Origin of the sequence: Luteibacter pinisoli, from assembly GCF_006385595.1 — a bacterium.
GTDB classification, from domain to species: domain Bacteria; phylum Pseudomonadota; class Gammaproteobacteria; order Xanthomonadales; family Rhodanobacteraceae; genus Luteibacter; species Luteibacter pinisoli.
This window is the reverse complement of record NZ_CP041046.1, coordinates 2,505,565-2,618,757: the sequence shown is the minus strand read 5'-3', so window position 1 is coordinate 2,618,757 and position 113,193 is coordinate 2,505,565. Positions and strand designations below refer to the sequence as shown.

At 63.7% G+C, this 113,193-nt stretch carries 106 protein-coding genes and 1 pseudogene (2 of these 107 cut by a window edge); 62 read left to right on the top strand and 45 right to left on the bottom strand.

The features are described 5' to 3' along the window. Positions 1–207: 207 nt before the first annotated feature. On the top strand, positions 208–786 hold the full coding sequence (locus FIV34_RS11870; protein ID WP_139982999.1) for a TetR/AcrR family transcriptional regulator: 579 nt from the start codon (positions 208–210) through the stop codon (positions 784–786). A gap of 36 nt (positions 787–822) precedes the next feature. On the opposite strand, the gene FIV34_RS11865 is transcribed toward FIV34_RS11870, so the two are convergent. Continuing rightward, positions 823–2,292, bottom strand: coding sequence for a hypothetical protein (locus FIV34_RS11865; protein WP_139982997.1), 1,470 nt, complete (start codon positions 2,290–2,292; stop codon positions 823–825). A 229-nt stretch (positions 2,293–2,521) separates the two neighbouring features. Between FIV34_RS11865 and FIV34_RS11860 the strand changes: the two genes are divergently transcribed. Further along, entirely contained in the window at positions 2,522–4,141 is a 1,620-nt protein-coding gene (locus FIV34_RS11860; RefSeq protein ID WP_170207608.1) for a hypothetical protein, read from the top strand. Positions 4,142–4,192: 51 nt separating this feature from the next. On the opposite strand, the gene FIV34_RS11855 is transcribed toward FIV34_RS11860, so the two are convergent. Continuing rightward, positions 4,193–7,036 (bottom strand): sensor histidine kinase, encoded by a 2,844-nt coding sequence (locus FIV34_RS11855; protein ID WP_170207607.1) that lies wholly within the window; start codon positions 7,034–7,036, stop codon positions 4,193–4,195. 353 nt (positions 7,037–7,389) lie between these two features. Between FIV34_RS11855 and FIV34_RS11850 the strand changes: the two genes are divergently transcribed. The 3 genes from FIV34_RS11850 (at position 7,390) to FIV34_RS11840 (ending at position 10,230) form a co-directional block, all read left to right on the top strand. Next, positions 7,390–9,030 carry an alpha/beta hydrolase gene (locus FIV34_RS11850; RefSeq protein WP_246058605.1) on the top strand — a complete coding sequence of 547 codons (1,641 nt, stop codon included), beginning with the start codon at positions 7,390–7,392 and terminating at the stop codon, positions 9,028–9,030. Next, complete coding sequence (locus tag FIV34_RS11845; protein WP_139982991.1) at positions 9,027–9,560, top strand: GNAT family N-acetyltransferase; 534 nt, start codon at positions 9,027–9,029, stop codon at positions 9,558–9,560. Before FIV34_RS11850 ends, FIV34_RS11845 begins: the two co-directional genes overlap by 4 nt. Positions 9,561–9,705: 145 nt before the next feature. Next, positions 9,706–10,230 (top strand): DUF1993 domain-containing protein, encoded by a 525-nt coding sequence (locus FIV34_RS11840; RefSeq protein ID WP_139982989.1) that lies wholly within the window; start codon positions 9,706–9,708, stop codon positions 10,228–10,230. On the opposite strand, the gene FIV34_RS11835 is transcribed toward FIV34_RS11840, so the two are convergent. Together FIV34_RS11835 and FIV34_RS11830 are read right to left on the bottom strand one after the other, a co-directional pair. After that, positions 10,194–10,514: a hypothetical protein gene (locus FIV34_RS11835; protein ID WP_139982987.1), complete on the bottom strand. Its 321-nt coding sequence runs from the start codon at positions 10,512–10,514 to the stop codon at positions 10,194–10,196. The two genes, FIV34_RS11840 and FIV34_RS11835, sit on opposite strands and share 37 nt — an antisense overlap. A gap of 84 nt (positions 10,515–10,598) precedes the next feature. Next, positions 10,599–11,423 carry a glutathione S-transferase family protein gene (locus tag FIV34_RS11830; RefSeq protein ID WP_139982985.1) on the bottom strand — a complete coding sequence of 275 codons (825 nt, stop codon included), beginning with the start codon at positions 11,421–11,423 and terminating at the stop codon, positions 10,599–10,601. On the opposite strand from FIV34_RS11830, the gene FIV34_RS11825 reads away from it, so the two are divergent. Further along, positions 11,401–11,820 (top strand): MarR family winged helix-turn-helix transcriptional regulator, encoded by a 420-nt coding sequence (locus FIV34_RS11825; RefSeq protein WP_139982983.1) that lies wholly within the window; start codon positions 11,401–11,403, stop codon positions 11,818–11,820. The genes FIV34_RS11830 and FIV34_RS11825 overlap by 23 nt on opposite strands. On the opposite strand, the gene FIV34_RS11820 is transcribed toward FIV34_RS11825, so the two are convergent. After that, entirely contained in the window at positions 11,792–12,460 is a 669-nt protein-coding gene (locus tag FIV34_RS11820) for a sensor histidine kinase (RefSeq protein WP_170207606.1), read from the bottom strand. The genes FIV34_RS11825 and FIV34_RS11820 overlap by 29 nt on opposite strands. 534 nt (positions 12,461–12,994) lie before the next feature. Here FIV34_RS11820 and FIV34_RS11815 point away from each other — a divergent pair. Beyond that, on the top strand, positions 12,995–13,738 hold the full coding sequence (locus FIV34_RS11815; protein WP_170207605.1) for a sensor histidine kinase: 744 nt from the start codon (positions 12,995–12,997) through the stop codon (positions 13,736–13,738). 46 nt (positions 13,739–13,784) lie between these two features. Further along, positions 13,785–14,591 carry an alpha/beta fold hydrolase gene (locus FIV34_RS11810; RefSeq protein WP_246058604.1) on the top strand — a complete coding sequence of 269 codons (807 nt, stop codon included), beginning with the start codon at positions 13,785–13,787 and terminating at the stop codon, positions 14,589–14,591. On the opposite strand, the gene FIV34_RS11805 is transcribed toward FIV34_RS11810, so the two are convergent. From FIV34_RS11805 to FIV34_RS11795, 3 genes are read right to left on the bottom strand one after another with little or no spacing between them, the layout of a single operon-like run. Further along, positions 14,588–15,220 carry a response regulator gene (locus FIV34_RS11805; protein ID WP_139982977.1) on the bottom strand — a complete coding sequence of 211 codons (633 nt, stop codon included), beginning with the start codon at positions 15,218–15,220 and terminating at the stop codon, positions 14,588–14,590. The two genes, FIV34_RS11810 and FIV34_RS11805, sit on opposite strands and share 4 nt — an antisense overlap. Beyond that, positions 15,221–15,799, bottom strand: coding sequence for a helix-turn-helix transcriptional regulator (locus FIV34_RS11800; protein WP_170207604.1), 579 nt, complete (start codon positions 15,797–15,799; stop codon positions 15,221–15,223). Positions 15,800–15,817: 18 nt separating this feature from the next. Beyond that, positions 15,818–16,483 (bottom strand): helix-turn-helix transcriptional regulator, encoded by a 666-nt coding sequence (locus FIV34_RS11795; RefSeq protein ID WP_139982973.1) that lies wholly within the window; start codon positions 16,481–16,483, stop codon positions 15,818–15,820. Between the two features lie 248 nt (positions 16,484–16,731). On the opposite strand from FIV34_RS11795, the gene FIV34_RS11790 reads away from it, so the two are divergent. The 7 genes from FIV34_RS11790 (at position 16,732) to FIV34_RS11760 (ending at position 26,982) form a co-directional block, all read left to right on the top strand. Continuing rightward, entirely contained in the window at positions 16,732–17,622 is an 891-nt protein-coding gene (locus FIV34_RS11790) for a LysR family transcriptional regulator (RefSeq protein ID WP_170207603.1), read from the top strand. 286 nt (positions 17,623–17,908) lie between these two features. Next, the gene (locus tag FIV34_RS11785; protein ID WP_139982969.1) at positions 17,909–18,466 is read left to right on the top strand and encodes a hypothetical protein; all 558 of its coding nucleotides are present in this window, start codon (positions 17,909–17,911) and stop codon (positions 18,464–18,466) included. Between the two features lie 184 nt (positions 18,467–18,650). Next, the gene (locus FIV34_RS11780) at positions 18,651–19,886 is read left to right on the top strand and encodes a hypothetical protein (RefSeq protein WP_139982967.1); all 1,236 of its coding nucleotides are present in this window, start codon (positions 18,651–18,653) and stop codon (positions 19,884–19,886) included. A gap of 17 nt (positions 19,887–19,903) precedes the next feature. Beyond that, entirely contained in the window at positions 19,904–20,878 is a 975-nt protein-coding gene (locus FIV34_RS11775) for a zinc-dependent alcohol dehydrogenase family protein (protein WP_139982965.1), read from the top strand. 194 nt (positions 20,879–21,072) lie between these two features. Beyond that, positions 21,073–22,236: an efflux RND transporter periplasmic adaptor subunit gene (locus tag FIV34_RS11770; RefSeq protein WP_139982962.1), complete on the top strand. Its 1,164-nt coding sequence runs from the start codon at positions 21,073–21,075 to the stop codon at positions 22,234–22,236. A 40-nt stretch (positions 22,237–22,276) separates the two neighbouring features. After that, the gene (locus FIV34_RS11765; protein WP_139982960.1) at positions 22,277–25,498 is read left to right on the top strand and encodes an efflux RND transporter permease subunit; all 3,222 of its coding nucleotides are present in this window, start codon (positions 22,277–22,279) and stop codon (positions 25,496–25,498) included. Further along, positions 25,495–26,982 (top strand): efflux transporter outer membrane subunit, encoded by a 1,488-nt coding sequence (locus FIV34_RS11760; RefSeq protein WP_139982958.1) that lies wholly within the window; start codon positions 25,495–25,497, stop codon positions 26,980–26,982. Before FIV34_RS11765 ends, FIV34_RS11760 begins: the two co-directional genes overlap by 4 nt. Here the strand turns inward: FIV34_RS11760 and FIV34_RS11755 are convergent. After that, positions 26,979–27,560, bottom strand: a complete 582-nt coding sequence (locus FIV34_RS11755) for a TetR/AcrR family transcriptional regulator (protein ID WP_139982956.1) — start codon at positions 27,558–27,560, stop codon at positions 26,979–26,981. The genes FIV34_RS11760 and FIV34_RS11755 overlap by 4 nt on opposite strands. Before the next feature lie 100 nt (positions 27,561–27,660). Here FIV34_RS11755 and FIV34_RS11750 point away from each other — a divergent pair, with 100 nt between their 5' ends. Continuing rightward, on the top strand, positions 27,661–30,729 hold the full coding sequence (locus FIV34_RS11750) for a sensor histidine kinase (RefSeq protein WP_139982954.1): 3,069 nt from the start codon (positions 27,661–27,663) through the stop codon (positions 30,727–30,729). A gap of 29 nt (positions 30,730–30,758) precedes the next feature. Beyond that, a complete protein-coding gene (locus tag FIV34_RS11745; RefSeq protein ID WP_170207602.1) occupies positions 30,759–33,803 on the top strand; it encodes a sensor histidine kinase in 3,045 nt (1,014 codons plus the stop codon). Positions 33,804–33,818: 15 nt separating this feature from the next. Here the strand turns inward: FIV34_RS11745 and FIV34_RS11740 are convergent, their stop codons facing one another. Both FIV34_RS11740 and FIV34_RS11735 read right to left on the bottom strand, forming a co-directional pair. After that, positions 33,819–34,556 carry an SDR family NAD(P)-dependent oxidoreductase gene (locus FIV34_RS11740; protein ID WP_139982951.1) on the bottom strand — a complete coding sequence of 246 codons (738 nt, stop codon included), beginning with the start codon at positions 34,554–34,556 and terminating at the stop codon, positions 33,819–33,821. Between the two features lie 286 nt (positions 34,557–34,842). Beyond that, positions 34,843–37,899, bottom strand: coding sequence for a TonB-dependent receptor (locus tag FIV34_RS11735; RefSeq protein ID WP_139982949.1), 3,057 nt, complete (start codon positions 37,897–37,899; stop codon positions 34,843–34,845). A gap of 580 nt (positions 37,900–38,479) precedes the next feature. On the opposite strand from FIV34_RS11735, the gene fliD reads away from it, so the two are divergent. The 4 genes from fliD (at position 38,480) to FIV34_RS11715 (ending at position 42,037) form a co-directional block, all read left to right on the top strand. Continuing rightward, the gene (fliD, locus tag FIV34_RS11730; protein WP_139982947.1) at positions 38,480–39,826 is read left to right on the top strand and encodes a flagellar filament capping protein FliD; all 1,347 of its coding nucleotides are present in this window, start codon (positions 38,480–38,482) and stop codon (positions 39,824–39,826) included. A gap of 91 nt (positions 39,827–39,917) precedes the next feature. Then, entirely contained in the window at positions 39,918–40,211 is a 294-nt protein-coding gene (locus tag FIV34_RS11725; protein WP_139982945.1) for a DUF2384 domain-containing protein, read from the top strand. A 2-nt stretch (positions 40,212–40,213) separates the two neighbouring features. After that, positions 40,214–40,510: an MbcA/ParS/Xre antitoxin family protein gene (locus FIV34_RS11720; protein WP_139982943.1), complete on the top strand. Its 297-nt coding sequence runs from the start codon at positions 40,214–40,216 to the stop codon at positions 40,508–40,510. A 108-nt stretch (positions 40,511–40,618) separates the two neighbouring features. After that, positions 40,619–42,037 carry a TIR domain-containing protein gene (locus FIV34_RS11715; protein WP_139982941.1) on the top strand — a complete coding sequence of 473 codons (1,419 nt, stop codon included), beginning with the start codon at positions 40,619–40,621 and terminating at the stop codon, positions 42,035–42,037. A gap of 3 nt (positions 42,038–42,040) precedes the next feature. Here the strand turns inward: FIV34_RS11715 and FIV34_RS11710 are convergent, their stop codons facing one another. Next, the gene (locus FIV34_RS11710) at positions 42,041–44,344 is read right to left on the bottom strand and encodes a bifunctional diguanylate cyclase/phosphodiesterase (protein WP_139982939.1); all 2,304 of its coding nucleotides are present in this window, start codon (positions 44,342–44,344) and stop codon (positions 42,041–42,043) included. A gap of 561 nt (positions 44,345–44,905) precedes the next feature. On the opposite strand from FIV34_RS11710, the gene FIV34_RS11705 reads away from it, so the two are divergent. Further along, entirely contained in the window at positions 44,906–45,913 is a 1,008-nt protein-coding gene (locus tag FIV34_RS11705) for an alpha/beta fold hydrolase (protein WP_139982936.1), read from the top strand. Between the two features lie 78 nt (positions 45,914–45,991). Beyond that, entirely contained in the window at positions 45,992–46,246 is a 255-nt protein-coding gene (locus FIV34_RS11700; protein WP_139982934.1) for a hypothetical protein, read from the top strand. A gap of 41 nt (positions 46,247–46,287) precedes the next feature. Here the strand turns inward: FIV34_RS11700 and FIV34_RS11695 are convergent, their stop codons facing one another. After that, entirely contained in the window at positions 46,288–46,572 is a 285-nt protein-coding gene (locus FIV34_RS11695; RefSeq protein WP_139982932.1) for a hypothetical protein, read from the bottom strand. Positions 46,573–46,733: 161 nt separating this feature from the next. After that, complete coding sequence (locus tag FIV34_RS11690) at positions 46,734–47,201, bottom strand: hypothetical protein (RefSeq protein WP_139982930.1); 468 nt, start codon at positions 47,199–47,201, stop codon at positions 46,734–46,736. 129 nt (positions 47,202–47,330) lie between these two features. Here FIV34_RS11690 and FIV34_RS11685 point away from each other — a divergent pair, with 129 nt between their 5' ends. From FIV34_RS11685 to FIV34_RS11645, 9 genes are all read left to right on the top strand, one after another. Further along, on the top strand, positions 47,331–48,713 hold the full coding sequence (locus tag FIV34_RS11685; protein WP_139982928.1) for an ApeA N-terminal domain 1-containing protein: 1,383 nt from the start codon (positions 47,331–47,333) through the stop codon (positions 48,711–48,713). A 377-nt stretch (positions 48,714–49,090) separates the two neighbouring features. After that, positions 49,091–49,630, top strand: a complete 540-nt coding sequence (locus FIV34_RS11680) for a TIR domain-containing protein (protein ID WP_139982926.1) — start codon at positions 49,091–49,093, stop codon at positions 49,628–49,630. Positions 49,631–49,713: 83 nt separating this feature from the next. Further along, the gene (locus FIV34_RS11675) at positions 49,714–51,183 is read left to right on the top strand and encodes a recombinase family protein (protein ID WP_170207601.1); all 1,470 of its coding nucleotides are present in this window, start codon (positions 49,714–49,716) and stop codon (positions 51,181–51,183) included. A gap of 185 nt (positions 51,184–51,368) precedes the next feature. Then, the gene (locus tag FIV34_RS11670; protein WP_139982922.1) at positions 51,369–51,566 is read left to right on the top strand and encodes a hypothetical protein; all 198 of its coding nucleotides are present in this window, start codon (positions 51,369–51,371) and stop codon (positions 51,564–51,566) included. Positions 51,567–52,174: 608 nt separating this feature from the next. After that, on the top strand, positions 52,175–53,092 hold the full coding sequence (locus tag FIV34_RS11665) for a hypothetical protein (RefSeq protein WP_139982911.1): 918 nt from the start codon (positions 52,175–52,177) through the stop codon (positions 53,090–53,092). A 31-nt stretch (positions 53,093–53,123) separates the two neighbouring features. Then, a complete protein-coding gene (locus FIV34_RS11660) occupies positions 53,124–53,543 on the top strand; it encodes a hypothetical protein (RefSeq protein WP_139982909.1) in 420 nt (139 codons plus the stop codon). After that, a complete protein-coding gene (locus FIV34_RS11655; protein WP_139982907.1) occupies positions 53,540–55,594 on the top strand; it encodes a hypothetical protein in 2,055 nt (684 codons plus the stop codon). The genes FIV34_RS11660 and FIV34_RS11655 overlap by 4 nt, the downstream gene beginning before the upstream one ends. A gap of 103 nt (positions 55,595–55,697) precedes the next feature. Continuing rightward, the gene (locus FIV34_RS11650) at positions 55,698–56,204 is read left to right on the top strand and encodes a DUF3761 domain-containing protein (protein ID WP_139982905.1); all 507 of its coding nucleotides are present in this window, start codon (positions 55,698–55,700) and stop codon (positions 56,202–56,204) included. Positions 56,205–56,314: 110 nt separating this feature from the next. Further along, positions 56,315–56,794: a hypothetical protein gene (locus FIV34_RS11645; protein ID WP_139982903.1), complete on the top strand. Its 480-nt coding sequence runs from the start codon at positions 56,315–56,317 to the stop codon at positions 56,792–56,794. Positions 56,795–56,991: 197 nt separating this feature from the next. Here FIV34_RS11645 and FIV34_RS11640 read toward each other — a convergent pair whose 3' ends face one another. Beyond that, positions 56,992–58,533, bottom strand: coding sequence for a GDSL-type esterase/lipase family protein (locus FIV34_RS11640; RefSeq protein WP_139982901.1), 1,542 nt, complete (start codon positions 58,531–58,533; stop codon positions 56,992–56,994). A 915-nt stretch (positions 58,534–59,448) separates the two neighbouring features. On the opposite strand from FIV34_RS11640, the gene FIV34_RS11635 reads away from it, so the two are divergent. The 3 genes and pseudogenes from FIV34_RS11635 (at position 59,449) to FIV34_RS11630 (ending at position 61,940) form a co-directional block, all read left to right on the top strand. Next, a complete protein-coding gene (locus FIV34_RS11635; protein WP_139982899.1) occupies positions 59,449–60,543 on the top strand; it encodes a DUF4238 domain-containing protein in 1,095 nt (364 codons plus the stop codon). A gap of 212 nt (positions 60,544–60,755) precedes the next feature. Continuing rightward, a pseudogene (locus FIV34_RS21515) lies at positions 60,756–60,866 on the top strand (HNH endonuclease); the annotation flags it as partial. Positions 60,867–60,914: 48 nt separating this feature from the next. Continuing rightward, entirely contained in the window at positions 60,915–61,940 is a 1,026-nt protein-coding gene (locus FIV34_RS11630; RefSeq protein WP_246058603.1) for a hypothetical protein, read from the top strand. A 456-nt stretch (positions 61,941–62,396) separates the two neighbouring features. On the opposite strand, the gene FIV34_RS11625 is transcribed toward FIV34_RS11630, so the two are convergent. From FIV34_RS11625 to FIV34_RS11600, 6 genes are all read right to left on the bottom strand, one after another. After that, positions 62,397–63,500 carry a hypothetical protein gene (locus tag FIV34_RS11625; RefSeq protein ID WP_139982895.1) on the bottom strand — a complete coding sequence of 368 codons (1,104 nt, stop codon included), beginning with the start codon at positions 63,498–63,500 and terminating at the stop codon, positions 62,397–62,399. 93 nt (positions 63,501–63,593) lie between these two features. Then, positions 63,594–64,514 carry a competence protein CoiA family protein gene (locus FIV34_RS11620; protein ID WP_139982893.1) on the bottom strand — a complete coding sequence of 307 codons (921 nt, stop codon included), beginning with the start codon at positions 64,512–64,514 and terminating at the stop codon, positions 63,594–63,596. A gap of 18 nt (positions 64,515–64,532) precedes the next feature. Continuing rightward, positions 64,533–64,976 carry a ubiquitination-like system serine protease family protein gene (locus tag FIV34_RS11615; RefSeq protein ID WP_139982891.1) on the bottom strand — a complete coding sequence of 148 codons (444 nt, stop codon included), beginning with the start codon at positions 64,974–64,976 and terminating at the stop codon, positions 64,533–64,535. Then, positions 64,964–66,166, bottom strand: a complete 1,203-nt coding sequence (locus FIV34_RS11610) for a ThiF family adenylyltransferase (RefSeq protein WP_139982889.1) — start codon at positions 66,164–66,166, stop codon at positions 64,964–64,966. Before FIV34_RS11610 ends, FIV34_RS11615 begins: the two co-directional genes overlap by 13 nt. Further along, on the bottom strand, positions 66,141–66,896 hold the full coding sequence (locus FIV34_RS11605) for a multiubiquitin domain-containing protein (protein ID WP_139982887.1): 756 nt from the start codon (positions 66,894–66,896) through the stop codon (positions 66,141–66,143). Before FIV34_RS11605 ends, FIV34_RS11610 begins: the two co-directional genes overlap by 26 nt. 34 nt (positions 66,897–66,930) lie before the next feature. Beyond that, entirely contained in the window at positions 66,931–67,110 is a 180-nt protein-coding gene (locus FIV34_RS11600; RefSeq protein WP_139982885.1) for a hypothetical protein, read from the bottom strand. 188 nt (positions 67,111–67,298) lie between these two features. Between FIV34_RS11600 and FIV34_RS11595 the strand changes: the two genes are divergently transcribed. The 5 genes from FIV34_RS11595 to FIV34_RS11575 all read left to right on the top strand — a co-directional run bounded on the left by FIV34_RS11595 (position 67,299) and on the right by FIV34_RS11575 (position 71,920). Beyond that, the gene (locus tag FIV34_RS11595) at positions 67,299–67,667 is read left to right on the top strand and encodes a helix-turn-helix domain-containing protein (RefSeq protein WP_139982882.1); all 369 of its coding nucleotides are present in this window, start codon (positions 67,299–67,301) and stop codon (positions 67,665–67,667) included. 14 nt (positions 67,668–67,681) lie between these two features. Then, positions 67,682–68,557: an ImmA/IrrE family metallo-endopeptidase gene (locus FIV34_RS11590; RefSeq protein ID WP_139982880.1), complete on the top strand. Its 876-nt coding sequence runs from the start codon at positions 67,682–67,684 to the stop codon at positions 68,555–68,557. A 319-nt stretch (positions 68,558–68,876) separates the two neighbouring features. Beyond that, positions 68,877–69,266: a hypothetical protein gene (locus FIV34_RS11585; RefSeq protein ID WP_139982878.1), complete on the top strand. Its 390-nt coding sequence runs from the start codon at positions 68,877–68,879 to the stop codon at positions 69,264–69,266. Positions 69,267–69,597: 331 nt separating this feature from the next. Continuing rightward, positions 69,598–70,413, top strand: a complete 816-nt coding sequence (locus FIV34_RS11580; RefSeq protein ID WP_139982876.1) for an alpha/beta fold hydrolase — start codon at positions 69,598–69,600, stop codon at positions 70,411–70,413. After that, entirely contained in the window at positions 70,403–71,920 is a 1,518-nt protein-coding gene (locus tag FIV34_RS11575) for a sensor histidine kinase (RefSeq protein ID WP_139982874.1), read from the top strand. The genes FIV34_RS11580 and FIV34_RS11575 overlap by 11 nt, the downstream gene beginning before the upstream one ends. On the opposite strand, the gene FIV34_RS11570 is transcribed toward FIV34_RS11575, so the two are convergent. The 8 genes from FIV34_RS11570 to FIV34_RS11535 form a co-directional block, all read right to left on the bottom strand. Beyond that, positions 71,865–73,070 (bottom strand): DUF455 family protein, encoded by a 1,206-nt coding sequence (locus FIV34_RS11570; protein ID WP_170207600.1) that lies wholly within the window; start codon positions 73,068–73,070, stop codon positions 71,865–71,867. The two genes, FIV34_RS11575 and FIV34_RS11570, sit on opposite strands and share 56 nt — an antisense overlap. After that, positions 73,063–74,007, bottom strand: coding sequence for a hypothetical protein (locus FIV34_RS11565; protein WP_139982870.1), 945 nt, complete (start codon positions 74,005–74,007; stop codon positions 73,063–73,065). The genes FIV34_RS11570 and FIV34_RS11565 overlap by 8 nt, the downstream gene beginning before the upstream one ends. Then, on the bottom strand, positions 74,004–75,122 hold the full coding sequence (locus FIV34_RS11560) for a DUF6817 domain-containing protein (RefSeq protein WP_139982868.1): 1,119 nt from the start codon (positions 75,120–75,122) through the stop codon (positions 74,004–74,006). The genes FIV34_RS11565 and FIV34_RS11560 overlap by 4 nt, the downstream gene beginning before the upstream one ends. A gap of 29 nt (positions 75,123–75,151) precedes the next feature. Beyond that, entirely contained in the window at positions 75,152–75,850 is a 699-nt protein-coding gene (locus FIV34_RS11555) for a nucleotidyltransferase domain-containing protein (RefSeq protein ID WP_139982866.1), read from the bottom strand. Between the two features lie 78 nt (positions 75,851–75,928). Then, positions 75,929–76,459, bottom strand: coding sequence for a hypothetical protein (locus FIV34_RS21120; protein WP_139982864.1), 531 nt, complete (start codon positions 76,457–76,459; stop codon positions 75,929–75,931). Positions 76,460–76,486: 27 nt separating this feature from the next. Then, positions 76,487–77,143: an ankyrin repeat domain-containing protein gene (locus FIV34_RS11545; RefSeq protein WP_139982861.1), complete on the bottom strand. Its 657-nt coding sequence runs from the start codon at positions 77,141–77,143 to the stop codon at positions 76,487–76,489. Between the two features lie 9 nt (positions 77,144–77,152). After that, entirely contained in the window at positions 77,153–79,306 is a 2,154-nt protein-coding gene (locus FIV34_RS11540; protein ID WP_246058602.1) for a peptidase domain-containing ABC transporter, read from the bottom strand. After that, positions 79,303–80,571 (bottom strand): HlyD family secretion protein, encoded by a 1,269-nt coding sequence (locus tag FIV34_RS11535; protein WP_139982859.1) that lies wholly within the window; start codon positions 80,569–80,571, stop codon positions 79,303–79,305. The genes FIV34_RS11540 and FIV34_RS11535 overlap by 4 nt, the downstream gene beginning before the upstream one ends. Before the next feature lie 316 nt (positions 80,572–80,887). On the opposite strand from FIV34_RS11535, the gene FIV34_RS11530 reads away from it, so the two are divergent. The 4 genes from FIV34_RS11530 to FIV34_RS11515 all read left to right on the top strand — a co-directional run bounded on the left by FIV34_RS11530 (position 80,888) and on the right by FIV34_RS11515 (position 84,147). Beyond that, positions 80,888–82,162 (top strand): retropepsin-like aspartic protease, encoded by a 1,275-nt coding sequence (locus FIV34_RS11530; protein WP_139982857.1) that lies wholly within the window; start codon positions 80,888–80,890, stop codon positions 82,160–82,162. A gap of 73 nt (positions 82,163–82,235) precedes the next feature. Next, complete coding sequence (locus FIV34_RS11525) at positions 82,236–82,988, top strand: DUF6348 family protein (protein WP_139982855.1); 753 nt, start codon at positions 82,236–82,238, stop codon at positions 82,986–82,988. Between the two features lie 175 nt (positions 82,989–83,163). Continuing rightward, complete coding sequence (locus tag FIV34_RS11520; RefSeq protein ID WP_139982853.1) at positions 83,164–83,685, top strand: hypothetical protein; 522 nt, start codon at positions 83,164–83,166, stop codon at positions 83,683–83,685. Between the two features lie 87 nt (positions 83,686–83,772). Then, positions 83,773–84,147: a hypothetical protein gene (locus FIV34_RS11515; RefSeq protein WP_139982851.1), complete on the top strand. Its 375-nt coding sequence runs from the start codon at positions 83,773–83,775 to the stop codon at positions 84,145–84,147. 57 nt (positions 84,148–84,204) lie between these two features. Here FIV34_RS11515 and FIV34_RS11510 read toward each other — a convergent pair whose 3' ends face one another. Continuing rightward, the gene (locus tag FIV34_RS11510) at positions 84,205–84,822 is read right to left on the bottom strand and encodes a hypothetical protein (protein WP_139982849.1); all 618 of its coding nucleotides are present in this window, start codon (positions 84,820–84,822) and stop codon (positions 84,205–84,207) included. A 106-nt stretch (positions 84,823–84,928) separates the two neighbouring features. Here FIV34_RS11510 and FIV34_RS11505 point away from each other — a divergent pair, with 106 nt between their 5' ends. The 4 genes from FIV34_RS11505 to FIV34_RS11490 all read left to right on the top strand — a co-directional run bounded on the left by FIV34_RS11505 (position 84,929) and on the right by FIV34_RS11490 (position 87,715). Then, positions 84,929–85,333, top strand: coding sequence for an Imm58 family immunity protein (locus FIV34_RS11505; protein WP_170207599.1), 405 nt, complete (start codon positions 84,929–84,931; stop codon positions 85,331–85,333). A gap of 174 nt (positions 85,334–85,507) precedes the next feature. Continuing rightward, positions 85,508–85,876, top strand: coding sequence for a hypothetical protein (locus FIV34_RS11500; RefSeq protein ID WP_139982844.1), 369 nt, complete (start codon positions 85,508–85,510; stop codon positions 85,874–85,876). A 46-nt stretch (positions 85,877–85,922) separates the two neighbouring features. Beyond that, entirely contained in the window at positions 85,923–86,345 is a 423-nt protein-coding gene (locus tag FIV34_RS11495; RefSeq protein ID WP_139982842.1) for a tetratricopeptide repeat protein, read from the top strand. A gap of 743 nt (positions 86,346–87,088) precedes the next feature. Next, positions 87,089–87,715 carry a response regulator gene (locus FIV34_RS11490; RefSeq protein ID WP_139982840.1) on the top strand — a complete coding sequence of 209 codons (627 nt, stop codon included), beginning with the start codon at positions 87,089–87,091 and terminating at the stop codon, positions 87,713–87,715. 4 nt (positions 87,716–87,719) lie between these two features. Here FIV34_RS11490 and FIV34_RS11485 read toward each other — a convergent pair whose 3' ends face one another. The 8 genes from FIV34_RS11485 to FIV34_RS11450 all read right to left on the bottom strand — a co-directional run bounded on the left by FIV34_RS11485 (position 87,720) and on the right by FIV34_RS11450 (position 95,194). Next, positions 87,720–90,815, bottom strand: coding sequence for a sensor histidine kinase (locus tag FIV34_RS11485; RefSeq protein WP_170207598.1), 3,096 nt, complete (start codon positions 90,813–90,815; stop codon positions 87,720–87,722). 70 nt (positions 90,816–90,885) lie between these two features. Beyond that, positions 90,886–91,617 (bottom strand): HvfC/BufC N-terminal domain-containing protein, encoded by a 732-nt coding sequence (locus FIV34_RS11480; RefSeq protein WP_139982836.1) that lies wholly within the window; start codon positions 91,615–91,617, stop codon positions 90,886–90,888. Further along, positions 91,617–92,450: an MNIO family bufferin maturase gene (bufB, locus tag FIV34_RS11475; protein WP_139982834.1), complete on the bottom strand. Its 834-nt coding sequence runs from the start codon at positions 92,448–92,450 to the stop codon at positions 91,617–91,619. The genes FIV34_RS11480 and bufB (FIV34_RS11475) overlap by 1 nt, the downstream gene beginning before the upstream one ends. 46 nt (positions 92,451–92,496) lie before the next feature. Beyond that, positions 92,497–92,766 carry a BufA2 family periplasmic bufferin-type metallophore gene (gene bufA2, locus FIV34_RS11470; RefSeq protein WP_139982832.1) on the bottom strand — a complete coding sequence of 90 codons (270 nt, stop codon included), beginning with the start codon at positions 92,764–92,766 and terminating at the stop codon, positions 92,497–92,499. 94 nt (positions 92,767–92,860) lie between these two features. After that, a complete protein-coding gene (locus tag FIV34_RS11465; protein WP_139982830.1) occupies positions 92,861–93,331 on the bottom strand; it encodes a DoxX family protein in 471 nt (156 codons plus the stop codon). Positions 93,332–93,345: 14 nt separating this feature from the next. Then, on the bottom strand, positions 93,346–94,044 hold the full coding sequence (locus tag FIV34_RS11460) for an HvfC/BufC family peptide modification chaperone (RefSeq protein ID WP_170207597.1): 699 nt from the start codon (positions 94,042–94,044) through the stop codon (positions 93,346–93,348). Between the two features lie 19 nt (positions 94,045–94,063). Continuing rightward, on the bottom strand, positions 94,064–94,906 hold the full coding sequence (gene bufB, locus FIV34_RS11455; RefSeq protein WP_139982826.1) for an MNIO family bufferin maturase: 843 nt from the start codon (positions 94,904–94,906) through the stop codon (positions 94,064–94,066). 6 nt (positions 94,907–94,912) lie between these two features. Next, on the bottom strand, positions 94,913–95,194 hold the full coding sequence (locus FIV34_RS11450) for a BufA1 family periplasmic bufferin-type metallophore (RefSeq protein ID WP_139982824.1): 282 nt from the start codon (positions 95,192–95,194) through the stop codon (positions 94,913–94,915). Between the two features lie 108 nt (positions 95,195–95,302). On the opposite strand from FIV34_RS11450, the gene FIV34_RS11445 reads away from it, so the two are divergent. Further along, positions 95,303–95,854 carry a sigma-70 family RNA polymerase sigma factor gene (locus FIV34_RS11445; protein WP_139982822.1) on the top strand — a complete coding sequence of 184 codons (552 nt, stop codon included), beginning with the start codon at positions 95,303–95,305 and terminating at the stop codon, positions 95,852–95,854. Then, positions 95,851–96,492, top strand: a complete 642-nt coding sequence (locus FIV34_RS11440) for a DUF1109 domain-containing protein (RefSeq protein WP_139982820.1) — start codon at positions 95,851–95,853, stop codon at positions 96,490–96,492. The genes FIV34_RS11445 and FIV34_RS11440 overlap by 4 nt, the downstream gene beginning before the upstream one ends. A 10-nt stretch (positions 96,493–96,502) precedes the next feature. Here the strand turns inward: FIV34_RS11440 and FIV34_RS11435 are convergent, their stop codons facing one another. Together FIV34_RS11435 and FIV34_RS11430 are read right to left on the bottom strand one after the other, a co-directional pair. Continuing rightward, positions 96,503–97,120, bottom strand: coding sequence for a cytochrome P460 family protein (locus FIV34_RS11435; protein ID WP_139982818.1), 618 nt, complete (start codon positions 97,118–97,120; stop codon positions 96,503–96,505). 38 nt (positions 97,121–97,158) lie between these two features. Further along, positions 97,159–98,130 (bottom strand): AraC family transcriptional regulator, encoded by a 972-nt coding sequence (locus FIV34_RS11430; protein ID WP_170207596.1) that lies wholly within the window; start codon positions 98,128–98,130, stop codon positions 97,159–97,161. Between the two features lie 76 nt (positions 98,131–98,206). Between FIV34_RS11430 and FIV34_RS11425 the strand changes: the two genes are divergently transcribed. The 6 genes from FIV34_RS11425 (at position 98,207) to FIV34_RS11400 (ending at position 101,890) form a co-directional block, all read left to right on the top strand. Then, on the top strand, positions 98,207–98,776 hold the full coding sequence (locus FIV34_RS11425) for a cytochrome P460 family protein (protein ID WP_139982814.1): 570 nt from the start codon (positions 98,207–98,209) through the stop codon (positions 98,774–98,776). A gap of 119 nt (positions 98,777–98,895) precedes the next feature. Next, positions 98,896–100,323: an alpha/beta fold hydrolase gene (locus FIV34_RS11420; protein WP_139982812.1), complete on the top strand. Its 1,428-nt coding sequence runs from the start codon at positions 98,896–98,898 to the stop codon at positions 100,321–100,323. Positions 100,324–100,425: 102 nt separating this feature from the next. Continuing rightward, on the top strand, positions 100,426–100,689 hold the full coding sequence (locus FIV34_RS11415; RefSeq protein WP_139982810.1) for a hypothetical protein: 264 nt from the start codon (positions 100,426–100,428) through the stop codon (positions 100,687–100,689). 33 nt (positions 100,690–100,722) lie between these two features. Further along, positions 100,723–101,169, top strand: coding sequence for a hypothetical protein (locus FIV34_RS11410; RefSeq protein ID WP_139982808.1), 447 nt, complete (start codon positions 100,723–100,725; stop codon positions 101,167–101,169). 61 nt (positions 101,170–101,230) lie between these two features. Further along, positions 101,231–101,569: an Imm40 family immunity protein gene (gene imm40, locus FIV34_RS11405; RefSeq protein ID WP_139982806.1), complete on the top strand. Its 339-nt coding sequence runs from the start codon at positions 101,231–101,233 to the stop codon at positions 101,567–101,569. 12 nt (positions 101,570–101,581) lie between these two features. Continuing rightward, positions 101,582–101,890: a hypothetical protein gene (locus FIV34_RS11400; RefSeq protein WP_139982804.1), complete on the top strand. Its 309-nt coding sequence runs from the start codon at positions 101,582–101,584 to the stop codon at positions 101,888–101,890. A 242-nt stretch (positions 101,891–102,132) separates the two neighbouring features. Here FIV34_RS11400 and FIV34_RS11390 read toward each other — a convergent pair whose 3' ends face one another. Further along, the gene (locus FIV34_RS11390; protein WP_139982801.1) at positions 102,133–102,636 is read right to left on the bottom strand and encodes a hypothetical protein; all 504 of its coding nucleotides are present in this window, start codon (positions 102,634–102,636) and stop codon (positions 102,133–102,135) included. Positions 102,637–102,873: 237 nt separating this feature from the next. After that, the gene (locus tag FIV34_RS11385) at positions 102,874–104,094 is read right to left on the bottom strand and encodes a serine hydrolase domain-containing protein (protein WP_139982799.1); all 1,221 of its coding nucleotides are present in this window, start codon (positions 104,092–104,094) and stop codon (positions 102,874–102,876) included. Between the two features lie 158 nt (positions 104,095–104,252). Here FIV34_RS11385 and FIV34_RS11380 point away from each other — a divergent pair, with 158 nt between their 5' ends. The 5 genes from FIV34_RS11380 (at position 104,253) to FIV34_RS11360 (ending at position 108,491) form a co-directional block, all read left to right on the top strand. Further along, complete coding sequence (locus FIV34_RS11380; RefSeq protein WP_139982797.1) at positions 104,253–105,188, top strand: LysR family transcriptional regulator; 936 nt, start codon at positions 104,253–104,255, stop codon at positions 105,186–105,188. Between the two features lie 133 nt (positions 105,189–105,321). Further along, positions 105,322–106,440, top strand: coding sequence for an alkene reductase (locus tag FIV34_RS11375; protein ID WP_139982795.1), 1,119 nt, complete (start codon positions 105,322–105,324; stop codon positions 106,438–106,440). A gap of 124 nt (positions 106,441–106,564) precedes the next feature. Continuing rightward, on the top strand, positions 106,565–107,098 hold the full coding sequence (lptA, locus tag FIV34_RS11370; RefSeq protein WP_139982793.1) for a lipopolysaccharide transport periplasmic protein LptA: 534 nt from the start codon (positions 106,565–106,567) through the stop codon (positions 107,096–107,098). Between the two features lie 574 nt (positions 107,099–107,672). Then, entirely contained in the window at positions 107,673–107,957 is a 285-nt protein-coding gene (locus FIV34_RS11365; RefSeq protein WP_139982791.1) for a hypothetical protein, read from the top strand. 30 nt (positions 107,958–107,987) lie between these two features. Next, the gene (locus tag FIV34_RS11360) at positions 107,988–108,491 is read left to right on the top strand and encodes a hypothetical protein (protein WP_139982789.1); all 504 of its coding nucleotides are present in this window, start codon (positions 107,988–107,990) and stop codon (positions 108,489–108,491) included. Positions 108,492–108,514: 23 nt separating this feature from the next. On the opposite strand, the gene FIV34_RS11355 is transcribed toward FIV34_RS11360, so the two are convergent. Together FIV34_RS11355 and FIV34_RS11350 are read right to left on the bottom strand one after the other, a co-directional pair. Next, positions 108,515–111,430: a sensor histidine kinase gene (locus tag FIV34_RS11355; protein WP_139982787.1), complete on the bottom strand. Its 2,916-nt coding sequence runs from the start codon at positions 111,428–111,430 to the stop codon at positions 108,515–108,517. 78 nt (positions 111,431–111,508) lie between these two features. Continuing rightward, entirely contained in the window at positions 111,509–111,817 is a 309-nt protein-coding gene (locus FIV34_RS11350) for a GNAT family N-acetyltransferase (protein WP_139982785.1), read from the bottom strand. Positions 111,818–112,020: 203 nt separating this feature from the next. Here FIV34_RS11350 and FIV34_RS11345 point away from each other — a divergent pair, with 203 nt between their 5' ends. Beyond that, positions 112,021–113,193, top strand: partial view of an MFS transporter gene (locus tag FIV34_RS11345; protein WP_139982783.1) — the 5' portion only. The gene runs 21 nt beyond the window's last position; 1,173 of the gene's 1,194 nt are visible here — the first part of the coding sequence; it begins with the start codon at positions 112,021–112,023; the stop codon falls past the right edge of the window. After that, positions 113,168–113,193, bottom strand: the final stretch of a protein-coding gene (locus tag FIV34_RS11340; RefSeq protein ID WP_139982781.1) for a LysR family transcriptional regulator. The gene runs 919 nt beyond the window's last position; the window shows 26 of its 945 coding nt (coding positions 920–945); its start codon lies off the right edge, out of view; it ends in the stop codon at positions 113,168–113,170. The two genes, FIV34_RS11345 and FIV34_RS11340, sit on opposite strands and share 47 nt — an antisense overlap.

Below are 113,193 nucleotides of genomic sequence, written 5' to 3'. Positions count from 1 at the left end.
GGGTCCCTCCCTTCGGGGCACGAATATCCCCTCCATGTCAGGAAAGGATATCGACGTCCCGGGCGTCTGGCGAGGGCGTGCCGGACCGAAACACCATCACCCACGGTCAAGAGCGGGTGATGCAGACAAGTGTGCGTGGCGAAAGCCCCGATGCTCGGCGCCGGCCGCGCATGACGCGCGGGACTTTCCAGCGAGGCACAACACCCGATGCGCTACTCGGCAGAACACAAGGCGCGGACCCGTACGCGCATCATCACCAGCGCGTCCCGGGGATTCCGGGAGGAGGGGCTAGAAAACCACACCGTCGTCGCTGTCATGTCGGCGCTTGGCCTGACGACGGGCGGCTTTTTCCACCACTTCGAGTCGAAAGAGGAACTCGCCGCTGAAGCGGTCCGCCACGCCATGGACGAGCGCCGCGAGCGACTCGACGCGCACACCCGGGAAGGGCGGGGAATTGAGGACATCATCCGCACCTACTTCTCCACGGCCCACCGCGACCGCCCCGGCGGCGGCTGCCCGACGGCGGCCATGGCGGCCGACATCGCACGCCACTCGCCCCGTGTGCGCCGCGCCTATGCAGACGGCCTCGATGCACTGCTCGGCACGCTTGCAGACCAATGGCCAGACATGCCCCGGGCCGATGCGGTCTCCCGTGCCACCGCGCTCTACGGGATGATGAGCGGCTGCCTCATGATGAGCCGGGCAACCGGTGACCGGCGCCAGGCCTCGGCCATCCTGGAAGCGGGACTCGCCGGCGCGCTCCACTTCGCGGGCGTTCGGGACTGACCCCGGTGTCGGGCACAGGCACAAGCTTCCGGCTTGTCAGTGCGCCACCGTCGGCCGGCATCCCGCCGGGACGACCCACGTGTAGCTGTCGGCAAATGCGGTTGCACCCGGTGGCCTGACACGGACACGCACCGGTGCGAGACAGTCCGGGAACGCCGTGCGTGGCACGCCTGCGTCCTCACCGTTGATGACCACCCGGTGGAAGGTCCCGACCGCCGATGGCCCGGCAGCGTCGGTCAACCACGCCTCCCACACCGCGCGCGTGATGGGCTTGCCTTGCTCCCGGCCGGCAAAGACGGGGGCAAGAGCTGAGAGCAGTGTTTTCTTTCCCGCCGAGCGTTCGCGGATGGTCGCGTCGAGCGCTGCGAAGTAGAGCATGCCCCGGCCGTAGGGCGTCCGCTGGACGGCAGCGTCGGAAAACGCCGCGCCCTTCATCTTGTCCATCGGCCAGTTGCGGGCACGCGAATCGAGCGCCCATCCGGTCTTTTCCGTCAGCTGTGCGGCACACGCCGCCCATGCGTCGAGGCCGTGCTCGCAACGGATGACGTTCGCCACGTACGTGGCGAGCCCCTCGGAAAACCACCGTTCGTTTGGCGACAGGTGCCCGACCCAGTTGTGGGCCATCTCGTGGAAGAGGACATCATGGATGTAATCCCCCTTCTGGTCGGCGCGGAACGTGCTCCCGAGCGTGACCAGCGCACCACCGCTCTCCGACGTGCCGGTTGCCGGCGACTCGCCTTCGACGGCGCGCAGGAAGAGCCGGTAGCGTGGCATGCCGAGGTAGCCGAACGAAGAAGCAAGGGCAGTGTAGGCGCGCTGGCCGAACGCAAGCAGGTCACCGGCGTCTGCGGGCGGCGCTCCCAGGGCAAAGCCGGCATAAGGCGGCGCGTCGAGGCGGCGTGCGGGGCCAAACAACACCCAGATGCTCTGCAGGTCGTCGATGGTCATCTTGCCTGTTACCGGGAACTCACCCTTCGAGCTCGTTGCAACCGAACCCTTGGCCAGCGCGCTCACGTCGGCGGTCAGCTGGACGTCAAATGTCGCCGTGCTTTCCGGCAGCGCGAGCATGCCGGCCGTCTCCCCGGCAATCCCGCCGCCTGCACCGATGAGGCCAATCGGCGGGCCACCGGCTTCACTGGCCGGTTGCGGGGTGACCGTGTAACGCACCGTCAGCGTGCCATCGACCGCGCGGACTGGCGTCCAGCGGCGAAGCGGCGCGGGCGCGTTGTCGACGTCGGTATGGTTGAGCGGAACATCGCCGGCATCGTCCGTCGCCGCCATGGCATGGAGCGAATCGGCAAGATGCGGCAGGCCGGGGAGGCGGGTCGGAATGGACCATGTCGGTGGCGTGCCCGGGGACACCGTCCAGGATTCTTCCACGTGGACGCTGGTGACCGCGCCATCGGTCACGCTGAAGGAAACATGCGCGCGGAGCGTGTTGCCATCCGGTGCGCCGGCGACGGCACAAAGTGGCCAGAGGAGGAGGGCTGCAAGGAGAATTTTCATCCACCCATTGCAGGTCTGTCATGGCGACAACTCAAGGGGCAAATCTGCGCGATTGGTTTTTTTTTAACGTCCATAAGTCATGGTTCCCCAGGGAATAAGACTTATTCGGCATCAGTGCCGGACCCGCGTCACACATAGCGCCACGTAGGCTCCGGAGAATGCCGCAACCGGCATCCCGCCGTCCCCTCCCAAGGTCCCCATGACACCCCGACCCCTCCGTGGCCGTTTGATGGCCGCGCTTGTTTTGCTGGCAGGTCTCCTGCCGGGTGTATCGCCCGCCCGCACCGTCGACGCCAATTCGCTGACCGGCAAGGTCCTCGTCGGATATCAGACCTGGTTCCGTTGTCCCGGTGACGGGTCCGAAAGCAACAGCTTCGACCACTGGACCAATGACCGTCTCGCCCCGACGGCGTCCAATGTTGTCGTCGACAACTACCCGGACACAGCTGATTATCCGCAAGACGAGCTGTGCCCGACGCCAGCGCTGACCGTCGGCGGAAAGCCGGGTGCGGTGTTCTCCTCGTTCCGGCCGGGGACGGCGATGACGCATTTCAAGTGGATGCACGACTACGACATCGACGGCGCGCTCATTGCCCGCTTCATCTGCTGCGTCGAGCAAAGCCGGCGGGACAACGACACGCCTGAGCGGAACATCATGGCGGCGGCAGAAGCCAACGGCCGCGTCTTCGCCATCGATTACGACCTGACGGGCAACTATGACCCGTACACGGACGAGCAGGCGCTTGCCATCATCGAAGGCGACTGGCTGCATCTGGTCAATGATTTGAAAATCACGCAAAGTCCCGCGTATCTCAAACAGGACGGCCGCCCCCTGGTGGGTCTCTGGGGCCTTGGCTTCAACGACAGCGGCCACCTTCGCCGCCCGGCACTCGCGCAGAAAATCATCGACTGGTTCCACAACACGCAGCATGCCGTCATCCTCGGCGGCGTGGGCTGGAACTGGACCGACCCTGTGGCCAAGGGCCAGCCCGACTGGACGTCGGTCTATGCGTCCATGGACATCATCCACCCCTGGACCGTGGGCGCGTACTCGTCGCTCGGTGACGTCGACGGGTGGAAAAACTACCGGCTCGTCCCCGACATGGCGCGCGTCGCGCAAAACGGCCACGGCCAGAAATACATGCCGCTCATCATGCCGGGTGGGTCGAACTACAACCAGCAGGTCAACTCCGACCACAGCGCGACCCCGCACGGCAATGGACTCCCCCGCCTCGGCGGCCAGTTCCTGTGGCACCAGGCGGCCAACGCACGGGCTGTGGGCGCGGACATGGTCGAGATTGCCATGTTCAACGAGGTCAACGAGGGCACGGCGATGTTCAAGGTCGCAGCGCACCATTCAGATGCGCCCGCCCAGGCCTTCTGGCTGACGCTCGACGCAGACGGGCTCGATTTGCCGTCGGACTGGTATCTGAAGCTCGCGTATGAAATCGGTCGCATGTATCGCGGCGAGACACCGGCGGGCGCGATGCCGACGATGCCTGGCCCGCCGTCTTGCGGTGTCATGCGTGCAGACGACACGTTGGCGGTCGAAGGCACGTTGCTCAGCTGCAACGGAAAGTTTGGCCTCCATCTGCAGTCCGATGGCAACCTGGTCCTCTATTCCCTGACCGGTCCCACCTGGGCGAGCCAGACTGTCGGTGCCCATGCTGCACGCCTGGTGCTCGGCGCCGACGGCAACCTTGTTCTCGTTGATGCCGCAAACGCGGTTCTTTGGTCCACGCATACGGCAGGCACCGCCCCGGCACAGCTTGCCGTCGGCGACGATGGCAACGTCACGCTGGTGCGCGCAGGGGTCGTGCTCTGGCAGACCGGTACCACCGGCCGCTGAGCACACGCCACCGGGTGCAAAACCGGCCAAGGGGCCCACGGCGGCTTGCTGCTACCGTGGGCCCTTCTTGCGGGCGGAGGTGAGGTAGACCCGCTTTGCCGGCAAGGCAAGGCCGATGGTCGTCCCCCCAAGGGTCGAGTCGACAAGCAAAGAACCCCCGCAGTGCATCGCGCGCTCCTTCATGCCGCGAAGGCCGAAGTGGCGTCCCCGTCCCGGGTCGGCGATGATGCCCTTGCCGTCGTCCCGCACGCTGATGCGAAACGCCTTGACGCCATAGTCGACATGCAGATGGATGTTGGGTGCGCCGGCATGACGGAACGCATTGGTGAGCATCTCGCAGACGATGGCCCGGACCTGTCCGCCAACGACCGGATTCATCGGCACCGTTTTGCCTTCGACGCGCCACGTGAATTCCGTCGGCGCCTGCAGGGAAAGTTCACTGGCGGTCTCCAGAAGGGCCGCGACCGGGTAAAAGTCATCCTTGCTCTCGACCCGCACCCGCTCGAGCTGGGTCCGCCCCTCGTCAACACTCCTGCGCGCGTAGTCGGCAAGTGAGGCGAGCTCCCGGCGCTCGTCGTCGTTGCCGATGTGTGTGGCCATCACGTCGAGCTTGAGCACCATCGCCTGCGCGGCCTGCAAGATGGTGTCGTGGATGTCGCGGGCGACAACCTCCCGCTCGTCCATGCGGATGCGAAGCGCGGACGTGACCTGCTGGAGCCGGATGCGCCACGCCCCCCAGAGTGCGAGGACCAGGGCCAGGACGACGAGAAGCCGGAACAGCAGGGTCTCGTAAAAGTGTGCGCGGACCTGCACCAGGACGGCGGCCTCGCTCGTCCAATGTCCGTCCCCGTTTCCGGCCTCGACATGGAACAGGTGCATCCCGGCGGGGAGGGAGGTGTAAAACGCCACGCGTCTTGCACCCACGTTCTGCCAGTCCTCATCGACACCGTCGAGGCGGTAGCGAAAGCGGATGGACGCCGGGTCACCAAGCGCGGGGGAGGTGTAGTCGACCTGCATGTCGCGCGAAGGACCGATGGGAAGCGGACCGCTGCCAACCAATGCGCGCCCGCCGCTCGACACCCCGAGAATCTTCACCGGCGGCGCCGATGCGGCCGGGGCCACCCGCGCGGGGTCGATGGAGGCGACCGAAGCGGTGTTTTGAACCCAGAGGCGGCCTCTGTCATCGAGTCTGAGCGACGGGAACGCGTAGATGACCGACGGCGAGCCGATGACGCCATCGGCGGCGGAAAACCAGCGGGCGGGCAGGGCGTCGCTTGTGGCGCGCTCCGCCGTTGCCACGTCGCCGGGGTCAACCCGTGCGAGTCCTTCGAGGGCATGGACCCAGAGGGCGCCAGTGCGGTCAAAGACAAGGCCCGTCACATCGAGGGTTGGGTGGTCCTTGAGGGTCACCCGCGCGAAATGCCCGTTGTCGAGCACATTGATGCCGTCACTGCCGGCGACCCAGAGCATGTCATTGTGGAAGGCGACCACCCTCACCATGCCGACGGACAGTCCGCTCCGGCTGTCGTAGGTCACGGAAACCCCCGTGCCCCACTTGAGGAGATGGTTGTCACGACCACCCACCCACATGCCGCCGTCAGGCGCGGGTGTGAGTGACTTCGCGCCATAGGGTGTGGGAATGGACGACCAGGTTGTTCCATTGAGGACAGCGACAGCACTCCGGTCGGCGTCCTCGAACGCGTACGTGCGGCCCTCGTTGTCGCGTGCGATGGCGCCGACGAAATCGTCAAAGGGCAGGGATGCAATTTGCCTGACCTGCCCGTCACGGCCTTCGAAGAGGGTCTTCGGTGAGGCAGCGAGAACGGTGTCACCTGTGGGAAAGAGGGCGAGCGCCATCTTCGGCACGGCCGTCATCACGGGGATGGTTTTGGCGCCGAGCCAGGTCAGGGGAAGATTCTCACTGCCAAGCCACACGCCGTTTCCGGTCGGCGCAACGGCGACCGTATGCATCCCGTTGGGGATGACGAGGCGCGTGAACGGGGTCTGGCGGAACCGGTCGAGGCCCCCCTGGGTGCCGACCCAGATGTTGCCTTCGCGGTCTTCGAGGGTCGCGTACGTGTACGCGGCCGTCAGTCCGCCGTCGTGGTCCATCGTTTCTCCGGGCAACGGTTCCGTGGGGAGCGCCGGGTAGTAACGGACACCGGAACCACGGGTGGCGAGCCACACGTGGCCGCGCCGGTCGATGACCGACTCCCCCGCCGATACGGGCAGGACATAAGGTCGCGCGGTCGCCTTGTCGCCTTCGATGTCGTACAGGTGAACGCCATCCCGCGCACTGACGAGCAGGATGCCCCGTGCATCGAACGTTGCATGGTTGACCTTGTCGACGACAGGACCCCGGTCCTCGAACCCTTTGCCGCCCTGGCGGAGGACCGCCATCCGCCCGCCGCGCCCCATCCAGACATTGCCCTGCCTCGGGTCGACCGCAACGAACGATATGCGGGGTGCCGAGGAGAACTCGGCAGCGTGCCGGATGGTGCCGTGGTCCAAGACATCGACCGAGCTGACCGAGAACATCCAGAGCTGGCCGTGGTAGGTGCCTGCAAGCGACGACGACCCGGGTGCGATGTCCTTGCTGTAGTGCGTCAGGTGCCCGTCTTTGAGGACGCTCAGGCCCAGTCGCATGTAGGTCATGGCAAGGCTCCCGTCGGGAAGCGCCTGGAGGCTGTTGAGCTGCCCCGACGACAACGCCTCCCCGGGTGCCGGGATGAACGGGCGAAACGTCGTGCCGTCGTAAAACGTCAGGCCGCGCTCGCCAGCGAGCCACAGCAAGCCGTCAGTGGTCTGCGCGATGGCGGCGACTTCCTTGGGGACATCGTCGCGGGCGGCAAATGCGGTGTGCTCGAAGGTGCCGAGCGCAACGTCCGGTGACATGGCGACGCCAGACCCTTCGCGGCTGTACGCCGGGAGTACGGGACAGGCCGCGATGGCGCACACGACAAACAGCATTCGCCGCAGACTCCGCACGCCCGTCTCCCTCGCTCGTTACCTCCACATTAACACCGCTCCCACGCCGGTCTTGTCCGATTGCGCGGCTGTGTTCCATTCCTGCGGGAAGCCTTGCCAGCGTGCGGATGCCCGATGCAGCTTTCTCACAATGGAGGTCAAGCGCGCCGGAAAGAGACAAGTTTGCATGAGCGGTTCGTGGGATACGACCCGGTCGCCTCCGACGGCTGCGTAGTTGTGGTGCGCGGGGGCACTGTGGCCACGACAGATGAGGATGTGCAATGCCCGTTTCACCCATGCGGTCCGTCTTTGCCGTCTTCGCGGCGCTTTTCCTCACGGTCGCCCCCTTCGCTGATGCGACAGCGGGGAGCGCGACGCACCGCTTCGTCCACGTCGCGCTCGACAAGGCGATGACAAAGACGTCCGGTCGGCTTCTCATCTTTGCCGAGCCACTCGACAAGGCGCGCGCGGCGGCAAAGGGCGGTGACATCGATGAGGTCGACCTCGACCTGTTCCGCCCGACGGACGTGACCATCATGGCCCGCGAGGTCACCTCCCTCGCACCGGGGCAGGGCGTGGATGTCGATGGGGATGACCTTGTCTGGCCGGCGGGTCTCTCGACGCTCTCCGGCGACATCGTTCTCCAGGCGGTCCTCGATGTCGGCCATGAGTACAGCTACACGGGCAGGAAGTCGGGGGACCTCTTGAGCGATGTGCAGACGGTGCATCTTGCACCCGGGACGCCCCTTCCCACACTTTCACTGACCCACGCGGTCCCCCCGCGCGACCCCTGGCACATCCCGGGCTCGGCGCCGAAGGTGGCGAAGGATGCCGTCGACGAGGCGAAGGAACACACCCGTGCGGAACGCTTCAACAGTCCGTTATTGTCGGCCTTCGCCGGGCATGCGGTGTCCATCCGCGCCTGGGTGCTCACCCCGCCGGGCTATGACGCCAGTGCAACAACCCGCTATCCGACCGTCTACTACACGCACGGCTTCGGGGCCGGGTTCGAGCGCTTTGCAACCACCATTGCCATCGTCTGGGATGCAATGAAGACGCGGGCGATGCCACCGATGATTTGGGTCTTCCTCGACGAATCGGGCCCGACCGGCACTCACGAGTTTGCCGACTCGGTCAACAACGGGCCCTGGGGCGCGGCATTGACGGGTGAGTACATCCCCATGCTCGAAACAAAGTACCGCATGGACGGCAAAGCCAGTGGGCGTTTCCTCAATGGTCACTCGTCCGGTGGGTGGGCGACGCTGTGGCTCCAGACCCGTTACCCGGCACTCTTTGGCGGGACGTGGTCCACATCACCGGACCCGTCGGATTTCCACGACTTCACCGGCATCGACCTCTACGCCCCGGGGGCCAACGCCTACCACGCGCAGGACGGGACCCCCGTCCCGCTCATGCGGGCCAGCGGCCGCGTGGTTGCGACGTTTGAGACCTTTGCCCGCATCGAGCGTGTGCTCGGCGACTTTGGTGGACAGCTTGCATCGTTCGAATGGGTGTTCTCCCCCAAAGGACCGGATGGGCGCCCCATGCCGCTCTTCAACCGGGACACCGGTGCGGTCGAGGCAAACGTCGCGGCCTACTGGCGCGAGCACTACGACATTGCGGAGCGCCTCCGCCGCCACTGGCCGGAGCTCAAAGGCGACCTCGACGGCAAAATCCACGTCATTGTCGGCACCAACGACACGTGTTACCTCGACGGTCCGGTCCATCGGCTGAAAGACACCCTCGACGGCCTCGGTGCACGGAGCGACATCCGCTTTTTGCCGGGCAAGACCCATTTTGACCTCTATACGGCAGGGGACGACAGATACGCTCTGCTCAAGGCCATCAGCTGGGAGATGTATGCTCTCGCGCGGCCTGGCGCCCGCCGCCCCTCCCCAGCGCAGGACAGCACGTCGAGATGACCGACCCACAAACCATGCCTCATTCGCCCGATGAGCCGGACGGCGTCATGTTCGAGCACGTCCGTTCGGGTCTTCGTGCGTCCGTGACGGTCGAATCCATTGGGTCCTCGTTTCCCGACGACGGCCAGGCCATCGCCATCACTGTCCGTGCCGCCCATCCGCCGGACGGGGACATGGCCACCGCCATGATGCTCAAGGTCGACTGGCAGGCGCCAAACGACTTTGATGAGGGCGCTGCGCTGCTTGGTGCAGGCCGCATCGAGGTCGAGGAAGCATTTCGGGGGCATGGCATCGGCACACTCGCCGCCGCAGTCGCCATCGAGTGGCTCCGGTCACTTCCGAGTGTCCCGCTGTCAAACATCATTCTTGCCCCGGAAGATGCCACCGAAGACAACATCGCCCGCCGCCGCAGGTTCTACGAGAAGATGGGCATCCGCTTTTCCTGGGTCGAAGAGGGCGTTGAGGGCCAGGCCACGCGCATGGCGACCCACGACCTCGTTGCCAACCTGTCCAGCTGGCTCGAACGGTGATGATTCCACGGACGGTCCATCGCTGACGCGCCCATCCATTCCCCCACGGCATGATTGAAATTCCTTCCCGCCCATACCCACGTGTGGCGTGCAATGGAATCCTCCGCATGTTGCGAACCAATCCGGTTTGCCCGTAAGGAAGTCCATGTCGCTCACGTTGTTTGACATCACCATCCCCGTCCTCCTGCGCGGCCTCGACCGTGTCGACAACTACCTCAAGATTGCCGAGGCACATTGCGAGGAACTCGGCTTTGACCCTGCCGTCCTCATCCAGGCACGCCTTGCCCCCGACATGCTCACCCTGGCCGGCCAGGTGCAGCGCGCCAGTGACACGTCCAAGGGATGCGCCGCACGGCTCTCCGGAAAAACCGCACCGGTGATGGGTGACACGGAGTCGACCTTCGCTGAACTCTTCGCGCGCGTCGACAACACCCGGTGGTTCATTCGTTCGGTGTCGGCCGATGACATGGCACAGGCCGAGGAAAAAACCATCCAGATGAGTTATCGCAGTGTCGATGGGGAACTCGACGCGAAGACGTACGTCCTGACCGTGGTCCTGCCAAACTTCTTCTTCCACATCTCCACCCTCCACGGCATCCTCCGTGCGCGGGGTCTTGAGATTGGCAAGCGCGACTACTTCGGACCGCTGTCGTACATCCAGTCGGCCTGAGTCCCGACATCCATGGCCCGGTCAATCGCCTCTGACAGGGTGCGGATGGCGGCGACAAAGCGCCGGTCCGGCGTTGAGCCCGGCGGGCCGAGCAGACCAAAGAGCTCGCCTGCGGCGTGACCGACATCAGGCAGGTCGCGGCAAAGGGAGAGTGTTGTGATGAGGCACGTGCGAAAGCGTGCCTCATCCAAATCCCCGTCGAGCACGGCTTCGATAATGGCCACCGCTTCCTGGATGATGGGGGCGAGGGGCAGGGGTCGTGTGTGGACCTGGGTGGCGGACATGGTCTTCCTCCGGTGGCATGGAGCAAAGCTTCTGCCGGCGCGTGTCCCTGTGCTTGCGCAAATCGCCGTGGCTGGACTTACCGGTCAGCCGAACGCCGAGAGGCCAAGGCGTGTGGCCGGACGCGCACCGATGCGCTCGACCCATTCACCAAGCGCCGGGTGCGCGTCGAAGTCGACCGCACCGGCATTGGCGCGAACGAGCACGAAGGCGGCGATGTCGGCGATGGAAAACTGTGTCCCGCCCATCCAGGGTGTGCGCCGCAGGAATGCTTCAGCGTCCCGGATGCGCACGCCGACGAGCTCGTCGAGATGTGCTGCAGCGTCCGTCATGCCGTGTTGGCGGAGCGCAAATCCGGCGTGCGACGGACCCATGACGTCGGTGAGGAAGTAAAAGAACCGCTCGAGTGAAACGGCCGCGTCGCGCGGGTTCGGGGACATCAGGCGGCCACCACTCCGGCGCGCGACTTCGAGCATGATGGCCGCAGACTGGGTAAGCACCCAGGGACCGTGCCCGTCATCGATGACCATGGCAGGCACCTTGCCAAGCGGATTGATGGCAAGGAACGGGGCGCGCCGGTGTTCGCCGTCGCCGAGCTTGACGGGTATTGCACGGAAGGGCAGGCCGGACTCGGCAAGGGCGAGTGAGGCGCGGAGGCTGTTGCCGGTGCGGGCACCGTGGAGGTCGAGTGCGGACATCATCTTTCCCGAAGGCGGGTTGTGGAAAAAGCATCGCGGTCCATCAGCACCGGAAATTGCCTTGACGCGTGCGATTTGACGCCATGGCACGAAACCGGTTGTTTTTTTGGACGAAACGCCCCGTTCGGGTGATTGCATCCGGTCGGGGCGCGCAATATCGTGGTGGGGTTGTCGGTCGACAGGGCTTGCGATGGAAGTGGTTTGCCACAGCATGGCGCTGACCCAGGCCGCCCGCCGCGTCGAGGTGCTCTATGACCAGGCCCTCGCGCCCACGGGCCTGCGCGCCGCGCAGTACCAGCTGCTTGCCACCATCGCCGCCATCGGGCCCATCGAACTCTCCGCCCTCGCCCGCGTCATGGTCCTCGACCGGCGCCCGCTCGCCGCTCAATTGCGCCCGCTCGTCGATGACGGACTCGTGGTCTACGCCGATGCCGAGCGGCGCACGCGCGTTGTCTCGGTAACCACGCGTGGCAAGCGCCTTGCCCGCCGGGGTGAGCGCCTCTGGCAGTCCGCCCAGGCGCACTTCGAATCGGCCATCGGCCCCGCCCGCGCGAATGCACTGCGGGCCCGTCTGCACGACGTCATTCACGCCGATTTGGGAACCGTTTGAGAAGAGCGGTCCAGCGCCCGGCGTAGGCGTCGCGCGCCCGCACCTGCACGCCGACGGTCGTCCCGTTGGGGCTGCTTTCGACAAACAGGACGCCCCCGATGAGTTCGGCACGCTCCCGCATGCCACGAAGGCCAAAGCGCCCGGGCGTTTCTCCCCGGGCCGCCCCGGGACTCATGCCGCACCCGTCATCGGTGACGGTAAGCATCAGGGAGCGTGGACCGAACGCAAGATGGGCCGTGACCAGGGTCGCCCCCGCATGAGCTGCAGCATTGCTCACGCATTCCTGGGCGATAAGGAGGAGCTCGGCGGTGACATCGGGACTGACCTTTCGCACCTCACCGCTGACGCACAGTTGCATGTCGAGCCCCGTGGTCTGCATCCACTCGCCGAGCCGCCGTCCGAGAACATCCGCAAGCGGGCCATCGGCAAGGGGCGTGCGCAGGTGCTCGATGCGTGCGCGCGCCTCGTCGAGCGACGCCTCGGCGGCGATGACCAGATGGTCGAGCGCGGCATCGCGCTGCGCGCTGTGTCCGCGCCGCGCGTTGTCGATACCGAGGATGAGCGCCTGGATGTCCTGGACCAGCCCGTCATGGAGCTCGCGGGCAATGCGGATGCGCTCTTCGCGCTGCGCGATGCGCACTTGCCGCTTTGCACCCCGTCGGATGTGCAAAACGAGGCCGGCATTGGCAACAAGGACGAAAAGCCACGACATGGCCGAAGGTGAAAAGGGAGGCATGGAAAAATCGGGTGCGGGCCGGCCCTAGAGAGTGGGGCCATTTCGCCCTCTGACTGATTCCCTGGGCGAATGATTGATATGCGCTGCGAAGGGTGGTGGTCGGTGGGCATCTGGTGCATGGTGCGCGCCCGTTCGGGACGTGGGACGCACGGCACGGATGGGTCTTTCCGGCATCTTTCAGGCGGCCCGGTTCGCCAGAGGCAACTCCGGTCGAATTGAGCAAATGGCAAACCGGCATTGGGGCCAGACTTTTTTCAGTCTGTGAATGTTGGGTGCGCCTGATTTGACTTGCCGTGGCGGGGGACCGCGTCCCTGCTGGTCCTCTCCCGCAGCTCGCGGGGAAGGATGGTCCCCGCCCTTTTTTTGGTTCTCCGGCCATCGCCGGCGCAACAGGGGACCGCCTCCGGACAGGGCGACGGTTCGGCCCGGGAGGGTGCCATGGCGTGGACCGCGATTGTCATCCCCATCATCGTCCTTGTTGTGGCCACGGCGATGGTCAGTGTCCTCGTCACACGCGCCTGGTGCGCAAGACGCTTTGCCACGCGGGAGCGGCGCCTCGAGCAACTCGGCGACAACATGCTCCAGACCTTCCAGGCCATCATCCTGCGACTGCACATCACCAAGGAGGGATTGCCCCAGGGGAGTGCAGGGCGCGTTGCCATGGACCGTTTCCTGGACGACGCCGACCGGCTCATGAACCGCGCTCGCGACGCGTTTGCCGCGTGGCGCGGCGAGCAATGCGGGCAGGGCGACGTCGTTGTCCACCTGCGCCGCTTCGGGCGTGACCTCGCCAACCGCCACGGATGCCGGCTGAGCGTGCGCGTCCACGGCCGACCCGTTCCCCTTGCACCGGTCGTCTGCGATGAGGTGCGCTGGATACTGTCTGAGGCGATGGGCAACGCCGCGCTCCATGCCGAAGCAAGCCGCATCCGTGTCTCCATCGATTTTCGCGCGGACCAGTTTTCGGCATCCGTCGAGGACAATGGCCGGGGTCTCGGGGACGATGTGGTCCTGCGGACGGGGCAGGATGGGCGCCGTGGCATGCATCTGATGAGCGAACGGGCGGCGCGCATCGGGGGGCGGTTGACGGTGTCAATGCGGTCCGGGACGGCCATTGAGCTCCGCCTTGCAGGTGATATTGCCTACGGACGGCGGAACGGGGACGCCAGCGCACCGGGGTAGGGCGCAGGAAAGAGCAAAAGGCCCCGATGCGGGCAATCGTCACGGCATGCGCCCGGTGACCATGGACCACCGGCATGTGCCGGGCTCTTGGAGATGTGCCATGCGCATCCGAATGCTGTGGGCCGTGCTCGCATGCCTTGTACCCGTCGCTGCGAATGCGGCGACCCCACCGCCGGCAAAAAACGTCGTCCTCGTCCACGGTGCATTCGCCGATGGCTCAAGCTGGGCGAAGGTCATCCCCTTGCTTGAGGCCAAGGGGCTGCATGTCGTCGCCGTGCAAAATCCGCTCACATCCCTCAAGGACGACGCAGCCGCTGCAACGCGCGCCATTGAGCAGGCGGATGGTCCGGTGGTCCTCGTGGGGCACTCGTGGGGTGGCGCGGTCATCAGTGAGGCGGGCAACAACCCGAAGGTCCGTTCGCTCGTCTACGTCGCAGCCTTCGCGCCCGACAACGGGCAATCACTCAACGACGTGCAAAAGGGTCTGGCGCCCCCGGTGTGGGCAAGTGTGCTCAAAAAAGACGCCGGTGGCTTCCTCACCCTTCCGGCCGATACCGTCGCCCAGCATTTCGCCCAGGACCTTCCTGCCGCCGACGCAAGACTCATTGCGGCGACCCAGGGCCCGTGGTTTGCCGGCTGCCTCGCCGACAAGGTGTCGACCGCCGCCTGGCACAACAAACCCGTCTGGTATGTCCTGGCCTCCGACGACCACATGATTGCGCCTTCGCTCCAGGCATCGATGGCAAAGCACATCAACGCGAAGGTCACCACCGTCAAGGCAAGCCACGTGCCGATGCTGTCCCACCCGGCAGAGGTGGCGGCCGCCATCGAACAGGCGGCGTCAGGCAACTAGGGTTCGATGATGCCGCGACGAATCGCGATGGCCACGGCGTGCGTGCGGTCACGCGCGCCGAGCTTTGCGGAGATGTTTCGCATGTGCCCCTTGACCGTCTCGTCGCCGATGGAAAGCAGCACACCGACCTCGCGGTTGGAGTTGCCTTCGGCGACGAGCGCGAGCACCTCGATTTCCCGCTCGGTCAGCGGGTCTTCCGTGGAATGGTCGGCAATCTCCGCCGCCACTTCCGGGTTGATGACGCGCCGGCCGTCGACGACATTGCGCACGAGGTCGACGAGGTCCTTCCTCAGCATGTTCTTGAGCAAGAAACCCTGTGCTCCCGCGCGCAGGGCGCGCATGGCCTGGGCGTCGGTCTTGTAGGTGGTCAGCACAATGATGAGCGCATCGGGAAACTGCTGGCGGATAATCTGGATGGCCTCGATGCCGTTCATGCGTGGCATCTGCAGGTCCATCAGGGTCACATCAGGCCGCAGGATGCGGAACTGCTCGCACGCCTCCGCACCGTCCGCCGCCTCACCGACGATGACCATGTCTGGCGCCCGCGAGATGACCGCCGCAATGCCTGCCCGCATCAGCGAGTGGTCATCGACGGCAAGGACGCGGATTGGGGTGCCGGGGGTTCCCATCTATCGCCGTGGGTGGGTGGAGCGTGGAGCGGCGTCGGGCATCTCCCGTCGGCGCCAGGCGCCGGGGGACTCGCCGACGAACTTGAGGAAAGTATGGTTGAAGTGGCTCTGTTCGGCAAAGCCGCACTCGCACGCGATATCCGTCAGGGACAGATGCCCTTCACGCATCAGCGCCTTTGCCCGCTCGACTTTGCGTGCAAGGCGCCAGCGCTGCGGCGACATGCCGACGCCGACTTTGAAGGCACGGGAGAACTGTCCCGATGACAGGCCGCAGGCGCCGGCAATGGCCGCAACGCCGGCGTGCCCCTCGTCATCACCCACCAGCATGGCCTTTGCGAGGTCCTCCTGCCACAGGTGCAGCGCGCCCGCAGGGCGCCCTGGCGCCTGCGCCGCCCAACCCGTCTCAATGACCCGGGCACGCACCGCGTCGAGCACATGGGATGCCGCGTCCCCACCGCGTCCGGGCAGGGACAGCACATCGAGGAGGATGCGCCCGAGGCGTTCGAGCAACGGGTCGTGGACGGTCGCACGGGTCGTGTCACCGGTTCCGGTCAGCTCACGGGGCAGGGTCGGTTGCATGGGCCACCTCCACATCCATCACGCCGCGACCGGGGCAAGGGACGCACCCTTGAAGATGCGGCGCCACTCACTCGGGCACATGCCGTTGGTCCGGGCAAACACCCGGCTGAAGTAACTCTGTTCAGGAAATCCCGCCTGTGCGGAAATGACCGAAAGGGCGTCATCACTGCCAACGAGGCGTTGCCGGCAAAAGTGCAGCCGCTGCTCAAGGCGCCAGCGCGTCGGCGACACACCGGTCGATACACGGAACGCGCGCGAAAAGTGCCCTTCGGACACGCGGCAGGCAGCCGCCACATGTGCGACGACGACGTCACCGGACAGGTTTGACCCCAGCGTTGCGGTCGCAATGCGAAGCTGCGCCGGCGAGAGGCCACCCCGGCAGCGCCGGCGACGTGGCCGCAGGTGCTCGCGGAATGCAGCGAGCGCCTTTACCAGATGGGTTTCGAGGACAGGGGAGGGATTTTCCGCCCGCCGCACATCGCCGATGATGGCTTCGATGGCACGGTAAAGCTGCTCCTGGTCTGCCGGATGCGCCGTGCCGACCCGCTCTGCGGCAACAAGACGTTTCGTGCCGACATCAACGACAACACTCAGCAGCCGGGATGTCGTCGACGATGTCACATAGGCGAGCGTGGGATGCTCGAGGCTGTCGTCCGGGCCTGGGATGTCCGCGATGAGGTGCATGGCTTCCCCTCCACCTGCCGCAATTGTTCATGGCTCCAAGGTACGGCCAGGAAGGCATTCCCCTCTACCCTCCAACAGTGGGCCCCCGTGCCCCCCGAATGGGGGGCGCGCGCGGCACCATGGCCTTCGACAATGGGCACATCCGGCAACACCCGTGTTTGCTCCAGGCGACGGGTAAGACAGGTGTTGAAGGCACGGGATGCAATGGCCGTCTGGCCCAGAGAGGACGAGTGGACAAGCTGGGTGTCATGCAGCTCTTCATCCGTGTCGCCGACACGGGCAGCTTCTCGCGCGCAGCCAGTGCAAGCGCGGTGGCTCAGTCGACCGTGAGCAAGCAGATTGCAGCGCTCGAGTCGCGTCTCGGCGCACAGCTCTTTCGCCGAACGACCCGGCGCATCAGCCTGACCGAGGCCGGACAGGACTATTACGACTCCGCCATGCGCGTCATCGAAAACATCGATGAGGCCGAAGCGCGCATCGGTCGCGGCCAGGTGGCGCCCAGCGGTCTGCTTCGCGTTGCGCTGTCGCCCGCCTTCGGCCGGTTTTACGTCATGCCATTCCTGCCCGAGTTCCTTGAGCAGTACCCTGACGTGACGGTTGACTTCGAAATCTCCGACCGCCACGCGGACCTCGTTGGCGATGGCATTGACCTTGCCATCCGCATCGGCCCGCTGATGGATTCGTCACTCGTTGCCCGCCGCATCGGGGGCGCTCGATATGCAACGGTCGCAACGCCGGGCTATCTCGAGCGCCATGGCGAGCCGGTTCATCCCAAGGACGTCGAGTCGATGCCCTGTGTCGTCTTCATGTTCCACGGCGCGCCACGCTCATGGCGCTTCGTCGACGGGAGTGACGCGGTCACCTTCGAGCCGCGCTCCGTTGTCCGCAGCAACGACGCCGACTACTTGCGAAGTGCCGTGCTCAACGGCATCGGCATGGGCCACAACCCGGGTTGGCTGTATGCCGCTGACATCAGGGCAGGGCGCCTGCGCCAGGTGCTCGACGAGTACTCGCCCCCACCGTTTCCCATCAGTGCGCTGACCCCGATGGGGCGTCGCCAACCGCGCAAGGCCCAGGTGTTTACTGAATTCCTCCATGAGAAGTTCCGCACCATCCCTGAACTGAGCCACGGTCGGTAGGGGAATAAATCCTATTCCCTGCCACGGGATTCCCCCGCTGCAGGCAAGGTCGCACTCTGGTGTCCGTCGCTCCCGGTGTCCGTGTGGAGCAAGCCCACCGTGCGAGGTCCTCCATGCGCCACTTTGCCCCACCAACCGGGCCGGCGCGCTCGCGCCTTGCCCCACATCCCGGCGCGTCCGCTTCCATCGTGGGGCATGGGTGATGCCTGGGACCTTTCTGAGCTTCGGCCTTCCCGAAGGACTCGACCTTACCGTTGCCCGGGCCGCTGTTGCCAACGGTTACCGCATGCTGCTCGTCGGCGCGGACTGCCGGCGCCTCGAAGCGGTCGTCGACGACATCGAGCGGAGCCACCCGGGTGCTGACCTCCTGGTCAGCCAGCTCAACCTGCAAAACAAGTACGACATTCGCGCGTTGGTCGAGGATTTCAGGCGGGAGCTTGAAGTCGTCCACTACCACTGGAGCAGCAACAATCTTCCCCCGTCGCTCAGGCCCCTGGTCGAGCAAGGCCTCGTGACGCCGCGAAAGCGCTTTGCAGAACGCTTGGGGAAGCCTGCGGTAACGGCCGCCGTGTCCATCGCCGACGGCATGGCCGTCACCGTGCGTACCCTCGTCCTCTCGGCCTCCCACGGTGCGTCGACTTGGCGGACCGCGCGCGAGGACGCGACGGCCGCGCGCAGCTGGTTGACCGATGCGGAGCTGTCCGTCACGGCCGCGATGCGCTACCGGGTACCACTGAACCTCCTCATGCACGACGCGTCGACCCACACAGCGGGCATGGAGCAGGAGTTCGCCGACCGCATGCTCCGCCTCACCGGCCCATCGAGCCTCGGCGCCGTCGGGTAGCCGTTCGCCCGTGTTTTGGCAGGGGCTCGGCGGGGTGCGATTTGGTGCGTGGTGCGCCCGGTTTACAGGGCATCCCACCGAATAGGACTTATTCCCCGTCAGGTCTCCAATCGAGGTCGCGGGAGGAGCAATGTGTGCCCCCTTCGACGGCCGCTTGCGGCGGTCCCCCTTTGTGGAGTGCGCCATGGTCGACCCCCGTACCGTCTCGCCCCTCCCGCCTCCATCGGGCATCGCGCCTGGTGCCGACGGTGTTGCGGGCCTCGCCCGCTCGCTTGGCCGCATGACCCGCTCATCCCTGGTCAACGACCGCATCACGCGCGATGCCCTCGTCAACATGGCCCGCACGCTGCTGGCGTCAAATCCGGAACTGGCCGATGAGGACGACGGGTTCTTCCTCGCCGAAATCCTCGCCGACGCCGACCGCACAGCACCAGGCGCCCGGGTGATGCCGCATCCGCTGCCGACCGAGGTGGCCCGTCCCCTCAAGGCTGCGCGTCGCGTCTCGGGGGAGGGCGTTGACGTGATGTACCTGTCGACGCACGACCTCGGGCATGCCGTCGTCCACTTCGTCGGCGGTGGCTATCCGCATCTGCCGCGCGAGCTTCCCGGGAGTGAGTTCTCCATCCAGGCGCACCGGCGCTGGCGCCGGGAATTTCCCCGGAAGTACGGCCTTGTCCACCAGGGCGCGCAGCCGACCCTGATGGTCGACACGATGGCGTGGTTTCGCACCGGCGTGCAGCTGAGTCGACCAACCGTCGTCATCAGCGACGGCCGGATGCGCACGCTTCCCCCGAACCTGCTCATGCAGGGCGAACGGTTTGCCGGTGACATCGTCCCGATGGCCAGTGCCCCGTCCATGGCATGGCTCACCCATGCGCGGGCCACCCTCAAGCCGGCACGGCACGGTCCGCTGCTCTGGTTGCGCCCGTCGCGCAAGGACAGCACGCTTGGCCGGGCACTCGTGCAAGTCGCGTCCAGCCACGGCCTGACGCTCGACGTCAGCGACATGCCCGGAGACATCGTCAACCGCGAACTTGTCGTCATCGCCGGCTTCGGCGCATGGGATGAGGCGCGCCGTGTCCACGTCGCCGAGCGCATCGGTGCGGCAGGGGCGGTCATCATCTTTGATGCCGAAACGCGTGTTGCCTTCGGACCGGGGGAGCCAGGCGGCTGGCGCGACACCGCCGACCACCTTCTCGCACAGGGGGTCCAGGCGGTCATCTCCTCCCCCTGGCCCGTCACCGACCAGATGCCTGCAGTGTGGCTCCCGGCCTTCATCGACGCGTGGAAGTCGGGGGCGACGGTGATGGGGGCAACGTTCGCCGCCAACCTCGCCGTCCGGCACAAACTCGGCGACGACCCGTCCCATGCACTGGCCATGACCGTGCACGGCAATCCCTTCCTGCGTCGCATTGCCTGAATTCCCAGGACACCCCCATGAACGCCATCCAGCTCACCGCCTTCGGTGACCCGACCAAAGTCCTCCGGCTTGCCGATATCGACGTTGCAGACCGCCTCCATCCCGCCGAAGTCTCCATCGAGATGCGCTTTGCGCCGGTCAACCACAACGACCTCCTGCTCATCCGGGGAACGTTCCCCGTGCGCCCGGAACTGCCGGCAGTGGCCGGCAACGAAGGCGTTGGCCGTGTGGTCGACGTCGGCAGCAACGTCGACCCGGCGCTCATCGGCACCCATGTGCTCGCTCCGCTCTACGGACGCACCTGGGCCGAGCGCATCCGTGCCCCGGCGGCGGGCCTCGTTCGCGTGCCGGACGGCGACCTCCAGCAGCTGTCGATGCTGCGCATCAACCCGCCGACCGCCTCGCTTCTCCTGTCGGAATTCGCCCCGCTCAAGGCGGGCGACTGGGTTGTCCAGAACGCGGCAAACTCCGCCGTCGGTCGCGCCATCATTGCCTTTGCCAAAGCACGCGGTCTTCGCACCATCAACCTCGTCCGCAGCGCATCGCGGATTGCCGACGTCAAGGCGCTTGGCGGCGACATCGTCATCGAAGACAACGACGAGGCGGTCGCAACCCTCGGCGCCGTCCTCGACGGTGCGCCGGTGCCCCTGGCCATTGATGGCGTGGGTGGTCATTCGACGGCACGCCTCGCGACCGTGGCGACCAAGAACGCCACCCTTGTCTCCTACGCACAAATGGGTGGTGTCGAGGCTCCGGGCGACCTTCGGCCGCTCATGCGAAAAGGCATCTTGCTGACGAGCTTTTACCAGGCGATGCCGAAGTACCTGCCGAAGATTTCCGGGATTCTCGACGAATCCATACGCATGGTCATGGACGGCACGCTCTCGGCGCCCATCGCGGCCGTCTATCCGGCCCGCGAATTTGCAAAGGCCATTGAGCACACGCTTGCCGGCGGCAAGGTCCTCCTCGAGCTCTCCCCGGGCAACTGGTAGGCGAGGGCATCCGTGACCGCCCCGCAAGAATGCGGGGCCGGCAGCCATGTTTCGCGAAAACACACAAGGAACGCGCAAAGGCTGCGCGCACGGTAGGCGTGGCTTCCGTGCCGGCCCGGCCGTTCCCTCCGACCCCGGTCATGCCGGCAGCACGGCTGTCGGCATGACCACTCCGTTACTGAGCAGGCTTGACCATGAACCGCAAACCGACCTTCAAGTTCCTTGCCGCAGGCGTCGCCATCGCGCTCGCCGTGGCGACACCCTTTGCCTTCGAATGGACGAAGGGGGGCGGCCAGACGGCCGTCGCCGCCGACGCGTTGCCAGCGCCGGAGGTCGATGTCGCGCCGGTCATCGTCCGTCCGGTCGCGGCCTTTGAAAGTTACTCGGGGCGGCTCGAAGCCATCGACCATGTCGACATCAAGCCCCAGGTCGCAGGGGCCATCACGGCTGTGCGCTTTCGCGACGGCCAGCTGGTGAAAAAGGGTGACCCGCTCTTTGTCATCGACCCCCGCCCGTATACTGCAGAGGTCGACCGGGCCGCAGCGCAGGTCGCAGTCGCAAAGGCCCGCAGTGGCTACACGACCACCGACGCCGACCGCGCAAAGCGCCTGATTGAGGACCACGCCATCTCCAGGCGTGACTTCGACCTTGCGCAGAACGCGTCCCGCGAAGCGGACGCGGGCCTCAAGGCAGCCGAAGCCGCATTGGAAGTCGCCCGCGTCAACGCCGGTTACACGACCATCAATGCGCCGGTCACCGGCCGTGTCTCACGCGCGGAAGTGACCCTTGGCAACATTGTCTCCCCCGGTGCCGGCGCCCCGGTGCTGGCCACCATCGTGTCCGTCTCGCCCATCTATGCGTCCTTTGACGTCGACGAGCAGACGTACCTCGGCTTCTTTGCAAAAAACCAGGGCGACGGCATCGCCGTCGAGCTCGGGCTGTCGAGTGAGCAGGCCTACTCGCGAAAGGGGGCCATCGATTCGGTCGACAACCAGGTCGACACGCGCTCGGGCACCATCCGTGTGCGCGCCCGTTTCGACAACCAGGATGGCGCGTTGCTGCCGGGCCTCTATGCCCGCGTGCGCGTGGCCGGCGGCCAGACCCGTGACGCGGTACTTGTGGAAGACGGGGCCATCGGCACCGACCAGGACAAGAAGTTCGTCCTCGTCGTCGGCGCCGACAACAAGGCCGAGTACCGGGAAGTCACCGTCGGTGCCCTCTACGGCACGCTCCGTGTGGTCACCAATGGTCTCAAGCCCGACGAGCGCATCGTCGTCAACGGCCTCCAGCGCGCCCAGCCGGGTGCCACCGTCAAGGCCAACGTCGTTGCCATGACCCCCGCCAAGCCGGCGGCCTGACCGTGCCCGCGCACGCCTCCCCCATCCCAGGCCGCCATCCATGAACATCTCCAAATTCTTCATCGACCGACCCATCTTTGCAGGGGTGCTCTCGGCGATCATCCTCCTTGGCGGCATCATCGCCATGTTCAACCTGCCGATTTCCGAGTACCCGAACGTCGTGCCCCCGTCGGTGGTCGTCACCGCCCAGTACCCGGGCGCCAACCCCAAGGTCATCGCGGAAACCGTCGCTTCCCCCATTGAAGAGCAAATCAATGGTGTGGAAAACATGCTCTACATGCAGTCGCAGGCGAACTCCGACGGGACGATGACGACGACCGTCACCTTCAAGCTCGGCACCAGCCCGGACCTTGCCCAGCAGCTGGTGCAAAACCGCGTCAACCAGGCCCTCCCGCGCCTGCCTTCCGACGTCCAGCGCCTCGGTGTCACCACCATCAAGTCGTCGCCGACGCTGACGATGGTCGTCCACCTGACATCCCCGAACGGACGCTACGACCTCACGTACCTGCGCAACTATGCGCTCATCAACGTGCGGGACCGCCTCCAGCGCATCCAGGGTGTCGGCCAGCTCACCCTCTGGGGCAATGGCGACTACGCCATGCGTGTTTGGCTCGACCCGCAGAAGGTCGCAGAGAAGGGCATGACCGCGACCGATGTGGTCAATGCCATCCGTGAGCAAAACGTCCAGGTCGCCGCCGGGCAGGTGGGCTCATCGCCTGCTGCACCCGGGACCCCCCTGCAGCTCAACGTCAATGCGCAAGGTCGCCTGCACACGCCCGAGGAGTTCGGTGACATCGTCCTCAAAGCCTCGCCCGACGGCGCCATCACCCGCGTCCGCGATGTGGCCCGCGTCGAGCTCGGCTCGGCCGAATACGCACGTCGGTCGCTTCTCAACAACAAGCCCGCCCTTGCCATGGCGGTCTATGAGCTCCCGGGTGCCAACTCGCTCGACATCTCAAAGCATGTCCGCGAAGAGATGGCCGACCTGAAAAAGGACATGCCCCAGGGCGTCGACTACGACATCGTCTACGACCCGACGCAGTTTGTCCGCTCGAGCATCGATGCCGTCATCCACACGCTCTTTGAAGCGGTGCTCCTTGTCGTCCTCGTCGTCATCGTCTTCCTGCAGACGTGGCGGGCATCCATCATCCCGCTGCTGGCCGTTCCCGTGTCCATCATCGGCACGTTCTCCCTGATGGCCGCCTTCGGCTTTTCCATCAATGCGCTCTCCCTGTTCGGCATGGTGCTGGCCATCGGCATCGTCGTCGACGACGCCATCGTGGTCGTCGAAAACGTCGAGCGCAACATCGAAACGGGCCTTGCACCGCGTGAAGCGACTTACCATGCGATGCAAGAAGTCAGTGGTCCCATCATCGCCATTGCACTCACCCTGATTGCGGTCTTCGTCCCGCTTGCGTTCATGTCCGGTCTGACGGGTCAGTTCTACAAGCAGTTTGCGATGACGATTGCGATTTCCACCGTCATCAGTGCCTTCAATTCCCTGACGCTGTCTCCTGCACTTTCCGCACTGCTGCTGCGCGGTCACGATGCGCCGAAGGACTGGTTTACCCGGGGCATGGACCGTGTCTTCGGCCCGTTCTTCCGTCTGTTCAACCGCTCGTTTGTCGCCGCCGGCACGCGCTATGCCCACGGTGTGACCGGACTCATCCATCGCAAGGGCATCGTCCTTTGCGTCTACGCCGTCCTCCTCGGTCTGGCGGTGCTCGTGTCGCGTGCGGTCCCGGGGGGCTTTGTCCCCATCCAGGACAAGCAGTACCTCATCACCGTCATCCAGCTGCCCAATGGCGCCTCGCTCGACCGTACGGAAGACATCGTCCGCCAGGTGGGTGCGATTGCCATGAAAACGCCGGGTGTCGACTCAGCTGTGCAGTTCCCGGGCCTGTCCATCAACGGCTTTACCAACTCGTCGAGCTCGGCCGTCGTCTTTTTCGGCGAGACCCCGTTTGACCAGCGCAATTCGAAGTCGCCCAACGGCATGCAGATTGCCGCCGAACTCAACAAGCGCTTCGGTGCCATCAAGGGTGCCTTCGTCGCTGTCTTCCCGCCGCCGCCGGTCCTCGGTCTGGGCTCGCTTGGCGGCTTCAAGCTGCAAATCGAAGACCACGCGTCGCTGGGCTACGCGGGGCTCAACGATGCACTGGGCGCGTTCCTGAAAAAGGCAAAGTCCGAGCCGTCCCTGGGGCCCGGTTTTTCCAACTACCAAATCAACGTCCCCCAGCTCAATGTCGACCTCGACCGCGTGCGCGCAAAGCAGCTCGGTGTGTCGGTGACGGACGTCTTTGACACCCTCCAGGTCTACCTCGGTTCCCTGTACGTCAACGACTTCAACCGCTTTGGCCGTGTCTACCAGGTCCGTGTCCAGGCTGACGCCGCCTACCGCTCGAACGCGGATGCCATCGGCCTTCTCAAGACGCGAAACAGCAGTGGCGAGATGGTGCCGCTCTCCTCCGTCGTCCACGTCAGCCCGACCTTCGGTCCGGACAGCGTGGTTCGCTACAACGGCTTTACGGCAGCGGACATCAACGGTGCCGCAGCGCCCGGTTACTCATCAGGCCAGGCCATGGAAGCGGTCGAGCGCGTCGCAGCCGAGACCTTGCCGCGCGGCGTCAAGTTCGAATGGACGGATTTGACCTATCAGCAAATCCTCGCCGGAAACTCGGGACTTCTGGTCTTTCCCATCAGTTTGCTGCTGGTCTTCATGGTCCTCGCTGCGTTGTATGAGAGCCTCACGTTGCCCTTGGCCATCATCCTCATCGTGCCGATGAGCGTGCTCTCGGCGCTGACCGGCGTCTGGCTCCTTGGCGGCGACAACAACATCTTCACCCAGATTGGCCTGATGGTCCTGGTCGGCCTCTCGGCAAAGAACGCCATCCTCATCGTCGAGTTTGCCCGCGAACTGGAAATGCAGGGCGACCACACGATTGTCTCAGCTGCCATCGAGGCAAGCCGTCTTCGCCTGCGACCCATTCTCATGACGAGCTTTGCGTTCATCATGGGTGTGGTCCCCCTCGTCGTCTCGTCCGGACCGGGTTCGGAGATGCGCCACGCGATGGGCATTGCCGTCTTCTTCGGCATGCTGGGCGTGACGTTCTTCGGCCTGCTGCTGACCCCGGTGTTTTACGTCGCCATCCGGAAGCTCTCCCGCGTCGAGCACATCCCAAACCGCCACGACTCGCACCTCCACATCACGTGCATCGGTGACGATTGCCCCGAGCATGAAAAAGGGAAGGCCGCCGCATGAACCGCCTGAAGACAAACCGCCTCGCCCTCGCGCTCATCCCGCTGCTCGGTGCCTGTTCGCTCGCCCCCTCCTACCAGCGTCCGGATGCGGGGGAGACGGCGACCTTCAAGGAGCAATCGGCCCAGACCGCGCCCGACGGCACGGTGTGGAAAGCGGCGACACCGTCCGACGCCGTGCTCCGTGGCCAGTGGTGGGCCGTATTTGCCGACGCCGACCTCGACGGGCTCGAGGCGCAGGCAATGGCAGACAACCAGACGCTCAAAGGTGCATTGGCGAGGGTCAATGAAGCGCGTGCCGTGCAGCTGACAGCCCGTTCGGCGCTGTTCCCGACGATTGGTGCGGGAGCGGGGCCGGTCCGGCAAAAGCCGTCCTCAGCGGCAACGTACGGCACCGACGGCATCAACGTCCCGCCGCAAACCCTCTGGCGCGCGCAGGCGACAGCCACCTGGGAAGTCGACCTCTTTGGCCGGGCGACCAGTGAGCTCAACGCATCAAAAGCCGAGTCCATGCAGGCCGAGGCGTTGTTCCGGTCCGTGCAGCTCGCCCTCCAGGCGGATGTGGCGCAGACCTATTTCAACCTCCGGGAGCTCGATTCGGAGATTGCCATCTATCGCCAGACCGTCGCGCTCCGGGAGGATGCGGTCAAGCTCGTCACGCACCGCTACGACGCCGGTGACATCACCGAGCTCGACGTGGCCCGCGCGACAGCGGAGCTGGCCACCGCGCGCTCCGACCAGATGACCGCCGAGCGGCTCCGTGCAGCGAGCGAGCACAGCCTCGCAGTCCTCCTCGGGATGCCGCCGGCAGCGTTCTCGTTTCCGGCACGGCCCATTGAAAAAGTCGACATCACGCTTCCCGCTGGCTTGCCTTCCGACCTCCTCGAGCGTCGCCCGGACATCGCCGCCGCCGAACGTGCGGTGGCGGCGGCCAATGCCCGCATCGGTGTGGCGCGTGCGGCGTATTTCCCGTCGCTCACCCTGACGGGAAGCGGCGGCGGGGAGTCCGCGAAGTTCTCCAATCTCTTCTCGAGCGGGTCGAAGGTATTTCTCCTGGGACCCCTTGCCGGGACCATCCTCAACCTTCCACTCTTTGACGGGGGGCTTCGCAAGGGCAATCTCCAGAAGACGCACGCGGAACTCGAGGAATCAACGGCCGCTTACCGCGAGCAGGTGCTGGTCGCCTTCCAGGAAGTCGAAGACCACCTCGCCGACCTTCGCATCCTCCAGACCCAGACAAAGACGCAGGACGAAGCGGTGCGTGCATCCACGCGCGCCGAGGCCATCTCCAGAACCCAGTACCGGGAAGGGGCGGTCAACTTCCTCGATGTCATCGACGCCCAGCGGAGCACCCTGCAAAGCCGCCTGGCAGCAAGCCGCCTGACCGGCGTGCAAACCGTCGCCACGGTCAACCTAATCCGCGCACTCGGGGGTGGTTGGGACGGCGTGCCCGGGGCAATGTCGGGTGAGGCGGTGTCCCGCCGTTAGACGGGGCGCAGCAGCGTGTGGAAGGTGATGTCCATGAAACGCGACAGCGACCGCGTGTCATGCGCGACCTTCGCCCGAAGGATGCTGCCTTCATAGGCATCAAGCAGGAAGGCAGCAAGCGTGGCGGCATCAATGGAGGCATTGATGTCGCCCGCCTCCTGGCCGTCTTTGACGGCGTGTTCAATCTCGTCCGTCCAGTGGTCCCACACCCGCTGCAGTTCGGCACGGATGACCTCGCTGTGACCGGCAAGCTCGGCGGTGAGATTGCCGATGAGGCATCCCGTGTCGAGGTACGCGTCCTCAAAAAAGCGGTTGAGACCCTCGAAGTAGGCACGAAGGCGGGCGAGTCCCCCGAGCGAGGGGTCACGGATGAGCGCCATCGGTGGCGGGCCGTTGCGGAACGAAGCGACAACGGCGGCGCCCAGCGCTTCCTTGCTCGCAAAATGGTTGTAAAACGACCCCTTCGGCACACGGGCAGCCGTGGCGATGTCGGCCACGCTCGTGGCGTTGTACCCCCGCTGCCCGACCTCCGAAAAGCCGGCTTCAAGAATGCGGTCGCGGAGATTGGGTCTGGCCATGGACCGACCTTACGGCCGCCCGTTTTCATTGTGCAACCCCGGTTCGGGGGTGTACTTCCGGATAACTTGTTCTACCCCTGAGTTGGGCTAGGCTGTGACCGTGCGGCGCATTCTCGCCGTGGCCGGAGGGGTGGACATGGCAGTGACGGGGCACTGGCACCGGTGGGCGCGGCTTGCCGTGTTCGCGATGCTCGTCGCGCCCGCTTTGGTGCGAGGGGTGCCGCAGTCGTTCGTCCACGCAGCGTGGGCCGGTGACCGTGGCGCTCCAGGGGGTATCCGGGCATTGGCCCAGACCCCCGACGGTTACCTTTGGATAGGCTCCCTGACCGGACTGTACCGGTTTGATGGGGTCACCTTCGAGCGGGCCTTGGACGAACACGGTCATCCGCTGCCTTCGGCGAGCATCACGGCGCTGCTCGCGGCGCCCGACGGCGCGTTGTGGATTGGCTATTTCCAGGCAGGGGTGGCCAGATACAAGGATGGTCATCTTACGGTTGTCGCCGATGGCAGCAGGGTCAACCGCCGCTACGTCCGCTCAATTGCCCGGGCACGCAGCGGTGTCATTTGGGCTGCATCGCCCGGCGGGCTGCTGCGCATCGAGCAGGGGACTCCGAGAACCGTAGACGCGAACGATGGCTTCGACAGCATGGCCGCCTGGTCGGTGGCAGTCGACAGCAGTGACAACGTGTGGGTAACGGGTGACGCTCGGCTCTTCTTGATGAAAGCGGGCACGTCCCGCTTTGTCGCTACCGGAGTCGAGGTAGGGCCGCTGGCCACGGTCATTCGTGGCGACGACGGAACCGTCTGGGTCAGTGAAACCACCGGGGGCCTCCGTGCGGTGCCGGGTCTGACGGAAGACCATACGGCCGTGGCTATGGGGATGCCTCTGCGACCGGATGATGCTGTGACAGCGGCAGGCCTTCTCATCGACCGCCGGGGACGGATGTGGGGCACCGACGACAACAATGGGCGGCTTTTTGTCCTTGAGAATCCATCGAGGCTCGCAAACGGCCGGGTCGTCCGGTCCGATGAAACCGACACGCGCCTCTCCGAGCGTGACGGCCTGACCTCGGGAATGATGGGACCCGTGTTCGAGGACCGGGAGGGCACACTCTGGATGGGCTCGAATACCGGGCTCGACAGCTTCCGCTCAAGTGCCATCACCCCGCTGTCGGGGCTGAGTGATTCCCAGCGGATGCTGTACGCCATGCCTGGCAACAACGACGATGGCGCTTGGCTTACCGACATCTTCCGCGTTCTTCGCGTTGACTCGGATGGCGTACGAACGTGGGCCACGGTGCCGGACGAGATTCGCGGCATCTACGTTGTCTCCCGCAACCGGTTGTGGACGTTCTCGCCGAGGACCGGGGCGTACCGCATCGACGACGGTGTGGTGACATCCGTGCCCTTGCCGGCCGGTGGTCGCTGGTCATGGCAGCAGGTGACCCCCGACGGCCGCGATGGGGTGTGGATGCACTCAGACGCCGGTGAGCTTTTTCACTGGACCGGGCGGGAGTGGCATGGGGTGCACTGGTCTCCGTTCGGCAAGGAACGCCCGACGTCCCTTGTCCATGGTGAAGGGGACGCGGTGTGGGCGATGGGGGCCGACGGACGGGTTGCGATGCGGGACGGTTCCGGAACCACGCGTACCTGGGCAGTACCCCTTCCGGGCACTGTGCGCGTCATCGATGTGTCGCAGGATGAAACCCTCGTCGGGTCCGAAAATGGTGTGGCGCGAATCGTCGGAGACCGGGCGGAGGCAACCGACCATTTCGGAGCGTATGCATTGGTCAACGTCACTGGCATCTACCGGGCTGGCGGGGAGGTTTGGCTCAACACAGCAAACGGACTCGTGCGTGTCCCGCTCGATGCCCTGCGCCGGTCGCTGTCGGATCATTCGTACGTTCCTCCATTTCGAGTCTTCGACGAGCGCGACGGTCTGTCAGGCGGAGCCGATATCGGCGCTCCAAACACCCTGTTTCCGGCGCGCAATGGCCGGTTTTGGGTGCACACCCTCAATGGTATCTACGTTTTCGACCCGTCGAAGGTTGAAACCAACCCGGTCGCCCCGCTTGTCTTCATCCGTACGGTCAACGCCGACGGCGAAGCCTTGCCGGCCTCGAGCGGCATGGCGATAGGTCCGGAGGTCCGGCGTATGCGCTTTGATTTCACGGCGACAAGCCTTGCGGTGCCCGGCCGGGTCCAGTTCCGCTACCGCCTCGACGGCGTCGACGCCGATTGGCAAGGCCCGTCGACGGAGCGCTTTGCCACCTATACGCGCCTTCCGCCAGGCCATTATGTCTTCCACGTTGTCGCTGCCAACGAAGACGGTGTCTGGAGCGGGCAGGGCGCCACGTTGCCTTTCGACATCCGTCCCCAGTTTTTCGAGCGGACCATTGTCCGCGCTGCTTTGGCAATTCTCCTCCTCGCCGCGATTGTCCTGTCCTGCATCCTCGCGGTCCGTCGCTCCAATGCCCGAGTGCGCCTGCAGCTCCAAGCGCAGTTCGCCGAGCGCCACCGCATGGGTCGCGAAATCCAGGACACGCTTCTCGAGTCCATGCAGGGCGTCCTGCTCAGCCTTTCGGCGGCCGCAGACGGGCTCGATGCCTGCCACCCGTTCCGCCGTGACCTCGGCCAGGTCATCGAGGGCGCGGAAAAGACGGTCGGCGCCATGCGCGAGCGTGTCATCGAACTCCAGACGCGGCCGGTTGCGTCCGACAATCTCGCAGACCGCATCGGTGAAGCGGGCGCACGCCTCGGGCAGGTCTATGGTGTCCCGTTCGTCCTCGCCCAGACGGGCGCGACACGTTCTGTCGCAGCTGGCGTCGAGGGCGAGGTGCTCGCCATCGCCACGGAAGCGATGCGAAACGCCTTCGTCCATGCACGGGCTTCCCGTGTGGTGTGCCTTGCCGGATTTCGCAGTGAGGGTGTGACCGTGACGGTTTCCGACGACGGTCACGGTTTTGATGTGACCGACCCCGACAACGAGGGGAGCGGTCTGTCCGGGATGCGTGACCGTGCGCTCATGCTCGGCGCCACGCTCACGGTGCATTCCGGGCCGGCGACGGGCACCCGTATCGACCTCTCCATCCCGCGAAGCGCCGCGTATGGCGAAGGGGCGCGCCAGCGGGATTGGTGGAAAAAATGGCGGGGGCGAACAAGTCGATGATGCAGCGGCGTGCCACACCCGGTCTGTCGATGTCCCGCATTCTGCAGGGGATGCGCTCGCTCGCCTGTGCGGCCGGCATGCTGCTCGCCGTCGCAACCCACGCCCAAGGGGTGCCACCGTCCCTCGTCCACACGTCCTGGCCCGTTTCCCGTGGCGCGCCTGCCGATGTATGGGCAATGGTCCAGGGCCGGGATGGCTACCTCTGGCTCGGCACCGGGTCGGGCCTGGTCCGCTTTGATGGCACCCAGTTCGAACCGGCGCGCCTCGCCGATGGCAGTCCGATGCCCGCCGGCAACATCACGAGCCTTCTTGCCGGACCGGACGGGTCGATGTGGATGGGATTTTACCGGGGCGGGCTCGCCCGGCTCAAAGACGGTGTCTACACCCGCTATCCTTTCGACCACACCCTCTCCAGCGGCTGGGTCTCGGCGATGGCTGCAACACCCGACGGAGTCATCTGGGCAGCAACGAGTGGTGGCCTCCTTCGATTCGCCAACGGTCGGTGGTCGAGAGTCGGCTCTGACTGGGGACTTGTCCCGGGAAATACTGGCTCCGTCCTTGTCGACCCCGAGGGCACACTGTGGGTCGCTGGCGCGGGATGGCTCGTATTCCTGCCTCCGGGGGCCAACGCATTCCGTCAGACCAACGTGCCCGTCCGTGAAGACTCGACCCTTGGCCGCGCGCCGGATGGAACGCTTTGGTTGTCCGACAAACTTGGAGGAACCCGTGCGCTGCCTGGCGTGTCGGCGGCGCACCCGGTGGGGTCAGCCGTACTGCCGCCGGAGTCGATGGAAGTCATCGCCTCCGACCGGATGATGTTTGACCGGGAGGGACGGTTGTGGAGCACGGACACGGTCCACCGCTCCTTGTTCATCATCGACAGACCAGGCGAGAAGGCCGACGGCCGACCGTTGAAGCCGGCCGATGCGGTCGCGCGGTTTGATTCGCGAAACGGGATGGCCTCCGACCAGATGACCCCGCTCTTGCAAGACCGTGAGGGCACGGTCTGGGTGGGAACGAATTTCGGCATCGACAGTTTCCGGCCGGCGAGCGTGTCGACCTTCAGCGGTCTCGACCGTGCCTACAAACTCGATTACCTCTTCAGCCCGGGTCCGGACGGACACGTCTGGCTCGCGGCCCGCCGGTCGGTGTGGCGTGCCGACGGTGACGCGATGGTGCACATGGGGGACTTCCCCGATGACGTTTACCAGGTCGTCGGCCGGTCGGCGACGGAAGCATGGGTCCTGACCGAGAAGGAACTCTGGCATCTTGAGAACGGCAAGTGGCGCTCACGGCCCTATGTGCCGGGAGGCTCCCTTGGCGGCGACCTTGCCATTGATGCCAAGGGAGGACTCTGGGCGGTGTTCTACCGACTCGGTGCCTACCATCTCGACGGCGAGACCTGGGAGAAGCTGCCAGTTGAAAGTGGTGCCGGACATGACCCCTGGGGCGTGTTTCCTGCCAACAACGGGGCAGTGTGGTTTGCCGGGCTCGACGGGCTTGTCATGCAACTGCCGACCCCCGATTCCACGCCCCGCGTCTGGCACGTGCCCGCGCTGGGTGCTGTGTGGTCCATGGACGTCAAGGGGCCCCTTGTCCTTGCCAGCGGGGAAAGCGGAATTGCCTTGTTGCAGGCGGGCAGGTTCATCGCCCTCAACGCCTTCGGGACTATGCCCCTCCTTGGCGTGACCGGCATCGCCCAGCGCGACGGACAGGTCTGGCTCAACACCAGCCGGGGCGTCATTGCCATCACCACCAGTGAGCTCGAGCGCGCGTTTCTCCACAAGGGGCCGCCGCCCAGATACCAGCTGTTCGATTACCGTGACGGCCTCCCGGGCATTGCACTGCAGGCGGCACGCAACACACTCGGCTTCGATGAGCGGGGGCGCCTCGTGGTTGCCAGCAACCAAGGGCCGGCATTCATTGACCCGGGAAAGGCGCACCACAACCCCATCCCGCCGGACGTCTTCATCCGTCTCCTCGATACCGACCAAGGTGCGTTCGCCCCGTCGGCTTTCCTGCGTCTCCCCTCCGGCACGTCGCGCCTGCACGTCACTTTTACCGCGACGAGCCTTGCCGTCCCGGAGCGGGTCGCGTTCCGCTACCGCCTGACGGGGGTGGACGCAGGATGGCAGGATTCGGGTACGCGACGCGAGGCGTTTTACACCAACCTGTCGCCGGGCGATTACCGGTTTGAGGTGATGGCAGCCAATGAGGACGGCGTCTGGAGCAGTGGCGCAGCGGCAGCCGCGTTCTCCATCCCGCCCCTGTTCCATCAGACGCTCTGGTTCCGTGCCGGCTGTATCGTTCTCGGCGTGCTGCTCATCGGGCTTGCCATCGTCTGGCGTACAAGACAGTACGGGCGGCGCATCCGCCTTCAGGCCGATACCAGACATGCAGAGCGCGAACGCATCGCCCGCGAACTCCACGACACGTTGCTCCAGTCCGTCCAGGGGCTGACCCTGCGCTTTGCAACAGCCGCTGAGGCGCTCCCTGCGGATGACCCGGCGCGCGCGTCCCTGGATGACGCGTTGACCGTGGCTGAAACCGTCATCGGGGAGGGGCGTGACCGGCTCCTTGAGTTGCGCTCGACCGACGATACTGGACGTTCCCTTGGCGAGGCGCTGGCGCTTGCCGGGCGGGAAGCGGAAACGTTCTTCGGGACGCCGTTCGTGTTCGAGGAGCAGGGGAAGGTTGTCCCCGTCGTCCCGGCCGTTGCAGCCGAGATTGTCGACATCATGCGGGAAGCGCTCTTCAACGCCTACCGCCATGCCAACGCGACACTCATTGTCTGCCACCTCCGGTTTGAACCGGGCGAACTCGCCGTCAGTGTCGCCGACAACGGCCATGGCATCGTGGCCGGTGACACGCAGTCAACCGCGTCGCACAGGCATTTCGGCATCACGGGCATGCGGGAGCGTGCCACACGCATCCAGGCCCACCTCGACATCCGGCCCCGTGCCTTTGGCGGAACCGAAGTCCGCCTTCGCATCTCGGCCCGGCACGCCTATGCACGCTGGTCCGGCCCGTGGGCACGCCACGGCATTACGCCGGATGAAAAAGGCGCCCCGTAAGGGGCGCCTGGTGCGTCAAATCTGGTTGACGCCGCCATCGACAACGAGCTCGGCGCCGTTGACGTAGCTGCTGTCATCCGACGCGAGGAACAACGCGGCCTTGGCCATGTCTTCCGGCGTGCCGAGGCGACCCGACGGCACTGTGCTCGTCAGTGCCTGGTCCTGGTATTCGACCGGCACGAGGCGGTCGAGAGCCGGGGTCGAGGTGTGGCCCGGGGCGAGGATGTTGACGCGGATGCCACGGTCCTTGAGGTCGACAATGGCAGAGCGGACGAACGCACGGAGCGCACCCTTGGTGGCGCCGTACACGGAGAAGTTCGGGATGCCCGACGAGCCGGCAATCGAACCGGTGATGATGACCGAAGCGCCCTTCGGCAGAAGCGGCAGGGCCTTCTGCAGACCGAAGATGTTGGCGCGCACGTTCGTATTGAAGTGGGCGTCGTAGTTGTCTTCGGTGATTTCACCGAGCGTCTGGAACTCACCGAACGCGGCGTTGAGCATCAGCACGTCGATGCGGCCCTCCTCGGCCTTGACCTGGGCGAAGAGCTTGTCGAGGTCGGCGAGCTTGCTCACGTCCGTCTGGATGGCGACCGCAGACGGGCCGATGGCAGCAACGGCCTTGTCGAGCTCGGCCTGGCGGCGACCGGTGATGTAGACCTTCGCGCCTTCCTCGATGAACTGCTTGGCGACGGCGAGGCCGATACCGCTATTGCCGCCCGTGACGACGGCGACCTTTCCTTTGAGCTTGGACATTGCTGTTTCCTGGTAGGTGGGAAGCAAACGAAAAAGGGGTGGCGGCGTCCGGTCTTTTCCCGTCCGGAGTTGCCTAGTTACTTCGACCGCGACCGGACGCTGCCATCCAATGACTTGTGGACAGCTGCCGAAGGCTCCAGTGCACGGCATCGCATAAGACTTATTCCCTCCCGCATACCCCGCATAAAAAACCGGCCGCCTGAGGGAGCAGGCGGCCAAGGGGAGACTTGCGTGAGCCCCGTCCGTGGGGCATTTCTTGTGATGGGAATGAAGCTCGAGCGGTGTCTTAGAAGTCGTACGTCGCCGTCAGGCGGGCGTAGCGCGGCGTCTGGAAGTACTGGCCAACGTCGTAGTTGTTGAGCACGGTCTGCGACACCGACTCATACGTCGAGAACGAGTTGAGGGGCTTGCGCTCGTTGGTGACGTTGAAGACCTGCACGCCGAGGGCGAGCTTGCTGTCGAAGTACGACGGACGATACGTCAGCGCAAGGTCGAGCTGGCGGTACCAGGCATTGCGCTTGTCACCCGGGTGCGACGGCTTGCCGTTGCAGTTGTGGTAGGCCGACTGGTAACCCAGCGGGTCCGGGTCGTCCGTGCCGTCGAGGTAACCAAGGCAGGACTTCGGCGAACCGGACGCGAGGCGCAGGTTGCCGGACACGAGCCACTCGGGTGCAATCTGGTACGAGCCGTACGCCTTGATTTGGTGCGTGCGGTCGTTTGACAGCAGGCCGTTGGCGTCCTGCATGAGCAGCGCCGAATCCCAGTCCTGGGTCTTGGAGATGTCGGTCTGGCCAATATCCGACTTCGTCTGGCCTTCGGTGTTGCCGTACGAGCGCGAGAACGTGTAATCGACGCGACCCTGCCACTTGCCGTCGAACGGGTGGTCGAGGTACAGGTCGAGGGCGTAGTAGCTGCGCTTTGCCTTGTCGGTAAAGCCCCAGTCGTACTGGCTCATTTTCACTTCCGTGCGACCGACACCATTGGCATTGGCAAGCGAGAAGGTGTTGGTGCTGCCGGGGTTGAACACGACGCAGCCCGGAATGACCACCGAATCCGGGTCGACGCCCTGGCTTGCGAGCTTGTCGCCCATGAGCCCCGTGTCGCACACGTCATCAATCGCCGTCCGCAGCTTTCGCACCGTGAGCTTTGCACCGGTGACCCAGCCGTCGCCGACGGTCTTGTCAAAGCCGAGGATGGCTTCATCCTGGTACTGGCTCTTGAGGTCGCGGGCGGCCACGGCCTGCGCGTCGACCGCCTGGCCGTACTCACCATCCGGCGACACGGCGCCCGGACCGAGTGCCTTGAGCCCGGTCGGGCGACCGAGGCTGTCGATGCCCGTGTAGTTGAAGTACTCGAACGTGTACGTCGACGGGCTGGCGCCACGGACGGCCACATTGTTGGGCAGGGCGAGGTAGTAACGGCCGAGGTTGCCGTAGACCTTCAGTGAGGAGTCGCCAAAGACGTCCCAGGTTGCGCCCAGGCGCGGCGCCCACTGCGCGGCCTGGTTGACGTAGGGCTTGTTCTCGTCGTTGAAGTTCTTGAAGCGGTCATTGCGGACGCCAATGCTCACGAGCACCTTGTCGGAGACCTGCCAACGGTCTTCGAGGTACTGCGCGCGCTGGTCGAGCTGCATGTTGGTGACCGACGAGAAGACGACCTTGCGGACGTAGTAACCCTGACCGCCCGGCGCGCCCACACCCTGGGACTTGCTGATGGCCGAATTGGGGTTGGCCGAGTGGAAATAGCGCCAGTAAAAGCCCGAGCCACTCGTCGCGGTACCTTCGTCGATGCCCCGGTAGTGCATGTTGTCGATGCCGCCGGCCAGATGATGGTCACCGAGCACCCATTCGAGGTCGAGGCGCAGGCCGTGCGTACGGCTGCCGGCGCCCGGGTCCTGCGACGTTGCAGACGAGTTGAGGTTGGCGCGCGGCGTGCCACCGTTGAGCGCCGGATTCTGGAGGTTGGGGTTGAAGATGTACGGCTGGTCGGCGAGACCCGGCGTCGGGTTCGACAGGTAATCATCGCTCCAGCTCTTGCCGTAGGTCGCCGACAGGGTGACGTCGTCGGTGATGTACGAGGTGTACTTGGCAATCGCGTACTTCGACTCGAGCTTGGACGTGTCGGCATTCGCACCGGTCGGGCCACCGCTCTTGCCCGATGCGTAGTCATACGCGTGGTACGTGCCGAGCTGCTCGTCAGTCGAATGGATGCCGGTCAGCTCGAGGATGTTGGAATCGTTGATGTTCCAGTCGAGCTTGGCGTAGTACTTCGGCAGCTTGTAGGTGTAGTGGTTGTTGGCAACCGGGTTCGCTTCGACACTCGCCGTGCTCGTGCCTTCGGATTTCTCGGCTTCGGCCGCAACGAAGAAGAAGAGCTTGTCTTTGACCAACGGACCGCCGGCGTAGGCCGAGTAGGTCGTCGTCCACTTCCTGTTGTCGTCACCGCTGCGGTAAATCGAGCCGACCTTGTCTTTCTGCTGGTAGCCGTAACCCGGCGGCAGTGCGCGGTTGCCGTAGTAGACGTTGCCCGGGTTCGACGCGGCGAACTTCGGCTCCCAAAGCACCTGCGCGCCGAAGTGCCACTCGTTCGTGCCGCGCTTGCCGACCTGGGAGATCACGCCGCCGTCAGAGCGGCCGTACTTGGCGGAATAACCACCCGTGTAGACCTCCTGCTGGTCGATGGCACCGTAGGGCAGGCCCACGCCGCCAAGGTTGCGGTACGGGTCGGTCGTGTTGTAACCGTTGATGTAGTACGCGTTTTCCGACGCGCCCGAGCCACCGAACGACACGGTGCGGAAGCGGCCGTTGCCGAGGTTCGACGAACCCGGCACAGCGCCCGGGGCGAGCAGTGCGATGGCTTCGGCGTTGCGGCCGAGGGGCAGGCGGGCGAGCTGTTCGGAGGTCACGACCGTACGGGCGTCGACCTGCGTGGTGTCAATCGGCGGCAGGGCATTGCCGACGACGGTCACGGCGTCGAGCGCCTGGGCACTGGCGGCCGAGGCGGCCGGGGCCTCGAACGAGACGTCCGTGCTGCCACCGACGGTGATGTTGATGTTCTTGCGTGCATCGACGACGGCACCGGCCTTCTTGAGGCTGACCGTGTAGGCACCAAGCGGCAGGTTGCCGGCGCGGTAGCGGCCCTGGGCGTCGACCGGGATGTCGCGGGTCAGGCCGGTCGGGCTGATGACCTCGACGGTGTCACCCGTCCCGGGCGTGACCTGGCCGAAGATGGCACCGGTCGTCGACTGCGCGTGGGCGACGCCGGCGCCGAGGCCCACGGTCAGCGCAACGGCAAGCGCGGTGTGCCTGAGGGCGTGGCCCTGGCGGAAACTGCGGTAATGCATTCGGAACTCCCCAGATGGCCCGAACCGGGCCGGAACGAAAAGCCGGAGCGCAAGTGCGTCGCGGCGGAAGATCACTACCCACGCGCCCCTCCCGGGGACGTCGGCGAGTCCGGAAGGCGCGCATTCCTGCGGTTTACCGGAGCCGGGCAGGACGTTAGGTTTTGGTTGTTGTTGTGTCAATAAAGCCAGATAAAAGAATGGCTTATCGACTAAATGTAGTCAGGAAAACACAATTCCCGCAAAAACTTTCAAGGTGACCGGTCGTCTTGAACGCAATCTTTTGCGCGTGAGAAGGGTCCGGGTACCCACCTGTCTGGCGCCGTCGAATGCGTCGGGGACGTGCGGTTTTCCACATGGCTCACCCGACGATGCCGCGTCGGCCGGTCGTCCTTGGGCGGTACCGGCGTTGGCAACGGGCCATCGCCCATCGCCGAAAGGGCTGTTGTTGTGGCGGGCGGGGTCGCCAGGGCGCTGTCAGGGCCCTGCAGGCGCTGTCTGGCGTGCGGATGGGTCCACCCGTTTTGATTTTTTGCGCCCGGGGCAAGCGGGTGGTTTGTGACCGTTGCAAGGAAGTGCCCGCATGACCACGACCCCATCGCTTGGCTCGAGCTCGCTTGACGTCAATGCCATCGTCACCTCGCTCGTCGCCAACAAGCGCGCGGCGAAAGACAAGCAGATTGCCTCCGCACAGGACAAGGCAACGACCCAGCTGTCGGCCATTGGCAACTTCAAGTCGGCCCTTGCCTCCCTCAAGGCAGCCATGGACACCCTGGCAACGGGCAAGGCGTTCCATGCACTGAAAACCGCTGTGGGGGACCCGGCGGTCCTCGCTGCAAGCACCGATGAGCACGCCCAGGCCAATGCCTACAAGGTCGTGGTCAGTGCCCTTGCCACCAGCCAGAAGACCTCGTCGCCCGCGTTCGCCTCATCCACCGCAGCGCTTGGCGGAGGCTCCCTGACCCTCTCCCTCGGTGAGGGGAAGATGACCATCGACCTCGATGCGGCCGACTCCCTCCAGACCGTTCGCGACCGCATCAACAAGGCATCCGACAACCCGGGTGTCACAGCCGCCATCATCACGGGGTCTGACGGCGCTCATCTGGTGCTCACGTCCGCCCGGACCGGTGCAGCCAACGCCTTTTCGGTTTCCTCCAGCGGCGGTGCCGAGCTTGCAAAGCTCGAGTTCGATGCCACAACGGGAACCCCGACGGTCGCGGCGGGTGATGCGAAGTTCACCATTGACGGAACGGCGGCCACCAGTGCGTCCAACACGGTGGCCGACGCGGTCGACGGCCTGACCCTGACCCTCGCGAAGACCGGTGAGACCACCGTCAACATCACGACCGACACCTCCGCTGCCGTCACCGCAGTCCAGGGGCTGGCCACCGCGTACAACGCGTTCATGACCACGTATCACCAGCTGACGCTCTACGACAAGACCAACAAGCAAGTCGGCGCCCTTATCGGCGACGCGACCGTCAACAGCATCAAGAACCAGGTCACGTCCGTGCTCGGCGGTGTGTCGGGTGGTCCCGGTGGCGGACCGCATTCGATGAGCGACCTCGGTGTCGCCTTCCAGGTCGACGGCACGGTGAAGTTCGACATGGCAAAGCTCCAGAAGGTGTTGGCGACGAGTCCCAAGGAAACCGAGGCCTTGTTTGTTGGCGAAAAGGGCATTGCTGCGCGCCTGACCAACGCCATCAATGGCTGGACGGGAACCACTGGCATCCTTTCCCAGCGCGCCGACAACCTCAACAAGCGCCTCGACGACCTCGACGAGCAGCACACGGCCCTCGACGAGAAGATGACCGCGTACACCAAGCAGCTGACCAAGCGCTACACCGACCTCGACAACCTGATGGCAAAACTCGGCAACACCAGCAGTTACCTCTCCCAGCAGTTCGAGGCCCTGACAAAGAAGGACTGACCGGGACCAAGGACCAACAACGCAGAATCAGACAAGCGCAGCGTTGCGCTTTTGACGACGCTGGGGTCAACCGACCTCCAGGAGTCGTCCCGTGGCCGCACACTTCCCCTACGCTCTCGCCATGGTGCTCAATTGGGCCACGTTTGCGCGCCCCGTTCGCACAGCCATCCGGCCTGCGCGGCCACCGTGCCGCCAGGTCCTCCTCGCCGCGCAGGCCATCGACCGCGACCCGGAGCGCGTGCTGCGCTGGTACAGCGAAGACCCCATCGAATCGTTAGGCTCGCGCACGGCCGCTGAACTCGTCGACGCAGGTCACGCAGACCTGGTCATCCGCTTTCTCGAAGCGGTGATGGTGCGGGAGGCGCGGGCAATGCCCGTGCATTGACTGTGGACGTCAAGGTCAAAAACAGTGCCTTCGCCGCACTGGCCGGTCACCTCGAGCGTCTGCGGGTCGAACGCCAGCACCTCATCGATGATGCCTTTTCATCCCTCTGCGCCCGCCGCGCACTCCTTGCCGGCATGCTCATCGAGGAATTTGGGTCGCCTGCGCGGGCCGCCATCTGGGTCACGTCCCACCAGCGCGTGTTCGGGGGACGCACGCCACTCGAAGTTCTTGCCGAGGGCGACGACGACCTGGTCTGGGATGCGCTCGGGCGGGACGGGGCAGGGCATGCCCATATCTGAGGCGGTAACGGCGGCCTGTTGAGGCGCGAGACCGGGCGTCTATCGATGGCCTTGAACATTGCGCAAAACCCCTGATACTTGCCGGCGTCTTTCCTGCCGGACATTGCCATGGACGCCCCCAAGCTCTTTATCTCCTACAGCTGGTCTTCCCCGGACCATGAGGCGTGGGTCATCCGGCTTGCCACGGACCTCAGGCAGGAAGGCATTGACGTCATCCTCGACAAGTGGGACCTCAAGGAGGGCCAGGACGCCAACGCCTTCATGGAACGGATGGTCAGTGACGCGACCGTGGGGAAGGTCGCCATCATCTCCGACGAGACCTATGCGACCAAGGCGAACAACCGGAGCGGCGGCGTCGGGACCGAGACGCAAATCATCTCGGCGGAGGTCTACCGGGCGGTTGACCAGTCAAAATTCGTGGTGGTCCTCCCGTCGCTTGACGACGAGGGCAATCCGTTCGTCCCGACCTATGCCGCATCCCGCATCTACATCGACCTCAGCTCCGATGACCGCCTCGCCGAGAATTTCGAGCAGCTGGTGCGCTGGGTCTACGACAAGCCGCTCCATGTCAAACCCGCCCTTGGCAAAAGGCCGGCGTACCTCGATGGTGACGCGGCGCCTGTCTTTGGCGCGCCAACAGTGTTCCGGCGTGCCATGGAGTTTGTGCGCCATGGGCGTGAAGGTGCAGGCGGCGCGGTCGACGATGCACTCGTCCAGCTGACCGACGCCCTTCCCCAGTTTGCATCAAAGCCCGCCGACGACACTCCGGCCGATGAGGTCGTGTATGCCACCATCGGACGCATGGCCCCGGTGCGCTCCCAGTTCGACGAACTCTTCGGGGTGCTCTGCCGGTTTTCCGATACGGCGGAAATGGGAGGGCGCGTGCACGCTTTTTTTGAACGGATGCTGCCGTTTTACGACGCGCCGGCCAATGCAGGCTCGTACAAGTCGTGGGATTTTGACGCTTACCGGTTCCTGGGGTGGGAGCTTTTTCTCTCGGCCGTCGGCGCCGCTCTGCACCACCGTGCTCTCAATCTGGTTGAGGCGCTCATCACGACGCCGTACTACAACGCGGCGATGACCCACCGGGGCATACCGCCCATGCAGACATTCAGTGCGCTCAACCGCGAAGTCGACTCACTCGAGGCAAGGAACAAGCGCCTGAAGCTCAACAAGGTCTCCCATCAGGCCCAGATTGCCAAGGAGCGCAGTGAAGCGGTCCAGCATCGGTTTGATGACCTGATGCAGGCCGACCTGCTGCTCTACCTGCGAAGCCAGGTCGTGCCCTCCGGTTACCTCAGCTGGTACCCGACGACCCTTGGCTACGCAGCCTCGCACGGTGTTTTCGAAACCTTTGCCCGCTGCGTTTCCCGCAAGCATCTCGACCGCATCCTCGGTCTTCTCGGTGGGTCGGAGGAGGTGGTCCGCCAGACCATCGTTGAAAGCCAGCGGGGGCAGGGGTACGGGTTCAACCGGCCCAACTTCCGGGTCCTGACCGGTGTCGACAGTTGGGGCACGCTTCCCTGAGGGTCAGCATCCCGCAACCCGGACCTGGTTCTTTCCGGCCGCCTTGGCGGCATAAAGCGCTATGTCGGCGTCCCGGACCAATGCGTGCGCAGCCGAGCCGTGGAGCGGCGCGCTTGCAATCCCGACGCTCAAGGTGACCCGGAGCTCGACGTCGTGCCAGACGAAGGGGCGCGAGGCGATGTCGATGAATGCTTCGGCGCGCACAACCGCCTCCCGGACCGACACCGGAGGGGCGAGAAGGGCGACGAATTCATCACCGCCAAGCCGGCAGACCGTGTCGCCTGGCGCGGTCTCGACCAGAAGCCGGGCGGCGAACTGGCGGAGCAACTCGTCACCCGCAATGTGGCCATGGACGTCGTTGACGGCCTTGAAACCGTCGAGGTCCATGTAGAGCACTGCAAGGGTCTCCTCAGGGCCGAGTGCCTGGAGAGCCGTCCTCAGCCGCTCATCGAACACCATGCGATTGGGCAGCCCCGTGAGGGCGTCGGACTCGGCAAGCTGGCGCATGCGCTCGGCGACAGCCCGGGCAACGGACACATCACGCAAGACGAGCACCCCGCCGACCACCTGGCCGTCCCGGTCGCGGATGGGGGCTGCGACGTCCTCGACATCGACCCTCGCTCCCGATTCAAAAAGGAGCTGGCGCGGGTGCGGCATGTCGACAACGCGCTCTTCCCGGATGGCCCGAAGAAGCGACGTCTCACTCGGGTGCCCCTGGTCATCCCGCAGACCGACAACGGCGTCGATGGGACGGCCCCTCGCTCGGCTCGCTTCGCGGGCCAGGAGCGCCTCGGCACGGGGATTGAGGAAGGTGACCGTCCCGTCGCGGTCGGTGGTCAGGACCGCGTCGCCGATGGATTCGAGGGTGACCTGCGCGAGTTCCTTGGCGGCAAACAGGTTCTCCTCGAGCGTCTTTCGTTCGCTGACGTCGGTCACCATCACGTACATCCCGCAAAATCGCCCACCCTCATCGAGGTCCGGGGTGTAAGACACGTCGCCCGTAAACCGCCGGCCCTGCAAGGTCGCCTGGTTGATTTCCAGCCGCACGGCTTCCCCGCACCGGACACGGGCAAAGACGGGAGCGAGGCGCGCGTAGTTTTCCTCCCCGACGAACTCGCGCAAAGTCGACCCGATGCGCGGTGCTGCGTCACCGAACCATGCGCGATACGTTGCATTGACGAAGCGGTATATCTCGTTCTCGTCGACCCGCGCGATGAGCGCTGGGACCGCATCGGTCATCCGGCGCATCCGGGTGCGGGAGCGGGCGAGCTCCTCGTGGAGCGTTTGCGCCTCGGTGATGTCTTCGAGGACCGCGACAAAGCCCGTGGTCCGGCCCCCTGGAGCGACGGGTGTTGCATGCGCGTGGGCCCAGAGGGCAACCCGGTCATCGCCGGAAAAGCCGAACACTTCATCGAACCGCTCACCGGTATCGATGAGGCGGCGCCAGGCACGGACCACGCGGTCGCGGTCGCCCGGCGCGATGCCGTCGATGAGGAATTCGGACACCGCCTCGCCACGGCGCTCACCGACCCAGGTGGCGGCCTTGGCATTGAGCCAGTTGGGGATGCCGTGTGTGTCGACGTGAAAGACGGCAAGGGGCGCGGCATCGATGAAGGCCTGGAGTTCGGCGCGGCCCCGCTCATTGGCTCTGAAGGCGCGCTCCAGGTTGGCGAGCAGCGACCGGGCCATGTTGCGCGAGCGCCGCAGGGTCAGCACGGACCATCCGACGAGGACCAGGAGGGCAACGCCTGCGGTGAAGAGGGCGATGTCCTCGCGCTCCCCGATGCGGACGATGCGCCCACGCTCGAGCTGTATCAGTGCATCGAGGGCATCGGCGAGGACCATGTGTTGTTGCTGGTAGGAACTACCCATCATCTCGCCGATGTGCACGTCCCGGTCGCGCCGCCAGTCCTTTGTGAAAAAGGATGATGAAGCCCCGGCGTGCTCTGCAAGGCGCGCTTCGATGGAAGCAACGAGTTCGCTTGCGGCCTCATCCGGAAGCAGGGCTGACTTCAAGGCCTGGAGTCGCACGCGTTCGTCGCTTGCTGCACGGCCCCAGGTCACGCGGGCGGTGGCATCACCTGTCAGGACCCAGGCCCCCACCGACAGGCGCATCGTCTGGACATTGGCTTCGAGGCCATGAACGAGGGCGAGCACGCGGTTGTGTTCCGCAATCCGGTGCTGCGCCGAGAGCAGTCCGCCGGCGGTCGCAAGGCTGGCGAGGGTGAGCAGCACGACGAGGGCAACGCTGGCCCTGGTGCTGCGGTCGACAAGGTGTGTGAGTCGTGCATGGCGCGCGTGGGGCATGGCGTCGTCTGCAGGGAACGTGCGCGCAATCTAGCAAACAAGGATGCGTGCCATTGCGCCTTTTTGCGCAGAAATGCACAGGATTGCCAGAGTTTTTTCCATCGTCCGCGAATCCGGAAATACATCATCTGCAAGAGTCAAATTCCGCGAACGTGGACAAGCAATGGTGTCTGGATTTTCTGCCCGACGACTGCCCAGTGCGTTCGTCTTTGCGTCCGGAACATGACTGGAAGACACGGGTCGTTCGACGCCTTTTGCCGCAATCGGTGCCATTGAAAGACAAAACAGTTGCATCCACGCAATTGGTGCGTGCCAGGATTGTGTCTGCGCCGGATGTCAACGCTCCGCTGACGGGTCGCACGCAGGAAGGCGCTGTACGCAGGGGCGGTCCGACCAGGTGAGCCCGGCATGGTTTGCCCCCTCAGCAACGACCGGTGAGTCCAAGCCGCGCATCTCCTGACAAGTAACCGCGCTTCGGGCGACGCATCCTCGGGCCAACACCGGCGCGCGAGCGTCGTGGGACACGGGCAATCCCGCCCGCGTCCTCACAGGAGCGAAACCATGGGCGACGAGCGCTATCAGGCGATGTCACGGCGCGGCTTCATGCAGGCAATGACGATGGCCATGGCGGCGGGAGCGGCCTTCTCGCTCTCGCTCGATGCGCGCGGTGACACCGCTCCCACCCCGAAGCTTGCCCCCTCGCCTGGCAAGTTCACCGAGCGCTTTGTCATGCGGGACGGCCACCGCATCTATGTCAGGGATTACCCCGGCAAGGGGCCGGCCTATGTCATGGTCCACGGTTTTCCCGACAACGCCCGCATCTACGAAGAGATTGCCCCGCGCCTCTCCGGGGCAGGCCACCGGGTCATCGCGTTTGATTTCCTCGGTTTTGGCGCGTCCGACAAGCCCGACGGTTATGCCTACAGCTTTGTCCAGCAGCTCGCCGACATGAAAGCCGTCGTCGCAGCACTCAAGCCCGGCCCGGTCATTACCGTCGGCCATGACGCAGGGGGCCCGGCTGCCATCAATTTCGCCCTCGACAATCCCGACAGTGTCGAAGGCATCGTGCTGTTCAACTGCTATTACGCCAATTCGCCGGTGCTCGCGTTCCCGGACTTCATCGAGTTGTGCTGCAACCCGAAAACGAAGCTGCTGGCCCACGCCATGATGACCGACCCCGCCCAGGCGCAGTACCTGTTCAATTTCCAGCAAGGTCTCTTGCTCAGGAACATGACCCCTGCGCTCCAGGAGCGGTTCAAGACAAGGCTCCAGCCCATCATCGCCTCGAACTTCACATCGCAGCCCAGTGCGATGCCCGCCTTCCTTGCCATGACCGGTGACGCCTACGCAAACCTTGCCGCCAACGACCGGCGCGTCCCGGAGCTCCGGGCATTCAAAAAGCCCGTCCGGCTCATCTGGGGCAAGTGGGACAAGTATCTCAACGAAGCGGTGGCAAGGGACATCGCCGGCCATTTCCCCAATGCGACCTACACCGGTCTTGATGCCGAGCACTGGCCGCAATACGACGCCCCGGACGAGGTCGTCCGCGCCATGCTTTCACCGGCCTAACGGCCGGGCTGGCGCGCGGGGCGCCGGCGGTAGACATCGGGAGGAGCCACCGTAGTCTTGCGGAACGAGGCGAGCGCCATGACCGCGTCTTTCGAACGGCTGTTCCTGTTTTCGGCGGGTGTCCTCTTCAGCTGGCTGATGTGGGCGCCCCTGTTGATGCTCGGCGCGGGCCACTGGGGCCACGCACTGGCCTGGGCGTTTCCCTTCGGCATCGTGACGTTTGCTGTGCTGTGCCTGTCAATAACGGCCCTTTATCCCCTGGTCCCGTCCCATTGGTCATCGCGCATGGCGCTCGTCGTCCTCGGCCTGCTGGTCCCCGTGCTGTTTGGCTGAGCGCTTGGTGGAGGCACGATGGCGCGGAAGAGACCGGCCACTCAGGACAGCTCGCGTCCTTCCCGCACAAGCGCCAGGGCAAGGTCGAGCATGGCCTGGCCCACGTCCGGCTGGACAAGGGCGCCCGGTGGACCGAGCAGGCGCATGACCCGGTCGGCAAGGGCCGCGAGGACCGGCATGGATGCTTGCGTCGCCCGCCGCGTGATGAGGTCCGCCCGGAAGCGGGCCTCGTCGTGGTCGCCGGTGACTTCGGCGTCATTCATCGCGGCCGTGTCCTGGGCGAGCTCGGCGACGAGCAACAGTCGGGATTCCAGGTGGGCGTTCATGGCCACACCATGGCATCCCTGCACCGGGTGCATTTGCACGCATTTCACGCAGTCAACCGATTTGACCGCATTTCTTTCAATTGCGACTGGACTGCAGCCGTTCGATGAGCAAGGACCCATACCCCGCTACCGCGTCGCCCCGGGCAGCGAGGTGTGGCCCGTCACCTGGGACCGAGCACACCCGAGACCACGAGGCAGAGCGCGAGTAGACCGAGCGAGAGGAAGACGCCGACGGTCACGGCAAGGTGCCGGGGTTCGACGCGATGCCCGTTGTCGGTCGCGGGCATGGACTGCTCCTTCTGCGTCACTGGGATTCGCGCAACGGGGGGCAGGGCATTCGTGCGCGCGATGGCATCGCACCGCTGTCGCGCGTAGTCCCAGGCGGAAAACCGCTCGTCACTGGTTTGGCCGACGATGAAGGGGTCGTCGCCGAAGGTGATGTAGTGCTGGTAGAGCGACTCGGCGCTCATGCCGGGCACGTGTCCGGTTGCGAGGAAATCGTCGACGATGGCCTTGCATCGCAGCAAGGCTTCGTCGACCGTGTCGAACGTGCCGAGGGTGTACGTTTCGCTCTCGTCAGCGTAGTGGAAGTTGTCAGCTACCCTGACGGTATACCGGACCATGTCCATGTCATCTCCTTGCCTGCAGAAGTCAACACTGGTGACATGAAGCCAGCGATGGGATGGCAGACCTTGTCTCATCTTCGCCGTTTTGAAGTCTGCTGCCACAGCCTCCGCCAACCTTCGTAGGATTTGCGTATGGATATGACCAATCCACCAGACATTAAGGGTTATTTCTGGCTCGACTCGTCTCCCGACTCGAAAGTTGCAGGTCATCTGCACTGTACGGATAGCGGTGACATGGTCGTAGAGCTCATCGGAACCTTGGGCGGCGTGTTGGGCGAAGCACCGGATGGACCGATGCGCATCCTTGGTTATACCAGCAATGGAAAGTACATCACTCTTGTCGACTGCTACCCGGCGGGTGGGTCTACTCACGTGCCAGGATTTTCAGTAGCGACGTATCGCAGCACCTACACGCTTGTGGGTTGCCGCATCCCGTCGGCCGAACCGCTCGATTTTCATGGGCTAGCCTTCCAGTCGGACATTCTCGACAACTGGTACGAATTCGGCGGCTTTATTCCGTCCCAATCGCATGACCCGTACCACCTGACGATTGAGTGGTCGCCACCCGCTATCACGTCCTGGAAAATTCGGGATGGTCTGACGGTGGCTCTTTACCCCACGGCCAGGATTCCAGGATGGGGCAAGCACAACTCCGTCTCGCTGCGGCAGATGACCTGGACTGCTCTCCGCTTCGATACGCCAGTCGCCCTCGGGGACCTTGTCGACCTCGCGGTTCGCACCGCCGGCTTTTTCAGCTTCGTCACCGATGAGCCCGTACCCTTTCTCGCGGTCCAGCTTGAGCAGGAGAAAGACCCGACATCCCAGAAGCTCGATGCCGTCGCGCTGTATTTCAATATGGGAAAGCGCCAGTCCACAGACGCCAGGCGTGGCAACGCGCCTTATCCGCTGTTTCCCTTTGCACAGGTCAAGGCATCGTTCGGCGCGACCCTTAACCAATGGCTAGAGCGTTATGAAGCGCTCAAGGCCCCGTTCAACCTCTACTTCTCCGCCCGTGACTCCGAAGGCCTGTTCCTCGAAAACGAATTCCTCATGCTCGCCCAGGCGCTCGAAGCGCTCCATCGTCACTCCAGCAAGAAAAAGCCCTACGACGATGAGACCTATGACGTTCTGAAGGCAGCGTTGAAAGCAGCAATCGGGCCCGAGTTCCAGGACTGGCTCAAGCCAAAGCTTGATTTCGGCAACGAGCTGTCCTTGTCCGAACGGCTAAGTGACCTGTTCTCGACGGTCGGCAATGTGTTTGGCGACACTGTCGACCCGGTCACTTGTGCCAAACAGATTCGCGACACGCGAAACTACCTCACCCATTACTCCTCGTCTTTGAAGAAAAAATCAGCCACCGGGCACGCAATGTTCAGGCTTTGTCTCGTGATGGAGTGTCTCTTCCGTTTGCATCTTGCGCGTTTGACCGGGTTCTCGAAGGAGAACGTCGACCATTTTGCAAAATCGTCTCAGTCGTTCAGCCAGAAGCTGCTCCAAATCAGTCAGCTAGCCTGAATCGCCGATTCGGGCGCACACTCGTAGTGCTCGCACCACGACCTTTGAGAAACTGGTCTTGTCGGTTCCGTGGGCGCTTAACCGTTACGCCGATGTTTTCGCAGCCATCTCAGTTAGAGTCTGTACCCCGAATCCATCGCAGAGGCGCCACGGTTATGGTGATGACGAAAGCGTCGTGGAATCAGGCAGGGTCGGTGCCGTGGTCCGTTTCGGGTTGAAGGCTACATCGATACCGCGCTCTAGGTCGGCACCGGCTCCCAAACGTGCCGCGTCGGGCAACGAGTGGGTGTAGTTCTTTTAAAAGAGTCAAAGCGCGCCGGTCCGGGCAAGCTCTGTAGACGCTGGTGTCCTAGCCTGTGGAAAACGGGGAGGGTGCCATGTGCAAGGCCAACGTGTTTTTCAGTTATCACTACGCGTTTGATGCCGAGCGGGCCGCCGTCGTCCGTGGCCTCAATCTCGTCCATGCCAACACGCCTGAGCCGCTCGACCGGTGGTCGGATATCTCCTCGGACATCGGCCGCACCCGTGAATGGATAGCCGAGTCACTCGCAAGGCACGACGTGCTGGTCGTCCTCGTCGGCGAGCGCACGTCGAACCGTCCGTTGGTCCACCTCGAAATCGAGCAGGCGGCGGCTTTGGAGATGCCCATCGTTGGCGTCCGCATCCATCGTCTCGCGCCGTCCAGCACCCGTGGGCATGGCAGGGGTCTCAATCCCTTCGACCGGCTGAAACTCCATGACCGTGCGGGTCAGGTGTTTCGTCCCCGTCTCGTGGAGACCTCGACAGTCGACCCGGTCGGTGACCTTCGCGCCAATCTGGGGCGCTGGGTGCAGCGGGCCTGGCGCAACGAATTTACAAGGGAAAGGCGCGCGGAGGAGTTCATCGCGTCCCTCCGGGACGAGGCCGTGGGCGGCTAGCGATGACCACCCACACTGCAGCGTCGCCTACGGGTGGTGTGGCCACCCTCCGGGCAGCCGCTTACCTGCGGATGTCGACGGACATGCAGCAGTACTCCATCGCAAACCAGGCCATGACCATCGGTGCGTATGCCGACGCCCATGCCATGGATGTGGTCAGGACGTACCGGGACGACGGGCGCAGCGGGCTGACCATCGAGCACCGGCCCGCACTCCAGGCGCTCATCCGGGACGTGACCGGGGGCCACCCGGGCTACGCCATCATCCTCGTGCTCGACGTCTCCCGCTGGGGGCGTTTCCAGCGTGTCGATGAAGCCGCGTTCTATGAATTCCTCTGTTGGCGGGCCGGCGTCAAGGTCATCTATGTGGCGGAGGCCTTCGCCAACGACGACTCGCCCTTTGCCATGATTGTCAAAAGCATCAAGCGGATGATGTCGGCGGAATACAGCCGGGAGCTTTCGGGAAAGACCGTCATCGGCCACCGGCGTCTTGCCGGATACGGGTTCCACCAGGGCGGGAAACCGGGGTATGGCCTTGCCCGCGTCGTGGTCGATTCGGACGGCAAACGTCGCATGGGGCTCAAACCCGGGCAATGGAAGGGCACAGCGACCGACCGTGTGCTCCTGGTGCCGGGTGCCTTGCACGAACGCCGTCTCGTCCGCTGGATGTTCGAGCAGACCGCCGGTGGCGCCTCGTTCAAGGCCATTGCCCGTGACCTCAATGCACGCGGGGAAAAGACTGCGCAAGGGAATCCTTGGAACTGCCGCACGGTCGCGGCCATCATCAATTCGGAAAAATACATCGGCAACCTCGTCTACGGCCGCCATCAAAAGCGCCTTGGGGCGCGTATGACCGGCTCGCACGAAGACGACTGGGTGCGTTGCGATGGTGCCATCCGCCCCATCATCCCCCGCGCCCTCTTTGACGCGGCGCACGAAGCGCACAAAGGGCGCCAGACGCGCATGGATGACGAGGCCATCCTCCGGCGGGCGCGGCTCCTGCTCGAGCGCGAAGGGCGCCTGTCGACCCCACTCATTGATGCCGAGCCGGGCATGCCGGCAAGCCAGGTGTGCGGTCGGCGTTTCGGAGGACTGACCAACATGTACCGGAACCTTGGATATGTGCAGCAGCGAAACGCCGGTTGCGCGGACGCAAGGCGTGCCATTTCGACCTGGCGACGGAGCGTGACGGCGTTTTTGGCCGACTGGCTCGACGAGAACGGTTCTGCCGTCGAGCAAGACGGCTGGCACCTCCGCATCGACCGCGCCTGGACGCTGTCGGTGACCGTGCTCAACGCATCGGGAAAGGGGAAAGACATCTGGTTCAACCACCGGCCGGTCGAACCAACCGACGTTGTGGTCTACGCCCGAATCCGGCTCGGTGAGGCCGCGCCCCTCGATTACATCGTGCTGCCAGGCGCCTCCGGCCCAGTTCTGCCTCACCGCTTTTACCAGCACAACGGCCCTCTGGTTGACAGTTGCACCTACCCCAGTCTTGCCATCATCGGCGACCTCGCACGCTTGTCCCGTCTGGAGTCACAGCGATGTGGATAAACAACAAGGAGCGCCTGTACCGGCGAAAGCTCGAGCAGGTCGGTGTCGCGGACACGACCCGTGATGCCAATGCTTGCATTGCAAGGGCGAACCGTGGGCTGAGAGCGCTCCTTGGCACGCCTATGGGGGAAACACACCTGGCCCGCCTCGGTTTCAAATCGGCGACCCTCGGCCGGTCGTCCCGCATGGCGTCAAACGGGGCAGGGGAAGGCACCACGGTGCTCGAAGCCGTGGTCGTCGCAGGTCGCATTGCCCGGTTGCTCGAAGACGCAGAGCTTGTCCGCTGGGCGTCACGCGACTGCGCGGAGGGCCTGGCCTTGCTGCAACAGGTGGCAGGACATGGGAAGAAGCCGTTGGGAGCGAGCGTCAGCGCCAGGCGCTGACGGCGGCCTCCAGCCCGCAGTGTTGCGGCCAACTGGCCGGCGACGGTCTTGCACAGGCATCGGGCGGCAGCGCAAGGTTTGTCCGTGTCACTGCCGGTTGCCCCGTCGATGCGGTGGTCCCGGTCGAGCCACGCCCGCCCAATCAGGGGGCGCCTGAGTAATGGACGGACGATAGGATTGTCGTAGGAAACGCATTGCGGGTACGGGACAATGTGCCAGCGTTGGATGCAGGAGAAGCGTGGGCGATAACATCGCACCGCGTTGCACAGCCCTTGGCGCGGTCATTGCCACATGGCATCTGGTGACATCCTCAGTGCGCCTTTTCGGCATCTGGGACCGGCCACAGTCACGGTAGGAATTGCCGTGAGGCGTACCCTTCGCATCTCGTTGCCGGTTCCTCGGACTGCGTTGATTGCCGTCGAGTGGCTGCTGGACGCCGGTTAGCATGTTTGCTGCGGTCGGTTACATTGGTTTGATGCGGCTCGCCTTGGTTCGTTGGTCAGGCCTTGCGTGATTTTGACCTCGCCACGCCACACGCGGCGGTCGATTCAAGTATTGTCTGCGCCGGCCGATAAGCAGGTCGAACCGCAGGTCGGAAGGGAAGTCCATTGATTAACACTGCATACGGGGCATATGACGGGCCGGGCTGGGAGCGGATGTGCCAGCAGGTTTTCGCCCGGAAGTTCCAGGGCTACCAGCGTATCGTCCCGTCGCCTGGGGACTTCGGCCTCGAAGGTTATGTCAAGCCGCAGGGGTGGGCATTCCAGTGCTATTGCCCCGAAAAGCTCTACACCGGCGCCGAACTGCACACCCACCTTCGTGACAAGATTTCCCGTGACCTCGGAAAGCTCCGCCGCAACGCCTCGGAGCTCCCGACCGTGCTGGGTGAAACCCTCATCACCCGCTGGATTTTTGTCACCCCGGATACCGGCTCGCACAAGCTGCTTGCCCATGCGCAAGTCAAGGAAGCCGAGCTGAGGAGCTGGGGTTTGGCTTTCGTACACCCCCAGGTGACGGTCGAAATCCAGGGTGGTGAATTTTACGCGCAGGAAATCCATCAGATTCGGTCGGAGGCCGGTGAGCGTCCACCGACGGACACTTTGGTCGCAACCCTGCCAGTACTTGAACAGCCCGAGACTGTGTACGAGGGCCACATGCGCAGGAAGTCGAACCTGCGCGTGAGCCATCGACCAGACGGCCAGCGGGTCAACGCTGCAAACGCCGTCTTCGTGGCAACGCAGCGCTCGTTTGTCGAATGCGATGACCACTTCCGCCGCATCGAGGAACGCCTGCCGCTGGTTCATCAACGTCTGGTACGCATCGTCAATGAATTCGAGCGTTACGTTGACGAGCAAAGGCACGTCTTCGAAGGTACCCCGAACGGCATGACCGAACACATCAGCAAAGACCTCGAAGAGCGTCTCAGGCGCGACCTTGGTGTTGCACTCGATGGACATGAAATCCAGGCCCTGACCCGTCAGGTCGTTGCCCGCTGGCTTGCGATTTGCACACTAGACTATGAATGAGCCTCTCCGCCTCGCCTTTAACCGTCGACCGATGCCCGTCCTCGTCGAGCATCGCCCGCTCTACAAGATGGCGGAGGTCGTCCTGACGTTGTACCTCGCCTGCCATCGTGGCAAATCGAGCCTGCTGCGTCTTCACCTGTTCAACTGGGCGCTCAAGCTTCCGGAGCGTGTCGAGGCGTTGTCTCAAGCCGCGAGACAAAAGAAGCTTAATCTCGCCGTGTGGGGATTTGACCCCGCGCTGGCCGTGGCGCTCCGCTACCTCGAGGGTTCGGAACTCATCTCCGAGGCAAACGGGAAGTTCGCGCTTGAGGCGGAGGGCCAGGCATTCGCAAAAGCCATCATGGCTGACGAATCCCTCATGCGCATAGTCAAACGTGACCTTGGTGCGGTCGGCAAGGGCATCACGGAAGACATGGTTTCAGCCGTCTCTAAGGAATGGAAAGCACAATGAGATTCAGGGCAATACGGCTGCACGCCACCACTGACAAGGGGCCGCACGGGTTCGATTTCAGCTTCGGCGAGAAGCTGACCATCGTCCGCGCGAACAATTCCAGCGGCAAGAGTACGTTCTTCCACACGCTCCTCTACGCGATGGGCATGGAGGAGTTGACGGGTGCGAGGGGGACGAAATCACTCCAGAGCGCAGTTCGTGAGCATTTTCTGGATGGTCAGGATGCCGTTGGCGTCGTTTCATCGTCGGTGATGCTCGAGATTGCTAATGCTGCCGGTGACATCATCACCCTGCGGCGGGCCATCAACTCCACGGACCGTTCGGACAAACTCGTTGAGGTTTTCCAGGGCGCATGGCTGACGGGTCCTGGCAGCCATACCCCGCCGTCGGCGTATTACCTCCACGACCCGGGCTCGGCGCAGTTTGCGTCAGGATTCTTCCGCTTTCTTGAGCGTTGGCTTGGCCTGGAGCTGCCGAAGGTCGCGCGGGCGGATGGTGGGGAAACAAAGCTCTACCTCCAGGATGTTTTCGCCGCGCACGCGGTCGAACAAAAACGCGGTTGGACCGACTACATCGGCAATGCACCATATTTCGGCATCGCCAATGTGCGGACGAGGGTCGTTGAGTACGTGCTCGGGCTCGATGTGTTCGACACAGCGATGGAAAAGGCCCGGCTTGAGCAGGAGCGGCAGGACATCGAACGTCGCTGGGCCGACGCGATGGGCGCGTTGCGCAACGAGGCTGCGCAACTCGGATTCTTGCCCAAGGACATGCCTGCACGGGCAGTTCGTACGTTCGATGCGGCGAACCTCAACGTCGTCAAGCAGCTTCCCGACGGCCCGGTGTCGGTCGGAAGCTACCTCAATGCGCTCCGCGCCGAACACCGGACCCTTGTTGCGGCCTCGGAAGCGCCCACAGCTGTCCAGACGCCAGAGCTTCTGGCACGGCTTTCGGAAGAGGAAGACAGGTCGCAGCGCATCGTTGCGCTTCATGAAGTAGCAGACCTTGCCCAGCGCGGAAGGGTCGCCAGTCGCGCGGACTACCGGCGCATGGTTGCCGAACTCGATTCCGACATCGAAAAAAACGAGTCTGCCGCGAAGCTGCGGAAATATGGTGCGAACCTCGAGCTGAGCCTTGCAAGCGGCCAGTGTCCCGTCTGTGGCCAGGCGGTCGAAGACAACCTGCTCGCCGACGAGACCTCCGGTCGGCAGATGGGGCTCGAGACCAACATCGATTATCTCAAGGCACAGCGCGCAATGGTCGTCCGGCAGTCCGACGGCCTCCAGCGCGAGCTCGACGAAGGGGCGGTGACGCTCGCGGGGCTTGGCCGGGACCTTGCCAACATCCGTCAGCGTCTGTCGGCCATCCGTCGGGACCTCGGTGCGGGTGAGCAGCTGACCAGGTCGCACCTGCGCGCCATCGTTGCCAATGAATTCGAGCTTGGGCGGGTGGAGAAATTCCAGGAGCTTCTCGAAGGATTTGAAGAATCGCTTCCTGCCCTTGCCCGCGAGTTCGATGCCAACCGGAAGGCACATGGCGAGCTTCCCAAGGACAACCTGTCGGCGGCCGACCGCGCGAAGGTCGAAAAATTTGTCGTTTTGTTCCGTGCAAACGCCACATCGTTCGACTATGCAAGTGTGCAGGCCAAAGAAATCAACATCAATGGGGAAAGCCTCCTGCCAACCCTTGGCGACATGGAACTTCGCCAGGTCATCAACGCGAAGGTCGAATCAAGCGCCAGTGACTTCGTGCGCCTCATCTGGGCGTACCTCATCGCGCTTTATGAGACGGCGACCTTCCAGGGCGTCCACGGCCATCACCTCGATTTCCTTCTGTTTGACGAGCCGGCACAGCACTCAATGAGCGAGTTGAGCATGCGCGCGCTGCTCCAGCGCCTTGCTGGCTCACGCGGACTCCAGTCCGTTGTCTTCGCGTCGTTTGAGAACACGGAGCAGAACTTTCTGGCAGTGACGAACAATCTGACCTTTGACCTCATCACCTGGGACGGCAAACTGGTGCGGCCGCTGACGACGCGCTCCGCGCTCGACTGACCGGCCGCAAGGGATGGGACGGGTTGGTGCAAAGGGCACGGGCGAGCGTGAACACGGCTTTGGTTCGGTCGGCCCCCACGGACGCGGGGGATGGCGACCGGTCGTGGCCATCGTGGTGGGCATTGCGGTCTTCGCTCTTGTCGCAGGCGTCGTTCCTGGCGCCGCCTGCCGGGATGGAACGCCGTCCTCGGCAATCGGGCGCCGGGGGGCTTGCTCCCATCACGGCGGCGTAGACGTCGGCTGGACCTGGGTAGGCGTGCCACTCGGTCTTTTTGCTCTTGTCGGCGCACTCGCCTTGCTCGACCGCGTCCCGGACCGGGGTCGAGGAGGCAAGTCCCGAAGGGTGAATGTCGTCCCAGTGGGCACTGCAATGGAGAGTGTCATTCGTCGTGCCATCGTCGAAGGGCGGCCTGTTTCGTTTCTTATTCGGGATGCCAGTGAATCGGGCAAGCGCACGGTCATCCGTCCGGGATGGCTCCAGATGCATCCGGTCGCAGGATTGGCCGAACTCTGCCTGATGGAACTGGTGCCTGGCGCGGACCCCAAGGCTTGGCCGTTGGCGACCATGGACGACGTCCGTATCGAGTTGTTGACGACCCCAGGCACCTAGGGCATGGGGCCTGTGTCGGGGCCTGACCACGTGGCGTTGGCGCAGCCTGCACCTGCCCGGGGGAGGAGCGCCCGGATACGGTATGTTTGGAGCATCTCCGGAGGATGTCCATGCATCATTTATCCCTTGCAACCGCGAAAACCGTTTATCTCTCCACGTTGAAAAACGGCGAGGTCTTCATTGCCAACGCCGATGGCGGCGGCCATGTGACGGGCGTCGTGTTCAGCGACCATGGCGTGCTTGTCCTCACCGGTCCCGACCGCTTCAAGGCAATCGAGATACGGGGCACTGACCGGACGCCTGTCGTTAGATGCTCTGACCGGACGGCGCTCGAGTTGCGCGTGCCGTCGGTCCACTCGGGAAAAAAAGCGGGCGAGCCACACGCGGGCCGAATCATCGTTGACGACCGTGGGCTTCATTTGACCTTTCGCTGGCGAAACATGGGAGAGGACGCATCTGGATTCTCGTCGCTTTCGCTCTCGACCTGGAAACACGGTGGCGTACCCTCCGGCATCGAACTTGACGCGTGGTCGCTCGTCCGGGTTGATGACCACGGCACCGATGTTCCGTTGGTGACGTTTCCCGGTTGACGGGGTGGGATGCACCGAAGGCGGGTGGGGCTCATAAAAAAAGCCGCCCCGGGGGGGGGGCGGCTTCATTGGCGCGGCCGATAGGTCGTTTGGCATGCGGCCCACCGCCCACATCCCAGTGGCACATGCCGGGTCGGTCTTCCCCCGACGTCGAAGCGGGGGCGCTGTCAAGGCAGGTCCGTCGGACAGAATGCCCCTCAACGTCCCCCTGTATTCGACGCCCAGACCGCACCCCGCAGGGAGTAGATGACCAGGTTTCCGTCGCCTTGCAGCATCATGCGCGCCTCGTTCTGGCCACCGGAATTCGACTGCCAGAGAATCTCACCGAGTGCGCCTTGCAAGACGAGGTTCCCGTCGGTGCTCAGTGACACCTGTGCGGCGTCCGAGCCCACCGAGCCCGTCTCAATCAGCACGTTGTTGCCGGAGGTCAGGACGAGGTTGCCGTCGTTGCGAAGCGTCACCGCATGCGTCCCGTCGCAAGACACGAGGCTTTCCCCACGGCGAAGTCCTTCCCCCGATTCCATCGTGCCGCACACCGTCGGTGATGTGATGGCGGGCAGGGACACCGGCTGGAAGTAGGTCAAGTTGACGGCATTGGCCACCGCGCTGTAACCCGCGTCATTGGGGTGGAGGCCGTCGGTGTAGAGATACGCAGGGCGTGTATATCCCGGACGCGTCGGGTCTTCAATCGCTGCGTTGTAGTCGAGCAGCCCGTCGCATCCGCTGTTGGCACTCCGGACAAATGCGTTGACGCCGTCCGCGATGGCCTGTGCGTCGGGCGTCCAGTTCGATGCGCCATGGAACGTCGGCAACGTGGCACACACAAACCCGATGCCTCGCGCGTGGGCGCTCGCAATGAGCGTGCGGTAGTCCGCCGTAATCGTCTCGACCGTCGCCTCCGGCACATGGCCCATGATGTCGTTGAGCGGGGCGTCGGAGAAAATCACCCAGCGGACCCCGGTCTGGCCAAGCACATCCTGCTCGAACCGGCGCATGATGCTGTTGTCACCATTGATGAGGTTGTCACCGCTGATGCCCTGGTTGACGACACCGACCTTCGTGCCGGCGGCAATGAGCCGCCGGGCAAGGAAATCCGGATAGCGGCTGTTGGCATTGAGCGTTGAGCCAAACCCGTCCGTGCCGGATGCACCGAGCGTCACGATGGTGCCTTGCAGGCCCGCCGCCTGGACGTCGACATTGGTCAGGAAGTAAAAGTCCCCGTCCTGGGTCCCGCCCGTGTCCGGCGCGCCGCTGACGTTGCCGGGCGCCACGTACTTCGACGCATTGCTGTAGCCGTGCCCCGTTGCAGGACCGCTTTGGTCGGGGACGTAAAACGACACCGACAAGTCCGACCCGGCCGGAAGCTGGAAATCGATGGGGTCGCTCTGCAGCGCCGCACCTGGCGCCAGGGTGACCGAGGTCGCGCCGGAAAACCGGACGAGATGGTCCGTTGCCGGGTCGACCGCCGAGCCCGTGGTGCGAAGGGCCACATGGACGTCGGACAGCGTCAGGGGGTGGTCGCCGAACTGGTTGGAAAAGCGCAGGCGCACGCGGTCGCCGCCGACGCTGGTCCGCACGGTCTCCCGCAGGGTATGCCCGCCGTATTGCGTTTCGTTGAGGCGCATGGCGGATACACCCCATGTGCCGACCCAGGGGTCACCGGGGCTCGCGGCAGGGGCGGCAAGGGGCAGGGCAAGGAGCGCTGCGAGGAGGAGGGGGCGCAGATGGGGAGGGTTCATGGGGCACTGCAGGGGGTGGGGAGCCCTGCAGTCTGGCCCTGGCCCGGAATCATGCTTGTGCCAGTGCGCCCGTTTTGCCTGTGGCTGACGTAAAACGTCCGGGCAACGGACGGTCAACCGGAACCCGTCGACGATAATTGCAATTCGGACCCGCCACTGCGACGGCTCATGACGCGTGACGGCCGGCGTCCGGCGCCGTGCCTCGGCCCGACAGATGCAGCTGGACCGCCCTGGCATCGCGGCCCACTTCGGCCACCGCAGCGAGAATGGTTAGGGGGGGGCAACACCGAGCACGAGCGCCCAAAGCGCGACATCCTGTGGGTCACCAGTGTTGATGTGGGTAAGGGAGGGGAGGTGTTCGCCGTTCACGATGTCGTCCGAGTCAGCCGCACCAAGGCTGCTGCCACACGCGTCAAGACTTCATCGAATCGGATTGAAAGCCGTCCTGATTGAGGTGAATGCATGACGTGGTCAGGCTGCGAATGAACATGCGCTTTGCTGCACCGTGCAGGTCAACCCAACAAAAAAGCCGCCCCGGAGGGCGGCTTCATCGACGCGACAGACGTTGTCCGGAAGGATGGGCCGTCAACGTCACCATGCTCTGCCACGAAGGGCTGGAAGCGCGGTTACACATGCCGCGTCTGACTTGACCCTACCCTGGCCTGAGGTTTCGTCAAGGGGTCTGATTGAAATGTTTTTTGCGGCTTGACAGACATAACCGGAAAGCTACGATCCCGGGACACAGTCCGGTACACACCGATTTGTGCCCAGGCGTTGGCGGAGGATCGGTGATCTGTGTCCCACTCCCTCCGCCAAGCTTCGTTCCGCACTGCGGGTCCGACGATCGATGACCCATAACCCGTGGGTCTTGAAATTGTCGGGTAGGGAGAATCGGTTGGTAACAGGGAGTAACACGTGGCATCGAATAAGAATCAACATTTTGTTCCCCGCTGCTATCTGAAGGCGTTCACCCAAGGTGGGGGCGGCGCGGCAATCAATCTTTTCAATCTGGATCGACGACGAAGCATTTCAGGTGCGCCCGTAAAAAATCAATGCTCCGGTGATTACTTTTACGGCGAAGACCTTGAAATCGAGCGCGCGTTGCAGGATATCGAAGGTGCGTATGCCAACCTTTTGGCGAAGGTTCTCTCTCCGGGTTATCAGTTGACGGACGAGGGGAGGCATCTATTAACCTTTTTCTGGGTCATCCAATACCTTCGGACGGAGGCTGCTTCCAGGCGATCTATAGAGTTCTCCATCGAATTGGAGGAACTCGCCGCTGACTCTGATCAGGTGCCACGGCTGGGTATTCGCGAAGCCGTGCGCTTGTCGATGGAGGCTTTCCCTGAAGCAGCTAAAAATGTAGCTGACCTCAAAGTGAGACTGGTCCGTAACCGAACAGAATTGCCATTTGTGGTCTGTGACGATCCGGCCATTATCGCCAGTCGGTGGCACGCTGTGGACCCTCGGGCGAAGGGTGTGACGTACGGAGTGGGATCAAGCGGAGTTATTTTGCTTCTTCCGCTCAGTCCAGACGTCCTGTTTCTTGCGTTTGACCCGAGCATGTACAGCATTTCTTCCGCCAACGGATGGGTCGAGACGCGGCGTGAGGACGACATCCGGGCTCTCAACGACCACCAGTTTCTCAATGCAAGGGCCAACCTGTATTTCCGCGATTGGGATTTCCGAAACTATCTTGAAACGGAATCAGAAGTCCTTTTAGATCGCCGACCTGCGGCACGTCACCGCGTAACTTATGCAGTTCCGACCGATGCACCCGAAGGGTGGGAGCGGTATAAGGTCGTGAACTACAAACCCGGGCCTAAAGATGGGAAGGCGTTGATGCACGTTCAGTCGGTCCAGCCTGTCCCTAGGCAGTGGCCGTCATTTCTCGGCTGGCGCGCAGATGGGTCTGTGTACAGTAACGGTACTGGGGTGGGATTCCTGAGGCGCGGGGTGACCCTATTGCACGGGGGGAAGTTCAAGAAGTTGCCTTCACGATCGACTTGAGCAGCACCACCTGTAAAAGCGATGGAGAACAGGGTTTATCTGATCACGCTGCGTACCCGGGCCGCGCCCCACCCGCGAGCCGTGGTGTAGTTTGAGCGGCGGTCAAGCGGCCGGGCACCCAGTGGGTCTTATCATGTGCGTTATGCCCATTGGCGTGCATCTGGAGTGTGCCACCATCAACTCATCATCGGCCGACTGACGCGGAAAACCCTATGACACCGACGTGCGTCCTGTGCGCTACTCCGCTTACGGCGGAGAACCGTTCCATCGAACACGTTATCCCTCAGGCGATTGGGGGGCGTCTGAAGGTCGACGATTTCATCTGTAGATCGTGCAATAACCGTACGGGGACGGACTGGGACGCGGTTCTGGTGAGCCAGTTTGCCTGGTTCAGCCGAAGTTTGGATGTTCAACGCGAGCGTGGTGAGCACCCCGCGATCCCCATCACCCTTACCGACGGTCAGCGCCTGACGCTGAACTCAGATGGCCGGTTGACCCCGAAGGACCCGGCACTCCATCGAACTGACGACGGTACCGTCGTCTCAATTACCGCCCGTTCGATGGAAGATGCAAAGTCTATCTTGAACGGAATGAAGCGAAAACGCCCTGATGTTGACGTTTCCAAGACACTTGCTTCGGCCACGCCAGGGCACCGGTACTCCGAGGTTCCCATGCACCTGTCCATTCGCTTCGGCGAACCAGGTCCGTCCGCTTCTATCGTCAAGACCGCGCTGGCCTTCGCGCATCTCCACGGGTTGCCCGCGCCCGCGTGCGATCTGGCGCTCGAGTTCTTAAATGACAAAGGCGATCGGTCCGCGTTTCGCATGCAGTACGCGCGCGACCTCGTCGAGGAGCGTCCTGCAAATCGCGTCACCCACATCCTAGGCGTCCATGCAGATCCAATCTCCGGTATCGGCATTGCGTACGTGGAATATTTCTCGTTTCAGCGCGTGATCGTCATCCTGACGCGATCCTACGTTGGCCCGCCCATTCAGGTTACCTACGCCATGGACCCCGAAAAAGGCGAGGAATTGACTATGATTGCAAACCTCGCGATGGGATCGGCGCAAGTCGATGAGTTGCCTACGCCCGAACGGGTTAATTATGCCCACATGACCGCGGCGCTCAACGACGCTTTACCGATTTTCATCGACCGCAACGAGGCGCGACACCGTGGTCAGATTATCGATGAGGCCGTCGCAGAAGGTATGGCCGCGGCGGGCGCGAGTGAGGGAAGCGTCATGACCTCGGCCCAACAGGAGGTCGTTCTCCAGCATGTCAACTCGGCGATCGCCAAGCGTATGGTTGAGCAGGCCTATGCCAGCGTGGCCATTGACCGTGTGTTGGCCGAGATGCACAGGGAGGGGGCCTTCGGAATAGGGACCCAATCGTCATAATAAGGTTAGGCGCAAAGACGAAGGGCCGAGACAGCGACTTCCAGAGTCGCTCGTACATGCCGCAGCCGGTGCAGAAGCTCGAGTCCCACCCTCTCCGCCCATTGATATTCTTAGCGAGTCTTCAAACTAGTGGTTAGGCCGCCACTCGGCACTCGCCCCCCGTTGATCAACCGATTGCTGTACCCCTCGGTGTAGAGACGCGGAAGGCTAAGGCTTTCGGTGATCTCATGCGCTGGGCGCCGTACCGCTGTGGACAAACAACAAGCCACCCCGGAGGGCGACTTGTTCGATGCGGCGGATGGCGCGTGCTAGGCACGGCCACCTTTTTTTCGCAGCCCCAGACCTTCCAAGGTATTAATTGATAGTGCTCGAACATCGCACCGTGGCAGGGCTTCGCGCGCTTAGCCTCAGGGTGACGAGCCTCAGGGTGTGATCTTCGCCTCGTGCCGAGGTTCATTAGGGGGGCGTTGGTTCGTCCTTGCACGCTTCGGTGCCGGCGACGCGTTTGGCATCGATGAGATAGGTAGGCCCGTCCATCGTCTCTTTCACGTACAACGTCGTATCGTCCGGATACACCACATTGAGCGGCTTGGAGCGCACGGCACCGGGACTCTCGAGGAGCGGGGCGATGCTCGCGTCAGTGCTGCCATGGGTGAGGCGCACGATGGTGCAAGTCCGCCCTGGGGTTGCCGTGGAGAGCAGCGCGTAGGACGAGAGCCGAGCGGCGATCGGGGGCACCATACCTGTGGCCCCCAAGATCAACAGTCCCAGGCAGAGGACGTGCTTGAGCAAGTTTGGATACCACCCCTTGGTGACTTGCATGGCTACGACCAGTTGCATGATGGCGGCGATCACCATGAGCACGATGAACACGGTACCCCGAGTGGCCAGGCTCCAGGCCGTGAAGGCCACGATCGTTTTCAACAGCACGTACATCACCCAGAACGCGATGACGCACTGGAAGATGAGGCTCACGAACAGCAACAGGTAAAAGCTGATGGACGCAGGCGAGGGAGTCTGCAGCGCGTGGCGCAGCACTGGCCCCGCCGCCACCGTTTGTAGAGCGATGACGGCCATGAGAACCGTCACGCCATAACCGGGGTACGTGCCCGAACACAACGTCATCCAGGAGATGACGCCGGCCCAGGTCAGCGCCGATGCGGCGGCCATGCCCAGCCAATAGCGCTCGATCATGCGAGAAGCCCGCACGTTCTGTCGCTCGCCGGTGTTGGTATCCACAGGCGTTCGCAGGAGTGCGGCCAAGGTGGGCGCGCCGGGGCGAAGGGGATGGGTGAGGACCAAGGCGGGCATGGCGACGCCGGCTACCAAGGCCCCAACGACGATGCACACGATGGCGGCCAGCGAAGGGAGTGCGGTGAGCATGCTGCTGCTCGCAAAGCCCACGGGCAGAGCAAACTCTCGACGGAAATCCGACCAATACAACGCGGCGATGCCAAGGACCACGGCAGCCAGCGGGGCGGCGCGTTCAGCCATCCAGACGAGGAGTTGGGAGACAGAGCCAAAAGGAGTGAGTGTCGGGGTTGGAGACGCTGAGGTCATGGTGCTCTCGTGGAAGACGCAGCATAGGGCTGCAATGAAGCGGCGCCGTCGGACATGGGATCTTCGACGCCACCAGGAAACGGATGGGAGAGGTCAGTCGCCGACGGGGACGGCGGCAAATCGGGTCGCGCAGTGCGGGCAGGCCGGGTGCTTGCCAAATGCGGTAAAGCGATGCTCGCAAATCTGGCACGCGAATACGCTAGGAAGGACCGGCATCCACGGCGCTCCGGAGGGCCTTGGACGAGAGGGTGATCGGCGTACAGCGGCGGGTCTCGGCCAGTGAGGGGCTGGCGGCTGTTCGGTCCTAATGGGCGCCAAGGCCGGGTCGCGCGCGCGTTCTTCGAGCGCGTGTCCGCGGGCCTCGTCCAGCGCCGGGTGAGCCACCCATGCTTTGTGATCCGTGTCTTCGGACAGGAACGCGGCGAGCGCTTCGCGATGCCCCTCTGGCGGGCTGCCTTTCGTCAAGATCTTTGCGTATCCCTCCAAGTCGACGGCGATCACACAAATACCGTGTGCGGCCAGCGCTTCTAGACCTGCGGGCACCGGCCGTTGGCGGTGCGTGAAGTAGAGGCACCAGAGGCCCATGTCGGTGTCGACCACGGCGTCCACCGGCAAGTGCTCAAGCGTCGTGTCGACCTGTACGCCGTGTAGCGGAAGCCGGTCGGGCGCGGTCAGTGTCAGGGTGGGTGCGGGTGCACGGCGGTGCAGGTCGTCGGCGAACAGTGGAAAAATGGGTGCGGGCAACTGGATGGTTCGCAACGACCCCAACACTTGGCGCGCCATCAAACGCACTGATACGGCCCACGAAAACTCGCACATGTTGTCGATCGCCTGCTGGTCGGATCGGGGCGCGTGAGCGAAATGCCAGGTGCGCTGCTGGCCCTGGCGGGCTAGGAGGTGCGCGTGGCACGAGGGGCAGACGCAGCCGCACTGCATGCCCGGTGGAACCGCATCGATACCGACCAACATGTTTCGCTCGGGATGCCAGGCGAATGGGATGAGCGTGATGTCCATGGCTGCGTCTCGAAGCGCTTAACCGAGCCAGTCTCGCCAGCGCCGCCACCAAGAGCGCGCCGTCGCTGGCGCAACGGGTGCGGGTGCCGATGCGGGGGCTGGACGTGGTTCAGGCGCCGCGCTGTAGTAGCGTCCCCGCGTTTGCGCGTCGTGCCGCTGCGCAGCTGCCGAGTCGGCATCGCTCATGGGCCTCGCCCAAATCACAGCGTTGGCGCGAATGAAATAATGCGATCGACACGCGATGCGCCCATTGCCCACCGATGGCGAGAGCGACACGGTATCGCCGTCGAATGTCAGCACCCAGCTCGCCGGCGAGAGCGGTGTCACCACCTTGGTCTCGCAGCCGCATGCACACAGATGTGCCGCGGTACGAAAGCGGGTGGACACATAGAGCACACCTGGCTCCAACGGCTTGGGAAAGCTTTCGACGAAGCGATGATCAAAGCGGGTCACGCGGCGCATGCATTCCCCTCGTCGGTGGCGGTTGCCATCGTGCTGTTGGAGGTCGCAAAAACCGTCAGGTGTGACTGGGTCATTGAGGCGTAGAAGCCCAAGCGCGTTTTCCAAGCATGGATGGCCAGGCCAGCGTTGATCATGTTGAGGTCGGCGACTTGGATGTTGGTCGTGTACAGATTGTCGTCATCGGCACCCGCCATTGGAAGGGTGGCGATCGCAACGGCGCTGCGTTGTGGATCCACGACCGACACCCGGCACTGGCCTACAAGCGCGTTGGCGCTGTTCATGCGCATGCCGATGCCGACATCGATGAGGGTTGCGGACGACCCGGCCAGGGCTTCAAGGATGAGTCGGCGGGGTTCGGCGCGGTCGACGCACAAAAACACATGGTCGAACTCGCGCAACGCTTGAGCGTTCTCAGCGGTGATCATGACGGCGTGGGGCACGATGTGGCGATGCATGGCGCCGTAGACGCTCGCCCAATAGTTTGCCTTGTTCGGTGTGGCGCGCAGGGCGTCGACGGGCATGGCGCCAGGCGAGCGGAACGCGTTGTGCTGATGTTGAGCATCGCCGTCCCACAGGTGGATGTTCGACACTGGGGTCTTGGCGACTTGATCGAGTACATAGGCGCCAGTACCGCCGAGCCCGACGATGGCGATGCGCTGGTTCTTGAAACGATCGGTGGCCAGCGCGATTCCGGCACGCGTGGAGGCGGTATCCTCGTATGCAAAGACTGATTCACCAACCGTGGCCTCGACGACGCGGAAGCCCTTGGCATCCATGCCCGGCCTCAGTGCTTGGGCCGGGCCGGCAATCTGAGCCACATACTGCGTGACCTTAGTGTAGTAGTCCGGATACAGGCCGTCAGGCGTGCGCGGCTTGGCGGACAGGTAGTGATTGACCGTTATGCCGTTGACCGTCGTGGACTGGCTGTTGTTGATGATGGCGTTCAGTGCTTGCCCTTGCGCGTCGCAAGGGCAAGCACCAATGAAGTAGGCAGTGTGGTTTTGAGGCTTGACCGCGATGTCCGCGGTCAAGTCCAGCTGAAAGGCTAGGGTGCCGCGCGCCACCGTACTCTGGGCGGTCGCGTAGGGCACCTCATGCACCAGCAAGTAGCCGGCGCGTACTTCGAGGTTGAACCCTTCGTTTCGTAGGCGCAGGAGGTCGGGACTACGACCGATCGGTGACGAAGACATCGAATTCCATCCTCTGTTTGACCACGACGGATTGACCTTTCACCAAGGTGCCCGATGGGTTGGCCTTGGGCCCCTTGGCATAGGTGACGGTGTAGGACGCTTGCGCCTGGCTCGGGTCGGCGTGCGGATACTCCAGACGCACGACCTGCCAAAAGTCGAGGACGCGCTGATGGACGACCTTGGGCTCAGTGTTGACGAAGATCTCAATCGCCAGCGGAATCGTTTCAAACCGTTCGACCCCGGGGTCGTCCAAGTCGGCGCGATCCTCGCCGCTGAGCACCCGATTCTGGCCCTGAGGGTGAAGGAGCACGACCTCGAAGGCGGCTGGATCGACACGAGCGAGCGTGAGCAGCACGGCTGCGGTGATCCACCGCGTGCCCCAATCCATAGATCGATCGTTCAACGTCAACCGATACAGCCGATCGCCGTGGAATGCGACGAACGTCTCAAGGCCTGGCTGGCGCAGGTCCACCGAGTCCTCGGCGCGCACTTCCTTGGTGGAGCCGTCGCGCATGATCTGAAGCAGCATGTACTCTCGAACCGGATTTAGCCCGGCGGCTTCCAGAATCTGTGCACCGAGCGGCACCGGGTCGGCGAGCACCGCAGCGGTGTAGTGCAAGTGGTCGTCGCCCACTCGCAGGCCATAGGGCCCGTGATCGCGCGGGGGACGACCGTCGCGAGCGGCCTGCGCGATGTCTTCAACGGTGGCATCAAACGGAGTGTTCATCATCGGTCCTCGATCGGGGGAAGCCGCGCGGTGGCGGTCAGGGTTTGTGCCGGGTGGGGTCGACTAGGCGATAGCGCGAGCCGGGCGATGGCGTGGGTGGCAACGGCTCGCCGCGCACCACGGTGCGCTCAGGGCCTTTGCCGCCACGGGCGCCGTTAATGGCGCATTGGCCGGATGTCGGTGCTTTCTGGCCGGGTTTGAACGTCTTGGCTGTCACGGGTTGCTCCTGTTGTTTATTCAGGCAACACTACGGTCATCAAAAAACGGCGCGCGGCCGTTGTCCTGCCAGGCAACACCGCGTGTCTTAAAAAGCCGTCCGCTGGGGACGGCGCTCAAGATGTAGCGTGTTGTTCGGCTGGACAACAGCCTATCTTGGGTTTCGCAGGAAATCAACACAGGATTTTTATGGAGCTGTCGGGGTTCCTCGCTGCGATGCGCGAGCGAGAAGAGCTGAGCCTACGTGGGCTCAAAGAGCGAGCGGCCGATCTGGATCACGCCTACATCTACCGCCTGGAAAAGGGCGATCGCACTTCGCCGTCGGTCGATGTGCGGCAAAAGCTGGCGCAGGCGTTGCGTTTGAGTGAGCGCGAGGCCCAAGTACTCGAGCTGCTTGCGGAGCAGTCGGTGGACGATGCACTGTATCGCCTCATGTTGACGGACCTGCGCACGCCGTGGGAGGACATGCGCGACGCGGCCCGCTTAAGTTTTCGCGGCGAGCGGCCGACAACCGAAGAAGCCTGGATGAAGCGCATCCAGATGATTCAAGATTTGTAAGGCTGAGGCTGCTCATGGACGAGAACACCGCGATCGTTCGCGCTCGCGACTTCCTCAAACGCCACGGCGTGACCGACATCCCGATCGACGTCATGACCCTGGCTGCGGCCGAGGGATTCCAAGTGCTACATAAGGACCTCCCCGACGGCGAGTCCGGCAGCACAGTCGAGCGGCGCGGCCAGCGGTACATCTGGATCAACGCCAACGAGCCCACGCAGCGCCAGCGGTTCACGGTGCTGCATGAAATCGCTCACCATGTGCTGAAGCTGCCATCCGTGCACGGACAAGCCCCGTCTGCAGACGATGCACAGCTTCTGTCGTCCCGCCGTCGTCCGGTCGAAGAGGTGGCTTGTGACGCGTTCGCGTCGGAGTGCCTAGTGCCATATTCCGTATTGAAGCCCTGTATCGACGATCGCGCGTTCACGGTGACGGCCGTGCAGGATCTCAGTGTTCGGTTTGATGCGTCCCAGCACTGCGTCGCGTCGCAGTGGATCAAGGCGTCGGAGGACGCGCTGGCCTTCGTGGTCGCCAACGATCGGCGCATCCAAGTGGCATTCCCGAGCCGAACGGCGAAAGAAGCGGGGCTTCGCATCGCCAATGGGCGGATGCTACCAACGGGCTCGGCGGCGGATCAGTTGGTGCGTGCCAGCGCGACCGACGGCCCTTCGTCCGAGCTGGACGCCTCGGAATGGTCGCTCGCCGATGCAGCCGCGCACTATATGGCCTATGAAGAAGCCACGAACTACGTGCCCAAGCAGCGCACCTATTCGTTCGTGACCTTCGAAGCGGTGGGGAATGCACCACGGGTCGCGGTGCACGCGGCGCGGGACGACGACGACGACTTGCTCGCGCCGCTGACGGGCGAACTAAGTTGGAAGCCTAAACGCTGAGGAACGGTGGCGTTTGGCCTTATGTGGGAAGCGCTCGGGCGCTGCGCATCCGTTGCAAGCTGCCTTCGTGCAGGGCAGCGACGCTGCCAACACCGTCCAAAATGGACGGTCTCGAGTGCGTAAGGGGAGTCAGTGGAAGTACGAGGTGCCGGAAGGTTTTAGTGGAATGCTGACGGACAGTGCCTCTGGGCTCTGAAATTGTCTGAGTAATCGCAAGGAAGAAGTGCGGCAAGATTGGAGGAGAGTAGGTTTAGGGCATTCGCGGGTGATACGTGACACGTGACTGTGTCGTCGAATATTCAATCTTGAGGGGGTTGGTATGCTACGAAAGCTGTTGGGAGCCACCCTGAGCCTTTCGCTTGTCTGGAGCTCGGCTGCTAGCGCTGATCAGGCGTTGCTCGTCTTTGGCGGCAAAGGACACGACGTGTTCCTTGGCTGCCTTAACTGCGACAAGTACGCCGGGAACTCCATTCAAAACAGCTACGGACCGTATGGCAGCAAGTACAGCGAGACCAGTATCCTCAACCGGTACTCAGACTACGGCTCGAAGTATAGTGACACTGGGGCGTGCAACGAATATGCAAATGATGCGCCGGTCATAGTCGACAACGCAGGGAACTACTACGGCAAGCTCTCCCTTAACAAGTATGGCGGGCAGACGCGCAATAGCGACATCGTTGCTTGGTTGACGGCTGTGTGTTCCGACTAAGGTGGTGGCGCTTCGTAAGCGTGCATGGCCGTCGAGCTTGGCGGGGCACCACGACGCAGTTTCACCATCGTTTCGTTTCGACGATCCTTACGCAGTATGCGCGCAACCGCTCACAGTTCTCGATGGGTTGAAGCAGGCGACGAGGAAGCTCCTCCTTGGAACCTGGTCGGACCAGGGCTCGGCGGCCACCTGCGCCTGCGTGGCCAGCATGCGGATGGGGAGGCGGGGATGCCGGAATAGAGCCCCAATCAGGAACCTCACAAGCTCTCGGCTATGATCCAGACTATCCGACCCGGCCTAGACCACCTCGGATCCTTCCCCCGGAGCTTCGATGGGCGTTCAACAACGAAATAATGTCCGCATCCTGGGCGACGGCCCAGCCACGCTTGTCTTCGCTCACGGCTTCGGCTGTGACCAGAACATGTGGCGTCTCGTGGCGCCGGCATTTGCCGATCGGTTCCGGGTGGTCCTGTTCGACCTGGTGGGCAGCGGCGGCTCCGACCTTTCGTCCTACGACCGCCATAAATACGACAGCCTCGACGGGTATGCCGACGACCTGGTCGAAGTGGTTCAAGGCTTCGGGCAAGGGCCCGTCGTCTTCGTTGGCCATTCCGTAAGCGCCATGATCGGCACCGTGGCGGATGCGAGGTCCCCGGGACTCTTCGCGGCCCACATCATGATTGGCCCATCGCCGTGTTACATCAACGATGGCGACTACACGGGCGGCTTCAGTCGGGACGACATCGATTCCCTCCTGGACACCATGAGCGGCAACTACCTGGGATGGTCGAGCACCATGGCGCCTTCCATCATGGGAGCGCCCGACCAGCCGGAACTGGCCGTGGAGCTCACCAACAGCTTCTGCCGGACGGATCCGGAAGTGGCCAGGCAGTTTGCCCGGGTGACCTTCCTGTCCGACAACCGGCGGGACCTCCACCGGCTAGCCAGCCCGTGCCTCATTCTCCAGAGCTCCGATGACATCATCGCCCCGGTCGAGGTCGGCGACTATCTTCATCGGGCCCTGTCCAACAGCACGCTCCGGGTCATCGACAACGTGGGCCATTGCCCGCACCTGAGCGCCCCGCGTGCCTGCATCGACGCCATGGACGCCTTCCTCAAGACACTCGACCTGCCCGATGCCTCCTGAGCCGCCCGTCTTGCCGCCGGTTGGCGACCTCTACGCAGCGGCGCCCTGCGGGCTGGTGCTCACGGACCCGGACGGCACCATTCGGCATGCCAACGAGACCTTCTGCGAGTGGATGGGAGTTGAGCTGGCCGGCCTGGTGGGCGGGCGACGGATCCAGGACCTGCTCACGGTGGGCGGCCGCATTTTTCATCAAACCCACTGGGTGCCCCTGCTGCAGATGCAGGGAAGCATTTCAGAGGTCAAGCTGGAGCTGAAGCGCGCCGACGGCCGGACCTTTCCGGTCGTTCTGAACGCAGTAAGCCGTTCCCACGGTGCACAGGTCTTCCACGAGTTGGCCTTCTTCATCGCCGAAGACCGGCACCGATATGAGCGCGAGCTCATGCACGAGCGCGCCCAGGCACAGCAGCTGCTCGCCACCCACCTGGAAGCCCAGCATGCGCTGGCGTTATCCGACGCCCGGCTGCGCCTGGCGATGGAGTCAGCCCATCTCCATGTGTGGCATGTGAACCCAGACACCTCACTTCGCTGCTACGACGATTCCGTCTCGGAGCTGTTGGGCTACCCGAATCCCCAGCCCGTCTCTGCCCAACGCTTCCTCAGCCACATAGAGTTCGCTGACCGGGAGCGGGAAGCCACAGCGCTCTCCGAAGCGATGGACGCGACCCGGGGTGCCTATCGGTGCGTGTTCCGGCTCAACGGGGCGGACGGTGTCCAACGGACCATCCGGGCTACCGGCGATGCCGTCTTTGACCAGAACGGTCAGTTCCTGCGCCTGGTGGGAGTCCTCCAGGACATCAGTGAACTCAGCCGCCAGCGTGCCGCGGCCGAAGAGCGCGCGAGGTTCGCCGAGCAGATGGTGGGCATCGTCAGCCACGACCTGCGGAATCCCCTCACCGCCATCAAGATGGGCACGCAGATGCTCACCAACCCGGCCCTGGCGCCAGGTAAGCGCGATCGCATGGCTGAGCACATCGATGCCTCGGTGGACCGGGCACGGCGATTGATCGACGACCTGCTGGACTTCACGCAGGCCAAGATCGGATCGGGCCTGAGCGTGACGCCGCAGTCGGTCGATCTCCATGGCCTCGTCGGCGTTGCGGTTAATGAGCTCAGACTGTCTTTTCAGGGGCGCACCCTCATCCAGCGGGAGGAGGGCATGGGCGAGTGCTTCGCCGACCCAGGGCGACTGAGCCAGCTCCTCGGCAACCTGGTGGGTAACGCCATGACCTACGGTGACAAGGAACGCCCCGTGACCATCACTTCGCGGGTGGATCGGGACACCTTCGAGCTGGAAGTCCACAACTGGGGCACACCGATTCCAGAGGAGTTGCTGCCGGTCCTCTTCGAACCCATGATGCGCGGTACGGCGGTGGCCAACGACCAACGCAGCGTGGGGCTGGGCCTGTTCATTGTGAATGACATCGTCCGTGCGCACCGGGGACAGATCTCGGTCAGCTCCTCGCTTGAGGCAGGTACGGTGTTTCGGACGATCTTTCCGCGCTGGTGATTTTTCGCAGAAACGGTTCAGGGAACCCGCCGCGTCTACGCGCTTCCAGAGCAACGGGGGCATGGCCGGGCACCGTCAATCCAATCCGCTCAGCCGCGTCGCGCACTCGCGTTTCATAGGCCCGATCGGAGGATTCCGCCGCCATGGTGACCCATTTGTTCCCGATGGCCGTGTGAAGCTCCTCGTCCCTGCCAAACATGGCCAGGAGCGCCGCCGAGCGAACATCCCCCGCAGCGTGGAACGATCGCGCAAGGGATTGGACGGAATCGAGGGCGTTGCCTTCCTGGACCAACTGCTCGATACAGAGGCACTCGATGGCGTCACGGCCTGCCATCCATCGATCCCACACTTTGAGCGAATAGCGGAAACCGACAGCGGGAAGCCCCAACTCCTTGCACCTCAAAAGGCACGCTTGGGCATGACGCGCTTCGTCCCAGCACTGGCGCGCCATATCCACCTTGAATGCCATGGGGAGATCGCGGAACCGCACGATGCTTGCCGCGCATACCTCCATCGCCGACAGTTCGATATCGGCGAACACGTCGTGAAGAATCTGGGCCCTTCCTTCCGGCGTCCCGATCAGCGACGCCCACGGTGGCTCGTCGCCTCGCCTCGGTTCAAGTTCGTGAGCACGTCGCGGGGAATCTACGGTCACTGGGATAGGTAACGAGTGAGCATAGGTGACGGTCGGTCCGGACAGGGCGAGTGAGTAGGGGGACGAAGGCTCCGGGAAATGAGCGGCTAGCGTCATCTCAAGGGCGTCGCTCGGGCCGTTTAGTACCTTCTCCAGGTAGTCCATGAGCCTTCGCTCGCGAGATTGCGCGATGAAGGTTCCGAGGAGCCCGATGATTTGATCCGAGGCTGCCTGGATAGCGAGGTCGCCATCGACATTCACACGCCGCACGAAGGCTTCTTCAAGTCCGATCGGCGCAAGCAACCGCGTGTCCGCGGTCAGTTCGGAAAAGCGCAGGTGAGCAAGCGACAATGCCCAGCCCAGCGTGCCGGTGCGTTGGCCCAGCGTGATCTTGAGCTCAGTAGAAACAGCGCGTGGGAGCCAACAGGCGTGAAACTCAAGGGCGCGAAGGATCGCATAGCACAGTGCGCCACTCCCCGATATGGCTCGGGTCAATGGGTTGGTTGGTTCACGCATGTCCAAGCCTTTGAGCGCCATGGCGCCAGTAAAGCTGACCCAGAACGGCGTTGAACTCGAAGGCTTCTGGCATGACCGCAACGACAGCTGCGCTTAGCCATTTTTCCCACTTTTGATCCGATGGTGCTGTCGGCTGGGCGAGTTCCTCTTCCAAAAGCGAACGCGCCTTGGCGTTATGGCCCAAACCATGAAAAGCCAGCGCTCGCATCAGGCGCAATGGCGCTGACACGCGCGTCCCGAGCAACTCAATCATCCGATCAAGGCGGGGGAGGGCGTCACGTCGGTCCCAACCGAGCGTGGCCTCACGCAGGACATTCGCGGGGATGGGCCGTTCCAGACGAAACACCGCGGACTCACCGACCTTGTCATGTTCGAGACTGACGTAGTCAAGTAATCCGGCCATGCTGTGTGCGATCCAGGGCTGGGTGGGAGAATAAAAGTCCTGCTGGATGATCAGCGAGTGGCCGGGGACCATTTGAGGAACCCAGCGTTGAAGGACGAACCCGTTGAGCGCTGGCGTCTTGGCAAGATCGATGACGGCCAGTTCGATCGTTCGTTCAATGCGGCCCACCTGGACCAGGTCACCGGCACGGATTTCGACGCGGAGCGCCTGTTGCCCGAGGTTCCGCAGGAATTCGGGAAGGAACGATTCCCCGAACCGCACATCGGCTCCCATCTGTGCCAGGAAGTCCACCACGTAGTGGTCGGAGGCTGTGAATCGATCGATGGCGATGATGGGCAGCTCCGCGTCATGCTGTGGATCGCAGGCGTCCAGACCTCGGATCAAGGCCTTTGTGCTTGCCCCGATGAAGCAGCCGGCGTCGACAATACATCCGTCGCCACGAAAGTGGCGGCGCACGACCTGTTCGTAGTAATCGGCTTCTGAGGCTTCGATGAATCCACCCAGGTCGTGCCCAGCATCGCCGCCCATCGTCACGCCTCGACCGTTTCGGCGGACACGGCGTTCATCAAGGCCGCCCGCGCGCCATCGTTCACAGAAACGCGCTCGTGGAATCCAGCACCCCAAAGTGACGCAAGGACATCCTGGGCTCCGTCCTGTTCCAACAGGTTTGCAATCTCTATTTCCAGGAGCTCATTGACTGTCGTGTCATCGACGGTAAGGACGGCGTCGTCCATACCCATGAGCGGGGCCTTGCCCGTGGTTATCGCCGGAATCCACGCCTTCGGTCGGTCAAGCACGCCGAAGACGAACGCCAATTCTTCAGCGCGAGCACCAATGACGGCGCGAACTGCAGCGCGCTCGTGTCGGCTGACGGTTCGACGACGGTAAATGGACGTGCCGTAGATGCTATGGAACAAGCCGGCCAGGCAGACATGCTCCGCGCAGTCCCACTGCTTGAGCAGTCGCCACGTGCCTACCAGGTGTTCCATCAGGTTCCGCCCGGAATGGCCGCTGGTCTCAGCACCATGCCGGCGGAGGAATTCAAGAAGGTTCGCGCGAGGCATGGGTGATCCATCCGGTGCGGTGCTTGCTGGTGTGCGTTGGAGCTTGAAAACCAACGTCATCCGTAGCGCCGGACAATCGCGGCTGACGGAGCGAGCCACATGCTTGACGGTGCCGTCGAAGACAATCAGACGCCCTGGCCTGGGGGTGACCGCCTCACACTCACCAGCTTCTCCGATGAACATGGTCTCGCCAGCCCATTTCGCGCTCCAGGTGGGGTTCACGTAGACCAACGCCGTCAGCGCGTCCTCGCCAGGCTTTGCATCGCGGTGAACGTGGCCGTCAAGACCATAGGTGTGTCCGTTCGCGTAGCATCGGACCAACTGATAATCAGGCGTAAATTGCTCCCGTATCTTCGCCCAGACAGACGCGATAGCGGCGAGCTTCGGATCGCTGGCAAGTAGCTCGTCCTGACGGAAATATTCGTCGGGACGCCGACTCCCACAGAAATGGATGTGCCAGAACGGCGTTTCCTCAGCCCCCGTGTTGGAGCGCCACCCATAGGACCAGACTTCGCCTTTGAAATGGTGGGCGAGGAGGGCGGGGTCGACGAAGTCGTCAACGACCTTAAGTTTGGTGTGTAGCATGACGAGTCCCTGTTCGTTGAGGTAGGAAGTCAGGCGGCCAGGCCAGACCAGGCCAGCGCTTCACTCGGTGACAGTGGCCCTCCGATGGCCGTCAAGCATTCCTGCCCCTCCTGTGCGAGGAGGGAGGGCTCTCCGGATGCGGCGGCGCCCAGTGCGGCGTCGAGGCGGGCAATCACGAGGGGCGCTGACTGAGCACACCACCTGCGCATGAGTGGGGCCGAAGCCAGCCATCCGGTGCAGTTGAGCGATCGGACGGCGAGAATGGTTTGGTAGGTATCGACGGCAAGGAGTTGGCTATCGACAGCATCGTGCTCACGGCCGATGTCGCCGAGCTTCGCCATCAAGGCAAGTCGATATACCGTCCAGTTCGGTCGAATCTGCCTGCGCGGCCATGATGATTGGCTTTCGGCGGCGAGACGCGCCAGCGAACCGTTGCTGTCACTAAGAATGCGTCCTGTCGCGAGCGCATGCGTATAGAACGATATGAAGCGCGACCGCTGTTCCTGCCAGGCCGCCTTGAGCGACGCTGAGCTATGAAGGTGAACATCAAGGAGTCCGTGTGACGTCGGGATCTTCTTCCGACGCAGCGAGGCGGTTCCGTCGACAAGGACGATAACGTCAATATCTGAATGTGCGTCGACAGGGCCAACGACATGCGACCCAAAGAGGAGCACGCCCTGCGTCATGCCGAGCGTCTGTTGAACAAGCGAGAGAATGATCTGCGACATGGTGCGATCCGCTGGAGGGCAAGTCGCGGTTGCAGGGGCGCGCTCCCTGCAGCCGCGGGATTAGCAGGTCGCCTTGGATTAGCTCTGGATCGGGCCGACCGTCACGGTGCCGTCGCCGCCACCGCTGTCGCCACCGCCATCGCCGTAGTAGCCACCACCGTCGGCGTAGTAGCCGCCGTCACCGCCGCCGCCATCACCACCGGTACCCGCCTGGTTACCGTTCGGATCGATCGCCAGATGATGGTTGGTCACCACGTCATGGAACATCGCGTTGATCGCGTCGGCAGCGGAGGCATGGCCACCGTTGCTGTAGGCGTTCCAGTCGATATTTTCAGGATGGACGATCTCAAAATACTGTGCCGGCGGTGCGTGTTCGCCGTAGGCGATGAACGTGTTGTAGTCGTTCTCCAGATACTGGAACTGCAGGCTGTTCACGTTTGCCGAGAGATTGGCATAATCCAGCGATGTGAACAGCTTGCCGGCAACGCCGGAATCCAGGCCGCCTTCGGCAGCCAGGTCAATGGCGGCCTTTGCCAGCACTTCAAACTGCTCTTCGGCGGCGTCGCCACCATAGACCTGTGACAACTCGGCGATATTCAACTCGCGCATTGGTCAAACTCCATTTTGGTTAGTGGGTTACTTCTCTTTGGTTGCCTGGCATGCCAGCTTCGCGCGAAGCGACGCCGGCACTGCCGTGCTCGGTCCCAGGCGGTTGAGCAGGGCGCTGACGCGCTTGCCCTCGCCACCTCGGCAAACGTCATAGCCATGATCGACCAGCCACTCCGCGGCTTCGGCCTCGTCGCCGGCAAGGGCGGCCTCCAGCGCACCGCGCGGAACGTTGTCTGTCTGGTCGGGTTTGGATCCCGACGTCAGACTGGCCCCGGCCTTGGTGAGCGAGGCCATGGCGCCGATATGCCCACACTGGGCGGCAAGCACGATCGGAGTGGAACCGGTCGTGTCCGTCGTGGCATTGGGATGGGCGCCGCGCGCGATCAGCGTGTCCACGGCCACCTGGTTGCCCGTCCAGGCGGCGCCTGCCAGGGCTTGGTCGAGGGCTGCGCTGCGCGCTGTCGCGGGCGCTGATTCGAGTGAATCGATGGCCGTCCCGAGTGATGTGGTGTTACCGGCGAGGACGGCTATCTGTAGCTGAGTCGTCGGTTCCGCGGAGGTCCCCTTTGCTCGCATGGCCTTCAGCGCGGCGGCCTGCGTGGCATCGCAAGTGGTAGGAGTCGCGTGAGCAAACGTGCCCCAGCTTATAAGCAGGAAAGCGAGACAGGCTAGACGTGGCTTCATGGTCAATCCTTAGCGTTTTGGCTTGGTGAGGTGGATCACCCGATCCGCAGTCGCGATCACCTCGGGTCGGTGTGAAATGAAGATTCTTGTCGTTCCTGATTGGCGCAGCGTCTCCGAGATGCGACGTTCCAGATCAAGATCGAGGTGACTGGTTGCCTCGTCCATAATGAGGATTCGAGGCTGGCGATAAAACGCGCGCGCTAGAAACATCCGCTGTTGCTGGCCTCCGGACAGACTCGATCCCATGTCGCCGACGAGCGTATGAAAACCCATCGGCATTCGCACGATGTCATCGTAGATTTCGGCTTGACGAGCCGCGTCCTCGACGCGCTGCGGGTCAGCTTCTTCGTCAAAGAAGCTGATGTTGTCGGCAATCGTTCCCGAGAAGAGCCGGTCATCCTGCATGACGGTGGCGGTCATCTGCCGGAGCCGCGCTTTCCCCAGATGCTTCAGGTCAATGCCGCCGATCTCAATGCGCCCCTGATTCGGGTCCAGTAAGCCCACCAGAATGCGAATAAGGGTGCTCTTGCCACAGCCGGACGGGCCGACAATGGCTACCGACTCGCCGGCGGAGATATCGAAGGAGACGTCCTTCACGATCCACGGCTCGCCAGCCGCATATCGGAACGCCAGGCGCTCGGCGACGACGGAAGGTTTCGGATCAGGACCGGCATAGGCGCCATGGCCGGAAGGCTCCGTAGGCGTCAGGACAATGTCGGCCAGGCGTTCACCTTGCATGCGCAGGAGACGAAGCTCAATGATGTAATCGACCAGGCTTGATGCCCGTGTGGCGAACTGATCACCGTAGGCGGCAAAAGCCATGAGCATGCCGGCGCTGAAATCGCCCTTGATGGCCATCCAGGCGCCCAACCAAAGCACTCCGATTTTCTGGATGCCACTCGTGATGGTGCTGAAGGATGAGAAGATCATGCTCAACCGCTGAACGACGATATTGGCGTTCAGTGATTCTGCCGTGACGTTCATATAGTTGGATGAGCGCACGGATTCTTTGTTGAACAGCCGGATGGTCTGGACGCCACGGGCCGACTCCATGAACTGCGATTGCTGCTTGGCGTTGATCACGATCTGGCTCAGGTTGGCCTCGCGATACACGCGGTAATAGAGCAGCCGGCTGAGCGTATAAAGGCCGATAGCTCCGACGATGATGGCGGTCAGCAGCGGGCTATAGACAAGCAGTAAGACTCCCGTGGCAATCGCCATGACGCCGTCCATAACCACCTCAACAAAGCGAGTGGTCAACGTCTTCTGGATGTTCGCGATGACTCCGAATCGCGAGACAATGTCGCCAAGATGTCGACGAAGGAACCATCCCTGCGGAAGTCGAAGCAAATGCTGGAAGACGTTACCTGTCCATTTCAGAGAGAACTGACTGGTCATCCACGTGATGGTCCAGGTTCTGGCAGCTCCGACGATCGCCTGGAGAATGAGGAGGAACGAGAAGCTGAAGCCCAGAAACGTCAAGAGATCAAGGTCACTGTCGGCGAGGACCTGATCCACCACGATTTCCAGAAACTGCGGCGCAAGAAGCGAAAAGAGCTCCAGCACGGCTGCCAGTGCAAATACCACGCCAAGGGAGCGGCCGAGGCCCTGGACCGAACCCACGATATCGCGCATGGCGACCGGAGGTTCCGCCCGCTTTCGCCGAAAGTCGGGACCTCGCGTTATCTCGACGCCAATGCCGGTGAAGTGCTTGGAGGCTTCAGCCAGAGAGAGAATGCGCTCACCGACAGCGGGATCATGAATGATGATCCGGCGCTCGTTGACGCTCCGAAGCACCACGAAATGATTCATGTCCCAGTGCAGGATGGCCGGCGTATCCAGTTGTCCAATCTCGGAAAGCTCGAGCTTGACGGGCCGGCCGTTGAGACCCAGTTCACGAGCGATCTCAAGCAGACGTTCCAGCTTCATGCCCTTGAGCGAGCTGGTGAACCGATGCCGCATTTCGGACAGCGTCAGGTGATGCTGAAAGTAACCGGCCACCATCGCGAGGCAAGCCAGTCCGCACTCGGCAGCCTCGCTTTGGCGGATCAAGGGAAGCCGTCGACGCGTGCCGAAGTGGAGGAGCCCGTGGACGGCAGCGTGATCGTCAGTGAAGCCGCCCGCAACGGCATCGCGCTGCGCCTTCGGAACGTCGTCCATCATTGTTCAACCTCCGCCCGGCGGCGCATGCCGTAGATCGGTTCCAGTGCCCATTCGATGATCCGTCGGCGGTCCAACAGCATGTCCGCGTCCAAGGCCATTCCCGGCTTAAGCGCGGCCGGTTTGCCATAGGCAACGACTTCCTGCGCGTCCAGCGCAACGACCACGCGATACATGGGCTCTTTGGGAGGATCACCCCCCAGAAGCTCGGTGAGTTCGTGTTGGGTTAATGCCCCTTTTGACACCTCAACCACGCGACCTCGCTGGACGCCAAACTTCTGGTAGGGGAAGGCTTGGTAGTGGAGCGCGACGGTGGTTCCCACGGCCACGAATCCAGCGGCGCTACTGGGGACCATCAGGTCGGCCTGAAGCGGGGAACCATCCGGAACGATGGACATGAGACGGTCGCCGGTCTCGATGGCTTGCCCGAGCGCAACAATCAAGCCGGTGACCGTGCCTGTGGCAGGTGCCCTGAGCACCGAGCTGCGGTCGAGCTCGTTCTGTGCCAAGGATTGATCATTCTGCGAAAGCTGGTGATTGAGGTCGCTAACCTTGGCTGCGGTGGTCAAAGGCAGCTGTTCAAGCTGATCACGGACCGAGTCGAGCTGTTGCTTTGACTCGAAGTGACGTCGCTGAAGGTCTTTGACCTGCGTTTCGGCGGTGAGCTTTTGCATACGCTGTTGCTGGACATCTAGCGCCGAGACGTAGCCCTTGGACGTAAGGGGCTCAATCCGGGCAAGCAAATCGCCTACGGAGGAGGCTTGTTGCTGAGCCAGCCCCTCCTGGGCGTCGATCCGGTCGATTTGCTCCGTTAACATGCGTTCCTGCATATGGAGATCGGCTTCTTGCTTGGCCGCGAGTGCAGTGGCATCGTGGATGTCGTTTCGAATGCGGCTTTGCTCGGCGGTCAGCTGCCGCGAAATCGCGGCGGAGGTATCGCCAAGGGTGGTGCTGCTCCGTTCACCGGAGAGCTCAACGATGGCGTCACCTTTAGCGACATGCGCCCCGTCAGACGCCAGGAAGCGGGCTACGGTGCCCGCGGCACGCGCATTCACCGAAACCATGCCGGCGGTCGGAGTAAGGACACCATCGACGTGTTCTCGGCGGGTATAGGTGCCGAGGAAGAGCCACGCAATGATCGCAATGCCGACGGTTCCCGCGCCGCATGCCCAGGCCAGATGCGTAAGTGGCGACGCGATCTGAACGACGCCATGGAACGAGGTGCGGCGCCCCTCTGCGATTTCTTCGCGGAATAGTCCGTCGGCCATTGAGCACTCCATTGCATTCAGAATCTCGGCGAAACTATCAGCTAAAAATCAGAAGTAAATCGCAAGTTCCGTTGTCACAAAGTAAGTTCCTGCGGCTTATTCCAACTTGCAATGCAAGTTTATGGAGGTACTAAGGCGCAAGATATTGCTGTAAGGGTTTGCCTACAAACGCTGACGTGTTCGGCCTACACGCTCGGCGCCGAAGGGCCGTTGAGGATGACAAGACGGTTACAGCGTTGCTCGCGACAAATCGATGCAAGCTCTTTCGTTTTGCCACACGCCACTCGTATAGTCGCGGTCCCACGCGGAGACAAACATGCAAGGAAATGCGACGCACGTCACACAAGCGCGTCTTAAGCAGGCGATGGTTGCAGTACTGATCGCACTCGCTTCGAATGGCTCGGTTCGGGCCGAGGACACGGCCCCCCCGCTGACGGAGACGGCGTTGCGAGATGCTGTTCGCGCAGCAGATGCTTCTGGGCTATTGGGGGCCTTCCAACATCCGGCAAATGATGCGTCACGCGCGCTTGCGGCGATGGGGCTGGACCGTGTGACCTGGCAACTCGACCATTCATCGGCGACAGCGCGGACCTGTGCCAAAGCACTTGCTTCGACACAAGCGGTCACGGCGTTCTTCTGCGCCAAGTTTGAAGCGGGCAACCTTCGGCTCAAAGGTCGTTATGCCGACGCATCCCGCCTGGATGCAGCGGCGGCCACCACGTTCGCGTCCGTGGCGTCTTCCGATATTCCTTTCCAGGCGTTCATGCGCGACAACGCCCTTTATGCGGCCATGCCCCCCATTTCCGCCGAACATGCGGGTGATGTCACCGTTCCCGTTCGCTTCGATGCGGCACACGCATTTTCATTGGACGCCACGGTGAATGGCCAAGCGATCGCGCTCGGTCTGGACACGGGGTCAGCGACAACATTGAGCCGTGCGACCGCAAAGCGCTTAGGTGTGAGGGTGGTTATCGCCGACCACGGTAAGGCCGTCGGCCTGTTGGGTAAGTCCTCCCCACAGAGCCTTGGGATCATTGACGAACTTAAGCTTGGCTCGGCGGTAGTGAGGCATTTGCCCGTGGAAGTCGTTGACGAGGGAAGGGACGTCGTCGGTAACGACGCGTTGATGCAACTGGGGCGTTTTCGCTTGACCAGAGACACGCTTACGTTCCCTTCGAGTTCCGACGCTCTCTCATCGTGTCAAGAGCCGATGCTGGTGAGCACGGCCGCCTTTGGGGGCGGCACGCTTTTGGTCAAGCCACTCCGCATCAATGGGCAAGACCGGTTGGCGCTGATCGATACGGGCGACTCGTTCGTACTGACGGGGAGTGCTTCAGCGGCCGCACAGGCCCCGGGTGGCCACCACCGGCGAATCATGACGCGTGATCTCACTCGGGCCGACCAGGCGGTGGACACGGTGAGTGGGCACGCGACGGTCACCCTGGGCGGACGCGACCAGTCGGTCGACTTTCCAATCTATCCCACCGCGAACCTTCCGTATCCTTATATTCTCGGTGGAGGAGCAATGTCAGACGTAGCGTTGGAGGTGGACTTTGACAACGCGCATGTATGTTTGACCCAGCGAAGCTAGGTTCTGCCTGACGCCCATTCGCAGTCGCGCCGATTGCGTCCGTATGACAGCAAGAGCATGTTGGGGGAGCACGATGGACTGGCTAAAGCGCCTAACCAGCAGGCCGGTGAAGAACAAGCCCGAGCACACCGAACCCCCTGGTCAGGTCGCGGACCCAACCGAGATGTTGGCCCACGCATTACGCAGCCACGGTATAGAGGTCACGCGTGTGGGCGATGTCCTCCTGTTACCAGGCGATCTTGGACTGAAGGCTTCCGTCCACGACGTGCCTTCGGCGAATCCGGGCACCTACATGGTCGGCTACGAGCTCATCGCCCTTAGCCCGCTCACGGCGAACAAGCCGGTGTTCTCAAGCATGTTCGGCCACGGCGATTCCCGCGAAAAGGCCATAACCAACAGCTTCGTCAAGACGATGATTGGCCCGCTCCACGTCATGCTGGAAGCCTTGGCTAACCACGTGTGCGATCCGCCCCGAACGACCCTTGAGACCTGGGTGGCGGCGACAGCGAGCTGGAACGTCTTCGAAGGGCAGGTGGTTACCGAGGAATCCGAGGGGTGGACGCATTCGCTGACCTCGACCTACCGGGAACACGGCTGGCCAGCCCTGCGCCGGATGTTCGAGGCAACTCAGGGCCGCGGGCACCACTCCATCAGTGTCACGCTCGCCAGCTTCAATAGCGAGGTGAGCGGTATCGACATCCTGCTGGATGACGAGCCATGGGTCGAAGCTGTCGAGCACTTCCAAACGCTCCCATGGCAGACAGGGGCGGGTTATGAATCCGCCCGGCATTTCGCCATTGCGTTGGATAAGGATCCGGCACCGTAAGTCCTGCCGACCGGAGGGCGCGAAGCTCACCTTTGAGTGACGCGAAGCTGGCGACGGGACGCGCAGCATACCGAATCGGACATCATCGACAGGTGCGGACTTCTATGCGAACACTAGTTTTTCTGAGCCTGGTCGCTCTTGGTGTTGGTGCACGCTAGCCAGATGGGATTTGTCCATGATTTTCGAGATCGCCATATTTCTGGCCTCTGGCTTTGCCGACAACGCGCATTCCGGGAGCCATGCAGGGTTCTGCGACGATTCGCCCGTTGTTTCCCTCGAGACGCTGCTCTCGCACCCCGACGAATTCCTCGACAAACGGGTCAGGCTTCACGCGTTGATGGCCACAGATGGCAAGGAGTACTCGAACCTGCGAGCCTCTGAGGAAAGCCGCGTCTCTATTCTGACAACCATCGACGAGGTGTCGTCGATGTATGCAAGGGAGCATCCGGACACGGGGCCATCCTTTAACCTGATGGATGATTTCAAGGCCAAACTAAAAGAGAGGCAGGGCGGGGCCTATAAATTCGACATGAGCAAGATCGTGCAGTACCGGCAGGACGTTGACGCGTGCGGTCGGCTCGTCGGGCCAGCGAATGACCGGTTTTTTGCTCTGGATGACATGGTTATTCTCAAGTCTTACCTTCTACCCGAAAAGTCGTCAAGAAAGACTGGCTCAAAGGCCACGAAGCCGCCTTGACGAGCGGTCTTCATCCGCAACTTCAACGCACCCGGCAGCGCTCGGTGCTTATGTATCTTCAGTAGATGCGAATTGAGCGGTGCATCGATGAACCGTTACGTTGGATCAATCCTTCTCGTTGCGGCGCTTGCGCCATCGGTTTCTGCGGCCCACGAAAGCGCGGCCGAGACTATCCGTGGTCGTGTGGCGAGCGTTTCTGAGTTTCCTGTTCCAAGGTCTGGAGTGATCATTACCTGGGTTGCCCTTGAGCTTGCGCAGGACAACGTGGATGGGCGGCGGCAACTTCTGATGCCATTCCTCTCAGAGGACCAGCCGCAACCGAAAGTCGGCGAATACTGCGTGTTCACGGTCCATGTCGCCGAAGCAGGAGGATTTATCGGACGAAAAGTCGTTCCTCAATACAAGGCGACCCTCATTGATACGTTTGACTGCGGTCCCGGAGGAAGTCACGGTAAAACTTAGGGAGACTGCACACTCCGTCCCCCTGACGCCAAGGCGAGACGGACATGTTCGAAACGCTCACTTTTGGGCGATGCGAAGCTGACGATCCAGCGGCATCGTTCCGGAGATCCAATGGGCGCACTGCCGGGGATCGTTTTCCCATTTGCCGTCTTTCTTGCGCATGACCGTGATGCCGCCGTTGCCGCACAGTCCGCCGCATACGAAGGAAAAGCTGAAGACAGCCACGTCACGGCGCTCGTTGAAGGCGATCGCAGAGAAGGTGAGCAAGGCCGCTGACATGCCCGCATTCACAGCGTCGTCGACCGACTTACCTTGTTGGATCAGGTGTTGCGGGTCGGTAGGGTGCCAGGTCGACGGGTCAATGTAGCGGATGGATGCGTCCGGCCCGAGCACCTTGCCGAGATCATCGATGCGCTCAGCGGGGCGCTTGATGATCGCCTCGATGTCCGCGTGGCCCTCGCAACCGCCGTCGCTGCCCGTGGGGTGCATCGGCTCAGCGACACGTGCCACGTTGATAGGCTGATGGCTCTTGCCCATCCAGTGATGCAGGAATGCCTTGTAGACAGCGGCGGCTTCCGTTGACGTCGTTGCGTCCTGCGCGGCAGCGCTCGCCGGCCTGCCCAATGCGGCGGCCATACCGATCGTTACGAAGGCTATGAGTCTTGCGGTTTTCATGTGGTTTTCCCCTTGCTCCGTCGCAGTGGATACTCGCATACCCGCCCGGTGGGAGCGAGGTGCCGACAACAGGCGCTGGGACCGGCTCGGATCCAAAGGAAAAACAATGAGCTACAGAGTATTCTCGCTGGTGGTGATGGCCTCGCTCCTACCTGCCTTGGGCTACGTGACCTATCAATGGATCGATGTCTCGGTATCCTATGGATACTCATCGTCTGGGGAGGACGAAGCGCTCGCTGACGGCAAGCGGTTTAGACGCCTCCTCCTGACTGCACTGAAGGGCCAGGATAAAGCGAGCGTGCTATCGCTCCTGACCGAAGATGCAAAGACGCACCCGGACGAACATATCCTGATCAAGGATGAGGGAGATTCTGTATCGTATGAGGGTCAGGATTTCCGCTTCGGCGAGAAGGGCGTTCTGGAGGGCATAGGGCAGGGCGTGGGTATCCCGTCGCGGCGCGCGTGCGGAGGCCATGATGCGCCGAAAAATGCCCCTTGCACTGCACCCTGATGCGCATCCCAAATTGCGCATAGCAGTCCGCCGTTCTGCCGCATGCTGAGGTCGCCGGCGGTGGGGAGATGTGCTGGGCACGGCAGGAGGAGTCAGCTAGTGGGGGGTACCGCGACCGCGGTTCCGGACGCGCTTGGATTCTAATCGGCGGTGGAGGCAAAGAAATGAAGGGGTATGTCGGCAGTGCCTATTAAATCGACGCATGTGCTACCGTCAGGCGCGTTCGTCGGCGCGGTCATTGTCCACTATGTTTTCTATGCCTTTTCTTACGTCTGGTTTCTCACGGGCGCCGACTATCGGGACCTGCATCTTATCTACGGCGTCTTCGTCGCCATCGTGCTTGCGGAATTTTTACTCCGAGCTCCCTGGTGGCTGATGTGGGTAACGGCGTGGGCTGCGCTCATCGTGCCGATGCTGACCACCATTTCCTTTCATCTGTCGCCAGGCATGTGGATCGTTCCGCTAGGGGCATTGATAGCTTCGCCATTTATCGTAGTGGCTATGTTGCAGAGGCGCCCACGGTGGATCGTTGCCAAGGTCTAGGCCAGGGATCTCGCGACGGCTGCCGCCACGGATTGAAAATCAGTCAATGAGAAACGACATCAGGTTCAAACGGCTGGAAAAGGCGAAATATGCCGGGTTATCCCGTGATTTCGCCGCAGCGTACTCGCTTCTTGACGACCTTCTCGTGCAAGATTCTCGGGATGTTGAGGCTCTGCGCCTCTATGGCAATCTGTATGAGATGGAAGCCTTCGGTATAAGCAGTCCGTCCGAAGCCCGGATGTTGTTGAAGTCCGCCCGCCGCCACTACCGTCGAATTCTCGACATCGACGCAGGGAACCTCTACGCGTTGTTCGACATGGCCGAGCAAATGCTCCACTTTGAGCGCTTCCGGTTCGCCGCTCGGTTCTACGAGGCATTTTTGGAGAGCCATCACGAGCGGAAGCCGGATGGCTATGATGATGAGGTATCACAGGTAAGGGAGTGGCTCGCAGCGCACTCGTCATTGTAGCGGGCAGGCGCGCACGGAGCAGTCGGTTTTGGCACCTCCACTGCGCGTGTTCCAAAATAGTGGGCAGGAGTTGGGGCGATGGATTCGAAGGGCAAGTGGATAATTGCGTACGAGAAGCGGCTTTTGCAGACTTTGGTGTGCCTCGGGCTCGGCTGCTTCTCTGTCATCGGAGAGTGGCGTCACGCACTGCTTCTGTGCTTTGTGCTTGGGCTCGTCGTTCTATGGGTGTGGATTCGTCGGCAGTCGATAGAGATCGTAGACAGTGCAATGGCTCTTCAGGACCTAGTTTGGTCTGCTCCAGTCGGCACAAGCAGGAGGATTCCCTTGGGCGATGGCGCGGGGGTGACGCTGCATGTTCGACTGCCCCGTCGTGGAGCAGGTTCAACATCGCGACAGCTGTTTGTTCGGACACACGGCGCAGTCACCGCACATACGATGAGCATGTCCGATGCGGTCGCCCAGCAGGTGCTTGACGCCATAGAATCGTCTGTCGGATCCAGGCCCCGCGTCGTAAATAGTTAGCGGCGCGATACATCCCCTAAACGTGGCTACCTTGGCGGTGAACAAGTGGGGCGTCGATATCGACAGAAGTTCGAGTTCTTCACCTGCGAGCATTCGGAGGCGATGGTCTCCGAACCTGGCGTTATCGAAGGCACTGTGAAGACGCTATTGCATTCCCCCACCCAACTAAGTGCAATAGCCCCACCCCCGGCCACACCGCGGGCCGCCCTGGAGTCGCCCCCATGACACAGCCCCCCATCACCCTCCTGATGGCTGACGACCACCCGATCTTCCGCCACGGCATCGAGGCGATCCTCTCCCTTGAGGACGACATGACGCTCCTCGGCTCGGCGAACAGCGGTGAGCAGGCGGTGGCGATGTATCGGGAGCTGCGGCCCGACGTGGTGTTGATGGATCTGCAGATGCCCGGCATGGGCGGTCTGCGCGCGATCCGTGAGATCACCGAGGAGTTCCCGAACGCCAAGGTCATCGTCCTGACGACCTACCAGGGCGACATGCAGATCAGCAATGCGCTGAAGGCCGGCGCGGCCAGCTACCTCATCAAGAGCACCTTGCGTTGTGACCTTATCTTCGCCATCCGCCAGGTCCACGAAGGCGGCCGGCCCATTCCGGTGGATGTCGCGAAGGTGATTCAGGAGCACACCGGCGACGACGCATTGAGCGCGCGTGAGATCGAGGTGCTCGGGCACGTTGCGCTGGGATTCTCCAACAAGCGCATCGCCAACCAGATGGGCATCTCGGCCGAGACCGTGAAGTCGCACATGAAAAGCATCCTGGCCAAGATGAAGGCCAGGGATCGCGCGGAGGCCGTGGTGACGGCGCTGCGCCGCGGCATCATCGAAGAGTAAGCGCTCAGGCCCCTTCGGACGGCGAGGCCTTCCAGAGCCGCCTCAGCCACGCCGGGACAGGGAAGGGCGTCCGCGTCTGTCGCGCATAGGCCACGGCGCCCGGCACCACCAGCTCCACCTGGGTCCCGGCGCCCTCGCGCGTCTGTACCGTCAGCGTCCCATCAATGGACGTCGCGCGTTCGCGCATGCCCACGATCCCCCAATGGCCTTCCTTACCGCCCTCGTTGAGTGTCTCGGTGTCGATCCCCACGCCGTTATCGGTGACACACACTCGCAGGTGCGCGGCATCGTAGGTCAGCTCCACCTCGATCCGCGACGCCATCGCGTGGCGGAAGGCATTCAGAAGCGCCTCGCGCCCGATGAAATGCACCTCATCGCACACGGTGGAATCGATCGCCCGCTGGCGTCCCTTGCTCACCAGGCTGAACTCGATGGCCGTCTCGGCGGCCAACGCCTGGCCCAACGACGCGAGTGCCATGCTGATGTCCGTCGCGACGGGCTCATGCGCCCGCATCGTTTGCACGCGATTCCTGCCTTCCACCAGCACCGCTTCCGCGCGATTCAGCGCGGCGTCCAGAGGCTCGCGTGCGACGCCATCCTTCGACAGGCGCACGGCGGCGGCCTGGAAGCTCAGGATCAGGCCCTGCACCCCTTGCAGCAGCGTGTCGTGCAGGTCGCGCGCGATGCGCGTGCGCTCGGCATGGCGCACCTCGAGGCGGTCCTTCACCTTCGCGACGATGCGCCGGTGCTGCATCATCACGAACGCGGCGACAAGCAACGCAGCAGCGATCGCAGCCAGCAGCTGGAAGGCGGTCGTCTGATAGAACGTCGGTTCAATGGTGAAGGACAGCGTCGCGTGGTCCTGGCTCCACAGCCCGTCGCTGTTGGCCGCCATCACATCGAACTGGTACGAGCCCGCCTTGAGGTTGGCGTAAGTGGCCTCGCGGCTGGTGCCTCCGTCCTGCCACATGGTGTCGACACCGCGCAGCCAGTAGCGAAAGCGCACGTTCTGCGGTGACACAAAGCTCGCCGCCGTGAAACGAACCGTCATGCTTCGGGTCAGCGGCGGCAGCTCGATGGTGCGGGTGGCGGGATAGAAGCGCCCCTCGACCACCAGCCCTTCGATCAACGACTGCGGCGCCACCGCGTTGCGCCGCACGTTGGCCGGATCGACCCAGCTGACGCCCCGGTTGTCCGCAAACCACAGGCGCTTGTCGCCATCCTGGACGATGGTCTGCGACCCCGGATGCATCAGGGCCACGCCAGGCACGCCGTCGTCGCCGTCGTAGCGGGTAAACGCGGGCACGTACCCCGGCTCGTTGAACGCACGCTCGGCCTCCGCGGCCGGCAGGCTCAGGATGCCGCGCGTGGTGTTCAGCCACAGGTCGCCGTTCTGGGCCTGCAGCAATCCGGTGACCGCTCCGGTGAGGTTCCATCGCGCCATCTGGATCGACTGAAAGCCGTCGCCACGCCGACGGGCGAGGCCCTTGTCGCCGCCCACGAGCATCTTCCCATCGTGGAATCCGATGGTTTCGATGGCACCGACATCCAGGCCGTTCCCGCGTCCGTACTGCATCGCGCGCTGGCCGTCCCACGTGGCGACGCGTCCATCGTCAAAGCCAATCCACGCCGTGCCCGCGGGGTCGATGGCGAATGCGGCGGGCGGAATGCCGTTCAACTCCGGCGCGATGCCGTGATACGACCACGTCTTGCCATCGAACTTGTGCAGGCCGTCGACCAGGTACATCCACAGATGTCCGTCCCGATCCGCACCGGCATCCGTGGCGTAGGGCGAGAACTGCGGCCGCGGCGTTTCCAGGTGCGTCACGCCATTGCCCTTGGTCCACTGGTAGACGCGAATGTCGATGCGGGCGTAAAGCATGTCGCCAGCGGCCGCCAGTGTGTTGGTGTACGGCAGGAACCCGCAGGTGAGTACCGAGGGGGCAAGGTGCTCCATGCGAAAGAGGCACCCATCCTGCAGCACGAACACGCGCTGCATCGCATCCTGGGCCAGCCAGGTCATTTCATCGTTCGCGTTGGGCTTCGGGGAGATCACATGGAAGGTCTTGGCGCGGAAGCGGTCGAGGCCGAAGTTGGTGCCGATCCAGATGTTGTCTTCGCGGTCCATCAGGATTGGCACCGCGACCATCGACAGCAGGCCTTCGTCGGCGGAAAACCGGTCCGTCAGCGCCTCAGCGGTGAGCGGCTGGCCCGTGGCATAACGCTCCGGATGGGCGACCCGAAAGACACCGTCGACGCCATTGCCGACCACCGGCGTCCCCCACAGGTTGCCGGCGTGATCGAAGGCGATGCGCCGGCCCTGGCCGAACCCTTCATTGATGGGCGTCTGCGTGAGCGCCAGCGGGGTCTGGCGCGGATCCAGGCCGGGCAGGGCACGGGTGCCATGGTCCATGTCGGAGAGCCACAGCGTCCCGTCGGGGGCGATGGCCATGGAGGGGAAGTTGCCCGTGCGAATACCGGTGGGCCGGAAGCGCGGGCTTCCCGGCCCCAACACCCACAGCTCCGTGTCGGTGGCCACCCAGACTGCGCCCTGGGCGTCGATGGTCACCCACATGGCCGCGTCCCGGGTGGGGAACTCCGCTTGCCCGATCACTTCCGAACCGCGGTCCGTGGAGCGGATGAGGCGTTCGCCCGCTGCCGCCCAGACCGTGCCGTCCCTGGCGCGCGCGAAGTTATAGATCGGACCCACCTGGACGCGCGTGCTGGGTGCGTAGTTGGAAACGGTCCCATGGCGAAGATGAATGATCACGCCATTGGACGTCCCCACCCAGACATCGTCGGCGGACACCACCTCGAGCGCCGTCATGTCCGTGGACTGGAAGGCCTGGCCGGGCGCGGGTTCGATGTGCTTGAACTGGACGCCGTCGAAGCGATAGCGCCCGCTGCCCGTGGCCAGCCAGATGAAGCCGAGGTTGTCCTGTTTCAGGGCCCAGATGTCGGCCGGCGCGCCATCGCGCACGGGCCATGCCCGGTGGTTCATCGCCCGAAGGGAATCCGACGGCGGCGGCAGCGCGAGGCACGCGGTGGCCCACAGCGCACACAGCAGCGCCGGCACACCTCGTGGCAGCCATCGTTGCATGAGGGCCTCGGGAGCGATCGTCCCCTGCATGGTACTCAAACGGCGGCCCGGACGCGGGCGGTCCGGAGGCTCACCGCGGTTCGCGGATGGCCACGACCAGGCCGTCGTTCGTCCACGCGTGCAGCAGGCTGCCAGCAGTCGCGGCCACGCGGTCCGGTCCGACGGCTGAGGCGAGCCAGGTGCACATCTCGCCGAAGCTCGCGCCCGCCAGGGCGAGGTCGAGGCACGCGTACTCCTCGTGGCCGATGCTCTGGAATCGGGGTTCCCAGCCGTGGCGCCACACGCGCACACCGCTTCCCGGCAACGCCATCTGCGCCCGAGGGACGGTCCCTGCCGCCAGCCCCGCCCACAGCGCCGGCGCGTTGGTATGCAGGAGCCGAACGCTCAGCGTGGGGACGAACACGAACTCCACGCGCTCCCAGTCCTCCACATCGAGGGCCTCCAGGCGAACGCCGGCCGCATCGGACCCCGAGAATGCGCGACGCAGCCGAAGGTCGAGCCACGCCAGCTCACCGACTTCCGGGGTATGCGCGCAGGCCGTGGAAAGATGGTCCGCGAAGGCGTCACCGTAATCGTCCAGCGTCCACGACGTGGACCGGTGCCGGGCGATATACGACGCCGCGTGCTGCTGGAACGCCTCTTCGCCCAGCCAGCGTCGCGTCTTCTCGTACGTATCGCACAGCGCCGCCAGCAGCTGGCCGTGCACGTTGTTGGCGTAGACGCGCATCCCCGGTTGCTCGTGCGTCGTCGAGCCCGGCTGCAGCACGGTAGCGAGGAACGTACGCTGGAACTCACCCAGCATCAGGCCGCCACCTCGGCAGCGTGGGCAGCGATCGCACGCGCCTGTGCCACCTCAAGCAGCAGCTCGTCCAGCGGCGGAATGCGGTCATCACGCTCGATCATCACGGCCACATCGCCCAGCCGCGCGATGAACCGTGCGTACAGTGCCCATACGCTGTCCGGTACGGGGGCATCGTGCGTGTCGACGAGCATGTCGCGGCCCTGGCTATGGCCGGCCAGATGCACCTGCCGTACGCGTTCCAGCGGAAGGCCGTCGAGCCACGCGTCGAGCGACAGCCCGTGGTTGGTGGCGCTGACGACGATGTTGTTGACGTCGAGCAGCAGGAAGCAGCCCGTGCGCTGGCAGAGCTCGGCGAGAAACGCCGCTTCGCTCATCTCGCCCAGCGCCAGGTAGGTCGAAGGGTTCTCGAGCACCAGCGCGCGGCCGAGGATGTCCTGCGCGGCGTGCACATTCGCCGCCACGATGTCGAGCGCTTCTTCGGTATATGGCAGCGGCAAGAGGTCGTGCGCCTGCACGCCGCCGATGCCGGTCCAGGACACATGGTCGGACAGCCACAGCGGATCGATGCGCTTAGCGAGCGTGCGCAGCCGACGCAGATAGTCCGGATCCACGCCATCCGCCGAGCCGATGTTCATGGAGACGCCATGCAGGGCGACCGGGTAGCGTTCGCGCACTTTCGTGAGGACGTGCAGCGGCCGGCCACCGTCGACCATGAAGTTCTCGGAGATCACTTCCACGAAGTCGACGGGTTGGGCCGCGTCGAGGAACGCGGCGTAATGCGGAATCCGCAAGCCGAGCCCGAAGCCGTGAAAGGGGGAGGGTGCTGCATTCATAACCAAGGGCCAAAAGGGCCCGACCGTCGCCGGCCGGGCACCTGGATCAGCCGGCCGGCGGCGTGGTGCTGCCGTTCTGCGCCTTGCATTCGGCCACCGAGACGGCCTTGAAGCCCTGGCCCTTGCACTCGTTCTGGCCCTTGCACTCATGGTTGCCGGACTTGCAATCGGACGTACCCTTACAGCTGTTGATGCCGTAGCAATGCACGGTCTTGCCAGCCGCGTGGTCGGCGGCCTGTGCCGGCGCCGTGACGGCGGCGACGGAGACGGCGAAGAGGGCGGCTGCTGCGGCGACGCTGTGGGTTGCGGTCTGCATAGTGATTCTCCGAATCGATGGGATGTGCCGAAGTGGCATAGGGGTATTCGTTCGCATGGCCGTCTGGGTTACACCTGCGCGAAAACAGTTTGCGTCAGCGCAGTCCCAGCACGCGATCGAGCGACAGGCGGCCACCGCCACGCGCGATGAGGTAGAGCAGGATCGCCGCCCACGACAGGTGCGTCGGCCACGCATCGGGGTACACGAAGATCTCGATGATCGTGGTCATGCCCAGCAGGATGGTCGCGGCGGGGCGCGTGAACAGGCCCAGCACCAGGAACATCGGCACGAAAGTCTCCACGTACGCTGACATGTGCGCGGCGATCTCCGGCGGCAGCAAGGGCAGCCGGTATTCGGTGCGGAACAGTTCGTACGTGCTCTCGGTGATGGTCAGGAACCCATCTACCTTGGTGCGACCGGACTGGAAAAAGATGGCCGCGATGGAAATGCGGGCGACCAGCGCCAGGAACGAATGGCCGATCAGCCGTTCGAGCCCCTCGGCCAGGCGGTTCCACCGGGCGCGAAGCGAGCGGTCGGCGGTGTGGGAGGCATCAATCGCGTGCATGGTGAAGTCCTGTTTCAGGCGGCAAACGCGCCGGCCTGCAGCAGGTCGGCGAAGAGGAGATCAAGTCGGGTATCGGGGAAGCGCTCCGCGGTCTGCGACGCGGCGTCTTCCAGCGTCGCGCCGCGGGCGCATGCCTCCAGGAACGGCGCCGCGGCCGGGTCGACGGTCGTGCCGGTCACGGTGTTGTCGCAGCGGGTGACGAGGACGGCTTCGGGGATCCATGCCAGATCCGCCTCTACCGGGTCGCCCACCCGGCTGGCTTGCCAGATGGAGGCCACGGGGTAGGGCGAAACGACCACGCGCGTGGCCGGGTGCACGCGAAGGACCGTTGCTGCCAGCGCATCCGGCGATATCAGCCGCAGCGCGGCGGCGTCCAGCGGTACGGCATCGGCCGCGACGAAACTCTCGGTCCAGCCGCGATCGACGCGGGCAACATCCGCGAGATAGACGAGGTCGGCGGCGGCCTCGAAGCTTTCAAGAAACGCGGCAAAACTGCTGCCATAGAGCACCATGCGCGCATCCGCGAGCGGAAAGGCCTGCGCATACTGCGCTGCAGCCGCGCGAAACCAGTCACGGCCCGTCAGGCACGCCACCGCCGGATAGTTGGCTTCGAGCGTATCGATGCATCCATTCATCACGGTGTTGCGATAGACGGCAAAGGCAGGGCTGCGCGCGGGCGCGAAGTCATCACCTTCGCGCCATAGCGCGTCCATGAAGGACGCCTGGAAGTCATCAAGCGTCACAGAGCACCTCACGTCCGGCATCCAGAAGCGCCTGGGCGACCGACCGCTCGGCCATCAGCGACGCGAATGACGGAACCGCGCCATCACGCTCGATAAGCGTGGGCACGGGCCCGGTGCGCAACAATGCTTCGGCGTAGAGCGACCACACCGGGGTCGACACGGGCGCATCGTGGGAATCGATGAGCAGGCGGGGATCGTCCGCGTCGGGGCGGTGCCCTGCCACGTGGATCTCCGTCACTGCGTGCATGGGATACGACGCGATGTACGCGCGTGCGTCGATACCCAGGTTGTGCGCGCTGACGTGTACGTTATTGATATCGAGAAGGAGGCCGCATCCGCTGCGGCGGACAAGTTCCGCCAGGAAATCCGTTTCGCTGTACGCATGGCCTTCGATGGCCAGGTAGTGCGACGGATTCTCCAGCGACACCTGGCAGCCGAGGGCGTCCTGCGTGCGGCCGACGTTGTCGACCACGCGCAACAGCGCCTCCTCCGTCCGCGGGAACGGCAGGAGGTCCGGGACGTAGTGGCCCCCGCGTGATGACCATGCCAGGTGTTCGGACATGCGCACCGGCTTGATGCGGTCGATCAGGCGCCGCAGCCGGGTGAGATGCGCGATGTCGGGAGGCGCCGCACCCGCAAGCGAGAGCGACACCCCGTGGAACGACAGCGGAAAGCGTTCGGCCAGCGCTTCCAGCAGCGCCGCCCGCGGGCCGCCGTCCACCAGGTAATTTTCCGGGTGGACTTCAAACCACAACCCCGTCGCCGTGGCCTGCAAGGCCTCGTCAGCGTGTTGCGGTTTGAAGCCGAGGCCGGCCATCGGCGTGGACGGCATGGGGGATCAGCCGACTTTGGTCAGCGAGCCGTTGCCCTTGGGCGTCTTGATGGCGGTGCAGGTGCCGGCGGGGACGTTCTTCCACGCATTCTTCTGGTAATCGGCCTTGGCGGTACCCGCGCAGGTGGTGCCGGGGCCAGCGGCGCAATCGTTCTGGCCGGCCTTGGCGACGCCCCAGCACTTCTCGACGGCGGGCTTGGCGGCGGGCTTGCTGTCATCGGCGTGGCTGACGCCGGCGACAAGGGCGGCAACGGTGAAGGCGAGCGATGCGACGTGACGGTGGTTCATGGGACTGGGCTCCTGGACCGGACGCTGCGTCCGGCTTCAAGGTGGATTCGCTACGGCCCGGCATTCGGTTACAGTGCGCCCGATGATTTTTTCCTCCCCGGTGTAACCATGGCCCGAGCCGCGACGAATACAGAGGAGCTGCGGGACTGCTTCCTGCGTGGCCTTGCGGGCGACGCGGCAGCGTACCGACATTTCCTCGATGAACTGTCGGGGCACCTGCGTGGATTCCTGCGTGCGCGCCTGGCGCGCTCGCCGGCCGATGTGGAAGACATCCTGCAGGAGGCCCTGCTGGCATTGCACAACGCCCGGCACACCTATCGCGAAGACCAGTCCCTCACGGCATGGGTCTACGCCATCACCCGCTACAAGCTCATGGATTATTACCGCTCGCATGCGCGTCGTGAGTCCTTGCACGACCCCGCGGACGGAACGGACCTGTTCGGCGTGGTGGATCTTGAACCGGATCACGCCCGCCGCGACCTGGGCCAGTTGCTTAGTACGCTCCCCGATCGCCACCGCCTGCCGATTGAGCTGGTGAAGATCCAGGGCTTGTCCGTGACAGAAGCCGCCGCACAAACCGGTTTGTCCGAGTCGGCGGTGAAGGTAGGCATCCATCGTGGCCTGAAGGCACTCGCATCACGCATTCGGGGTTACTTATGAAAACCGACGACCTCATTTCCCTGCTGGCCCGCCAGGCGCAACCCGTGGATCGCCGTGCACCCGCGCGCCGCTTCGGCTTCGCGATCCTGTGCGGGCTGGCGTCGGCCACCGTGCTCATGGCCGTGTTCCTCGGCGTGCGGCCCGATCTGCCGCAAGTCATTCCCATGCCGATCTTCTGGCTGCGCCTGGGCTTCGCCGTGGCGGTGGGCGCGGGCGCGTTGGTGGTGACGCTGCGGCTGTCGCGGCCGGGCGTACCCGTGGGCGCCGGCTGGGTGGGCCTCTCGCTGCCGATCGCCGCGGCGTGGATCGCCTCGGCGGTGATCGTGCTCGGCGCGCCGGCGGACGACCGCCTGCCGCTTATCCTCGGCCATACCTGGAAGATCTGCTCGACCATCATTGCCGTGCTGTCGCTGCCGTCCTTCGCCGCCATGCTCTGGGCGGTGCGGAGCATGGCCCCGGTCCGGCTGCGGCTGGCGGGGGCATCGGCGGGGATGCTAGCCGGCGCTACCGCGGCGGTGGCTTATTGCCTGCACTGCCCGGAGATGGCCCCGCCGTTCTGGTCGGTCTGGTACCTGCTCGGCATGCTCGCGCCCGCAGCACTGGGGGCCTTGCTAGGCCCGCGAGTGCTGCGCTGGTAAAGCGAGAGCGTCACGGCTTGGGCGTATCCAGGCGCGGATAAAACTGCGTCCACACTTCGTCCTTCTTGGCGCTGGCCATGTGGCAATACGCGCACTCGCCGACCGGGCGTAGCTTGGCGGTGGGGGCCTTGGGCTCGTGGTGGTTGAAGTTGTAATAGCCCCAGCCGCCGGTGTCCTTGTAGCGCTTGGTGTCCTTCACGGTAACGTCCGCGCCGTTGAGCGCGCCGGGGAAGTAGCCACGGCCTGAGGGCTCGGTACGCGATCCGTCGGGGTTCTGCGCGGGGAGGGTCAACTGCAGTTCCTTGTAGAAGATCGTCCCTTCCGGAAACTCGCCGGTCTTCTTGTAGATCTCGTACGACACCGGCTCGATGTAGACGTTGTGATACTCCGGGAATCCCGCCTTGCCGTTATTGAGCGCGTTAGGCGTCAGTGGCGAGCCGACAAACACCCACTTCTCGAAATTCTTGGGCAGGATGAGTTCGCCCGATGGCGTGTATTCCGGCAGGTAACGCTTCGTGCTGCCGTCGGGACTCGTCGCGGGGGAGCTGGCGAAGGCCAGCGCCGTGAGCGCGGCCAGGATGGTCGCGCCGCCGAGCAGAACGACGGTTCGACCGGTGGACGTTTTCATGTGACCTCCTTCCGCGTAGCCGGGTAGGGAAGGGAACTTCAAGGCCACGCTGGTTCATGGTCACTCGCATGTTCTTGCATGGGGTCTTGCAAGTACGTCCCAGAGTCCACGTACGCGTGTACCTCGGGCAGTGCGGGGTGAGGCGCACGTGGCTCGCGTCCGAGCACGCTGTAGAACGCACGGCAGAAGCTGCTGCTGCTCCGGTAGCCCACCATGCGTGCCACGTGGTCGAGCGACAACGATTTCGAGGCTAGCAGGTCGGCAGCGCGGCGCATGCGCAGCTGTCGCAAGGCGGCCATGGGCGCACAACCCACCACGTTGGCGAAGCGCGCCATGAAGGCGGATCGGCTGAGGCTTGCCACCTGCGACAGCGAGGCCACCGAGTGGTCGTCCCCGGGGCGCGATGCCATCGCCGCGTACGCGCGCGCGATGTTGCGGTCGTGCGAGAAGGCCAGGTGGGTGAGCCACGCATGCCGCGAGCCGGCCAGGGCGCGGAAGCACACGATCAGCACCTGCTTGAGCAGGATGCTGGTCAGCACTTCGGTACCCAGGCCGGGGTTTCGCACCTCGTGCATCACGTGCTGCATCGTGGCGAGCAAGGGGCGGCCCTGCGAGGGATCGATGACCGCAGGCTGCTCGAGGAATGCAAACGGATTGCCCAGGGCGTCGCACGTGACGTGCATGTACGCGGAGATCACCGTCAGCCGGCGTCGGGCACGTGGATCACTGAGGTAAACGTCGGCGTCGGCGGCGCCCAGCCGGATGCACTGCCCAGGCGGCGCCACGATGAAGGTGCCTGGCATCAGCGACGCGGACATCAGGTGGCCGGATCGTGCCGACCCCGCCCCCGAGACGCAGCAATGCAGGGACACCGTGCCCAGCGGCGCGAGTTCCTTGTGCCGGCCGGCCGCGATGCGCGACTCGACAAACGTCGCCGGCCGCACCTGCAGGAAACGCAGGATCTGCTCCAGGCCTTCGTCGTTGACGTTGATTGGCGGACGGTGAGCCATGTTCTCAGGACCCCCGGCATCGGCGGCAGTCATACGCTGAGGCCTCGATTCGGGCTTGATCCACAGGGACTGCGCCATGACCGTCATTCGTCACATGCTTATGAGTGCCTCGTTCGCCAGCATGCTTTTGCTCAGCGGCGCATCGCTGGCTGCCACGCCCGCCAAGAGCACAGCGGACGCCGCCAGTGACAGCACCGGCACGATCCATGTGCCGAAGAACTACCACGCGACCTACGAGTATCTCGGCACCTGGTCGGTGGCGGGACAGAAGCCGGGTGCGGACCAGTTGCACGCCGTGTTTGTCTCGCCCGGTGCGGTGGCCGGCTACAAGAAGGATGGGAAATTCCCCGACGGCACGGTGCTGGTCAAGGAGGTTTACGAGGCGGCCACCGAGCCGATGACCACGGGCGCGGCGGTCAGTCACGAGAAGGCGCTGAAGGGCTGGTTCGTGATGATCAAGGACAGCAAGGACTCCCACCCGAAGAATGCGCTCTGGGGCGATGGATGGGGCTGGTCGTGGTTCGATGCCGGCGACTCGATGAAGACCACGTCCACCAACTACCACGCCGATTGCCAGGGCTGCCACGTCCCGGCGAAGGACCAGGATTGGATTTACGTGCGCGGCTACCCGGTGCTGAACAAGTAGCCCGATCGGCTCAACCTGTTTCATGGGGCGCCTCGCCGTTGATCGTTGCCCTTGCAAGTTATCGCCGTCACGCCGTCGCGCGATATCCCTCCGTCGGGTGACTGCCCGGAGCTAACCTCATGTCCCATCCCACCTCGTACCACACCGTCGACGTGCCGGACCGCGAGTCCGCCACGTCGATCAACGTCTTCTACCGGGAGGCGGGCGATAAGGACGCGCCGGTCGTGCTGCTGTTGCACGGCTTCCCGAGTTCGAGCCACCAGTACCGCGGGCTGATCAGCCGCCTGTCGGACAAGTACCGGGTGATCGCACCGGACCTGCCAGGCTTCGGTTTCTCGGATGCACCGGACGCGAAGACGTTCCGGTATACGTTCGACCGGCTGGCCCAGATCATCCAGGCGTTCACCGATGTGCTGGATCTGAAGTGCTACGCGCTTTACGTGTTCGACTACGGTGCACCGACGGGCTTCCGCCTGGCGGTGGCCCGGCCGGAGCGGGTCACCGCGATCATTTCGCAGAACGGCAACGCGTACGAAGAAGGCCTGAGCGACGGGTGGAATCCGATCCAGGCGTACTGGAAGGACCCGAGTGCCGAGAACCGGGCGAGCCTTCGCGGCTTCCTGGCACCGGGTACCACGCAGTTCCAGTACCAGCATGGCGAAAGCGACACGTCGCTCATTGCGCCGGAGAGCTACACGCTCGACCAGCATTTCCTGAATCGCGAAGGCAGCGACGACATCCAGCTGGATCTGTTCGGCGACTACAAGGCGAATGTCGCGCTGTATCCGGTCTTCCAGAGCTACTTCCGGCAGCACAAGCCGCCCTTCCTGGCGGTGTGGGGCAAGAACGATCCGTTCTTCCTGCCCGCGGGCGCCGAGGCGTTCCGCCGGGATCTGCCGTCGGCCCACGTGCAGTTCGTCGATGGCGGGCATTTTCCGCTGGAGTCTCACCTGGATGAGATCGCCGGCGCCGTGCGCGGATTCCTGGCGGACCATCTCGACCAGAAGCAAGGGCAGGCCTTGTTCGGGCCGCTCGGGCCGCAGGCCGCACCGAAGGGAGCGCAGCCCTACCTGGACGGGCTGGCGGGTGCGTTTGGTTTCGTCCCGGCCCTGGGTTACGCCCTTGCGGTTGAGCCGTCGGTGCTGGGCGCCTACGCGGGCATGTTGCAAGCCCTGGGGGCGACGAGCCTGAGCCCCGTGGGTCAGCAGGTGGCGATGGTGGCGGCCAGTCACGCGAACGCTGCTGCGTATGGCGTTGCCGTGCATTCGACCCTGGCGAAGAAACTGGGCGCGTCGGACGAGATCGTCCAGGCCCTGCGTCGTGGCGATGCGCTCGCTGATCCCACCCTGGAAGCCATTCGCCGTTTCGCCACGGCCATCGCGGTGAACCGCACCCAGGTATCCGATAGCGACGTCGCGGCATTGCAGGCCGCAGGACTCGACAAGCGGGCGGCCGTCGCCATTGCGCTGGCGGCTTCCGCGAAAACCCTGGTCAACACGGTGGCGCATCTGTCGCGCACGCCGATCGATGCTGGATTTTTACCCTGAAGCAGACGGGTCCGGACGGCAGCACGGATGGCCTATCCCATTGGTGGATAGCCATCCGGCGCAGGGGCGCGTAGCGTGAAAGGCCTTCCTTCGGAGGTCGCCATGGTCACGATATCCGTCCAGTGCAAGGACCAGAGCGCCACGGATTGCCTGAAGACAGTGGACGTCGAGACCGGCATGCCGGAACTCACGCCGGCGCAGCTGGCGGAAATCTTCAATGCGGGCGACTCACGCCCGCCGAGGAAGGGGCCCACGCCGGGCGCATTCACCCCAGACACCACCTATTTCGTGCCGGTGAATCTGGACGACACGGTGTGTGCGTCATGTTCGCGGGATCGGGCGTCTGAGATTCCGGATTTCGAGTAGCGGGCCGTACGCTGGATCCGGTATAAGCACTGGATGCAGCGACTAGAACCGTTCGGCAGGCACCGGGTCATCACGGCGTTTTTGCTCGCGCCGCTTACCCCCACCGCTGTTTTTATGCTGATCGCCGTCTGTGGCGGGCGGCTCGGTGAGGGGCTGTGGATGTCCATGATTGTGCTGCCATTGAGTTACGCGGCAGCCCTGGTTCCTGGGGTGCCGCTGTATCTGCTCGTCCGCTGGGCGCGTCTGCGTTCGGCCTGGGCCTATTGTGCGGTCGGCATCCTTTGTGCGCTGGCGGCGTCCATCGCGATCTGGTGGCCGACGTTCGCTGATAGATTTTCAGAGAACGATCTCGCGGGTTGGTCCCCTTTCTTCATGTTCGGTATCGTCGCTGGGGTACTTGGCGCGGCCTGGGGGTATGTGTTCTCGCGAGTGATGCGGGCCCGCCCGTATCAAACATCCGAAACCATCGACGGTGGCTAACCTGGATGATTCAGAAGCGCCTTGGCATCGCATTGCTTGATTAGACAATGGAGGGCACGCCATGACGCTTCCGGATGACTTCACTGAGCTGCTCCGGCAACGAGGGATTGAGTTGTGGGAGTCACATGGCGTCGCCGACATCGCCTTGTCCAGGGAAGACGCGTTGGCTGGCGTCGAAATGCTCGAGGAAGCAGGTCGAGTCATCCTCGGTGGCGACGTGCTGTTCAAGGTCGGTGAGCAGCTATCCTCTGCACTGGCGAGCTGGTCCTCGAAAAGCCTTCCTGAAGAAAGTGACACCGCGTGGGCGGCGCGTGCGGCAGCGGAAAGCAGGGCTTACATCAACGCGTTCACTGCACCGGATGGACGGCAGGCAATGTTTGCACTCGTGGTGAAGGACTGAGAGGGTTATCGCATGTCACCGACCATCGCCGCCTTTTTGGCAGTGATCTATGGCTTTGTGTATTACGTCATGGCACGAGGACTCATCGGACGAGTCATGGATGTTGATCCGGAGTACGCCGGGCGATGGACCCGGCCCACGTGGCACGCGCGGGCGGGAAACTCGTTCGCGATCTTGCAGATCCTTCTGACCATGAGCTTGCCAAAGCCGGCCTATCCGACTCCCTTGAAGTGGAGGTTATGGATTGCGCGCATCATGCTGTGGCTGTGGCCTTTCGTTCTGTTGGCCGTGCTCGTCCTCCCGGGTGCTGGCACGCGCTAGGTGTCGTTCCGTAGGTTTTGGCCTGGCTAGGATGTAATGTCAGCACGAGGGCCAGGAGCCCGGTAGCTCGCATCGGACCGTGTTGCGCCGGGCCTTCAACGTCATCGTCGCTGCGGACGACCGCTATGTCTCCTATCGACTTGACGCGCCGCCATCCGCTTTGCCGTATGCCAAATGGATTGATGGTGTGATGTCGGCACCGGCCAAGAACTGACGGCGGCTGAGGGTGGGCAGCTTTTCAGTCAGCGCCCGTCGGCGGTTCTCAGTGACAACACGCACGAGGTGCCATGCACATCTGCGCCGTCGCGCGCACTCAGCGCCAGGACCATGTCGGCTTTCGAAAACTCGATCGCCAGAACACTGCCAATCTCCGAAGCCACGGATCGTTCGATCCAACCGTGTGCGGTTAGGTTCGTCCGCAGCTGGTCTAGCGGCAGCGCGCACACGGGAGCGGCGTCGGCGGCGCGATCGGGATGATCAAACCAGAAGCGGAACCCGGGCTTCAACGTGGCCTCGCCCGCGGCGAACTGAACCCAGTAGGTCCAGCCGTGGCCCAGGTCAGGGCTGTGATAAACGGCCCAGCCGGGCTCGTTATTGGGGTCCGGGCCCAGCGTGACGTCCATCGCCTTGCCGATGCCGGCGGGAGTGAATGCCGCCGTCGACGGGGCGTTGGACAGGAAACTAAGCACACGCGCCCCGGCGTCGCGCGCCCCGGGCAGCAGCGCCGGCGAAGCGGCAGCGTTCATGGGATGGCCCTTTGCAGCATGAGGACTTAGCGGGGCGACGGGTGACGTCTCGCTGGCTGGCGTGGCACACGCCATCAGCAACGCAGTAGATAGGCCGGCGAACGCGGCGATCGTTCGCATCATCGGGGCATCATCCATGGCTCCAAGGTCAAGACCGCACCAGCGGCCGATGGGCCATCTTAGCGAAGCGGACGGCCGGCCGCACGGCGAGCGGTGCACGGTTTCGGCGAGTCGCTTTTACTTGAGACCCAGCGATTTCGCCGAAGGCCCAGCGACATCCATGACACGCTGACCGAAATCAGGGAATCCCTCATCGGGCTGCTCATCGTCGCTACCTGCATCGATCTGCCGGACGGCAACGATCTTTGCCGAAGGCACTACAACGACGTACTGGCCACCATCGCCGTTCCCCGAGAATGAGACGGCCGGGCCTGTGGTCATCTTGAAAAGCGCGTAGGGGCCGATACCCCTGCTAACGAGTTCGTCCTTCAGAATCGTCTTGCCATCAGGTCCGAGAGCCTTGACCACGCCTTCGCGTGCACTGGCGCCGTCGTCGAAGTGGGTTCCCTGAAGGCCCTTTTGAAGCTTGGCTATCGTACCTTCCGACACGCCGCTCTTGCGCAGCCGGTCCATCGAGGCAGGGGCGTAGTCGAAGTGTTGATAGGCCGGGTCGCGCCACCACAGGAGCCCCATCTCATCGTCGTGCTGCGGCTTCAGAAGCTCATCGACCATGGCGGCGGGCAACAGCTGCTTTCCCTGCCACTGACCCTTATCGAGGATCAGCTGCCCCAGCTTGCCCAGATCCTCGGCGGTAAGAGGAAGACCACTCATTGCGTACGGATGGCCGGTCTTGTCCCTCTCCCACGGCCCTGGGTGAATACCCATCGGCTTGAACAGGCCCTCACTGAAGAAGGTGTCCATGGGCTTGCCGGAGGCTTTCTCGATGATGCCAGCGAGAAGGTTGACGGCCTTGTTGTTGTAGTTCGGATTAGTGCCCGGTTTGCTGACAATCTCTGCCGCCAGGGCGAGCTGGATAGCATCCGGCGCCGGATAAACCTCGACATCCGTCCGCGGGAAGTTCTGCATGCCGGACGTGTGGTTCATCAGCATGCGGAGGGTGATCGTGGCCTTCTGGCCTTGCAGCCATTCCGGGTAGAAGTCGGCGACCGGCTGGTCGAAGGACTTTATCTTTCCGTCCGCCACCAACTGCGCGATGCCGAGGGCCACCACGGACTTCGTCACCGACATCAGTTCGATCGGCCCCGGTGCCTTTCCGCCTTTGTAGTAATGGCCGATTTCGTGCCCGTCCTGCCAGATCACCATGGCATCGCTGTGCGTAGCCTCACTGCGTTTGAGCAGTTCGGCGAGGGCAGTCTTTTGCGAAGGGGAGGAGGGCGCGGCGAAGGCCGGCGCGGTAACGAAGAAGCCCATCAGGGCTACGGCAAGCACGTTGCGCATCAAGTCACTCCTTGGACAGGCTGGAGACGCTAAGTGGCACGCCGAAACCTGTCAATGGGCCACTCGCCATGGCGGGGTGCACGACAGGGCGGTTTCTTCCTCGACCCGGCAGAGGCCATAGCGCTAGGCTGCTTGCCTGTTTTCCAGCGGACACCCCCGTGGAACTGCGCCACTTGCGTTACTTCATCGCCGTTGCCGAAGAAGGCAGCGTGACGCTGGCCGCGGAGCGGCGCCTATTTACCTCGCAACCGTCCCTGAGCCGCCAGCTCAAGGATCTGGAAGACGAGGTCGGCACCCAGCTGATGGTACGAAGCCCCAAGGGGATCGAGCTGACGCCGGCTGGCCGCGCGTTTCTTGAACATGCTCGCCTCGCCCTGGCCCAGGTGGACGCGGCACGTGACGCCGCGCGCCGCGCAGGGCCATCGACCACCACCTTTGCCCTCGGCTTCCTCACCGGCGAGGAAGTGGCGTGGATGGGCAAGGCAATGAAGCTGCTCCGCACGGAACTGCCACGGATCGAGGTCACCATTTCCAGCCAGCACTCGCCGTACCTGGCCGAAGGCCTGGTCCAGGGCAAGCTCGACGCGGCATTCCTCCGTGCCGAGGAAAACATGCCGGAGCTGGAATTCATCCCCGTGTCCCGCGAACCGCTGCGCATCATCATGCCAAGCGACCATCCGCTGGCCGAAAGTGAGCAGGTCGATATCAAGGACATCGCTAATGAAGTCTTTATCGGCCTGTCGGATGTCGCCACGCCACTGCGACGCACCGTGGAGCGCTATCTCGCCGACAACGGCCTCGACATCCAGCCGACGCACCGTGTCGACAACCTGACCCAGGCCATGTCCCTCGTCTCGTCCACGCGTGGCGTAGCGTTGCTGCCCTCGTATGCGGAGGCCTTCCTGCCCTGGTCAGTCACCAGTCGGCACCTCGCGGGAGAGACGCCGTCCGTGCAGCTTTGCCTGGGCTACCGTCGTTCCAGCCAGTCGCCCATCCTGCGTTACTTCCTGAGCCGCATTGCCGAGATATCCGAGGTGCCGGAGGGAGAGGTGCTTGATGACTGGGCCGGTTCCCATCGGCCTCACAAGGCGTAGCTCCACCCTAGTCATCCCATTACGGCCTGCCGGTCCGTAATGACCGGACGACTGTGTCCATACAGCCGCCCCCCGCTGGCCCCCATACCTGTCCGTGAGCGGGATACCCGCGACACACCTGAAGGACACGGACATGAGCCACACAGACGTCGGTACGCTGTTTTCCCCGTTCAAGCTCGGCGCCATTGAGCTCCGCCACCGCGTGGTGCATGCGCCCACGACGCGCCTGCGCGCCGACGAGGACCTGTCGCCCAGCGACATGATGGTTACGTACTACGGCCAGCGCGCTTCGAAAGGGGGCCTGATCATTACGGAATCCAGCCATCCCAGTTTTGACAGCCGCGGCTATATCGGCGCGCCGGGCATCTATACCGACGCCCACACCCGCGCGTGGGCCCGCGTCGCGGATGCCGTGCACGCCAAGGGCGGCAAGATCGTGATGCAGCTCGGCCACGACGGGCGCCAGTCACACGCCAGCCTGAGCCATGGCAATGCGCCGATCGCGCCCTCCGTGGTTCCCTACGAGGGCGTGGCGCTCACCGCCGAAGGCTGGGTGCCCGTGAGCCCGCACCGGGCCATCGACATCAAGGAAATCCCCGGTCTCGTCGAGTCCTTCCGCCTGGCGGCCGAACGCGCCAGGGACGCAGGCCTTGACGGCGTGGAGCTTCACTCAGCCAACGGCTACCTCTCCGACACCTTCCTGCAGGACGGAACCAACCACCGCACGGATGCCTACGGTGGCTCCATTGAGAACCGCGTGCGTTTCCCGCTGGAGCTTACCGAAGCGTTGATCGGCGTGTTTGGCGCGGATCGCGTGGGCGTGCGGGTGTCGCCGTCGGGGACGTGGGGTGGGATTTCCGATTCGAATCCGGAAGCGCTTTTCCGGCATTTCGCCGAGCGCCTCAACGCCTACGGCCTCGCGTACCTGCACGTGATCGAGCCCCGCGTGAGCGGTGTCGAAACCATCGACGAGCACACGGCGCCGGTGGCCTCGGAGTTCCTGCGTGGCGTCTTCAAGGGGCCGATCATTGCCGCGGGTGGCTTCAAGCGTGAGAGTGCCGAAGCGATTCTGCGCAAGGGTGATGCTGACCTGGTTGCCTTCGGCCGCTACTTCACCTCCAACCCGGATCTGCCGGAACGCTTCCTGCACAACCATCCGCTGACGCCGTATGTGCGTGATGCGTTCTGGGGCGGTAGCGAGCTGCATTACACGGACTTCGCGCGATTTGCGGAGGAGGGCCTTGCGGCGTAAGCCAAGGTGCGAAGGGCGGTCCCCGGTGGGCAACGTGGCGGCGCCCCCGGTTGCCTGCTAGATTCCGTCGAGCGCTGTTTCTGGACCATCGGGGCCATCAGGGCCCACCGACACGGAGAGAGGGATGCCCCATCGCAACGGAGTTCTCCATTTAGTCGTTCTCGCTGAGCTCGTCTGCGCGGTCTACGCCACCTCGCTAAGCGCGAAGACGTCGGACAGGGCCCTGCCAGCCAAGGCCGATGGCTCGAAGTTCTCCGGCGACATCGGCCCCGACACGAAGTCACAGCTCGATGGCAAAGTCGTCATCACCCAGGGCTCGCTTAAGATCACGGGCACCCACGCGGATATCTACACGGGCCACGATGGCGAGGTATCACGCGCCGTGGTGACCGGCGAGGCGGCACACATCGAGCAACTAGACGACCAGAATCTGCTGACGAAGGCCGACGCCAACACCATCGACTACACGGTGGACACGGGGATGGCCGTGCTGACCGGCTCAGCGCACGCCCAAAAGCAAACAGGCGGCGAGGTCGCAGGTGATGTCCTTCACTACGACGTGGGCACCGGCAAATTCGAAGCCTCAAGTACCGGTGCGTCGTTGGTGCATGTCACGTTTTATCCGAAGTCCGGGGCGCCTGCGAAGTCGGGTGACTGACGTGATCGCCCTCCGAATTTGACGTCGCACATGTTTCTGGTGGCTACACGATGGCGCCACCTACAAATCACGTCGAACCACCCTACAGACAACGCCAACAAACATTTGCTAGTGTCGTCTCGTTGCCCGCGCACACGTGAAGCGCTCCGCGCAGGCAACCACCGCCCAAGGCGGTGAAAGTCGCGGGCCAGAGGTGTTAGAGCACCCCTGACCCGCTAACCAAACCAACTGAGAAAGAGTTGATTATGGCTACCCCTGATCATACGGCACCTGCTCGCCCGCCGAATCCCCCCGGCGACACCTCACCGGTCCACGGGCCGCCTGCATAAGCCGCAGGCACGGTTGAAGAACCGCGGCGAGGCCGTGTTTTGAGGTAATTCTTGATCGAATGAGGCAGGCATCACGCCTGGTGCACCTCATGGACGGTCATCGTCGCACCCACTTCGTCAATCAAGCCACCCGGCGCCCGGACACGGGCATCCGGTGAACCCGCGACCCTATGGTCCGTGGCACGGCAGGCGCTTGTCTGTCGTGCCACGTTAGAACGCGATGTGGCGACTAAAGGAAGAGAGTGATGGACACACGAAGCGGAGGCCTGGAGCCAGGCGATACCGAAGGGACTGTAAATAAAAGCCCGTCAACGCATGAACTGCTCAATGAAGCCACCCTGTGGTTGCAGTACTCACGAGGTGTCACTTCGATGCTGGCGGACCTGCTCCACGAATCGGATGAGGTGGACTGCGGCCAGCTTGCCCTCGCGCTCGAGGCCGTTGCGGCGATGACCCTTATCGGTACGCAACATCTCAACGAGGCGCATGCCCAGGCCCACTGGGATGGGACCATGTGTGGTGTAGGGTAACCGTGCCGGGACACAGGGAGATTCAATCGCATGACACCTTCTGCGCATATGAAGATTGACGAGGCCCGCCGCTCGTTCTTTGTAGAAACCGAGGGCGCCCCCGACGGCTTTGCCAGGCCAGGCTGGCGGGGCGCCGTGCTCTACCGTGACGCCTACGACAGATACCGAATGCCTCGCTTGCTTTGGGATGCCCTTCGCGAAGCGGGTGGGCCTGGATGTTGGTGGATCAGCGGCTACGGCACATTGACCGAGTCAGAGCCTGATGCTCGGGCTTTCTGGTTCGAATGGGATGCGTTCGCCGAAATGCCAGCCAATCCCGCGGACGTATCGTCCGAATGGGTCGCCTATAACGATGCCCAGACCATCGCGGTCCTGGCGGAATTCGATGTCACCGTGGTCGGTGCCGTGAACTCGGTGGCTGACGACATCGACCGGCTGCTAGCGGCATCCGATACGAGCCTGAGGAAGCTTACGCACATCGACTTTCCGGTGCACGATCGTTTGGCTGGCTTTATCCGATCCGTCATCAAATGAGCCTTTTCGGTGTAGTGCGCCTGTCAGCCAGCCTTACCCAGAAACCGCAGCCAACGCCGCCTCCCGGCCTCAGACGCATAAATCGCAAGCGCAGGGACGGTGACGTAGGCACTGGTGCCCCTCGGTTCGCCTTGCCCGATCGTGAAGTGGCCAGACCAGCGCGCCGTCCTTTCCCGTACACCTTGCAATCCGAACGACAGAGGTTTGTTAGTCGCCCCTGGGGCTAATCCCACACCGTCGTCGCTCACTTCGATGTCGAGATGGAGCTTGCCAAACCGAACGTTGACGCAGACGGAGTTGGCGTTCGCATGCTTTCGCACATTGCGGATAAGTTCCAGTACGATCGCATTGAGATCGTCTTCGGCTTCTGCCCGGATGGGCTGCTCCTCGCCGTCGACAGCGACGACGCCCTCGATATCGGTATCCGCGAGGCATTCGTTCAGTGCGGCGCGCAAACGCATGATCAGCGATGTGGATGGCCTGGGGACGGTGCGGAGATCCACGATCCGTTGTCGTCCTTCGGCCATGGCCTGTTCGGCCACGCGAAGGGCGCGCTCAAGGTGATCACGAACGGCGCCGTCCTTGATCGCGTTGGCGGCCACGCGAACATAAAGAAGCACCCCGTGCAGGCCTTGCAGCACCGTGTCATGCAGCTCGCGGGCGATGCGCTCGCGCTCCATGACGCGCGCCAGCAAGACCGTGCCAAGAACCCGCAGGCGCCAGGCATAGAGCAGGTAGAGCAGGGCCATGACAACCGCCGCGCAGAGCAGCGCAAACCACGCGGACTGGTAAAAGTACGGCGCGATGCGGAACGACACGCGTGCGGGGAGGGTGGACCAGACGCCGTCCTCATTGGCAGCGAGTACCTCGAAGGTGTAACTGCCGGGCGCAAGGTTCGTATATGTCGCCTCCCGTATGTTCCCGACGTCCCGCCACGTGTCATCCACCCGCGTGAGTCGATAGCGGAACCGTGCGCGTTCGGGAATGGAAAGGACGGGGGCCGTATAGCGGAACTCAAGACGTGTGGTGCCAGCGGCCAACTCCTCACCCGGCTCAAGTGTCCTGCCGTTGACCGCAAGGACAGTCGCATCGGGGGTACGGGGGTTTGGTGTGAGGTGCGCCGGGTCGAGCCCCGCCACCCCCGTGTCTGACGCGACCCACAGCCGCCGGCCAACGCCAGGGATGAGGGAGGGGGCCGGGACCGCGTCGCGCAGGCCCGGCCAGCCATCACGCTCGTCAAGGTGCTGCGCTGGCACCGCGTACGTGGCGTCTGCCCACCATCGCTTCATCTCGCCCTCCGCGACACGGTAAAGGCCGTCGGCCGCGTTCACCCACAGGTCGCCATTCGCCTGCTCAATGATCCCGGTGCCTAACCGCACCACATGGCCGCCAGCAAAGAGCAACGAGCGTGCAGGCTTCCCCGGCGCAAAGAACTGTACGCCATGGTCGCCAGTCAGCCAGACGCCGTCCTGGCGTGGCCACAGCGCGATGACCTGTCCGACAGTGATGCCCGTGGCGCCGGTGTAGACCGTCGCAAGAGTTCCATCATCCTCAAGGGCCGCAACCGTGTTGTCGTCATAACCAAGCCACAAACCATGGTCGGCACGAGGGGCAATCGCACGGAGATTCTTTTCCTTTCCCGGAAGGCCTGCGTCCTTGCCAAAAGGCATGATGCTCCCCCCGCCCAGGCGAAAGGCCTGCCGAAACGCCAACCATACCGAGCCGTCGCGCCCCTCGGCTAGCGCACGCACCTGCCTCGGCATATCCGTGATCGCCGCGGGAAGCGGCTCGACCTTGATGTCCTGTCCGTCGATCCGCAGCAGCCCCTGGTCCGACGTCATCAGGACGCTGCCGTCTGGGTCCGTTGCGATGGCGCTTGTCTGCTTTCCGGCCTGTGGCCATGGCTTGGGGGCCGGTCCGAATTCGGTCAATCCACTTTGGGAAGCAACCCACAGGTGGTCCTTCCCGTCGGCGGCGATCGCCGGCTTGTACGTGTCCGGAGGTAGATCGACCGGTTCAAAGCGGCCCCGCCTGAACTGGTCGATGCCATTGGGGGTCGCCACCCAGAAGGCGCCCTCACGGTCCTTGAAGACCGCGAGGGCGGACGCGCCGGTTAGTCCGTCTTTCCCACTGTATGTCTCGACCACGGGTTGGCCGGTCGCTGGGCCATTCCCTGGCCAGATGATGCGCACCACGCCAGAGTTCGCACCGCACCACATGACGCCCTCATCGTCGATGACCTCGTCGGCGAGCTGGTCGTCCGGGCGCCACAGGCCACCCGCGCGGCCAAGTTGCGCAGCACGGTAATCGGCGACGGTCCGTAGTTCGAAGGTCGAAGCGCCTGGTGCCTTCCGTAGGGCGCTCTTCTCGCGCAGGAGCCAGATGGACTGGTCGGGAGCGACGAATCCCTGCTGGATATACGCCCTTGGTTCGGGCTCGGTCGTTGGAAATCGTTCCCATTGGGTGCCTGTGAACCGATACAGCCCGCTCGTGCGCACGGCCCACAGGACACCGTCCCTGGTGCGGGTCAGGGATATGACCGTTCCGGAGCCATCGGCTTTCGGAAATACCTGCGCCTTGCCGTCGGCCATTCGGGTGATATAGCCATTCCGGTCCCCGACCCACAACGCGCCATCGGGTGTCGCGAGAAGCGACATGATCTGGGGATGGGGCAACAGGGGGCTGAGGCTGCCGTCGAAGATGACGCCGTCGAACTTGAACAGGCCCGTCGGGCCGCCGAGCCACAGGTATCCGTCCCGGTCCTGCGTCATCGCCCAGACACCGGCGGGGGCCCCCGCGCTTGCTGGGAAAGCGCGGTGAATGAGCTGGCGGATCGGACGGTAGGCGGGGGGAGGTGGAGCGTCTGCGGCGGCAGTTGATGCGTACACGAGCACGAGCAGACCGCATACGGCCAGCAGGTGCTTCAGCGTTCGACGCATCGATCTCCCCCGGACAGTTTCAAGCCATTGTGACCACCGTTCCCTGGGAGGTCCAGCAGTGCGTGCGTAGCTCAACCGTCATTGGCGGAGCAGACGCCAGCCCTCGCTCGTCAGCAGGTCGTGCGTCTCGGGATTGTCGCGCATGTAGTCGGCGACAAAATCGCAGGAAGGCTCGACCAGGCAGCCCTGCAACCGCGCCTGGGCCAAGGCCACCCGCAAGAGCTGGATGCCGACCCCGTTTTCGATCAGGGCCTGGGAAATATCGACACGGAAGAAGTGCAGCACACGCCCGTTCCGTTCATACCAGGCGCTCGCGCACTGCTGGCCGAGTTCGGCGACGAAGCGCCCTTCGTTGGGTGCATCCCTGATGACGATGTCCGCTGCCATGCACGCGCCAAAAAGGGGAGCCGGAACCCCGGCGACTGCAAAATCCTAGCGCGTGGTCCAGAGGCAGGCTTGCACTTTTGGCGTCACGCCCGATCGTCCAATGCCCATGCCTGTATGGAATGCCCGCCATGTCACAGTCCTGCTAAGCAAGGCTGCTTTCGGCGCGTACCATGCGCGACATTCCCTATCGCAGGCATTCCACCATGTCCTCACCCACAGAACGTGCAAAGGGCCCCGGTCGGGGCACCGTGTTTGCCATGGCGCTCGCCGCAGGCCTTGCGGTTGCGTCTATCTACTATAACCAGCCGATGCTGGGCATCATGGCCAATGCCTTCCACGATGCGCGCATCAGCGGATGGATTCCTACGCTGACCCAGCTCGGCTATGCCGCAGGCCTGCTATTCCTGCTTCCGCTGGGTGACATGCTCGAGCGCCGGAAGCTCATCGTTGTTCAATTCGGTGTGCTCGCCCTGGCCCTCGTCGTCATGGCCATCGCCCCGGGCCTGGCCGTGCTCGCCCTGGCATCGGTACTCGTGGGCGCGTCAGCCACGGTGGCCCAGCAGATCGTGCCGTTTGCGGCTATCCTCTCCGCGCCCGAAAAGCGGGGTGCGGCCATCGGCACCGTTATGAGCGGACTGCTCACCGGCATCCTCCTCAGCCGCACGCTCGCCGGCATGGTCTCGAGCATGTCGGGATGGCGGGCGATGTTCTGGCTGGCCGTGCCGCTGGCACTGGTGGGTGCCGTGCTCATGGCGCGCAGCCTCCCGGCGCATCACCCGGCAAAAAAACTTCGCTACAGCGACCTGCTAGGCTCGCTCATCCACCTTTGGCGTGGTGAGCCGGCATTGCGCCGCGCAGCCATCACGCAGGCGCTTCTGTTTGCTTCGTTCTCGGCATTCTGGACGACCCTCGCGCTTCGCCTGGCCGAGCCGCCGCTCCATCTTGGTGCGGCCTCTGCGGGCCTGTTCGGCATTGTCGGGGCCGTGGGCGTTGCCATGGCGCCAGTGGCAGGCCGCGTGGCCGACCGTCGCGGCCCGGCGCCCGTCATCGCCCTGGGCGCGGCGGCGACGATGGCGGCCTGGCTCGTCTTCGGGTTCTGGCCGGGCCTCCTTGGCCTCATCATTGGCGTTGTTGTGCTCGACTTCGGCGTGCAGATTGCCCTTGTGTCCAACCAGCACCTGATTTACGGCCTGCACCCGGAATACAAGAGTCGGCTGAACACGCTCTTCATGACCACGATGTTCGTGGGCGGTGCGCTCGGTTCGATGGCGGCAGCCACGGCGTGGGGCCATGGGGGCTGGCGGGGTGTCTGTATGCTCGGTGGCGTGTTGCCTGTGGGTGCCTTGCTTCTCAGCCTTGTCCGGCGACGTGCCCGG

Excerpts from the sequence above, each read along its gene's own strand:
- lptA (WP_139982793.1), top strand. The coding sequence starts at position 106,565 with ATGCCCCATCGCAACGGAGTTCTCCATTTAGTCGTTCTCGCTGAGCTC.
- FIV34_RS11735 (WP_139982949.1), bottom strand. The coding sequence starts at position 37,899 with ATGCATTACCGCAGTTTCCGCCAGGGCCACGCCCTCAGGCACACCGCG.
- FIV34_RS11795 (WP_139982973.1), bottom strand. The coding sequence starts at position 16,483 with ATGCACCTCATCGCGGACATCCCAGGCCCGGACGACAGCCTCGAGCAT.
- FIV34_RS11505 (WP_170207599.1), top strand. The coding sequence starts at position 84,929 with ATGAGCTACAGAGTATTCTCGCTGGTGGTGATGGCCTCGCTCCTACCT.
- FIV34_RS11790 (WP_170207603.1), top strand. The coding sequence starts at position 16,732 with ATGCAGCTCTTCATCCGTGTCGCCGACACGGGCAGCTTCTCGCGCGCA.
- FIV34_RS11575 (WP_139982874.1), top strand. The coding sequence starts at position 70,403 with ATGCCTCCTGAGCCGCCCGTCTTGCCGCCGGTTGGCGACCTCTACGCA.
- FIV34_RS11480 (WP_139982836.1), bottom strand. The coding sequence starts at position 91,617 with ATGCTGGGTGAGTTCCAGCGTACGTTCCTCGCTACCGTGCTGCAGCCG.
- FIV34_RS11445 (WP_139982822.1), top strand. The coding sequence starts at position 95,303 with ATGGCCCGAGCCGCGACGAATACAGAGGAGCTGCGGGACTGCTTCCTG.
- FIV34_RS11585 (WP_139982878.1), top strand. The coding sequence starts at position 68,877 with ATGCTACGAAAGCTGTTGGGAGCCACCCTGAGCCTTTCGCTTGTCTGG.
- FIV34_RS11570 (WP_170207600.1), bottom strand. The coding sequence starts at position 73,070 with ATGCGTGAACCAACCAACCCATTGACCCGAGCCATATCGGGGAGTGGC.
- FIV34_RS11605 (WP_139982887.1), bottom strand. The coding sequence starts at position 66,896 with ATGATGAACACTCCGTTTGATGCCACCGTTGAAGACATCGCGCAGGCC.
- FIV34_RS11440 (WP_139982820.1), top strand. The coding sequence starts at position 95,851 with ATGAAAACCGACGACCTCATTTCCCTGCTGGCCCGCCAGGCGCAACCC.
- FIV34_RS11625 (WP_139982895.1), bottom strand. The coding sequence starts at position 63,500 with ATGACCTCAGCGTCTCCAACCCCGACACTCACTCCTTTTGGCTCTGTC.
- FIV34_RS11765 (WP_139982960.1), top strand. The coding sequence starts at position 22,277 with ATGAACATCTCCAAATTCTTCATCGACCGACCCATCTTTGCAGGGGTG.
- FIV34_RS11555 (WP_139982866.1), bottom strand. The coding sequence starts at position 75,850 with ATGTCGCAGATCATTCTCTCGCTTGTTCAACAGACGCTCGGCATGACG.
- FIV34_RS11690 (WP_139982930.1), bottom strand. The coding sequence starts at position 47,201 with ATGGACATGGTCCGGTATACCGTCAGGGTAGCTGACAACTTCCACTAC.
- FIV34_RS11740 (WP_139982951.1), bottom strand. The coding sequence starts at position 34,556 with ATGTCCAAGCTCAAAGGAAAGGTCGCCGTCGTCACGGGCGGCAATAGC.
- bufA2 (WP_139982832.1), bottom strand. The coding sequence starts at position 92,766 with ATGCAGACCGCAACCCACAGCGTCGCCGCAGCAGCCGCCCTCTTCGCC.
- FIV34_RS11510 (WP_139982849.1), bottom strand. The coding sequence starts at position 84,822 with ATGAAAACCGCAAGACTCATAGCCTTCGTAACGATCGGTATGGCCGCC.
- FIV34_RS11780 (WP_139982967.1), top strand. The coding sequence starts at position 18,651 with ATGGTCGACCCCCGTACCGTCTCGCCCCTCCCGCCTCCATCGGGCATC.
- FIV34_RS11450 (WP_139982824.1), bottom strand. The coding sequence starts at position 95,194 with ATGAACCACCGTCACGTCGCATCGCTCGCCTTCACCGTTGCCGCCCTT.
- FIV34_RS11460 (WP_170207597.1), bottom strand. The coding sequence starts at position 94,044 with ATGGACGCGCTATGGCGCGAAGGTGATGACTTCGCGCCCGCGCGCAGC.
- FIV34_RS11540 (WP_246058602.1), bottom strand. The coding sequence starts at position 79,306 with ATGATGGACGACGTTCCGAAGGCGCAGCGCGATGCCGTTGCGGGCGGC.
- FIV34_RS11610 (WP_139982889.1), bottom strand. The coding sequence starts at position 66,166 with ATGTCTTCGTCACCGATCGGTCGTAGTCCCGACCTCCTGCGCCTACGA.
- FIV34_RS11835 (WP_139982987.1), bottom strand. The coding sequence starts at position 10,514 with ATGTCCGCCACCCAGGTCCACACACGACCCCTGCCCCTCGCCCCCATC.
- FIV34_RS21120 (WP_139982864.1), bottom strand. The coding sequence starts at position 76,459 with ATGCGCGAGTTGAATATCGCCGAGTTGTCACAGGTCTATGGTGGCGAC.
- FIV34_RS11655 (WP_139982907.1), top strand. The coding sequence starts at position 53,540 with ATGAGATTCAGGGCAATACGGCTGCACGCCACCACTGACAAGGGGCCG.
- FIV34_RS11640 (WP_139982901.1), bottom strand. The coding sequence starts at position 58,533 with ATGAACCCTCCCCATCTGCGCCCCCTCCTCCTCGCAGCGCTCCTTGCC.
- FIV34_RS11670 (WP_139982922.1), top strand. The coding sequence starts at position 51,369 with ATGGCGTCAAACGGGGCAGGGGAAGGCACCACGGTGCTCGAAGCCGTG.
- FIV34_RS11500 (WP_139982844.1), top strand. The coding sequence starts at position 85,508 with ATGTCGGCAGTGCCTATTAAATCGACGCATGTGCTACCGTCAGGCGCG.
- FIV34_RS11525 (WP_139982855.1), top strand. The coding sequence starts at position 82,236 with ATGGACTGGCTAAAGCGCCTAACCAGCAGGCCGGTGAAGAACAAGCCC.
- FIV34_RS11615 (WP_139982891.1), bottom strand. The coding sequence starts at position 64,976 with ATGCGCCGCGTGACCCGCTTTGATCATCGCTTCGTCGAAAGCTTTCCC.
- FIV34_RS11535 (WP_139982859.1), bottom strand. The coding sequence starts at position 80,571 with ATGGCCGACGGACTATTCCGCGAAGAAATCGCAGAGGGGCGCCGCACC.
- FIV34_RS11680 (WP_139982926.1), top strand. The coding sequence starts at position 49,091 with ATGTGCAAGGCCAACGTGTTTTTCAGTTATCACTACGCGTTTGATGCC.
- FIV34_RS11715 (WP_139982941.1), top strand. The coding sequence starts at position 40,619 with ATGGACGCCCCCAAGCTCTTTATCTCCTACAGCTGGTCTTCCCCGGAC.
- FIV34_RS11595 (WP_139982882.1), top strand. The coding sequence starts at position 67,299 with ATGGAGCTGTCGGGGTTCCTCGCTGCGATGCGCGAGCGAGAAGAGCTG.
- FIV34_RS11365 (WP_139982791.1), top strand. The coding sequence starts at position 107,673 with ATGGACACACGAAGCGGAGGCCTGGAGCCAGGCGATACCGAAGGGACT.
- FIV34_RS11805 (WP_139982977.1), bottom strand. The coding sequence starts at position 15,220 with ATGGGAACCCCCGGCACCCCAATCCGCGTCCTTGCCGTCGATGACCAC.
- FIV34_RS11810 (WP_246058604.1), top strand. The coding sequence starts at position 13,785 with ATGCGCCCGGTGACCATGGACCACCGGCATGTGCCGGGCTCTTGGAGA.
- FIV34_RS11425 (WP_139982814.1), top strand. The coding sequence starts at position 98,207 with ATGACCGTCATTCGTCACATGCTTATGAGTGCCTCGTTCGCCAGCATG.
- FIV34_RS11420 (WP_139982812.1), top strand. The coding sequence starts at position 98,896 with ATGTCCCATCCCACCTCGTACCACACCGTCGACGTGCCGGACCGCGAG.
- FIV34_RS11490 (WP_139982840.1), top strand. The coding sequence starts at position 87,089 with ATGACACAGCCCCCCATCACCCTCCTGATGGCTGACGACCACCCGATC.
- FIV34_RS11485 (WP_170207598.1), bottom strand. The coding sequence starts at position 90,815 with ATGCAACGATGGCTGCCACGAGGTGTGCCGGCGCTGCTGTGTGCGCTG.
- FIV34_RS11815 (WP_170207605.1), top strand. The coding sequence starts at position 12,995 with ATGGCGTGGACCGCGATTGTCATCCCCATCATCGTCCTTGTTGTGGCC.
- FIV34_RS11870 (WP_139982999.1), top strand. The coding sequence starts at position 208 with ATGCGCTACTCGGCAGAACACAAGGCGCGGACCCGTACGCGCATCATC.
- FIV34_RS11685 (WP_139982928.1), top strand. The coding sequence starts at position 47,331 with ATGGATATGACCAATCCACCAGACATTAAGGGTTATTTCTGGCTCGAC.
- FIV34_RS11355 (WP_139982787.1), bottom strand. The coding sequence starts at position 111,430 with ATGCGTCGAACGCTGAAGCACCTGCTGGCCGTATGCGGTCTGCTCGTG.
- FIV34_RS11770 (WP_139982962.1), top strand. The coding sequence starts at position 21,073 with ATGAACCGCAAACCGACCTTCAAGTTCCTTGCCGCAGGCGTCGCCATC.
- FIV34_RS11590 (WP_139982880.1), top strand. The coding sequence starts at position 67,682 with ATGGACGAGAACACCGCGATCGTTCGCGCTCGCGACTTCCTCAAACGC.
- FIV34_RS11530 (WP_139982857.1), top strand. The coding sequence starts at position 80,888 with ATGCAAGGAAATGCGACGCACGTCACACAAGCGCGTCTTAAGCAGGCG.
- FIV34_RS11845 (WP_139982991.1), top strand. The coding sequence starts at position 9,027 with ATGACCGACCCACAAACCATGCCTCATTCGCCCGATGAGCCGGACGGC.
- FIV34_RS11385 (WP_139982799.1), bottom strand. The coding sequence starts at position 104,094 with ATGCGCAACGTGCTTGCCGTAGCCCTGATGGGCTTCTTCGTTACCGCG.
- FIV34_RS11830 (WP_139982985.1), bottom strand. The coding sequence starts at position 11,423 with ATGCTGTGGCAAACCACTTCCATCGCAAGCCCTGTCGACCGACAACCC.
- FIV34_RS11495 (WP_139982842.1), top strand. The coding sequence starts at position 85,923 with ATGAGAAACGACATCAGGTTCAAACGGCTGGAAAAGGCGAAATATGCC.
- FIV34_RS11435 (WP_139982818.1), bottom strand. The coding sequence starts at position 97,120 with ATGAAAACGTCCACCGGTCGAACCGTCGTTCTGCTCGGCGGCGCGACC.
- bufB (WP_139982834.1), bottom strand. The coding sequence starts at position 92,450 with ATGAATGCAGCACCCTCCCCCTTTCACGGCTTCGGGCTCGGCTTGCGG.
- FIV34_RS11745 (WP_170207602.1), top strand. The coding sequence starts at position 30,759 with ATGTCCCGCATTCTGCAGGGGATGCGCTCGCTCGCCTGTGCGGCCGGC.
- FIV34_RS11390 (WP_139982801.1), bottom strand. The coding sequence starts at position 102,636 with ATGAACGCTGCCGCTTCGCCGGCGCTGCTGCCCGGGGCGCGCGACGCC.
- FIV34_RS11375 (WP_139982795.1), top strand. The coding sequence starts at position 105,322 with ATGAGCCACACAGACGTCGGTACGCTGTTTTCCCCGTTCAAGCTCGGC.
- FIV34_RS11695 (WP_139982932.1), bottom strand. The coding sequence starts at position 46,572 with ATGAACGCCCACCTGGAATCCCGACTGTTGCTCGTCGCCGAGCTCGCC.
- FIV34_RS11560 (WP_139982868.1), bottom strand. The coding sequence starts at position 75,122 with ATGCTACACACCAAACTTAAGGTCGTTGACGACTTCGTCGACCCCGCC.
- FIV34_RS11350 (WP_139982785.1), bottom strand. The coding sequence starts at position 111,817 with ATGGCAGCGGACATCGTCATCAGGGATGCACCCAACGAAGGGCGCTTC.
- FIV34_RS11860 (WP_170207608.1), top strand. The coding sequence starts at position 2,522 with ATGGCCGCGCTTGTTTTGCTGGCAGGTCTCCTGCCGGGTGTATCGCCC.
- FIV34_RS11415 (WP_139982810.1), top strand. The coding sequence starts at position 100,426 with ATGGTCACGATATCCGTCCAGTGCAAGGACCAGAGCGCCACGGATTGC.
- FIV34_RS11800 (WP_170207604.1), bottom strand. The coding sequence starts at position 15,799 with ATGCAACCGACCCTGCCCCGTGAGCTGACCGGAACCGGTGACACGACC.
- FIV34_RS11865 (WP_139982997.1), bottom strand. The coding sequence starts at position 2,292 with ATGAAAATTCTCCTTGCAGCCCTCCTCCTCTGGCCACTTTGTGCCGTC.
- FIV34_RS11580 (WP_139982876.1), top strand. The coding sequence starts at position 69,598 with ATGGGCGTTCAACAACGAAATAATGTCCGCATCCTGGGCGACGGCCCA.
- FIV34_RS11620 (WP_139982893.1), bottom strand. The coding sequence starts at position 64,514 with ATGGACATCACGCTCATCCCATTCGCCTGGCATCCCGAGCGAAACATG.
- FIV34_RS11700 (WP_139982934.1), top strand. The coding sequence starts at position 45,992 with ATGACCGCGTCTTTCGAACGGCTGTTCCTGTTTTCGGCGGGTGTCCTC.
- FIV34_RS11760 (WP_139982958.1), top strand. The coding sequence starts at position 25,495 with ATGAACCGCCTGAAGACAAACCGCCTCGCCCTCGCGCTCATCCCGCTG.
- bufB (WP_139982826.1), bottom strand. The coding sequence starts at position 94,906 with ATGCCGTCCACGCCGATGGCCGGCCTCGGCTTCAAACCGCAACACGCT.
- FIV34_RS11465 (WP_139982830.1), bottom strand. The coding sequence starts at position 93,331 with ATGCACGCGATTGATGCCTCCCACACCGCCGACCGCTCGCTTCGCGCC.
- FIV34_RS11515 (WP_139982851.1), top strand. The coding sequence starts at position 83,773 with ATGAACCGTTACGTTGGATCAATCCTTCTCGTTGCGGCGCTTGCGCCA.
- FIV34_RS11520 (WP_139982853.1), top strand. The coding sequence starts at position 83,164 with ATGATTTTCGAGATCGCCATATTTCTGGCCTCTGGCTTTGCCGACAAC.
- FIV34_RS11430 (WP_170207596.1), bottom strand. The coding sequence starts at position 98,130 with ATGGCTCACCGTCCGCCAATCAACGTCAACGACGAAGGCCTGGAGCAG.
- FIV34_RS11400 (WP_139982804.1), top strand. The coding sequence starts at position 101,582 with ATGTCACCGACCATCGCCGCCTTTTTGGCAGTGATCTATGGCTTTGTG.
- FIV34_RS11675 (WP_170207601.1), top strand. The coding sequence starts at position 49,714 with ATGCAGCAGTACTCCATCGCAAACCAGGCCATGACCATCGGTGCGTAT.
- FIV34_RS11705 (WP_139982936.1), top strand. The coding sequence starts at position 44,906 with ATGGGCGACGAGCGCTATCAGGCGATGTCACGGCGCGGCTTCATGCAG.
- FIV34_RS11825 (WP_139982983.1), top strand. The coding sequence starts at position 11,401 with ATGGAAGTGGTTTGCCACAGCATGGCGCTGACCCAGGCCGCCCGCCGC.
- FIV34_RS11775 (WP_139982965.1), top strand. The coding sequence starts at position 19,904 with ATGAACGCCATCCAGCTCACCGCCTTCGGTGACCCGACCAAAGTCCTC.
- FIV34_RS11755 (WP_139982956.1), bottom strand. The coding sequence starts at position 27,560 with ATGGCCAGACCCAATCTCCGCGACCGCATTCTTGAAGCCGGCTTTTCG.
- FIV34_RS11360 (WP_139982789.1), top strand. The coding sequence starts at position 107,988 with ATGACACCTTCTGCGCATATGAAGATTGACGAGGCCCGCCGCTCGTTC.
- FIV34_RS11840 (WP_139982989.1), top strand. The coding sequence starts at position 9,706 with ATGTCGCTCACGTTGTTTGACATCACCATCCCCGTCCTCCTGCGCGGC.
- FIV34_RS11785 (WP_139982969.1), top strand. The coding sequence starts at position 17,909 with ATGCTGCTCGTCGGCGCGGACTGCCGGCGCCTCGAAGCGGTCGTCGAC.
- FIV34_RS11660 (WP_139982909.1), top strand. The coding sequence starts at position 53,124 with ATGCCCGTCCTCGTCGAGCATCGCCCGCTCTACAAGATGGCGGAGGTC.
- FIV34_RS11545 (WP_139982861.1), bottom strand. The coding sequence starts at position 77,143 with ATGAAGCCACGTCTAGCCTGTCTCGCTTTCCTGCTTATAAGCTGGGGC.
- FIV34_RS11710 (WP_139982939.1), bottom strand. The coding sequence starts at position 44,344 with ATGCCCCACGCGCGCCATGCACGACTCACACACCTTGTCGACCGCAGC.
- fliD (WP_139982947.1), top strand. The coding sequence starts at position 38,480 with ATGACCACGACCCCATCGCTTGGCTCGAGCTCGCTTGACGTCAATGCC.
- FIV34_RS11645 (WP_139982903.1), top strand. The coding sequence starts at position 56,315 with ATGCATCATTTATCCCTTGCAACCGCGAAAACCGTTTATCTCTCCACG.
- imm40 (WP_139982806.1), top strand. The coding sequence starts at position 101,231 with ATGACGCTTCCGGATGACTTCACTGAGCTGCTCCGGCAACGAGGGATT.
- FIV34_RS11850 (WP_246058605.1), top strand. The coding sequence starts at position 7,390 with ATGCCCGTTTCACCCATGCGGTCCGTCTTTGCCGTCTTCGCGGCGCTT.
- FIV34_RS11855 (WP_170207607.1), bottom strand. The coding sequence starts at position 7,036 with ATGTCACCGGACGTTGCGCTCGGCACCTTCGAGCACACCGCATTTGCC.
- FIV34_RS11410 (WP_139982808.1), top strand. The coding sequence starts at position 100,723 with ATGCAGCGACTAGAACCGTTCGGCAGGCACCGGGTCATCACGGCGTTT.